Genomic DNA, 114283 nt, shown 5'->3' on the forward strand with positions numbered 1-114283 from the left:
GACTCATTACTTCACTAGCTTTGACATATCGCTCATTGTTCAGTTTTCAAGGAACAAGTTGTTTCTTTTGCTTTTGTTTACCGCATCTCTCAGCGGCGACTTTAAGAATATACCATAGGTCATTTACCCATTGCAAGTGTTTTTTTGAATTTAATTAAAAAAATCTGCATGATTCGCTACAACTCCCTTTCGGGGTGTATCGAACCATGCAGACGGGTTGAACTTATGCGCCACCTCGAACCATGATTTCTTCAATGTATAGGTGTCTTTCGGTCGTTAAATTGACGATTGCACCATTCACAGAGACCCATGGTCGGGTTGGATGATTCCGGTCAGAGAAAACGATTTCGCCAATACGGTCATCGCTTAAGCGCACGATTGTCCCGTTATGGAACTGGGTCACCTTCTCGATGAATGTCTGGACATAAGAAGGTTCCAGTTTGCCGAACGAGTCTTTCTGTATTTGTTCCAATACCAAGTATGGCGAGGCTGCCTTACGATAGGCCCGCTTCATTGTCATCGCGTTAAATATATCGCAGATGGCCACGATCTTGGCATACGGGTGAATTTTGTCGGCAGCGACGCCAAGCGGGTAGCCGCTACCGTCGACGCGCTCGTGATGCTGCAATGCGGCCAGTTTGACCCCCTCGTTAATTGCAGTTACGTTCTTTAACAATTGGTAGCCCAACACCGTGTGGCGGCGCATTTCTTCCAACTCGTTGAGCGACAAGGAGTCCGGCTTATATAAGACGGTCGGGTCGATCTTGACGTTACCGATATCATGAAGCAATCCCGCCAAGGAGACCTGCATCCAGTCCTTCTTGGGCAGACCTACCCATTGGGCCAGCATATAGCAGCTCATCGCGACCATAACGCTCTTGTGCTGAATGAACTCTTCGTTCTGAACGACATGAGGTGCAAATTGAAGCACCTTGTATTCCTCAATATAACCGAGCAGCGCTTCGAGTTGGGTACGCAGCTCCAGAACAGGAATACTTTGTCCGCTCACTGTCTGGTTGTACACTTTTTTGAGCAACTTCACCATCAGAAGGTACTGCTCGCCCAACTCGGATTTTATCTCGATGGTGGCCTTGAGCTCTTCTGGAAGGGGAGCCGCTTTTTCTTTATCCTGCGCTCTGTCCGGCACGTCAATGACAACGGTAGGCACGAGGAAGGCCTGAAGGATGTCCAATTCACGCGGCGTTACGACCTTGCCTTTGTGAAATAGCACGCTCCCCAGCGGCGTCAATACGTCTTCAACTAGCTTATCTCCGAGTTTGACCTGCGTAACCGGTACCGTTGCCATTGCCCGAATCCTCCCCGTTATCTCAGATGCCTATATGGTTATTCTTCCGCTTGCGGCGGCGTGGATTCTCCGGATTCTTCTAGAGATTCCGACTCATCTTCCTCACTGCGAGCAACACGTGTTACGGTTGCGACGGAGTCGTCTTCGCGGATATGAATGAGCTTGACGCCAACCGTATTGCGACCCATGGTGTTGATTCCGTCCATGCTCGTCCGGATCATCGTCCCCGACGAGGTCATGATCATCAGGTCCTCTTCGTTCTGTACGACTTTAAGCGCGACGACCGTACCGTTCTTCTCGGTGACGTTAAGCGTCTTGATGCCCTTACCGCCGCGGGTTTGGATGCGGTATTCGCTGATCGGCGTGCGCTTGCCGTAGCCCTTGGCTGTTACGATCAGCACTTCATTCTCAGGCACAATCACGTCCATGCCGATTACGTAATCGCCCTCATCTATTTGTATCCCTTTGACCCCGGTTGCCGCGCGTCCCATGGAGCGAACGTCCTGCTCTTGGAAGCGAATCGACATGCCCTGACTCGTACCCATGATGATCTCTTGATTGCCATCAGTCAGACGTACGCCAATGAGCGCGTCTTCTTCGCGAAGGTTAATCGCGATCAGACCGACCTTACGAATATTCGCATAATCGTCGAGCGGCGTCTTCTTGACCACGCCTTCCTTGGTCGCAAAGAAGAGGTACTTATCCGGTTCGAACGCTTCGACCGGAATGACGGCGTTGACCGTTTCACCTTGCTCGATCTGGATTAGATTTATAATAGGCGTGCCTTTGGCCGTCCGGCTAAGATCCGGAATCTCGTAGGCTTTCAAGCGGTACACCTTGCCTTTGTCCGTAAAGAACAGCAGGTAGTGATGCGTATTGGAAACGAAAAGATGCTCGACGAAGTCGTCTTCTTTGGTTCCCATGCCGAGTATCCCTTTGCCGCCGCGCTTCTGACTGCGGTAAGTGGTGACCGGCAGACGCTTCACGTAGCCGCCATGCGTAATCGAGATGATGACGTCTTCGCGCGGGATCAAGTCTTCATCCAAGATCTCATCGTCGCTCAACGTAATCTCGGTGCGGCGCTCGTCGCCGAATTTCTCCCGAACTTCGTTGAGCTCGTCGCTGATGATTTGAAGGACGAGTTGTTCGTCGGCGAGAATCGCTTTGTATTCGGCAATCTTCTTCTGCAGCTCTTCGTATTCGGCTTCGATCTTCTCGCGTTCCAAACCGGTCAGGCGTTGGAGACGCATGTCGAGGATGGCTTGCGCCTGGTCATAGCTCAGCGCGAATTTGGAAATCAATCCGTCGCGAGCCTCTTCGGTCGTTCTCGAAGCACGAATGAGCGCGATAACTTCATCCAGATGGTCAAGCGCGATACGCAAACCCTCGAGAATGTGGGCGCGCGCCTCCGCCTTCTTGAGGTCGAATTCCGTTCTGCGGCGGATGACTTCGATTTGGTGCTGCAGATAATAGTACAGGCAATCCTTCAAGTTCAACACGCGCGGCTCCTTGTTCACGATCGCGAGCATGTTGATGCCGAAGTTAGTTTGCAACTGCGTTTGCTTGTAAAGGTTGTTCAATACGACGTTCGGATTAACGTCCCGGCGAAGCTCGATGACAACGCGCATACCATTGCGGTCGGACTCATCCCGCAAGTCGGTGATGCCTTCGATTTTCTTCTCCCGCACGAGTTCCGCGATCTTCTCAACCAACCGTGCTTTGTTGACCATGTATGGCAGCTCGTACACGACGATACGGGCTTTGCCCGCATTGTCCTCAATGTTGACGCGAGCACGCATCGTAACCGATCCGCGGCCCGTCGTATAGGCTTGGCGAATACCTTCCCGGCCCATGACGAAACCTGCCGTCGGGAAGTCAGGTCCCTTGATATATTCCATCAGTTCGATCGCCGTAATATCCGGGTTCTTGATGAGCGCCTGCACGCCTTCGATGACTTCCGTCAAGTTGTGCGGCGGAATGTTGGTCGCCATGCCGACCGCAATCCCCGATACGCCGTTCACGAGCAGGTTCGGGATACGAGCCGGCAGAACGGCAGGCTCATGTTCTTCGCCGTCATAGTTCGGTACGAAATCGATCGTGTCTTTGTTGATATCGCGCAGCATCTCCATGGCGATCTTGGATAAACGAGCCTCCGTATACCGCATAGCTGCCGCAAAGTCGCCATCGATCGAACCGAAGTTGCCGTGCCCGTCGATCATCATATAGCGGAGTGAGAAATCCTGCGCCATCCGGACCATGGATTCGTAGACCGCTGAGTCGCCGTGCGGGTGATACTTACCGATGACTTCGCCGACGATCCTGGCGGATTTCTTATAAGGCTTGTCCGGCGACATGCCGAGTTCCGACATCGCATACAAAATGCGGCGGTGAACCGGTTTTAACCCGTCTCTGACGTCGGGAAGGGCACGGCTCACAATGATGCTCATCGCGTAGTCCATAAACGATTCGCGCATCTCGGTACTGATATCGCGGTCATGAATCTGCGATTGTTGTTCTTCCGCCATCGTAAACCTCCTAAAAGTTTCGCGTATGATTGTCCTCCGCAGCATCGCGGCAGTTGCATGACGATCACGCGCAAGTTGACTCCATGCGGGGTATCCGCCAACTTATATGTTCGGCAATGCTTGTTGGCCCCACAGTGATCTCGTATTAGAAAATAGGGATAACATTACAGTATGTTCACAAACAGGAACTTATTAAACCTTGCGATCGATCGCGTCGACGTATGGATATTCGCCAATCTATCCGGGTCCATAGGTACAAACCCTCTCCATTCGCCTTGGTTCGACATAAGCTATCCCCGGGGTACCAAAAAACAAACGAAAAATAGGCATTATCCCTGATATTATACCATTGTTTGCAGTCTCTGTCTTGTTTGTCTTATGCCCCTATCAACTCCTGAGAGGCGGATTGACATTGGCTATTCAACGGGTTCGAAGCAAGTGGGCCAAGACCAACGTCCTCCTGCAATCCCCATCGCTGGCGTCTCGGATACCGGATACGAAGCGCTGGGGCCCAAGGCCCCTTGCCGTCATGCTCGATCAGTACGAGATGGTCTATGTAAAACCCGACGGCGGCACATTCGGCAAAGGCGTCATGCGCGTCTGGAAATCCGGCGAATCAGAATATTCCTTCCAGTCCGGAACCGTACCGCATGCATTCCCCTCTATTGCGTCCTTATCCGAACGGCTGGACGCGATCATAGGCGGAGGCAACTATCTGATTCAACGCGGTATCCCTTTGCTTCAATATGAGGGACGAAGCTTTGACTTGCGCGTCATGGTCCAACGCAGCGGAACCAATCGCTGGGAGATGACGGGGATTATCGGCCGCTTGGCGCAGCCGAATAAAATTGTCACCAACTACCACAGCGGCGGCACACTCACCGATGTGACCGTACTGCTCCGGCCATATCTGGATGCGGAAGGTCAAGAGCGGCTATTGGCGGAGCTTCGCCACCTCGGCACGGATACGGCCAGGCAGCTATCCACCACGTATCCCGGCTTGAAAGAGATCGGGTTGGATGTCGCTATCGATGACCAACTCCGCTTCTGGATACTCGAAGTCAACACCATGCCAGACCCTTATATTTTTCGCGCCTTAAAAGATCCCGCAGTCTTTCGCAAGATTTATCGTTATGCCATGGGGTACGGGCGTTTCAAACGTTCGAAGAAACGCAGGGTGATGAAGTAGACCTTCAGGCCCCTCGGATTGGACTCATGTCGATGCCGCAAATGGAAAACAAGCCGCCGGTTGCCCGAGCGGCTTGTTCGCCAAAATTCGTCGATTGCTATACGTCGAGGTTCTTGACGAACTTCGCGAATTGCTGGATAAAATCGCGTCGCGGCTCGACTTCGTCGCCCATCAGGGTCTCGAAAATTTCATCCGCCTTAATCGCGTCTTCGATCGATACCTGCAGCATCGTGCGGCTCTCCGGATCCATGGTCGTCTCCCATAGTTGCCCGGCATTCATCTCGCCCAAACCTTTGTAACGCTGAACGTTGACTTTGGCGCCTTCGCCGAATTCCGCGATAATCTCGTCGCGTTCCCGCTCACTCTGCGCATAACGCACAACCTTATTGCGCTCGATCTTGAAGAGCGGCGGCTGCGCGATATAGATATAGCCTGCCTCAAGTATCTTGCGCATGTACCGGTAGAAGAACGTCAGCAGCAGCGTGCGGATATGCGCGCCGTCTACGTCGGCATCGGTCATGATGATGACTTTGTGGTAACGTGCCTTCGCAATATCGAAATCGTCGCTGATGCCCGTGCCGAGCGCCGTAATAATCGCGCGAATTTCGGCATTGCCGAGAATTTTGTCCAGACGGGCTTTCTCGACGTTCAAAATTTTGCCCCGCAGCGGAAGGATCGCCTGGAAATGACGGTCGCGTCCTTGTTTGGCCGAGCCGCCCGCGGAGTCGCCTTCGACAATGTACAGTTCGCTGATCGAAGCGTCCTTGGACGAACAGTCGGCCAGCTTGCCCGGGAGGGAGCTCACTTCCAACGCGCTCTTGCGGCGCGTCAGTTCGCGGGCTTTGCGCGCGGCTTCGCGCGCTCTGGCTGCCTGCAAGCCTTTGTCGATGATTTTGCGGGAAACGGCCGGGTTCTCTTCGAGAAACTCCTGGAACTTCTCCGCGAAGAACGACTCCACGATCCCGCGCACTTCGCTGTTGCCGAGCTTCGTCTTCGTCTGGCCTTCGAACTGCGGCTCCGGGATTTTGACCGAAATGATGGCCGTGAGCCCTTCCCGTACGTCGTCGCCGGAAAGATTCGAGTCGTTGTCCTTCACGAGATTCGTCTTGCGCGCGTAATCGTTAATGATCCGCGTTAGGGCGCTCTTGAAGCCGGACTCGTGCGTGCCGCCTTCATGCGTATTGATATTATTGGCGAACGAGTAGATGTTCTCCGTGTAACTGTCGTTGTACTGGAGCGCCACCTCGACGTGGATGTTATCTTTGGCGCCTTCAACGTAGATCGGCGTTTCATGCAGCGCTTCGCGCTTCCGGTTCAAGTGCTGGACGAACTCGATAATGCCGCCGTCGAACTTGAACGTATTCGATGTCCCGGTCCGCTCGTCGGTTAGATTAATCTCGATGCCTTTATTCAAAAACGCAAGTTCGCGAATACGTCCTTGCAAAATTTCATACTCATAAACCGTCGTCTCCGTGAAAATCTCCGGGTCCGGCTTGAAACGGACGGTCGTTCCCGTCTCGTCGCTATCTCCGATAATTTGGAGATCGGATTGCGGCGCTCCGCGGCGGTATTCTTGTTGGTGTACTTTGCCTTCACGTTTAACCGTCACGATGACCTGTTCCGACAGCGCGTTCACGACCGAGATGCCGACGCCGTGGAGACCGCCGGATACTTTATAGCCTTCGCCGCCGAATTTGCCGCCCGCGTGGAGGACAGTCATTACGACTTCAAGCGTGGACTTCTTCAGTTTGACGTTCTCTCCCACGGGAATTCCCCGACCATTATCGACAACGGTAATACTATTGTCTTCATGGATGGTCACGTCAATGCGCGTACAGAAGCCTGCCAACGCTTCGTCGATACTGTTGTCGACGACTTCCCATACGAGATGGTGCAGGCCTTTGCTGCTCGTGGAGCCAATGTACATGCCCGGCCGTTTGCGGACAGCCTCTAAACCTTCTAGAACCTGTATCTGACTTTCATCGTAGGTGTGTTGATTCAACGACATGCTTGAATTCACTGCTCCTCTCGACTGCTATGCCCCAAGCCCTCAGACGGGCCCGATGCAGGGCTGCTCGCTTCACATTCGCTTGAATTACGTCGTCGCAAAATGATGCGATCTCTTCTTCAGCGTGGAGGACGAGATTGGCGAATAGTAGATTTTGTGCTGCGTCACAACAATCGATTTCGCTTCTTCTTCGCCTATAACTTCAACGTCTTTCCGCTTCCGGGCCTGCGCCACGAATTGTTTGGACAGCTTCGAGGATTGCTCGATCGAAATATCGAATATCGCCACGAGTTCCGCCGCGCGTATGATCTTTTCTCCGCCCAAATGAATATACATGGCTAGCACGCTCCCTTCGAAATTCCTCTGGTAGTACCAGAAGCGCCGCTACCGCACAACCTGGCCGTCCCTCACCTGATAGATGCGGGAATCGTGCAGTTTGGCGATATTGACGCTCTCAAGCCCGGTCGTCGTAACGAACGTTTGCACTTTGTTCTGAAAGGTCTCAATGAGTTGGGTCTGCCGGTTCTGATCGAGCTCCGACAAGACGTCGTCTAGCAAAAGCAGCGGGTATTCGCCGATTTCTTCGTGTATAAGCTCGATCTCAGCTAGTTTCAGCGAGAGTGCCGTCGTCCGCTGCTGGCCTTGGGAACCGTAAACCTGCGCTTCCTTGCCGTTGATGAAGAAGGCGATATCATCCCGGTGGGGGCCGACAAGCGTTACCCCGCGGCGCAGTTCCTGATCTTTTACCTGTGTTAACTTTATCATAAATCGATCGAATAAAACAGATTCATCTTTTGCATCTTCCGTCTCGAAGGAGGGACGGTAAACAATGGTCAGCTCTTCAGTGCCGCCCGTAATGCCAGCATGGATCTGCTGTGCCCATTTTTGCAGTTTATGAATAAAGTTTTCCCTTTTTTTCATGATTTTAACACCATACTCCGCAAGCTGCATGTTCCAAATATCGAGCATCGCCTGGTTCACGGAACCGGGGGTGGCGGTTTTGAGATAATTATTGCGCTGCACGAGCACTTTGGAGTATTGGCCGAGAGAATGCAAATAACCGGGCTGCACCTGTCCGATCTCCATGTCCAGAAACCGTCTGCGAATGCCCGGCGTTCCTTTTACGATCTCCAAATCCTCCGGCGCGAACATGACCACGTTGAGCGAGCCGACAAAATCGCTTAGCTTGCGCTGCTCCAGTCCGTTAATCTTCGCCTTCTTGCCTTGCCCCGATAACGTTAGGTCGAGGGTGACGGTGCCGTATCGCTTCTCCACCTCACCTCGGATTCTCGCGTCCTGAGACTGCCAGCCGATGAGCTCCTTGTCCTTACTGGTGCGATGGGACTTGGTCAGCGCCAGCACGAAAATCGATTCCAGCAAATTCGTCTTCCCCTGGGCGTTCGGACCGACAAACAGGTTCACCTGGCTGTCGGTCCGCAGTTCCAGCTGCTCGTAGTTGCGGTAATGCTGCAATTGAATGGAATTTAAATACACGCTGCCGCCTCCTACGCGCCAATTATGCGGTGGTCCTACCGCCGAACGACTCGGAACTTGCCGCAGCCTTCCACTTCCACCTGATCGCCGTCATACAGTTTGCGTCCCCGTCTGTTGTCGGGCTCCCCGTTGATGACAACCGCCGTTTCTTGCAAAAAGAATTTGGCTTCGCCGCCGGTGCTGATGCAGTCGGCCAGCTTCAAAAATTGACCGAGCGCAATATACTCGGTTGAAATCGAGATGTCTTTCATCGTTCGTCCGCCTCTTTCCTTTGCTGCGATTCGTTAGCCTGTCGTCCGGTAAGGCAAAATGAGGTGCAAACTATGTGGGTGATCCGTCGGCTTAATGATAATCGGACTCATCGGGCCATTGAAGCCGACGAACAAGTATTCGCTGTCGATGACTTTCAGCGCGTCGAGCATATATTTGGAGTTAAATGCCACCCGCAGCGGATCGCCGGTGAACTGTTTCACTTCCAGCTGCTCGGTAACGCGTCCGAGTTCCGTCGAGCTGGACGAGATTTCGACCGTGCCGTCGTCCTGCGTCGCCAGGCGAACGATGTTCGTTTTCTCTTCACGGGACATCAAGTATGCGCGGTCGATCGCATCCGTCAGTTTTTTCGTGTGAAGAACAAGTTCTGTTTTGAAGTTCTGCGGAATAATCTTGGAAGTATCCGGGTATGTCCCATCCAAAATACGCGAGAAAAACAAAACGTGTCCAATTTTGAACAATACTTGATTATCGGCTACGACAATTTCAACAAGACTGTTGTCGTCCGGCACTAGCTTGGACAGCTCGACCAACGTCTTACCTGCAATTACGACATTGGAAAAGCGTTGTCCATCCTCAGTGGACACAGAAGCAGTGCGGCTCGCCAGTCTGTGACGATCTGTAGCAACGAATTTGAATTGCCCTTCTTGGAGGTTCCATAACACGCCGGTTAAGATAGGCGTTTGTTCGCTTGTAGAGGCTGCGAATACGGTTTGGCGGATCATCGATTTGATTAGATCACCGGGAACCGAGATGCTTTCACTTTGGTCGATCGTCGGAAGAACCGGGAACTCCTCCGGATCTAGGCCAACCATCTGGATATCAGTCGAACCCGAGCGAACGAGCGTCTGATGACCGTCTTTCACTTCGATTTCGACATTTTCGGAAGGGAGCTTCTTTACGATCTCGACAAAAAACTTGGCTGGAAGCACGACGCTGCCGGGTTTGTCGACTGTTGCCACAATTTGATCGCCGTCTTCAACGGGAATAAAGCTTTGAATGGAAATGTCGGTATCCGATGCGGTGAGCGTAACGCCTTGGTGCGTGACGTCAAACTTAATGCCGCCCAAAATCGGAATCGCGGGTCTAGAGGATGAAGCTTTGGATACTTGTTGGATGGCGTCGTTCAGTTCGTCTTTGCGTATCGTTAGTTTCATGGTTTCACTCCTCGTGATTATGGGGAACGGACGATCGTTTTCGGGAGAAATCGACGTTGTTCTATTGATGATATTTCTTTAAAAAAAAGAGTAGTCGTAGTAGTAGGTGCCGTGGATATGTGGATAAGCGGGTTGGGCCCGGATAAATCAAGCCTATCCACATGTTAATAGCTTGTGCATAGGCTTGTCCGTATAAACTATTCAGGCGTGTATAACTTTTTGTCGTTTACGTCACGCGAATTGTCGATATATCGCCGCTCCGAATGCTTCTCTAGGAGTGGTTTTTTATTTTCTCCGTCAGCGTTTGGATGATCTTGAACAGATCGGGGTCGCTCTTCAGCTGCTGCGAGATTTTCTCATGGGCATGAATGACCGTCGTATGGTCGCGGCCGCCGAACGCTTCGCCGATCTTGGGCAAGGAATAATCGGTGAGCTCGCGGGAGAGATACATCGCGATTTGCCTCGGATAGGCAACTGCCTTGGTACGCTTGCGCGCCTTGAACTCTTCCATCCGCAGACCGTAGAACTCGCCCACCTTCTGCTGAATGTCCTGCATGGTAATCATCTTCGGACGGCTGGCGGGAATAATATCCTTAAGCGCTTCGGCAGCCAAATGCGAAGTAATATCGGCATTAATGAGCGAAGAATAAGCGACGACGCGGATGAGCGCGCCCTCGAGCTCCCGGATATTCGTATCGATCTGGTTGGCGATGTAGACCATCGCCTCGTTCGGAATATCCAAGTTCTCGGCCTTCGCCTTCTTGCGCAAAATCGCGATCCGCGTCTCCAGATCCGGCGCCTGGATATCGGTGATGAGCCCCCATTCAAAACGCGAGCGCAGCCGTTCTTCGAGCGTCGGAATCTCTTTCGGCGGGCGGTCAGACGAAATGACGATCTGCTTGCGCTCTTCGTGAAGCGCGTTAAAGGTATGGAAAAATTCCTCTTGGGTGCCGTCTTTGCCGGCTAAAAACTGAATGTCGTCAATGAGCAGCACGTCGATGTTGCGGTACTTGTTGCGGAAACTCTCGCCCCGGTCGTCCCGGATCGAGTTGATGAATTCGTTGGTGAACTTCTCGGACGACAAATAAAGAACGCGCGTGCTCGGATTATGCTCCAATATGTAATGGCCGATCGCGTGCATCAAGTGCGTTTTGCCTAGTCCGACGCCGCCATACAAAAACAGCGGATTATACGCCTTGGCCGGCGCTTCCGCCACGGCAAGCGATGCCGCATGGGCAAACCGGTTGTTGGCGCCGATGACGAACGTGTCGAACGTATATTTGGGATTCAGCATGTGCTGAACCGTCTCTTCCGGCTGCGCCGGCACAGCCGTTACGACAGGCGCTTGGAAGGCCGGCTCAGGCGGCTTGTTCTCCTCGATCACGAACTTTATGTCAAATTGACGCCCCATATATTCCTGGAGCGTGGTGCGTACTAATTTGGTATAGCGGCTTTCCAGCCACTCCACGGCAAAAGTCGTGGGTGCCGTCACAACCACCAGCGATTCGCCATGCAGCGATGCCTTGGTCGCTTTGAACCACGTATCGAAGCTAGGTTTGCTCAGCTTGGTCTGTATGATCGACAGCACCTGCTGCCACATTTCGCTCGTATGGGCTTCCACAGATTGTCACTCCTTATCCAATTCGCCCTTATGCGGCGCAGACATGCGCTTGATGTCGAATAGACCCGTATAGGGAAACCTTCATCCACAGTATAAAGATTATTCGAGAGTAAGATATCAATAGGGGAACGATGTTGTTCACAGTATTATCCACAGGCTGTTGATAAATAAGAGGGGAAATGATAGCTATCCACACCGAAAACATATCTATCATAGCAAAACAACCCCGTATTTTCAACGATTCTAGAAGGTCTATCCACAAATTCTATAGGTTGTGTACAAAAGTTATCACCAACACTACATATTGTTTACAACTTGTTGGGATTCGACAAAAATCGCAAAGCGCTATTCACAGCCATCCACATGTTATTAGTTTGCGACGGATTATCCCGATTATTCTCGTTATCCACAGGCGGATGGAGCTCCATGCGTTATCCACGGTTTCGGTCGGCGCGTGGATGTTAGACGCCGGAACCTTCGGTTGACATTTGGGCGTGAGCATGGTTTAATTGAAAAAGCGTTTTTTTTAGTTAAAGATCCGTCGTTCGATCGGCGAAGTATAGAAAGTCGCTTGGCGAGGGAATATGGAAACAGGAGGTGCAATAATGAGACCGACATTTAAACCGAACGTTAGCAAACGTAAGAAAGTGCACGGATTCCGCAAACGTATGGCTTCGAAGAATGGACGTAAAGTGCTTGCTGCCCGCCGTCAAAAAGGTAGAAAAGTACTGAGCGCGTAAGAACAAGACCACGCACCGTGGTCTTTTTTTTATGCCTTGAACCGGAATTGGCCTAGGAAATGAGGCTTTGGTGCGGCGTTGGGGCTTTTTATGGTTTAAAATGAGGGAGAGGTTACCCGCATGCATAGGTACCTGGAGACAATCGATTACATTTCTCCTTCATTAATGAGGAAGTAAGTTGTTTAGGGTTGCGGAAGCGGGCAATAATTGAATTTAGAGCCGGAAGGTTGGTGAACGAATAGCCGTGCAAAGGAAATTGCGGTTGCGAAACCGGGAGGATTTCAGCCGGATCTACCGACAAGGGAAGTCGTTTGCGAACGGACAGTTCGTCCTCTATTGGTCCCGGCAGCCGAAAGCGGAACCATTCCGGATGGGCGTGTCCGCCAGCAAGAAAATCGGCAATGCCGTCGTCCGGAACCGGATGCGACGGGTGGCGAAGGAGATCGTCCGCTTGCAGGCCGACCGGATCCAGGGGCATATCGATTTTATACTCATCGTCCGCAAGCCGGCTGTCGGGATGACGAGCAAGGATCTGGAGCGGAGCATTATGCACGTGATGAAGCGGGCGGGGCTGCTGAAAACGTCGAAATAGCGGCGGTTTTGGCGGTTTTTTGCTTCATCCAAGCTTGTTTCTTTGTTCCATAAAATATGCTATAGTTTGTAATGTATGCATCGGGAGCGGGACGCTTCGTGCAGAAGCCCTTGGCGCTTGATTGCGATGGTTACTCTAGAGAGGAGTTTTTCTGTTGTCCCGTATTTCTAAACGCAGTTGGATCACCATACTCACGCTTGTTCTTCTCGCTCTCTTCTTGTCTGGGTGCGCGCCGTCAGCGTCGCATGTGGTGGATACTGCCGATCTGAAGCAAGGCAACTTCTGGGAGAAGTATGTCGTGTATTACTTTGCGCAAACGCTCGATACGTTCGCCAGCTGGTTCAATGGCGAATACGGCTTTGCGATTTTGCTGATGGTAATCATCGTCCGCACCTTGATTTTGCCGCTTACGCTCAAGCAGTACCGAAGTTCGAAGGCTATGCAGGCTATTCAGCCGGAGCTTACGAAAATCAAAGAGAAATATAAAGACAATCCGCAAAAGCAGCAGGAAGAGACGATGAAGCTGTTCCAGCAGCATCAGGTTAATCCGCTTGCAGGCTGTTTGCCGTTGTTCGTTCAAATGCCGATTTTTATCGCGCTGTATAATTCGATCTATTGGAACCCGGCGATTCGTGAGCACTCGTTCTTGGGGATCAAAATGGGTGTGGCCGTCAATGCTCAATCGTGGTATGCCTATATACTGCCGTTGCTCGCTGCCTTGACGACCTATGTCCAATCGAAAATGATGCAATCGCAGCAAAAAGGCAGCAACCCGATGATGCCGGCGATGAATTCGATCATGCTGATCTTCCCTGTGCTGATCTTCGTCATGGCGCTCTCGCTGCCTGCCGCGCTGCCGATCTACTGGATCTTCAGTAACATCTATACAATCATTCAAAACTATTTCTTGTATATCCGTTCTGCAGAGAAGGACAAGGAGAGTGCACCTGCGAAATGAGGAAAATCGTCGCATCGGGCAAAACGATAGATGATGCTGTGCGCAACGGTTTAATGGAATTGAATACGACGATGGACCAGGTAGCTGTTACCGTGCTGGAGGCACCGAGTCGAGGGTTATTCGGATTGATCGGCGTCAAACCGGCGAAAGTCGAGGTTGCGCTGATCGAGATTGAATCTGTTGACGATGGGACTCCGGCGGAACGAGCCGAGCTGGTTGGACTTCGATCGGATCCTTTGGCAGAAGCCGAACGATTCATCGTAGAGGTCGGCGCTACCATGGGGCTGTCACTCACCGTATCGAGAAGCTCTTCACGAGAAGGAACGACTCTTGCCGTCCAAGGCAGCGGAGATCTCGGACTGCTCATCGGACGTCGCGGCCAGACGCTGGACGCGATGCAGTATTTGGTCAACATCGTCGCTAACCGTTATTCCGACAGCCATCTGCGCATTGTTCTCGATGCGGAGAATTTCCGCGACCGCCGGCGCAAGACGCTGGAGGACTTGTCCGACCGTTTGGCAGGACGAGTTCTCCGCACGAAGAAGGAAGTCGTGCTGGAGCCGATGTCCTCGCAGGATCGGAAAGTGATTCACGCGCAATTGCAAAACCACGATCGGGTCAAGACGTACAGTAAAGGCGACGAGCCGAATCGGTGTGTTGTAATTACACTAAAGCAAGATGCATAAATGAGAATGAAGCAATGGCATGCAACAGTTGTCATTGCTCATTTTTTTAAGGGAGTATAAACCATCTATGATGACACAAGATACGATCGCCGCGATCGCGACCGCCGTCGGCGAGGGCGGAATTGCCGTCATTCGCGTGAGCGGTCCGGATGCCGTGGCCGAATCGGCGAAGCTGTTCAAGAGCGCTTCGAATATAATGGAGGCGCCGTCGCATACCGTACATTACGGTCATATCGTAGATCCGGCAAGCGGTGAGAACATCGAGGAAATTCTGCTGACTGTCATGCGGGGACCGCGTTCGTTCACGGCGGAGGACGTTGTGGAATTGAGCACGCACGGCGGCGTTGTCGCCGTAAAGCGGGTGCTGGAGCTGCTGCTGCGACAAGGGACGGTGCGCATCGCCGAGCCGGGGGAATTCACGAAACGCGCCTTCCTGAACGGCCGGATCGACCTGGCGCAGGCGGAAGCGGTCATTGATTTGATCCGTTCCAAATCTGACCGTGCGTTCTCGGTCGCTATGAAACAGGCGGAAGGAACGTTGTCCCGCCGGGTGAAGGCGCTTCGCCATAACTTGGTGGAGCTGCTTGCCCATATTGAGGTCAATATCGACTACCCCGAGCACGACGTAGCGGAGATGACGAACAATTACATTCGCGAGCGCAGCCAAGAGGCTTGCGACGAGATCAACCGACTGCTAAAAACAGCGAGCGAAGGCAAGATATTGAGGGAAGGCATTATGACCGCCATCGTCGGCCGTCCTAACGTCGGCAAGTCGTCGCTGCTCAACGCGCTCGTACAGGAGAATAAAGCGATCGTCACCGATATTCCGGGGACGACGCGCGACGTGATCGAAGAGTATGTTACACTTGGTGGTATTCCGCTTCGGCTGCTGGATACGGCAGGGATTCGGGAGACGAACGATATCGTCGAACGGATCGGTGTGGAACGCTCGCGAACCGCGCTGGAAGAAGCGGACCTGATTCTGTTCGTGGTGAATGCCTCGGAATCGCTTCACGAGGATGATTATAAATTGATGGAACAGCTGCAAGGGCGTCCGGTCATCGTACTGCTAAACAAAACGGATTTGCCCGTCGTTGTGGATGAAGCCGAGCTGGCCAACCGGTTCGCGCCGGAGTCGATCGTGCGGTTGTCGGTATTACGTGAGCAAGGACTCGATCTACTGGAGAAGGTCATTCGCGGCATGTTCTTCGGCGGTGAGATCGATAGCGGCGATTTGACATATGTCAGCAATGTCCGACATATTGCGCTGCTGCATCAAGCGAAGCAGTCGCTTGTGGATGCTATGGAAGCAACCGAGGCCGGGATTCCGATTGATTTGGTGCAAATTGACGTGCGAACGGCGTGGGAGCAATTGGGCGAAATGATAGGCGATTCGGTATCGGAGTCGCTCATCGACCAGATTTTCTCGCAGTTCTGTTTAGGTAAATAAGACAGCAGTGATAGACATTGAGAACTGCCAGTTCTGGTTATGGAATCCTTTTCACGAAAAAGAGGGTGAAGAGGGGCTGGCAAGGAGGTAAATTGGTAAAATGGGATATGAAGCAGGAAATTTTGACGTCATCGTTATTGGCGCGGGTCATGCCGGATGTGAGGCGGCGTTGGCGTCGGCTCGGATGGGCTGCGAGACGCTGCTGCTGACGATTAACTTGGATATGGTGGCGTTCATGCCATGTAACCCGTCGATTGGCGGTCCGGCCAAAGGGCATGTGGTGCGGGAGATTGATGCGCTCGGAGGCGAGATGGGACGCAATATCGACAAGACGTTTATCCAAATGCGGATGCTGAACACCGGTAAAGGTCCGGCCGTTCACGCCCTGCGCGCGCAAGCGGATAAATTTCTATATCAGCATACAATGAAGAAAACGATTGAGGAGACGGACCATCTGACGCTTCGTCAAGGGATGGCGGAAGAGCTGATCGTCGAGGATGGCGTCTGCGTCGGCGTGATTACGAAGACCGGGGCGACTTATCGGGCCAAAACAGTCGTACTGACGACGGGGACTTACCTGCGCGGGAAAATCATCATGGGCGAGCTTATGTACGAAAGCGGACCGAACAACCAGCAGCCATCCGTGCGACTGTCGCAAAAACTGCGTGAGCTCGGGCTGGAGCTGGTACGCTTCAAGACCGGTACGCCGCCGCGGGTGCATAAGGATACCATCGATTTCGACAAAACGGAGATTCAGCCAGGCGACGAGAATCCGAAGTTCTTCTCCTATGAAACGGAATACTCCAACAACGAGCAGCTGCCTTGCTGGCTGACGTATACGTCGGAAGAGACACATCGCATTATTAATGCTAATCTTCACCGCGCGCCGATGTTCTCGGGGGCGATCGAAGGAACGGGGCCGCGATATTGTCCGTCGATCGAGGATAAAATCGTCCGGTTCGCCGATAAGCCGAAGCATCAGATTTTCCTCGAGCCGGAAGGGAAAGACACTTCCGAATATTACGTACAAGGTCTCTCGACAAGCATGCCGGAAGACGTGCAGCTAAGCATCCTGCGCTCGATTCCGGGGCTAGAGCGGGTTGAGATGATGCGTACCGGCTACGCCATCGAATACGATGCCGTCGTGCCGACACAGCTGTGGCCGTCGCTGGAAACAAAGGTCGTGCCGAATCTGTTCACGGCTGGTCAAATTAACGGTACTTCGGGTTATGAGGAGGCCGCTGGTCAAGGGATTATGGCCGGCATCAATGCCGCGCGCAAAGCGCAAGGCAGAGAACCGGTCGTTCTGGATCGCTCGCAAGGCTACATCGGCGTATTGATCGATGATCTGGTGACCAAAGGTACGAGTGAGCCGTATCGTCTGCTGACATCGCGTGCCGAATACCGCTTGCTGCTTCGTCATGATAACGCCGATCTGCGTCTGACGCCGACCGGTTACGAGATCGGGCTGATTAGCGAAGCGCGTTACGCGAAGTTCGCGAAGAAGAAGGAGCTCGTCGAACAAGAAATCGAACGATTGAAATCGGCGAAAATCAAAGTGGAACAAAGCGTTCAAGATATGTTGGCCGAGCTCGGATCGGCGCCGCTGCAGTTTACGACCGATGCGCTGACGCTGCTTCGCCGTCCTGAAGTGACGTATGCGCATGTGGAACGTTTCGTGCCTTCACCCGTAGAACTGACGGATGAGATGAAGGAACAGGTTGAAATTCAAATCAAGTATTCCGGCTATATCGAGAAGCAGCTGCTCCAGGTCGAACGTCTATCGAAAATGGAGAAGAAGCGCATACCTGAGGATATCGACTATACGGCTGTCCATGGGCTTGCCTCTGAAGCGAAGCAGAAGCTGACGAACATTCGCCCGCTATCGATCGGTCAGGCGTCCCGGATTGGCGGGGTTACGCCGGCGGACATCTCGATCCTGCTCGTATATCTCGAACATTATAACCGCGTAACGGCGGCGCGGGGGTAAGGCTACATGAACGAAACGCCACAGTGGTTTCCTTCGCTGCTGGCCGAGAAAGGGGTCGAACTGACTACGGAGCAGTTGGGGCAGTTCGACCTCTACTTTCGCCTGCTGGTGGAATGGAACGAGAAAATGAACTTAACCGGCATTACGGAGCGGGAAGCGGTGTATGAAAAGCATTTTTATGATTCCGTATCGCTAGCTTTCTATGTGCCGATGAACACGGTTGGCAGTATAGCGGATATCGGATCGGGTGCGGGTTTCCCGAGTATTCCGTTGAAAATATGTTTCCCGCATTTGCACGTGACAATTGTCGATTCGCTCAATAAACGTATTTCCTTCCTGAATCATGTCGTGCAAGAGCTTGGTCTAAGCGACGTGCAGTGTGTCCATGGCCGGGCCGAAGATATCGCGCGGCAGCCAGAACATCGAGATTGCTATGATTTGGTTACCGCTCGGGCGGTCGCACGCATGAGCGTGCTCAACGAGTTTTGCCTGCCATTCACGAAGAAAGGCGGCGCATTCGCGGCGATGAAGGGGTCCTCGTTGGAGGAGGAGTTGAAAGGCGCGGCTCGCAGTTTAAGTGAGCTTCGGGGCAAGGTACGGACAACGCATTATTTTCAACTGCCATTCGAACAAGCCGAACGTCATATCGTCATCGTGGACAAGCTGGAGGCTACGCCAAAGAAATATCCCCGTAAAGCAGGGCTGCCGCTAAAGCAGCCGATCGAATAGCGGCGACGAGGGGTGTTAAGCTCTCTGATGTATTTCGGGGAACTGGCCACAGTGCTGGATTGTACTTTATGCCGGACAGGGAAAAGAAAGTGGAAGACGGGCGAGGCTGTAAGAGTGCTCGCTTGCCTTCCAATTTACATAGCTTTAGGCGTATAAACGTAGTGTCCAATAGAGTTCAACGGAATCTAGTGCAGCGTAGTGAAAGTAAGAGGACAGACGTGTACATGGGTTTAAACAGCATTCAGACTTTACAGTGTGTTACACATGTCATGAAGACAATGTTCCACGTGAAACATTTTACCGACGAATAAGAGGCAAGGCTTCTTGTCAAGCAGGAAATCATTTTGAAGCCGGAGAATATGTACTTGTAAACATTCCTCGGCACTTTGAATTCGGGTGGTAGTTGACGAGATGAAAGAACAATTTTCGCGTTTGTTTGGACTATCCTCAGATCCAAAAGGCGCCCAAGACGAAGTGAAGCAAATACCGATCGGCGATATTGATACGAGTCCTTATCAGCCGCGCACCATTTTCGATGACGAACGAATCGACGAGCTGTGCCAAACGATCAAGACCCATGGGGTCATTCAGCCGATCGTTGTACGGATGCGGAATAACCGCTATGAGATTATCGCAGGCGAACGTCGTTATCGGGCAGTCAAAAAGCTGGGGCTGGAAACCATTCCTGCAATCGTGCGGGAGTTCAATGATTCGCAGGCTGCATCGATCGCGTTAATCGAGAACTTGCAGCGCGAAGGGCTGACGGCTATCGAGGAAGCGGTGGCGTATCAGAAGCTAATCGATCTTCACTCGTTAACACAAGAAAGTCTTGCTCAGCGACTCGGCAAAAGCCAGTCGACAATCGCCAACAAAATTCGGCTGCTTGGTCTTAGTGAAGCAGTCAAAAATGCGCTGATTGAGCGTAAAATTACGGAACGTCATGCACGCGCGCTGCTTGCGCTAGATACCGACGAGCTTCAGCAGAAGGTACTTGAGGATGTCGTGGCCAAGGAATTGAATGTAAAGCAAACCGAAGCGCGGGTTGCGTTCTATAAAGAGGTTGCCAAGGCGAAAAAGTCCAAGCGAGTATCCTTCACGAAGGATGTCCGACTTGCCTTGAATACGATCCGTCAGTCGATCGATATGGTCACCGAATCGGGGCTGCAAATTAAGACGAACGAAAAAGATTTCGAAGATCATTATGAGATCGTGATTCAGATCCCGAAGCGCACGCGCGAAGGGTAGATTTTAGCGATAGGCATTAAACTTCTTTCATATAGTAGCTTTAAAGACGAGAAACGTGCGAGAATAATAAGGTGATCATCACTATAAAGCCAAGTTCAGCCGTCCTTCATTAGGACGGCGTCGCCATTTTCTCGCAACCATACAACGCGATCACGCGAAGGAATGTTCCGGCAACTTGAAATCTATGGGGTCGGAACGTTTTTGTATTTATGCGACGAAGATAATGGTGCAGGACGACTCACCTTCGCAAAGCACGACAGATAGTAGCCGCGAGTAACGAGGAGACAAGGGACATAGTGGTTCCTGATCTGCTTGCCATTAGCGGCGTATAGCTTTGTAGTTCGTGGTGGGCAGCGTCTGACCAATGCCGATGACTGTGCGTGAATGTGTATTTCCCAGACCGGTAGTATGGTGGAATAGAATCATGGTGTTGGTAATGGAGTCAGCTTGGGCGAATCATAGGAGTGAAGAATCCGCAGCCTGCCGTCGGTGTGGACCTTCACATGCTGTTGTCTTCGGATTTCGATGAATTTGGCTGGTTTAGGAAGACACCCTAAGACAAGGGCGGCCACAAGTAAGTGCTTATGAAGCTGCTTATTTCCAGAAGGATTTCAGTTGTTCCATCTCATCACCAACTCCCGGCTGAATATTCAGCCGCTTAGACTCGCTTAACCTAGGGTTGACCGCCGACGTGTGACCGAGCACCCGCATGCCGCGATAGTGCCGCGCGCCAGGAGGTGCAACCTGATAATCACCCCCATCAAGATATTTGGGATATTGCTTCTAATCGGGAAGGTAGCATGTTGTCGGGCAGCATGGTTCTTCAAGCAGAAGATCGTGCAGCTGATGGAGGAAGGTTAGGTGTCGTCAGATAGCGCGCGTTCAGGTAAATAGTTGCTCATAGCTGGAATTTAGATGTCGGCGACAATAAATGTAAGGCGTATCAAACAACGTTTCATTGCTCATGGCCGAGTAAGCTTTTATAATGAATCTATTGATGACACAGTGAGCGAGTTTCAACAAGCTAATCAACATTAGAGGTGAACGGTTTTGTCTAAAACGATTGCGATATCCAACCAGAAGGGCGGTGTCGGGAAGACGACAACGTCAGTGAATCTGGGTGCCTGCCTCGCTACGCTGGGCAAAAAAGTACTGCTGGTCGACATTGATCCGCAAGGGAATACGACGAGCGGAATCGGCGTCAACAAAGCAGATGTGAAGTATTGTATTTACGACGTGTTGATCGATGATGTACACCCTAACGATGCAACGATTGCGACTGCTATCGAAGGGCTAAGCATCATTCCCGCCACGATTCAGCTTGCCGGTGCGGAAATCGAGCTAGTGTCGAGCATTTCGCGCGAAATGAAGCTCAAGAACGCATTGAAAAAGGTTAAAAGCCAGTACGATTACATTCTCATCGATTGCCCGCCGTCGCTTGGCATTCTTACGGTCAATTCCTTGACCGCTTCGGACTCTTTGATCATTCCAATTCAATGCGAATATTACGCCCTTGAAGGGCTCAGTCAGTTGCTCAACACAGTACGTCTCGTCCAGAAGCACCTGAATACGTCGCTTCAAATCGAGGGCGTGCTGCTTACCATGCTGGATGCCCGCACGAATCTTGGTATTCAAGTCATTGAAGAAGTGAAGAAGTATTTCCAGCAGAAGGTCTACCAAACGATCATCCCGCGCAACGTTCGTCTGAGCGAAGCGCCGTCGCATGGACAAGCCATTATCACGTACGATCCAAGATCCAAAGGGGCCGAGGTTTATCTTGAACTCGCGAAGGAAGTGATCATGTATGAGCAAGCGGCTAGGTAGAGGACTTGATGCGCTTATTCCGTCTCTTTCAGTAAGCGAAGAAGATAAGGTTATAGAAGTTAATCTGACGGAACTTAGACCAAACCCATATCAGCCACGTAAAACATTCGACGAGGATGCAATTAAGGAATTGGCCGAATCGATCCGTCAACATGGTGTTATCCAGCCGATTATTGTCCGTTCGGTTCTGAAAGGGTTCGAGATTATCGCCGGCGAGCGTCGTTTCCGCGCGTCGCAGCTGTGCGGCAATACTACCATTCCGGCTGTTGTACGCAGCTTCTCCGACCAACAGGTAATGGAGATTGCCTTAATCGAGAATTTGCAGCGCGAAGACCTGAATGCCATCGAACTTGCGCTTGCATATCAGGCGCTGATGGACAAGTTCGATTTGACGCAAGAAGAGCTGTCGCTTAAGGTTGGGAAATCCCGTTCGCATATTGCTAATTTCCTTCGACTGTTGACGCTGCCTGAGCAGATTAAAGATAATGTTTCACGTGGAACATTATCGATGGGGCATGCACGTGCATTAGTCGGTGTGAAAGAAGAGTCTCGTCGTAAAGAGCTGGCTGAACACACGATTACGCATGAGTGGAGCGTTCGCCAACTTGAAGAAGCAATTCAAAAATTGTCCCAGCAGGAACTGCCGCTTAAAGCGAAGCAGACGCTAAAGAGACGGGATCCTTATATCGAGCAATTGGAAGAATCGCTGCGCGATCAGTTCAAGACGACAGTGAAAATTAAACACCAGAAAGACAAAGGACGCATCGAACTTCTTTATTATAATAAACAAGACCTGGAGCGGCTGTTGGAGCTGCTGCAGCAAATGGCCTAATCATCACTCGGGCAAATCGCCACAATGATAAATAGCACACAGCCTACAGCGAATACGTGATTCGCTGTAGGCTGTGTGCTATTATTGTATAGAGCGAAAACGGACGGTTAGAGCGGAGAGGAGAGAGGGTTGATGACAGAGGGGCAAGAGAGAGCTTTCATCTACTTGGATCATGCTGCGACATCGTGGCCGAAGGCGCCTGGCGTTATAGAGGCAGTGGCGAAGGCGATGGAAGAGGATGCGGCCAATCCGGGTCGCGGCAGCCACAAGATGGCTGTAAGAGCAAGCCGGATCCTGTTCGATACGAGAAAGGCGTTGGCCAAGTTATTTCGGATCGCCAATCCGAACGATATCGCATTCATGCTGAATACGACAATGGGTCTGAATCAGGCGATCAAAGGAATGGTACAGCCTGGAGATCATGTCGTGGCTACCGCCGTCGAGCATAACTCGATCCGACGACCGTTGGAATATTTGAAAGCAACCATGGGCGTGGAAGTCACGTATTTGGAGACCGACGCCAGCGGCAAACTGGAGCCGAATCAAGTGAAGAATGCGCTGCGTGCGAATACAAAGCTGGTTGCCGTCAACCATAGCTCGAACTTGCTTGGTTCTATTCTGCCTATAGCCGAGATCGGCGAGATAACCAAGTCTCATGGCAGCGCTAAGCTGCTCGTCGACGCAGCTCAGAGCGCAGGGGCGTTAGAGATTGACGTAGAGGCAATGGGGATCGATATGCTGGCATTCCCAGGTCATAAGGGACTATTGGGTCCGCAGGGCACGGGAGGCTTATATATTTCGCCTCAGATCGATCCGGTGCCGCTCATGCATGGTGGAACAGGTAGTCAATCGGAATCGCCTGAGCAGCCTCAGGTGCGGCCTGATCGCTATGAAGCCGGCACACCGAACACACCAGGCATCGCGGGACTTCGAACAGGGGTTCATTACGTGCTGAATGAGACGCCGCAAAAAATACATACTAAGGAGTGGAATTTAACCCAGCGCATGATGGAAGGCTTGCTGGGCATCGAAGGCGTGCGCATACTGGGGCCCGAACCGGGACAAAACCGCACAGGTATCGTATCGATCGTGGTGGAAGGGGTCGACCCGTCGGAGACGGCTTTTATTTTGGACCAGCACTATCACATTGCCGTAAGATCGGGGTTTCATTGCACCCCTCTAGCCCACGGTATGGCTGGCACAACGGAGACAGGGGCTATTCGTGCAAGCGTTGGCTACGGCACGACGGAGCAGGAGACAGACGCCTTTGTAGAGGCAATTCGCGAAATCAAACAGCACTATCGTTGAAGCAGGGAATGGGAGCGAAGAAACATTGATGGAAGCATGGAACTTGCAGCCGATGGACGGGGTAACGATCGGTCTTGCGATCGTCGTCTTGATATTCATCATCCGGTCGTTCGCATTAGGCGGCAAACTAAAAAAACTGCGCAAAAGTTATACGCAGTTTATGAGCGGCTCTGGCGTAGAAGACTTGGAACATATTATTATCGCATTGAAGGAAAAATTGGCGCAGCAGGAACAGCAACATGCCGAGCTGCAGCATCAGGTGGAGGAACTGCGTCGTCGTGACAAAGAGCAGAAGGGGCACGTCGGTATTCATCGCTATAATGCGTTCTCGGATGGAGGCAATGACCTTAGCTTCTCGTTGGCCATCCTCAGCGAAACGGAAGAGGGTCTTGTACTCAGCGGGCTGCATAATCGGGATAATACGTTCGTGTACGCCAAGCCGATCCGAGGCGGTAATTCCGATTATCCGTTAACCCCGGAGGAGAAGAAGGCCATTAATCTTGCGTTGAAGCGGGAATAGCGGGATGCACCGATTTGACGATCGCGGAGAAGAGGCTATGCGCGATCACTTCGGACATCCGCATGACGAGATGAAGTCTTGTGTTCTGCAGAACGAAGTATTCCATAAAGCCGCCCACATTGACGATGCCCGTTACATGGATGTCGCCGACGGGCGGCAGTTCTTTATTCACGCCGGCGCCGGGGCGGACCGGGCCTGTCCCGACTTGAATGCTGCCGACGCTTGAGACTTGTCCCAAGCAGGCATCGATTCCGATGACGTAGGGATGACGAACTTGTCTGGTGATGCGTTGAAGCGTGTCGGCCAAATTCATCGCATGAACGGGCTCTTCCAAGGTGCCGTAAATATCAAAGTAGCGGCTGCGATATTTGCTCAGGGCCGTTCCAACGAGCGGGCCAAGCGCATCGCCGGTAGAGCGGTCGGTGCCAACGCAGACAACGACAATACGCGCATGATCGGGCACATCGCTCAGCAGATAGGCCAAGCGATTAATGAGCAGACCTGTTACATTAGGCTCCGAATAAGGTACCTTGAGTGGATTGTCCTTCATACCTGAAAACTTCATTGAAATCCCTCCCGCCTGATGGTGAGCAATGGCCCGCGCGTTGGCCCTACTAATCTATGACAACCTGGATGCGAGCGATCCGAGAGTCGATAGGATCTTCGCTTATTTACTAGCTAGTATATGGATAAGACAGCCATTTTATACTTGCCGCACGCGAGAAATGATGAAGGAGGCGGGCTGGATGCTAATTGCGTTCGATTCGACCCAACAGGCACTTCGGGCGGAAATGCTGCTAGAATACGCCGACGTAGAGATAGATATTTGTCCAACGCCCAAAGAGATCACGGCAGGCTGCGCATTATCGATCCATTTTCCCAAGGACGACCTGGCTACGGTGCAAACGGTGCTAACCCAAGAAAAAGTTGAAATTCGCGGGATATTTCGTTCCTTAGCAGGTGGAGGATACGAGCTGGTCATCGTATAATAGGGGATATTGAAGGACAAAGTGTCTTTGTCGGGAAAGGAGGGGCGGAAGCGGTTGGAACGTAAACAATTTGAACTCGGCGATATCGTCCAGATGAAGAAGCCTCATCCTTGCGGCACGAACGAGATGGAGATCATCCGGATGGGCATGGATATTCGGATCAAATGCGTCGGATGCAAGCACAGCGTGCTCATTCCGCGGTTGAAATTCGAGAAGAATATGAAGAAGGTGCTGCGATCGAAAGCTTCGGAAACCGAGGAAACGCCGGCCGAAGGCAGCCTTTAATTTTTTGCAGGCACCGCTTGCAATCGTCCAAGCCCTATGCTACAATGAACTTCGTTGACTAATTGGAGAGGTACCCAAGAGGCCCAAGGGGGCTGACTCGAAATCAGCTAGGCGTGTCAAAGCGTGCGTGGGTTCGAATCCCACTCTCTCCGTCCTCTAATTATTCAAGTAACGCCTCCTGCAGATGATGCAGGAGGTTTTTGTTATTTTCAGGCGGATTCGCAGCAAATAGGCGGGACGGCGAAAGCCGGACGGGGGCCGGACCGAGTGGCACATGGCACGGATGACAACGCTACGTACGGTGAGTCGGCACTATTGTTCAAACCTTAGGGATAGACTAGACACGCGAGTGAATATGAGGGAGGAAGCTTCCACACCTCGAACGATAGTGGTGCGGCGACGTAACGGGGTTCAAGCATCGGGCCCCACGCTCGACAGCTTCAAAGCCATCGGACGAGCACAATCGAATAGGTTGTGTGGACGCGTACGCTCGAGTGGACAAGGGTGGACAAGAAGAAGGTATAACGGTGTAAGAAACGTGAACCAAATCGTTGGTTGCCCAATCGGTTTCCGTTTGCATCGAGTCATGTACTTGTGATAAAATACATCGTGTTGATCATTCATATGGAGAGGTACCCAAGAGGCCCAAGGGGGCTGACTCGAAATCAGCTAGGCGTGTCAAAGCGTGCGTGGGTTCGAATCCCACTCTCTCCGCCATACATAACAGACGACGACTCCGATGGGGTCGTTTTTTGCGTTTGTTTAAGCGGGCAGCGACTATGTAGCATGTGGCGAGGGACGGATAGGTGCGGACTCGTCGCATAGCCTCGAAGGCTGTAATTCTAGGTATTTATTCGGATTGGGCGAAGGCACGACTAAGGGTGATCAGGGTGCGGCATGCTGGGATATGGTTGTATGAAGATTGACCGACTGTGTGCGACCATCAGCGCCGTTACAATGTGCATAGGACGGAAATAAAGGCGAGCGCAGGTAGAAGAAGAGAACATAGAAAAAAGGACTCTCGCGAGTCCTTTTCCGACGGTGGTTGATCGATTGTAATTCGTCATCACAATAACGTCTTCTTCAGAAACTGGTCATCGGTTACACCGATGTGCTTGTGTTACAGACGCTAGTCTTTGGCACAACCCCTCGCTTCTTCATTATTCAGCTATTCGTGGACAAAATCACACTGCGGTCCTTGCGCATTCGCGTTCAACGGAACCACGCCTCTCTTCGCACCGTCGACTATAGATTGCGCACCGAAGCCTTGTTGTATGCACGTGAATTTCAATTAATTATGATGCAGCCGTTTCCATTTGCGGCCATCGTTCGAGGTTTCCGGGAAACGGTCGCCTTTCGCCAAATGAACCTTCTGCGGGTTAGTCACGCCCATGTGGTACGAGTTCTCGCCGATCTCAATATACGTGCCGTCGTTCGGTGCCCGGTCACCAGGCCGGAATTCTGTCCACTCACCCATCCTCATCAGCCTCCAAAGCGAATAATGGTCAAAACGGCCCGCGAGTGCGGGATCGACGTTTAGTGTATGTCCCCGAAGAGGCAAACATAAGCGGGAGAAACAGCCAAGCGCACCACTGCATCATTTGACTTGTCAACGGATAGGCGACTCTGGTATAGTGTTATGGTATGCGAGAAATTACTTACGAGAAATTACTCGCTCCTTGCTCCCTTTCGTGGGGGCCGTTAGTCCAAAAGGAGGTGAATCGAAATGCGCAAATATGAAGTGATGTACATCATTCGTCCAGATGTGGAACAAGAAGCGGTACAAGCTTTGACCGACAAGTTCCAAGCAATCATCTCGAACGGCGGAGAAGTTACGAAGCACGACGTGCTGGGTAAGCGCCGCCTTGCGTATGAGATCAACAAGATTCGTGACGGTATTTATGTCCTCGTTCATTTCAACGCCACTCCGGCTGTTGTCGCTGAACTTGACCGCGTCATGAAGATTACGGATGAAGTTATCCGTTTCTTGGTCGTCAAAGACGTTGCTTAAGATGTCTAATTTACGCAAGGAATGTTCGATTGGAGGCGAAAGTCGATGTTGAACCGTGTTATTCTAATCGGCCGATTAACAAGAGATCCCGAAATGCGCTATACACCAGCAGGCGTTGCGGTTACGCAATTCACGCTGGCCGTAGACCGTCCGTTCCAAAGCGGCGGCGAGCGGGAAGCGGATTTCATCCCCGTTGTAACATGGCGTCAGCTGGCTGAGCTGTGCGCGAACTATTTGCGTAAAGGCCGTCTTGCGGCGGTGGAAGGCCGTATCCAGGTACGGAACTACGAGAACAACGAAGGCAAGCGCGTCTATGTGACGGAAGTTATTGCCGATAACGTGCGTTTCTTGGAATCCAACCGCGAAGGTGGACAACGCGAAGAATCGGGCAGCTACGGCGGCGGCAACCAAGGCGGAGGCGGTGGCAACTATGGCGGAAGCCAAGGTGGCGGCGGTCAAAGCGGAGGCGGCGGAGGTTCTTACGGCGGAGGCGGTGGCCGGTCCGGAGGTTCCGGAGGGTCATCACGGAACGACAATCGTGATCCGTTCTCGGATGACGGACGTCCGATCGATATTTCCGAAGATGATTTGCCATTCTAACTGAAAGGACGGATACAGATGAGCTTCAAGCAAAGAGAAGGCGGCGACGAGCGTCCAGAACGCAAGTTCGGCGGTCGCAAAGGCCGTAACAAGCGTCGTAAAGTATGTTTCTTCACGGCTAACAAAATCACGCACATCGACTATAAAGATACGGACCTGCTCCGTAAATTTATCAGCGAGCGCGGTAAAATTTTGCCTCGCCGTGTAACCGGAACAAGCGCGAAATACCAACGTCTGCTGACGATCGCTATCAAGCGTTCGCGTCAGGTAGCGCTGCTCCCTTACACAACGGAATAGTAGGACACGCGTACTCCGGTACGCTGGGCGATATACCAGGAAACAGCCGACAGCGATGTCGGCTGTTTTTGTTTTTTCTATAAAAAGGAGCAGGACGTAAGTTTTGTCCGAAGGGGCAAGCGCCTGCCAAGCAGAAAGTAACCGCCGTACACCGACCCGAGGGTTACCCGAGTAGTCAGAAGGCAGCGAACGGTTTCCAGCGGCAAACGCGCTTCGGAAGCACGCAGTCAGGGAGCCCCCTGGCATTGGTAGCGAATGTTGTAGCGGAACGTACCTAGAACAACTGCGACTGCCGTTCGGCGAATTCCCCGATGACCGGAAGCTTGAACCAGCGTCCCTGCATGGCGAGCACCATCATGGCGACCCATAAGATGAAGCAAAGCGGTGCGAAGAATATGCCAAGAATCCAGCCGATAATCGGAAGCAGGCCGAGCACAATATTGATGATCATCATCGCCGCGGCCATGAGAATGGATTGCAGCGCATGAAATTTGACGAATCGGCTTTGCCGTTCGAGGACCAAGAATAGCATACCGGTGACGCAAAGGCCGAAATAACAAAGCAGTCCCACGAGCCGCGGATCGAGCCCGGTCGATGAGCGGTCAGGCATATATGGCTGCATAGACAAGGATCTCCTTCCCGAATATGTCCTAGTGTTACTTATTCGCCAATCAGGCAAACTATGCCCAGGTTGTACAGGTGGAGCAAGGGGCGCAATTTAGCATATTGCATGAAGCTTTGTCCGTAAGGACAAGGGCGTGCTACGCTCGAAAATACCCGCCGCCCACTACATCGCGTGTCAGCGCGAAAGGGGAGTCCAGAGGTGAAAGTTTTCCTGCGGAAAACTGCTTCGGAAGCATTCGCTCAGCCCGGGAGCCACCTCGGCGGAGGGCAGCGGAGGGATTGGGGAAGCGACCTAATGTTACCATACTGTAACTTTCGGGCTGGCTGCGTCGTTTAAAATAAAGGTGGTTCGTTTATATAGATAAAGGGATAGGAGTAAACCATTCATGGCTACACAACCCCAACCAGAACGCAAATCACGCAAATGGAAGTGGCTGGCCGCGGTGATGGCGTTCGTTATTCTAACGGGCACCCTCGGCTATTTCAACCGGGCGACATTGGCATCCTGGGGCTTCGACCTGTTCTTAGCCGATCAGGTGAAGAAGAAGCTCGATCAGTCTTACAAGCCGCTCGAAGGCCGCGAGGTGACGCGAGTTGCGCAGACGAAGAAGGAAGATCCGTTCGCGCTGCTGCTGCTCGGCGTCGATCAGCGCGATCAAGAGATCGGCCGCTCGGACACGATGATTTACACGGTCGTTCGTCCAAGCGACGGAGCGATGCTCATGATCTCGATCCCGCGCGATACGTACGCCACCATCGTTGGAAAGACGAAGAAGAACGGCGAACCGTGGGAAGACAAGATTACCCACGCCTACGCGTTCGGCGGCGCGACCATGTCGGTCCAAACCGTCGAAAAGCTGTTCGGCTCTCATGTGGATCACTACGCCACCATTAATTTCAATGGCTTTCGCGATGTGATCGATGCCATGGGAGGCATTGCGCTGCCTATCACCGAAGATTTGGTCAACGACGACGCAGACCATGAGAAATTCGTGGTGAAAGCCGGGCAAGACAAGTACAATGGCAAGGACGCGCTCAACTATGTCCGTTATCGGGAAGATGCGGGCGGCGATATGAGCCGGACTGGCCGTCACCAGATTTTCCTCAATGCGATCATGGAGAAAGCCTCGAAAGTCGGGCAATGGACGAAGATTCCAGAACTTATCGATATTATGGGTCATAACTTTAGCACCGATTTAACCCCAACGCAGATGATCAATTTGGCCAAAGGCATGCTGCAGACGCAGACGCGCACGATATATAGCCACACGCTAAAAGGAGACGGCCACCGGAAAACGAAAGGCGGCGCGTGGTATTATTTCGCTGACGAAGCGGATCTGGATGCAGTTGGCGCATTGATCGAGGCTTGGCTGGACCCGAAGCTGACCAAGAGCCAGCTGCCGCTGCCAGCGGAATATGAGAAAAATAAAGCGGTGAATGCCGCGACGACGACAGCGCGATCGTCTGCGGTTTCGGGGGCTGCTGCTCCGTAAGTAGCCTGAGCCAACGAAAGCCGAAAGTAACGCGCCAGGGGGTCAAAACTTGGGAGTAGGAGATCAACTGGATGAATATTGCATTTTTCTTATTACCGAAACAGGAAGTCGTATGTCTCTCGACTGAAGCGACGCTGAGGCAAACGCTGGAGCGGATGGAGCATCACCGGTACACGTCCGTACCCATTCTCGATCGCGAAGGCTGCTATGCCGGCACCGTGACGGAAGGCGATCTACTATGGTATATGAAGAATAACCCGGAGCTGACATTCGAACAGACGCATCGGGTCAAATTGTCCGACGTCCAGCTGCGTCTGGCGCATCGCGCGGTGCGCATCGATGCCAACATGGAAGACTTGGTGTCGCTGGCGAAGCTGCAGAACTTCGTTCCCGTCATCGACGACATGAACCGGTTCATCGGCATTGTGAGACGAAGCGACATTATCGACTACTGCGAGCAAATGATCGTAAGCGGCGGGACGCAGATGAAAGAAATCGCCGCCGGGTAAATCGTTTGCGAATTGCATAGCGACGTAGTACGATTAAGGAAACGGTTGGAAGCGTGGCAAACCAAAGCAACATGCAGTGGGCCGTCCTCCTGTGGGGACGGCCTTTTCACATCTAGGAGGCGTAGGAAATGAGCAGGACGGAAAATCATAACAAGCGGGGGCGCGGATCGATGCGCGGCATTATGGTCATCGCCATCGTGCTCGTGCTCGGATTCGCGGGCTACTTGGCTTACTCGATGACGCAAGAGAAGGCGCAGCCGCCGGGCAACACCGCCGAGCAAGGCGCGGCGAATGGGGGCAAAGGCAGCGAAGGCGGGTCCGACAACGGACAGGCTGGCGGAACCAATGCGCAAGGCAGCGGTGGCGAGAATGCCGGCAAGGGCGAGGAAGCGGACAAGCCGGGACAGACCCCGGCGGAGCAGCTCGAGGCGACCGTGACGGAAGCCGACCTTACGAAAGAGTACGATATCGTCATCACGGGCGGGCGCGTAATCAACCCGGAGACGAAGCTGGATCAGGAAGGACTCAACGTCGGCATTACGGGCGATACGGTCGGCGTCGTCACGGCTAAGCCGCTCAAGGGCAAACAGACGATCGACGCGACGGGACTCGTCGTCTCGCCGGGCTTCATCGATAACCTGTCGTACGATCCGAATCCGCTCGGCGTCTGGCAGAAGATCGGCGACGGCGTGACGAGCAACATCGCGATGCACGGCGGCACATCGACGCCGAAGGCGTGGTACGCGCATTACGAGCGCGATATGCCGCCGGTTAACTTCGGGGCATCGTATTTTTACACGCAAGCGCGCAATCAGTTCAAGCTAAGCCGCTACGATGCGGCCAAGCCGGAGCAAATCGCCAAGCTGCGCGAACAGGCGGAAGAGGCGCTGAATAATGGCGCGCTCGGCATCTCGTTCAGCCTCGAGTACGTGCCAGGCATCTCGGCGGAAGAGATTATTCCGCTCATGGAGCTGGCTAACGAGTACAACGTACCGGTCTACTTCCATGGCCGCTATTCGGACGCCGAAGCGCCGGGTACCGAGCTGGAAGGGACGCAGGAGCTGATCGACTACGGCGAGAAGACGGGCGCAGCGGTACATATCGACCATATCAACAGCACGGGCGGCACGTTCTCAATGGAGGAAGCGCTCAGCATGATCGAGAAGGCACGGGCGGAAGGCTTCGATATTACGGCGTGCGTCTACCCATACGATTACTGGGGTACATATTTGAACTCCGCGCGCTTCGATGAAGGCTGGCAGCAGCGCTTCCGCATTTCGTACGAGGACCTGCAAATCGCCGGCACGACGGAGCGCTTGACCAAGGAAAGCTTCGCCAAGTATCAGAAGGAAGGCAAGCTGGCGGTCGCCTACGCCATACCGGCGGAAGCGGTCGTGCAGGCGTTCCAGGCGCCGTTCGTCATGATCGGCAGCGATGCGATTCTAGAGCCAAGCAATAACAATCACCCGCGGGCATCGGGCACGTTCGCGCGTGCGCTCGGCATGTATGTGCGTGACCAGAAGGTGATGTCGCTCATGGACGGCATCGCCAAGCTGTCGCTCATGCCGGCTCAGCGTCTGGAGAAGCAAGCCCCTGCGCTGCGCAAGAAGGGCAGACTTGCGAAAGGAATGGACGCGGATATCGTCCTGTTCAACCCGGATACGGTTGCCGATAAATCAACGGTCGAGCATCCGGAGATCATGTCGGCTGGCATCGACTACGTACTCGTGGCGGGCCAGGTCGTGCTCGACCACGGCAAGATGAATAAGAAGGTCCGCCTCGGCGAACCGCTCCGCAGTCAGTTCCAGCGGGTAAGCGCGACGACGGCATCGGGCACCCTGCAGTGGGAAGGCGCCAGCTATCCGGTGCTGAGCTATAACCAAGCGAGCTACGTCGATGTAGACGCGCTTGCCGAGCATGGCTATACACTGACGTGGGACGTAGTGTCGAAATCATTCGCACTCGCCAAAGGCGCAGGCGGACAGCCGGCCGGGACAGCCGGTCAGTTGCCGAAGGACGGCGAGCTGATGCTCGAGCGCGGCTACCGCGTTGTCTCAGGCGAGTCGAGCAGCGAGCTGCTATCTATAGGCAAGCGCGCATTCGTGCCGATCTCGTTCCTGAAGTCGATCGGCCTTGCAGCCGAGAACGACGGGGATGCCTGGACGATCGAATAGCCGCAAATCGGGAAGGCACGAGAATGCCGGGAATGCGATTGTGAATACGAAATAGGCGACAAGCGCTTCCGGTAACGGGAGCGCTTGTGCTATGACATGGCCTATTGCACGCTATTCGTGAACGTTCCAGCCAAGAGCGGCGTCTTAGCCGCCGCTCGCGGTAATAGACTAGAATAAAGGATGATGCTAGGCCGATGGTTCTCGGCCCAACAGGCACCATTCTAGTTACCGGATGTTTTATGTTATAATGAGGTCTAAAGTTTAGGCGTACAACTTCATCGTGCAAGAGGTGAATAGGCTTGAGAACCGGCATGAAATCTTTATTATGGAGCGGGCTCCTGCTGGCGTTGCTGCTCGCCATCGCCGTTCCGCTGCTGAATGCGCTCGCGCTCGTCGTGATGCTGGTTCCCGCGGTTATGTTGTATGCGACCTTATCGAAGCCCATGTTCGCCATTCATATGGCGGCTGCACTCGGCATTGCCTTGGCCATCCTAGGGCCGCCCGCGCTTATCGTTGGCTTGTTCTTCGTGGCGCCATCCATCGTCATGGGGCATCTGTACCGGAAGGGCGCTCCGGCACGCAAGGTCATTACCACGACGCTGCTTACGCTTCTAGCCGAGCTGATGCTGGAACTTGTCCTGCTGGATTGGCTGTTCGACATGTCGCTGCTGACCGAGATCCGCGATCTGATCTTGCGAGTGACAGGCGACCTCGACGCGCAGGGGCTGTTGCCGGCATCGTGGAGCGCGGATATGACCGATGTCTTCATTCAGACGATGATCCATTCGATTCCGATGACGATGATTACGGTGGCGTTCCTGTATGCGGTAATTACCCACGCCATCGTCCGTCCGCTGCTTCGCGCTTCGGGACTTGCGGTCCCCGGCTTGCAGAAGGCACGGCAATGGATGCTCCCCCGCATTATGGTGTTCTATTATGTGATCGTGCTGTTCGCCGACATGGTCGTGCCGGCGCAGGGCGATTCTTTTCTGACGGTGGCACTGCTGAACCTCGTACCGCTCATGCGGCTCGCGTTTACGATTCAAGCGATCGGATTTTTCTTTTATGTGGCCCATGAACGCGGCTGGAGCAGAATCGTGCCGATTCTGCTGGCGGCGCTCGTCGTGGCTTTTCCTCCGCTCAGCTTGATTGGGGTATTCGATACTGCATTCCCCATCCGCGCAGCGTTCAAGAAACCGTAAGTACAGGGGCGAAGTGAAGATGCCGAAGTTTTTGATTAAACGCTGGCACGGGATGCACCATCTGTGGGCATTCGTGCTGATGCTGCTGCTCACGGTCACCGTGGCATGGTTCGAATGGAAGCTGGGGCTCGTCGGTCTGCTGCTCTCCGGCGCCGTGGGCGTCTACTCGTGGATGGCCGAGCGCGCGTTTCGCCGCGATTTGAAGACTTACCTAGGCACGCTCTCGTACCGGGTGAAGAAAGCCGGCAGCGAAGTGATCAGCGAGCTGCCGTTCGGCATTATCCTCTACAACGAGGAGAAGATGGTCGAATGGCACAACTCGTTCGTTACGCACATGCTGGAGCGGGAGTCCGTCGTCGGCGAATCGCTCACCGAGTTATTCCCGATGCTAGCGCAGGCCAAGGACAAGGAAGGCACCGTGGAAGCGGTCATCGGCCAGGAAGTATACGAGCTGATGTTCCGCTTCGAGGAACGGCTGCTGTATGTCCGCAACATCACGCAGCGCTGGGAGCTGGCCAGACGCTACGAGGACGAGAAGCTGGCAATCGGCATCGTCATGATGGATAACCTGGAAGAAGTCACGCAAGGGATGGACGACCAGCAGCGCAGCCAGCTGCTCTCCAAGGTGACGGCCGAGATCACGGAATGGTCGCAGAAGTTCCAGGTCTATCTGAAGCGTCTGACGAGCGACCGATATCTCGTGATTACCGATCAACGGACGCTGAAGCAGCTGGAGCTGTCCCGATTCGTGCTGCTTGACGAAGTGCGCGAGATGACGGCCGATCAGAAAATCCCGATGACGCTCAGCATCGGCTTCGCCGCCGGCGCGGAGACGATCGTCGAGCTTGGTCAATGGGCGCAGACGAGTCTCGACATCGCGCTTGGGCGCGGCGGCGACCAGGCCGCGGTGAAGGTCGGTCAGCGGCAGACGTTCTACGGCGGCAAGTCCAATGCGGTGGAGAAGCGCACCCGCGTCCGGGCGCGCGTCGTGGCCCACGCCCTACGCGACCTCATCAAGGAATGCGACAACGTCGTGATCATGGGGCATAAAATGCCGGACATGGACGCGGTTGGAGCCGCGATCGGCGTGCTGAAGGCCGCGCAGCTCTTCCATAAGGATGCCCACATCGTGCTGGAAGGGATCAATCCGGCTATCCAGAAGATGATGGAGAATTTGAAGGAAGACGAGAAGCTATTCAAGCGGTTCGTCTCGCCGGAGCAAGCGCTCGGCATGATCGAAGCGGGCACGCTCGTCGTCGTCGTCGACACGCATAAGGCATCGATGGTGAAGGAGCCGAAGCTGCTGCAGCAGGCCGGCAAAATCGTCGTCATCGATCACCACCGACGCGGCGAGGAGTTCATCAACAACGCGATTCTCGTGTACATGGAGCCGTACGCATCCTCCACGTGCGAGCTGGTTACGGAGCTGCTGCAGTACATCCATGACCGCGTCGTGCTCGACGTGCGCGAGTCGACAGCGCTGCTCGCGGGGATTACGGTGGACACGAAGAGCTTCTCGCTTCGCACCGGCTCCCGCACGTTCGAAGCGGCGTCATTCCTGCGCCGCAGCGGCGCGGATACGACGATGATCCAGAAGATGCTCAAGGAAGACCTGGCCGAATACATCAAGAAGGCGGAGATGATCAAGCATGCCGAGATTCTGTATGAGCATGTCGCGATCGCCGTCACGGAGCCAGGGCGCAAATATTCACAGCTGCTCATCGCGCAGTCCGCGGACACGCTGCTGAACATGACCGACGTATTGGCCTCGTTCGTCATCGGCGAGCGGCAGGACGGCCTGATCGGCGTCAGCGCAAGGTCGCTGGGGCATATGAACGTGCAGATCGTCATGGAACGAATGGGCGGCGGCGGTCATCTGACCAACGCGGCGGCGCAACTGGAGGGCACCGTTGTCGAGGTGGCCCACAAATTGAAGCAGGTGCTTCGCGATATCGAAGAGGAAGAGGGGTTATTCGAATGAAAGTAATCTTTTTGCAGGACGTCAAAGGGCAGGGCAAGAAAGGCGAAGTAAAAGAAGTCTCGGAAGGCTACGTGCGCAACTTCTTATTGCCGAAAGGGCTGGTCAAACCGGCATCGGACGGCAACCTGAAGACGCTGGACATTCAGAAGGCCGCTGAAGTGAAGCGCAAGGAGAAGGAGAAAGAAGACGCGCAGGCGTTCGCCGCGAAGCTCGAGGCGATCACGGTCGTCGTCAAGACGAAGTCCGGCGCGGATGGCCGACTATTCGGCTCCGTCACGAGCAAGCAGATCGCTGAAGCGCTCGAGAAGCAGGGCCACAAGATCGACAAGCGCAAAATCGAGCTCGAAGAGCCGATTCGCGCGCTCGGTTACACGAACGTGCCGCTCAAGCTGCACCCGGAAGTCAAAGCGACGCTTAAAGTGCAGACGGTTGAAGAATAATACTACAGTGGGTAAAGGAGACAAGCGAAAACAATGAGCGATGAACAGCTGATGTTTGACCGTGTACCCCCGCAGAATACAGAAGCCGAGCAGGCGGTACTGGGTGCCGTCCTGATCCAAGCCGAGTCGCTCGTCACGGCAATGGAGCGGCTGCGCAGCGAAGACTTCTACACGCCGTCTCACCAGTTGATTTATGAAGCCATGGTCGAGCTGGGGGAAGCCAATCAGCCGATAGACCTTGTCACATTAACCGCCCATCTGCAAGGCAAACAACAGCTCGAAGAGGTCGGCGGGGTCAGCTATCTGGCGAAGCTCGGCAATGCGGTTCCGACTGCAGCCAACGTGGACTACTATGCGCAGATCGTCGAAGAGAAGTCCCTGCTGCGGCGTCTGATCCGCACGGCCACGCAGATCGTCTCCAACGGTTACGCAGCCGCCGAAGATGTAGGTATCATGCTGAACGAAGCGGAGCAGCGCATTCTCGAGCTGTCCAACCGCCGCTCGAGCAGCGGCTTCGTATCGATTCGCGATGTCCTGATGGAAGCATTCGAGCGCGTAGAGATCCTGTATTCGAATAAAGGCAACTCGACGGGCATCCCCTCGGGCTTCGTGGATTTAGATAAAATGACGGCAGGCTTCCAACGCAATGACTTAATTATCGTCGCGGCCCGTCCTTCCGTAGGCAAAACCGCCTTCGCGCTGAACATCGCCCAGAACGTCGGCGTGCGTGCGAAGGAGACGGTCGCGATTTTCTCGCTCGAGATGTCGGCCGTGCAGCTCGTCAACCGGATGATCTGCGCGGAATCGAACGTCGACGCCGGCCGACTGCGGACCGGTTACCTCGAGGGAGACGACTGGGAGAAGCTGACGATGGCGATCAGCGCCTTGTCCGAAGCGCAAATCTATATCGACGACACGCCGGGCATCACGGTCGCGGATATTCGCGCCAAGTGCCGCCGACTGAAGAAAGAGCGCGGGCTCGGCATGATTCTGATCGACTACCTCCAGCTGATCCAGGGCCGGGGCAAAGCCGGCGAGAACCGGCAGCAGGAAGTATCGGAGATTTCCCGTACCCTGAAGCAGATCGCGCGCGAACTTGAAGTGCCGGTTATCGCGCTGTCGCAGCTCTCCCGCGGCGTCGAGCAGCGGCAGGACAAGCGTCCGATGATGTCCGACCTTCGGGAATCCGGCTCGATCGAGCAGGACGCCGACATCGTCGCGTTCTTGTACCGGGATGACTACTACGACAAGGAATCCGAGAAGAAGAACATCATCGAGATCATCATCGCCAAGCAGCGTAACGGCCCGGTCGGCACGGTGGAGCTCGCGTTCCTGAAGAGCTTCAACAAGTTCGTCAGTTTGGACCGGACGCACCAAGAACCTGGGCAAGCCTCATAAACCGCACTTATTCGTTTTTAATATGTCACATTTCCGAACGATTGTATGGAACCCCATGCAATCGTTCGTTTTTTATTGACTTTGATTTTTAACATTGCTACACTAAGACTGCTGCCTTTTTGCGACCGGCAGTAATTTTCGGTGTGTGCAAATACATCGAGTGGGGGTATGAGCATGTCAACGGTAGTTGTTGTCGGAACACAATGGGGAGACGAGGGCAAAGGCAAAATCACCGACTTTCTCGCAGAGGGCGCTGACGTTGTAGCCCGTTATCAAGGCGGTAACAACGCGGGCCACACGATTATGATCGGCAACAAGAAGTACAAGCTGACCATGGTGCCATCGGGTATTTTCAATCAGGATAAAACTTGCGTCATCGGCAACGGGATGGTTATCAACCCGCAAGCGCTGATCGACGAAATTAACTATATACATGAGAACGGCTTCAAGACAGACAATCTCCGTATCAGCGACCGCACGCATATTATCATGCCGTACCATCTGGTGCTTGACGGCCTGGAAGAAGAGCGTAAGGGCGACAACAAGATCGGCACGACGCGCAAGGGCATCGGCCCATGTTATATGGACAAAGCCGCGCGCAACGGCATCCGCATGGCGGACCTGCTGGATGCGGAAGAGTTCGAGACGAAGCTTCGCCGCCTCGTCGCGGAGAAGAACCAAGTGATCTCGCAAGTATACGGCAGCGACGGTCTCGACGTAGAGAGCATTCTGACCGAATACCTTGGCTATGCGGAAGTGCTTCGTCCATACGTGACGGATACGTCCGTCGTGCTGAACGACGCGATCGATGGGGGCCAAAAGGTGCTGTTCGAAGGCGCGCAAGGCGTCATGCTGGACATTGACCAAGGTACATACCCGTACGTGACGTCGTCGAACCCTTCGGCTGGCGGCGTGTGCATCGGTTCCGGCGTCGGTCCTTCGAAGATTCAAGAGGTCATCGGCGTGGCGAAGGCTTACACGACGCGCGTTGGCGACGGTCCATTCCCGACCGAGCTGCTGAACGATACGGGCGACTGGATTCGCGAACGCGGTCATGAGTATGGCACGGTAACGGGCCGGCCGCGCCGCGTAGGCTGGTTCGACACGGTCGTCGTCCGCCATGCGCGCCGCGTCAGCGGCATCACGGGCTTGTCCCTGAACTCGCTGGACGTCTTGTCCGGACTTGAGACGGTCAAGATCTGCACGCACTACAAGCTGCGCGGCGAAGTGATCGAGCACTATCCGGCAAGCCTGAAGCTGATCTCCGAGTGCGAAGCGGTCTACGAGGAGCTGCCAGGCTGGAGCGAGGATATCTCGAATGCGAAGACGCTGGCGGATCTGCCGGAGAACACGCGCCGCTACGTGGAGCGCGTATCCGAGCTGACCGGCATTCCGATCTCGATCTTCTCCGTCGGCCGCAACCGCGAGCAGACGAACCAGATCCGTCCGATTTACAAATAAGACCGTTTTCGGTTCCGCGCGGCTGCTTCTTAAGCAGCATGCACGCATCGGATCGGGCTATATGCGAAGCCCCTGTCCCTTTACGGGATAAGGGGCTTTTTGGCGTTTCAACCTACGCGAAGGAAGAACGTCAGCAGCAAGGAGTCGGCCACAATACGGAACATAATTTGCCAACGTTGGTGAATGGTTCCGATACCGCGTGCCCATACTAGGAAGTAGGAAACAGGCAGACATCCGACGCGAAGTGCGGGTGTGCAAGCGGAAAGGTGTGAAACTATGATTTTGAAAATGGTCAGCTGGTTGGGGAAAACGGTAGCGGCGGGATTAATCGTTAGTTTTTTGTCAATCTGGACGACGGGCTATGTCGTCAATAGTTATGTGGAGACGCTGCTGAAGCAGTTTAACATTCCGCTCGAGATGAAGCCAATCGCGATGGACGGCGTGTGGGGCGCCCTATGGGGAGCCGATCCGGCGGTGAAGCCGAAGGCCGATTTGCTTGCCGCGGACGCGCGTAAGGGCGATGGCGGGCGATCGGAAGATGACGGGCAGACGAATGATGGCGAGAAGGACGCATCCGCCTCCACGAGAACGGAAGCAAGCAGCGGGGGAAGCGGCTCCGCAGAAGCGACAGGCTCCGACGCGGCATCTGCGGAGGGCGGTGGCAGCGAGGGCGATCAAGCCGGCGAAACTAGCGCTAGCGGCGAACCGCTCGCGGTCGACGCATACGGCGAACTGCCGGACGGCATCGTCACCGACGTCGGTGGCGGCACCGGGACCAAGGCCAACAGCGGGGCAACCTCGGAGGACGGCGGTTCGGCATTGGGCGACGCGCAGGAGGGCGGCGTCGCGATGACGACGGAAGAGATGAGCGAGGCGAAGAGCCGGATCAGCACGGAGGACAAGAACGAGCTGTTCGACGTCATGATGAAGAAGCTGCCTCAGGAAGCGTGGCAGAGCATCTCGGCGATGATGGAGAACGGGCTGACGGAGCAGGAAATGACGGACGTGCAGCAGCTGTTCGCCCAGCATCTGAACCGGGAGGAATACGACCGGATGACCGAGATTCTGAGCAAATATTAATGTTTCGTAACCCGCCGTTTGGTTGATCGCCCTTCGAGCCGTATGATACAGTAAACAACGGAGCCAATCGATGTAGATTTATGTCGAAATCGAGCAAAAGAATGTACCCGTACACGAAAAGGAGACGATCATGTCTGTTTCTAACGAACCGGATCGGATCCGAAAGGGATGGAATTCTCTCCGGCAATCCTTTCGGCGCGCCCGATCTCATACATCCAACAGCATAGAGCACGAAGAAGGCACGAACAAAGGCAAACGCAGATTACATAGAAAACCGTTCATGTTGGCCGGAGGCGCACTCGCCTTCCTGCTAATCGCCGGATTCAGCGGCGCGGAATTTATGAAAGCCAATACAGTGGATTACTACGACGTCTATCGGGACGGAAGCTTGATCGGGTCGGTCGCGACCCAGGAGCAGGTCGAGTCGCTGGTGGCGGAGCAGAAGAAGGCCGTCGCGGCGGCGAATCCGGACGTAACCATGGTGGTGGACACCGGCACGATTACGTACAAAGCCCAGAGCGCCTATAAGGCAGCGCCTGATACGGAGGCGACGCTTACCAAGCTGTCGGATCTGTTCGAATCGCACGCGATAGGCGTGGAGCTCAAGGTCGACGGCAAGGTGATTGCGGTCGTGAAGGACCAGGAGACGGCCGATCAAATTTTGGCCAGCGTGCAGAACCGCTATGCGCCGAAGGCTGCGCAAGCCAAGACAGCGGTAACCGCGCTCGCGTATACCGGGACGTCGAAGACGGCTTCGGCCACGCCATCCACGGTCGTGAAGTCGGTGAAGATCGTGGAGAAGGTCACCACGACGGCGGCGAACGTCGATCCGGGCAAGATTGCCGATGCGGGCGACGTGTATACGATGATGGTCAAGGGCAGCGTAAAGCCGACGAAATATACGGTGCAGGCCGGCGATTGCGTGGGGTGCATCGCGGAGAAGTTCGACATTTCGCCTCAGGTCATCTATGAGAACAACAAGTGGATCAAGGACGATATGATCAAAATCGGGGATGTGCTCGATCTAACGGTGCTGCAGCCGGAGGTGACGGTACAGACGGTGGAGCACGTCACGGAGACGGAATCGATCGAGCCGATCACCGTCATTCAGAAGAATAGCAACATGCGCGCTGGCGAATCGAAGGTCGTGCGTCAGGGCAAGGCCGGCAAGAAGAAAGTCGTCTATCAGTTGACGAAGCAGAATGGCTACTTGATGAATGAGGAGCTGCTCGGCGAGCAGGTATTGGAGCCCTCCGTCCCCGCTATCGTGATGAAAGGGACGAAGGTCATACTCGGCGAAGGAACGGGCAGGTTCGCTTGGCCAGTAAGCGGCGCCAAATTGACCAGTAGTTACGGAACAAGATGGGGAAGGCTGCACAAAGGCATCGATATGATCGGGAGCAAGACGATTATGGCCGCGGACAACGGGGTCGTCGAGTTCGCCGGCGTTAAGAACGGCCTTGGCAACTGTGTTATTATTAACCATAAGAACGGATACCAAACCACCTACGGGCATATGAGCAAAGTAACGGTGAAGAAGGGCCAAGTCGTCGAGCAAGGAGACAAGCTCGGCATCATGGGCAACACCGGCCACTCGTTCGGCACGCATCTTCACTTCGAGGTGAAGAAGGACGGCAAGGTACAGAATCCGATGAAATATTTATAAGCGCATTGCGGCGCCGCCGTGGCCTTTTAAGGGTCATGGCGGCGCTTTTTGGCATAGGCATGGCGCAGGGAAGAGAAGACGGATAATATTTTCCAGATTGCGGCTTACATGAGGGAACTTTCATTGGGACAACACCGGCTCCTATGATAGAATAGATGGGTAGCCAAGCGGCATGAATGCTGGGTTTGGCAAGCAAAATGACGAAGCAATGCGACAGGCGGTGGCGTTAGTTGCACGGTAAAATTTTGGTCGTCGATGACGAACAGCCAATTGCGGATATTTTGAAGTTCAATTTGGAGAAGGAAGGCTATCAGGTCATCTGCGCATTCGATGGCGGCGAGGCGGTCAAGCTCGCGTTCGAGGAGCGGCCGGACCTGATTTTGCTTGATTTGATGCTGCCCGTGAAGGACGGCATGGACGTGTGCCGCGAGGTGCGGGCGCGTCTGCAGACGCCGATCATTATGCTGACCGCCAAAGATACGGAACTCGATAAGGTGCTGGGTCTTGAGCTGGGCGCGGACGATTACGTCACGAAGCCGTTCAGCACGCGCGAGCTGCTCGCCCGCGTGAAGGCGCATCTGCGCCGGCAGAAGAACGAGCAGAGCGCGGGCGGACAAGCGACCTCTTCCGGCGCGGCTCAATCGCAGGCGGAGGAGAAGCAAGGCCTTTCCATTTTCAACTTGTTTATCGATACGGATATGTACGTGGTCTACAAGGACAACGAACCGCTCGATCTGACGCATCGCGAATACGAGCTGGTGTATTACTTGGCTCGCAACAGCGGCAAGGTCATGACGCGCGAGCATCTGCTGCAGGCGGTATGGGGCTTCGAATACTTCGGCGACGTGCGCACGGTGGACGTGACGATCCGCCGGCTGCGGGAGAAGATCGAGGATGACCCGAGCCGTCCGGAGTACATTATGACGCGCCGGGGCCTCGGCTATATGATGCGCAATCCGAAATCCGGAGGCTTCGGTGCCGGATGAACGGCTTGCGGTTCTTTCGATCCATTCAGGTCAAGCTGATTATTATTTACGTGCTGCTCATTCTGATCGCGATGCAGCTGATCGGCGTCTATTTCATCAGCACGATGAAGACGTCGCTGACGTCGAATTTCACGACGAACATGAACAACCAGGCGGATGTGCTCGCAGGCTTCGCGGCCGAGAAGCTGAACGCCCGGACCGAGAAGCCGGGGGAGGACGCGCAGGCGGCGGAAGAGGACTTAAGCGCGCTCGTGCGCAACCTGTTCAGCATTAACGAGGCGGAGATCCAGCTGATCGACGCGAGCGGCAAGGTGCTCGCCACGTCGCTCTCCATCCACCAGGAGTACGTGGGCAAGAAGAACACGACCCTTGCGGTCAGCCGCGCCCTGCAAGGCATCCGGGACAACGAGGAAGAGATCATCGACGAGGACAATATCCGCAAGAAGATCATCGCCAAGCCTATCTTGTACGAGAGCAAAATCGTCGGCGCCGTCTACATGGTCGCTTCGATGAAGGAGCTCTATGCGACGGTCAACCGGATTAACCGGATCTTCATGTCGGGGATGCTCATCGCCCTCGGCCTGACCGGGGTGCTCGGCATTCTGCTGGCGCACACGATCACGAATCCGATCAAAGGCTTGACTAGGCAAGCGGCCGCAGTCGCCGAAGGGCGGTTCGACCGTCAAGTTCCGGTGCTCGGCGACGACGAGATCGGGCAGCTCAGCGAAGTGTTCAACAACATGACGATGCGGCTGCGCGACGCGCTCGAGACGAACGAGGAAGAGAAGGAGAAGCTCGCCTCGATTCTTGCGAACATGAGCGACGGCGTCGTCGCGACGGACGAGCAGGGCGTTGTCATGATCGCCAACCGGCGCGCGCGGGAGATGCTGCAGAGCGATTGCCAGGGGCGGCCGCTCTCGAAGCTGTTCGATATGGATGAGCGGCATCTGCAGGCGATGCTGGGTGGTAGCGGCGAGTCGTCGACGGTCATCCACCGGCAGCATCCGGACGAGGAGCTCGACGAGGTGATGCGCGTGACGTTCACGCCGATCCATCGCCGGGATAAGGGCATCTCCGGGGCGATCGCCGTTCTGCAGGACGTGACCGAACAAGAGAAGCTGGAGCAGTCCCGCCGTGAGTTCGTCGCGAATGTGTCGCACGAGCTGCGGACGCCGCTCACGACGATTAAGAGCTATACGGAAGCGCTCGACGACGGAGCGATGGACGATCGGGAGCTGGCGCAGCGGTTCGTCTCCGTCATCCGGAACGAGACCGAGCGGATGATCCGGCTCGTAACCGACCTGCTTCATCTGTCGCGCCTCGATTCCAATCAGGCGCCGCTGCGCCGTCAATCGACGAGCGTGCCGGAGATGCTGGAGGAAGTCGCGGACCGGTTCTCGTTCCAGATGCGCAAGAAGTCGATCCGCTCGACCGTTCGCGTCGAGGACGGCATCCTGCACGTGCTGCTGGACCGGGATCAGATCGACCAGGTGCTCGACAATCTTGTCTCCAATGCGATCAAATATACGCTGGACGGCGGCCGAATCGAGATCGTCGCCAGCAAGCCGGATCCCGGTTCCATCGCGATTCGGGTGAAGGATACGGGCATCGGCATCTCGCGCAAAGACTTAAGCCGTATCTTCGACCGATTCTATCGGGTGGACAAGGCGCGCTCCCGCAATATGGGCGGCACGGGTCTGGGTCTCTCTATTGCCCGGGAAATCGTCAAGGCGCACGGCGGCACGATCGCCCTCGATTCAGAGCCGAACGAAGGCACGACCGTGACCGTCACGCTGCCTGCCCTGCATGAGGGAGGAGGTGCGGCGTCATGATGGAGAAGATCAAGACGGTGCTGCTCGTCTTCCTGGTCGCGCTTAGCCTGCTGCAGAGCTACTGGCTGGCGTACAGCATGCCGGGTATTGGAGTAACGGTCAATCAGAAGCAGGATTACGTCAAAGCCGATCTGAAGGGCGACAAAGAGAAGCTGGAGAATTTGATTTTCCCGGAGGATATGGTGCTGCACTTCGGCAGCAATCAACATACGCTGCTCTATCCGGGGACGAACTTCTACGACTTGATCTTCGACCGGGTAAGAGGCCGGGAGTTCAAGGGGTTCCAGCGCGACGCGCGGTATGCGGTCGATTGGGACGCGGTGCGCGCTCAGAGCATTGGCGTCGAGCTGCGCTTTGGCACGGGCGTGCCGGTTGAGCTCTTGTCGAAGGTCATGAAGCTGTCGGAGGGAGACTCGATCTTCCAGAACGATTCGATCGCGAATATATGGATATTCAAGCGTCCGGAGCGCGAAGAAGTGAGCACATACTTCTTCAGCACGGACGGGACGACCGTCTATGAATCGGTACGCGCGGACTTAACGGTGCGCGACGTGCAGAATTACGTCGGCTTCGGTCAATATTGGGCGCCTTATCAGTATGTCGCGCCGGATCTATATTTGGCGAAAGAGCCGCTGCAGGCGGTCGAGGCCGTCATCGGCTTCAGCACATATACGCCGGAGCAGATGCAGCATAACCTGTTCCTGGATCCGAGTGTTACGCGGGCGATCAATGATCAGAACGACGTGCAGACGTATACCGACCATAAGCGTGGTCTGCAAGTGGAACAAGGCGGCCGGTGGATCCGGTATACCGACCCGGCTCCCGCGCAGGATTCTGTGGAGCGGGTGAGCGAGAACGTGTACGCCTCCATCCAGTTCATCAACGATCACGGCGGCTGGGACGGACGGCACCGGTTCATCGAACCCGGCATAGCCGGTGGCGAGCAGACGATCCGTTATCAGCAGTATTACGGCGCGTTCCCGGTGCTGTCGAAGAAACCGTTCTTGTACGGCGAGATGCTGCTGCGCATGCAGCAGGGGGTCGTCACGGAGTACGAACGGTCGATCGTGACGATGGCCGAAACCGAGGACAGCAAAGAAGTACGCTGGCTCCCGGGCGGCAGCCTGCTCAGCAAGACGCTGGCCGGCTACAGCCGGCGAGGCGAGGTGGAGGCGGTATTCCCGGCGGTCGAGGTCGAACTGGTCGAGGGTCGGACAGAGGCCGACGCGGACAAGCTCCGCGTGACGCCGGTCTGGGCGGTCCGGCTGCGCGACGGTTCGCAGGAGAAGCTGCTCTCTGCCGTTGCAGGCAGCCGCAAGCCGGCGGCCGGGGAGCCTGGCGGGGCCGACAAGGATAACTCCGCGATACTGCCCGGTGGGCTTTCGCTAGGCGGAACAGCGGGCAGCATAGACGCCAGCGGCGTTCAACTCACGGCCGGCGGCAGCCTGCTGGATATGCGGAGGTAACGGCGGATGGACTGGAGACGAGCGAAGAGTGTTTTGATATTGGCGTTCCTGCTGCTGAACGTCGCCCTCGGCTACCAGCTGTGGTCGAGCTACGGGGAAGGGTTCAGCGCGAGCGCAGACGTGAACGATTTGCCGCCGGAGACGCTCGCTGTCATTCAGGAGAAGCGGATCTCCGTGCAGGCGAATATTCCGGCAGAGACACCGGAGCTGCGCGATTTGACGTACCGTGCTCAGGTGCCGCTCGGCAGCGGAGAACGAATCCAGCTGCAGACGCCGGTGGCCAGCAAGGCCGTCTATAACGAGCAAGAGCTGCGTCAGGCGCTCGGCGGCGAAATTCCGGATTTGGCGCAATACCAGTTCGACCAAGCGGTCAGCCGCGACGGGGTAGACGGCGTGTTCGTGCTATACCGGATAATTGACGGGCGGCCGATGTTCGATGTGAAGCTGGAGCTGTTCTACAGCAACCAGCGCATCGTCGCTTATCGGCAGGACCGCATCGAGCTGCTGCCGGCCGAGCAGTCGCAGAAGCAGGAAGTGCTGCCGGCCACGAAGGCGGCGGCAAGCCTGATCGACCGCAACTATTTACCGGTGGGCGCCGTCATTAAAGAGATCAAGCTGGGCTATCACCACGGCCAGATTTTCGACTCGCAAACCCAGGTATCCGCGCCATCGTGGCGGGTGCTGCTGGAGGACGGCACGGCGTATTACGTCTATGCGATCAGCGGCGAAGTTGTAACGGGCAAAGAAGAGGGACAATAGACAACCAGGCGCCTTATGCAACCAGGGAGAGGGAAAGGACAGGTTTAACGAGCTATGGGGATGCGGTTTACCGTGCTGTCGAGCGGATCGACGGGCAACGCGACCATTGTGCAAAGCGATGAGGCCGCGGTGCTTGTGGACGTCGGAATGAGTGTAAAAAAAATGGAGGAGCTCATGCGGGAGCGGGGGATCGCGGGCCATCACCTGGACGCGATACTCGTGACGCACGAGCACTCTGACCATATTAAGGGCTTGGGGGCGTTCGCCCGCAAGTTCGATCTGCCGATCTTCGCGAATGAGGCGACGTGGGCTGCGCTGGAGCGCCACGTCGGCAAAATCGCGCCAGAGAAGCGGGTTGTCATGCAGACGGGGGAGACGCTGACGTTCGGCGATCTGCGCACGACCTCGTACGCGATCTCGCATGACGCGGCGGAGCCGGTCGGCTACGTGTTCGAGGACGAAGACGTCAAGCTTAGCTTGGCGACCGACCTCGGCTACGTGAGCGACAAGGTGCGCAAGATGATCGAGGATTCCGACGTGCTCGTGCTCGAATCGAACCACGACGTGGATATGCTCCGGATGGGGCATTACCCTTGGAGCACGAAGCGCCGGATCTTGAGCGACGTCGGCCATCTCTCCAACGAGGCGGCCGGCGAGGCGCTCTGCTACCTGATGACGGACCGGACCAAACGGGTATATTTGGCTCATCTTAGTCTGGACCATAATTTGATGGACTTGGCGAAGCTTACCGTTAATAATGTATTAGAGGGCAATGGGCATTTCTTCCGCAAGGACGAATTCCCGCTGCGGGAGACGTATCACGACCGGCCTACGCCATGGGACGAAGTGAGGCGGAAACAAGCGTATCCAGCTCTAGATCGAGTGCAGCGGCTTTAAGCGCGAGTTCCTCGCGGGTGAGCAGTCCCTTCTCGATCAGGATCTCCGTCATCGCGCCTAGGCTTAGCAGCAGGCGGTAGTGATCCTCTTTCAAATCGGCCAGTTTGGCGGCCAGGTGCACCTGTTCCATTGTAGGGGATGATTGACGCGGTTTCATCCATATCGCTCCTTTGGTTACGGGAAGGGCATGCTAGTCCGAATTTCTAGCATATCTTTCCGCATTTCGTTCATACTCTATTATTAGTGTAGGCGATTCTTCCGATATCATTCCTAGATTCGAAAAAAACAGTTCTTGATGCCAGCAGGACATCGAGAGGAGCGATAATAGATGAGCTTGTTCGACGACGATTTTTATTCGACCCGCGTCTCGCGCCGCGTACGTTCTTCGTCCAAAACGGAGGAACGCCGGTTCTTGACCAGTCCCCGCAGCAGCAGGTCTTGGTCACAGATCCGTCTTGCGGCGGCCTCCTCGCTTATAAGCGCGGCTGCGGTCGTGCTCCTGTTCGGTCTGTTCACCGGCGGCTTCGACCGGGGATCAGGTCCGCTGGCGAACGCGCGACCGGCGGTGGCAACCGTGCAGACGAACGATCCGCTCGAGAAGACGGTCGAGGCAGCGGGCAAGGTCCGTCCGGCCGTCGTCAGCATCATTAACGAGCAGTCGCTCGCGGTGCTGCAGGGCGAAGCGCCGGAAGAGTCTACCGGCGAAGATGAGTTGACGCAGGCGGCGCTGGGATCGGGCGTTATTTTCGAGAAGGTGAAAGGCAAGGCGCATATCATTACGAACGCGCACGTCGTCGCCGATGCGGCCGCATTGAAGGCGGTGCTCAGCACAGGCGAGGTTCGCGAGGCCAAGTTGATCGGCGCCGATACGATTACGGATCTGGCCGTGCTCGAGATTGATGCCGGCGGCATCGACGCGGTCGCGGAGATCGGGGACTCGCAGGAGCTGCGCGCCGGCCAAGTGGTCATGGCGATCGGCAACCCGCTGGGCTTATCGGATTCGCTGACGATGGGCATCGTGAGCAAGACCGAACGCGTCATTCCGGTGTCGCTCGCGCAGGACGGCGTGTACGACTGGGAGCAGGAAGTGATTCAGGTCGACGCGTCCATTAACCAGGGCAACAGCGGCGGCCCGCTCATCGACCTGAACGGCCGCGTAATGGGCATTAACAGCATGAAGGTATCCGACTTCGGCGTGGAAGGCGTCGGCTTCGCGATTCCGACGCATGAGGCGATGCCGATCGTGCAGAGTCTGCTCGATTATGGCAAAGTGAAGCGTCCCTATTTGGGCGTGTACACGATGGACGTCGAGCAGTATTTGGCCCAGCAGGAGGCTCAGCGCGTTGAGTCTGGCGGCCACGAGCCAGCGGACGAGGGAGCGGTCGACGAGGATTCCGATGGAGCGGATAGCAGCGCGCCGGAAGCCGATCTCGAGATGCCGAAGGGCGTCGACAAGGGCGTTGTCGTCCTGGAGGCGGTCGGTCCAGCGGCTGAAGCGGGACTCGAATTCAACGATGTCATCGTCAAGCTCGACAAGCAGACGATCGGCAGCACGTTGGACCTGCGGAAATACCTGTACGAGGCGAAGGAAATCGGGGATTCGCTCGACATTACCTACTACCGTGGAGGCGAGCGGAAGACGATTACGCTCAAGCTGACGGAGAAGACGGGCGACGAGTAAAATATCCGAATGGCGGTCTTGAGCGAATGGGCTCGGGGCCGCTATTTATTTTGCGCGGCGCGGGATTTGTGGCTAAGGGTACGTTCGTTCGGCGTTGCCGATCCGGGTGACTGTGGTGTATATTGGAGAACGACAGGCGTTGCCTACGCTGGCTAAGAATCTTCGTTTTGGTCGATGCTAAGAGGTAGGTCAGATTATGAGAACCGAGGGAATTGAACGCATGTATTGTGTATGCAAAGAACATATTGAACTGGCGATCGACAAGTTCGTGGATGACTACGAAGATGCGCCGGATATCGTGGATTTGGTGAAAACGAAGTTTAGCGATTGGGAAGCGCCCGCGACGTGCGATATGTGCGGCAGTATTGCGGAGTTTCTGGTCGTATAATGCTCCGATTACTCCTGAACGCTCCCGTTGTAGGCCTGTTCCTCGAATAGATGAATGATGAAGCGGTAGGAACAGGCCTACAAAAGTCGCTTATCAGGAGTAATCTCCGCTGCAGAGTAGAGGCGGCTTGTTTCGCTCCGCTCGAAATACGAAAGAAATTTCAAACATCGCTTCAGATCTGGATGGCAATTGCTTGCCGATAGATGGAGGGGATGTTTTTTGTTAGTTGTAAGGAGTATGTATAACGCACAAAAAAATTTGCCTTCCCGATGATAATAATTATCATTCTTGGTTAATATATAAGTGAGCAAGGTGAAACGGCTAACGTCGTCCTTGCGGCGAAGCGCATTTCATTCCGCGATCATGAAGCTGATTGGTTTGCGTTTACAATCCTCGGATTAGGAATGCAGCATTCAACGATGGAGAAATCCAAGATGAATGATAAGCGTGAAACTTATAAATTCTTGTATTTCAACGGAAAAGGACAGCCGGTCGCTCGGCTGCCCCAAGAAATTGCTTCGTCAGTTAGATCTTCGGTTCAAATGTTTTGCAATCTGTTTCCTCTGAGTTGTTGGCTTGTTTGCCACGGTGGCTCACCACGTAAATGGAGGAAGCATTGCATTGGTTGCCAGCGGCCCAATACTTACAGTTGTTCACTTCGCACAGAACATCTTTCGCCATGAGAATTCACCTCCTTGGCATTAGGATGGTCGAACGGTGTACCTCTTTATACCTCGGACAGCCTGCTTTGAATCTCTTTTTTAGGAGAGACAAGGCGGGCTTGTTCGAGTTGGAATGCTTACTCGTGCAGAAGCGGTCGACGCTCGGTCGTACGTGGGATAGAATAAGGAAGTTGATTGACGGCAGGAAACGCAGCCTTGTCCATGGATGATGGACGGGCATGAAATAGAGCAGCAAAGGAGCAGCAGAACATGCAAATTCAATTGATTACGGTCGGCAAGCTGAAGGAGAAGTATTGGAACGATGCGGTGGCGGAATACGCCAAGCGGATGGGCGCTTACGCGAAGCTCGATCTGCGGGAGGTGCCGGACGAGAGGGCGCCGGAGAACATGAGCCCGGCCGAGGCGGAGCAGGTGAAGCAGCGGGAGGGCGAACGCATTTTGGCGGCGATCAAGCCGGACGCGCACGTCGTGGCATTAGCCATCGAAGGCGAGACATGGACGAGCGAGCAGCTGGCGGCGCATTTGGACAAGCAGGCCGTCTATGGCGGGGGGTCGGTCGCTTTCGTCATCGGCGGCTCGCTGGGGCTGTCCAGCGCGGTCATGTCGCGGGCGGATAAGAAGCTGAGCTTCGGGCGTATGACGTATCCGCACCAGATGATGAAGGTCCTGGTGCTGGAGCAGGTGTATCGGGCGTTTAAGATTAATCGGGGGGAACCGTACCACAAGTGACGGCAAGTTTTGCACGGAATTCCTTGCGAGGGAACTAACGGGAGACGATAGCTGAACAAAGCGAGATCAAAGAAAGGGCCATCCCGAGAAGGGTGGCCCTAAAACTTGCCGTTGCAGACGGCGCGGTGAACCTTATCATAAGTGGGGCGAAGCGTATAATCGACCATCCGCTCCGACAGCTGTGCGCCGTGGCTAGCTGCATGTAAACGCCCTGTGAAATTGCGTCATATTGTCGACTTGCGCAATTTATAGGTCAGCTGAAGCATGATGGTTACAACCGTGTTAAAGGGTGGATATTTGAATGGTTAACAGGCTTAATACACCTTTATCAATCGTAAAGTCCAGGCTGATCGGCCCACTTCGTGCATTCGCAGCATCCGTATACTCGATTGCCTTATACGCACCGTCATTCAATCGCGCTTGGAATGCTCCATCTTTAACTTGAAGCACGATTTTCTCGGTTGCACCGTTTGCTTGAACCGTTAGTGTCCCATTCGCTAAAGACGCTCCGTCGATCGTCACCAAACCGGATACCTGACTAGGGATGACAACATTAAGCGGTTCTGTCAGCTGGCCCTCAGCTGAAATCGTAAACGTCTTAGCTATGGATAATGTCTCATCAGGCGCATGGATACGGAACTGATTAATCGTGTATTCGCCTGGCGATAGACGAAATAGGAAGGTACCATCCGTTCTGACTGGAATAACGACTGGCTTCGCCCCATCGCCGCCATTAGGTACGATCGTCAATTCTCCCTGACCAGCAAGTGAACTATTCGTACTCTTAATCGTACCTTCCTGTACTTTCGACATCAGGATGGTAATCGGCGAATCGCTTGGCACGTCAATGATGCGAGCGATCGGCTCATACTTTTGCGTACTATTATCCGTGTAGCCCAAGATATTATAGGTTCCATCAGGTAAATAAGCTCGGAATGCATTATTTCTGACTTGAACGTTGTACGTTGCACCGCTTTTCATATCCTGCACTTCCAGCATAACTATTCCATACCAAATGTCCGCAGATTGAAGTACACCTTCTAAGTTGCTTGCGTGCTCGATTACGTTAATCGTTTCCCCTGGAGTGTCACCTCCCGCGATGGTGTATATTCCGGATAGTGTCGTGAACTTTCCACTGTTCCACTCTTGATAACCCAGGACCTGGAATTGACCGCCCGGTAAGGCAATCGTGAACTTCCCATCTATAACAGGCACAATATAGGAGAGTTTGGATGTGAGATCAACGAATGTTATATCTACACCTGTAATCGGAAGGTTACTACCATCTTTCTTCAATGTTCCATTAATAGCGCCTTCTGGAATGCTGATACTTAGTGCGGCCCCGCCTTGTACAGAAAAGGTTTCGTGAATGGGTACCGATTGGTAAAAATGGTTTTTGTATTCGGTCACTACATAATTACCATCAGGCAAATGGAGGCTGAACCGACCGTTCTCGATATTAACATTGTAAGATACAGAAGGGACTGTCTCGGATTTGATCGTTAGTGCTTGAACGAGCTGCGCCATATCGCCCCCCGTAATCGTGCCTGTTACGTTCGGGTCAGGAACTGAAAATGTCAGATGATACAGATCAGCCTTCCAGCTCCTAACGAGAATATTTTTCTTTAATACATTTCCTGAATTGGATATGTATTCGAACGTATATTGGCCATCTGGTAAAGAGGCTTCGAATTTCCCATCCAAAATAGGAATGGTGAGTCTGATATCAGGAGCGTCAAAACTGTAGACATACAATAAAGCATTGGCAGAATCCACTTGATTGCTGCTAACAACAGTCCCGATCACATTAGCCGTAGGAACCGTCAAATCAATCGAAGTCGTCCCGGTGGCAGCAATGTTGAAGGATTTATTCATTGTATAAATGCCATAATCATTGCTATAAGCGAGCACGTTGTATTGTCCTGGCATCAAAGCGGCTTCCAGTGAAATCGCAAATGGTTGATTATGACCGTCATCCACCAAGATCTTTCCATCATTGACTACCCTGTCATTTTGCTTAACCGTCGCATTAAAATTCACAGCCGGCAGATGTACGGTCGTGCTTCCTGCTTCCACTGTTCCGTTCTTTACCATAAACCGCTGGCGAACAAGCTGGGTGGAGCTTCCGTTATCGTAGTCAAGGATTTCGTACGGACCATCAGGCAAGTAAAGTTCGAACTGACCTTGGCTATCCAAGTGGGTCCACTCGATTTTGTAACTACCGAGCCCCGTGCTTTTGATGCCCAAAAATCCGTCTGATACCGGTTTGTCATCTGCTTGCAGCACCTTACCACTAATATTAGGCGAATGGTATAAAACTTGCAGTTGCAGAGGCGTTTGCTTCTCTACATTTGCCGGAACGCTAAAAGGCTGCTGTTCCTCATGGTAACTCTGTCCGCTGTCGAAACGATTTACCTGATATAGACCGGGAGGCAGGAACATGTGGAATTGCCCATCCTTTACCGTGGCCAGGAAAGTCTCATTCTGCCCGTATTTCTTTACTACAACTACGCCATCGCCTGCTAGCATGTTTTCAGCACGGTCAAAAAGTATCTCACCCGTTACGTTGAACTCACTTTCGGAGTAAGCCTGCAGTGTCAATGTTTCATGATATTTCAGCTTGCCATTCGATACAATAAATTCGTTGAACAACTGTTTATCACCATTACCGGTCTTAAGCTTGATCGTCTTATATTCACCATCTGGTAAATATAGCTTAAACGACCCGTTATTCACGTTTGCCTCGAATTGTTGATCAGTCGAATATTCATTCTGGATGACAACTTGACCGGACTGAATCGCATTACCGTCCTTATCTGTAATCTTACCTTCAACATTAGGTTGATTGTCCACTGTAAGCAGCTTCTGGGATGGAGCAGACACCGAGTTCCCGGACACAACATACAGCCGATAGCTGCCTGCCGATGATGGAGCGGCCAGACGGGTAGCCACACCATTGCCCTTCAGCGCCGTCATTGACGGCCCTTCTGTGAATGTACTTGTATTCGCAGGAGCGAACCATACCGACGTCCCATATTCCGGGGCTTTCTTGAGCGTTACTTTCGTCCCGCCAAGCACGGTTACATGATTATCGAACAGTACATCCGCCGGTCCACTGGTCTGACCTCCACCATTGCCGTTTCCTCCGCCTCCGCCGGGATTTCCCCCGCCAGCGCCGCCTCCACTTCCACTAGGTGCTCCGCCGCCAGTGCTACTGCTTGGTGTTCCACCGACAGTTGAGGACGTGCCTGTCTGATTGTCTGGCGTGCTAGTCTTCTCTTCTTTACCGTCCACTGCAGCCGTCGAGCGCTTCGCCAAGGCACGTTCCAGAATAACAACCGTCTCCGCACGCGTTGTAAACGAATCCACACCGAATGATGACGCGCTCTTCCCAACCATGAGGCCGCTCTTCACGACTGCGCCAATGGCTCCTTTGCTCCATACTGGAGCGTTCAACGCATCTGTATAAGCCGCTGGAGGATCTGCTGGTTCAAGTTTGAGCAGCTTAGCTACTAGGACAGCGAATTCCTGTCGCGTAATCGGCTCGTTCGGACGAAATCTACCGTCAGTCGCTCCTTCCATATAGCCAACTTTCACGGCAATCGCTATCGCATCGGCGTACCATAAACCGGGATTCACGTCTTTGAAGCTAACCCCCGCTTTCTCTCGGAATCCAAATGAAGCATTAACTAGCGCAGCCACTTCTGCGCGAGTGATCGTTCGATTAGGCTTCAAGTCGCCATTAGCATCACCTTTCAGCCAACCGCTCTTGGACCACTTGTCCAAAATGCTAGCTGCCCAATGCGTTTTCGTATCTATGCTACCTTCAGTTCCTGGTTGAGCGGCGGCACCATACCCAATTCCGCTTGGAATTAACAGTAATCCTGCCAATAATGATATCGTTACTCGTGTAGACCTCAACAACGTTCATATTCCCCCCATAATCTTACTTAACTATTTGTATAAATAGTACAACACTACCTAAAAGTTTCCAAGGGGGTAATTCGGGCTTACTAGATGTAACTTAACACTCAGGACTTTAGGGAAGAAATCTGTCCACTACCCATTCACACAATCCGACATTTTTATTTGTTAAACGCATCACTTTCTGAAACGAATTGTGGACGACAGACTACTTCCGCTGCTATCGGACTTCTTTAAATAGGGCAGGTTTTCATGCGCAGTTCCTTACAAGGTATGAATCGAATATAAAAATCCCACAACAAGAAAAGCAAAAAGCCCCTCGCAAAAAGGGGCTTTAGCCTGTCAAAAATCATGAAATACGATTGAAGGTGTCACATTTACGGCTCAAAAAGGGATTCGTTTTGTACGAATGGTGTAGTCGTGTTCGGCTGCCCAATTCACGAGTCCAACCCAGAAATTTTCACATGCTGAAACGATCTTTGAAGGCTCTGTCAGCTCGCCAGACATAACCATTCGCGCAACATGGTCAAATCCCTCTGGGCGACCCGGTAGCTCCAATGCCTCCGGTAGAACCATTGAGCCCGTCGAAAAAAGTTTTTGGTTATGTAACCCAACTAACATAGCTCCATATTGGGCAAACTCCACTGCCAAGTATGGCAAGTAGGTGTGAGGGCCATTTAAACGGACATTTCTAATTTTCCCAACAAACTCGTACATTTCTCCTACAAGGACTTCATCGATTGCTCGCCGGAAATCTTCCTTTGTTGGCGACTCGGCAGCTTCCTTCAATTTGGGGAAGAATCCTTTAGGGTCATACAGGCTAAGTTGGGAAAAGAATGGCCCATGCGTCAACGGCCATGTTCCTTCAACAGTAGAGGCGGTTGCAAGGAGAACGTCCTGACTACAGACGTCCACTTCGGCTTTCCAAGGCCCCGCCGACCACTCATAGCTAAAATCTACCGATCCACTTGATTCCCTTAGTACGCAAAACATCTCAATGTCTGAGAAAGGGCCGTCCGTCCCTCTGGAAACAGAACCGTAGACCCCAATGGCAAGGATCTGTTCTCCGTACACGTCGTGTAATCTCGAAGCAATTTCATGGCAGGTGCGAAGTCTTTCGTCTCGAGAAGTATGTTCAGGTCCATTCATGTGCATTAGTTTGCATCTCCCTTTGATTTATTCGGGCGAATCGTCACTAGCACATGGATGGAGGACCTCGGGCTTAACGGGGCACTTTTTTTGGATGCATGAGTTTTCCTCCTACAAAACATGGTTATGGAAATTGTACCCAAATGTTTTTGCTTTAGCAAGGTGCTGGTTAAGCGTATTCAAGGAACGTGCCGTTTACATACAGCGTGATAAACCGTATTACAAGTAGGGCGAAAATGATCGCCCTTAACCTCGTGAAGCGTGGAAATGGCATCTTCGAAAAATCGAAACTACGCGATCGCTGCATGTTCAATGCATTTTACAGCCGGTAGCGAGGGTTAATGACTTCCCCCCAACAGATCCACTCTCTCCTGCAACCCCTCTACAACTTCCTTCGGGATTTCCCTCACCTTGATTTCCCCGCCTAAGAAAAGCAGCCAATTGATGATTTCCGCCAATTCATCCGGATGATGAACATTGATGAACGTCTTCAAGATAGCCGTGGTTTGAAAAGGATTCGTATAGGAAATGGTGATTTTTAATGGATGGTACTTTTTGAACTGGGCAATCGCCTTGGGACCGAGCTCGAGGACCAGGTTGATGGCTTCTTCCTGCTTGCTTAGCTGTTCTACGATCTTCTTCTTGCTTATTCGTTTTTTCTCGGGGTTGGGTTTGACATCGGTGAGATGGTCGACGGGAATAATCCGCCGCTTCTCCTCCGCCAGGTCGAAGCCTTCAATTTGCCATGAGCTTTTCTCGCGATAAAGGCGCATGAGATAAATCGGATAAGACTGGATTTCTCTTCTTTCTTCGACGGTAACCACTAAGTAGCGGTCTTCAAGAAGAATCCGGATAAGCTGCTCTAACATCGGATGGGGCAGATCGGATAGATCCAGCAGGTCAGGATTGTGGGGATTCGTACCTTCGAAGAGGAGGATTTGATTTAACAGGACAAGATCGTCCTGCTGATTCTGGGAGATGAGGCCGAGCAATTTCTCCGCCAAAGAGTGGCGGCTCTTGAGATAAGGGAGCTGCAGATTACGTGTGGCCATGAAGGCGATAAACAGCGCTTTGATCTCATTATCGGTAAAGCGGACCGTGGGCAGGACGGAGTTGCTCATGACAAAGTAACCCCCGTCCCTTCCGACTTCGGCGACGAGCGGCATGCCCATGGCTTCAATTTCCCGGATGTCTCGAATCGCCGTCGAACGGGAGATGTTAAACTCCTGCATGATTTCCGAAATGGTAAAATGGGCGCGGTTGTTGATGTACCGCATGATGATGTTAATCCGTTCCACTTTTTTCATGGGGCCCTCTAAACGGTATCATTTTTTGACATGATTTATCGTTATTATAAACCCATGAAGCGAAAAAACAAACGATTGAATCCAATCAAAAAAGGAGCTGGAAAGATGGCAGCACACACTGTTGAGGCGAAAGACAGCTTTATCGTTGTAGGTGTCGGAACGGAACTTGCGAGCGCGTACACGGACTATGCCGGCATGCCCATGGAAAAGGAAAACTTCTGGCGGACCGTAGAGCAGGATGGAAGGCTTGACGCCTTAAAGGCTGCCGCTGCGAACGACTACATCTTTGCTGTCAACGAATTGGTAAACGGTAAGCGGATGTATTACGCCGGCGTCATGACGGAAGCATCGGTACCGGAAGAACATCGCGCGATCCAATTCCCCAAGGGACAACACCTCGTCATTAAGGGCGAAGGGAAGACGGCTGATGAACTCAGCAGTAAGCTTACCGGCATTGCCTTTGGTCAAGTGCTGCCAGCGGCTGATAACTTCGCCTATGTCGGCGGCCCCAATGCAACGGTTGAGATGGGGCAGCGAGACGGGCTCGTGTATGGGGAAATGTGGATTCCGGTTGTGGAGAAGTAAACAAAATCAAAGGAGGAATTGAAATGAATACGATTACCGGTCATGAAAAAATCACGAAGGTTAAATCCCGTCCGATCGGAAGGACGGCCGCGTATTGGACCGTCACCATCATTCTCGCATTCTCTATTGCTTTGAGCGGGATCGGGCAATTGATGCGGTATGGCGGCAACGTCGATTTAGTGACCGCTATTGGGTTCCCGTTATATATCACGAACATTCTCGGGGCTTGGAAATTGCTTGGCGTCATTGCGATTGTAATGCCAGGGTACCCTCGGCTAAAAGAGTGGGCGTATAGCGGTATCTTCTTTCTCATGACAGGTGCAGCCTTATCCCATGTGTTCGCTCATGATTACGGCGATGGCGGATTTCATGTTATTCTTCCGCTGTTCTATGCCGCGCTTGGCATCGCCTCCTGGGCGCTGCGTCCGAAAAGCCGCAGACTCTAATAGAAGTGAAATTAACGCCAGCCGCTTCGGGAATCCGATAGACTTTCCCTACCAAAAGGCACTAATATTTAGGTAGGGAAGCTGCGGGAGAGAACAATGGGCGTAGAGCGCAAAACAGGTTCATATTTTGACATAATTCATGGTTATGATAGACCTATTAAGTGAATAACAAATCAATGGATTCATTCAAAAAAAGGAGCTGGGATTATGGCAACGTATACCTTTGAGGAAAAAGACAGCTTTATCGTGCTTGGTATTGGAACGGAACTGAAGAGCAATTACACGGATTATGCCGGCATAAATAAGGAGAAAGAAAACTTTTGGCGGTCTGTGGAGCAGGATGGAAGGCTTGACGCGTTGAAGGCGATTGCGGCGAACGACTATATCTTTGCCGTGAACGAAGCGGTCAATCACAAGATGATGTATTATGCGGGCGTCATGACAGATTCATCGATACCGGAAGAACACCGCGTGATCCAATTCCCTAAGGGACAATACCTCGTCGTTAAAGGCGAAGGGAAGTCGGCCGATGAGCTCAGCAGTATGCTCACGGGCATTGCCTTTGGTCAAGTCTTGCCGGCAGCCGATCATTACGCCTATGTTGGCGGGCCCAATGCAACGGTTGAGATGGGGCAGCGAGACGACCTGGTGTATGGGGAAATGTGGATTCCGGTTGTGGAGAAGTAAACGAGGATCAGAAGGAGGAATGATGATGTTCACTGTCGTTGATTTTAAACATGTGTCTGCGGCTGGTCTTGAATCTTCGCCGGTAGCAGAAGCGTTGGCTGGATTGCGTGCGAATGAAGCCCGTTACTTCATGAACAAATACAAGCACGAATTTACGACCGTACCCGCCAGCGAGAGCCAGGAGACGCTTGATTATGTGAATCGCGTGTTGAAAGAAGAACGGGGTATCGCGTTTGCGGCCAAACCGCTGGAAACAGCGCGTTTTCAAGTCGAAAATATCAACTGGGCCTTCGTCTTCTATGAGGACGGTCTAGCGGTCAACGTCCTGTATACGGTGGATGATCCGAAGAAGCGGGCCGTAGGGTTTAAGCTATCCGAGGGGATGGAGGTTCCCAAGGAGCTGGAAGAGAAGAAATTCAAATTCGCAAGACAGAAGTCCAAACTGGCAGGGACCATTCGAGGCTCGTTCTTCGTTATTAAAGGAGAATATTGAAGCGCAACATTTAATAATAACGCTTGGCGGCCAAAACCATTGGATAGGACCGGCATGGATGTATAAACAAAATGAAACGGACTAGCGTCATGTCGAACGCTAGTCCGTTTCATTTTGTTCACGCTGCGCCTTGATGAGCCGCTTTCGCTCCATATGGGCCGCTCCCCATTGATGTAAGGTTTCCAACACCGGCGCCAGGCTCTGGCCGTATTCCGTGATGGAGTATTCCACTTTCGGCGGGATTTGCGGATAAACCACCCGTGTAACGATCTCATCCGCCTCCAATTCGCGCAGATGAAGCGTAAGCATCCGTTGCGTGATATCGGGCAGCAATCGTCGCAGCTCATTGAACCGCAAAGGTTTGCCTTGAAGCAAATGATAAAGAATGACCGGTTTCCATTTGCCGACGATCGAATCCAGCGCCGCAACGAATTGACATTGGGGAGGGTTCTTTTGCATACGGTGGCCTCCGTAACAGTACCTTTTTTTATACTATACCACATAATTGTTCCTTCTTAACATAAGTAAGTAAATATACTATGATCGGATTGGAAAGTGTATTTACTCCAGCTATAGAAGGGAAGTTATCATTTATGGCAACGATACTGTATATCACCGCCCATCCCCTTGATCATCAGGAGTCCTACAGCCTCGCGGTAGGCCAAGAATTTATTGAAGCATACCGTGAAGTAAATCCAGCGGATGAGGTTGTTCACCTGGATCTGTACCAGGAGAATATTCCACCGTTCGATGCGGATGTTTTACGCGGTTGGGGTAAGCTTCGATCGGGTGTATCATTCGATCAATTGTCTGATGCGGAGAAGTCAAAAGTAACGCGTCTTGAGGAAATTGTGGATCAGTACGTAGCTGCCGATAAGTACGTGTATGTGTCCCCCATGTGGAATTTCTCGATCCCGCCGGTTATGAAAGCATATACGGATGTGACTTCCGTTCCGGGTAAGACATTTCGATACACGAAAGACGGCCCTATAGGTCTGTTGCCTGGCAAGAAAGCCTTACACATCCAAGCCAGCGGTTCTGTTTATTCGGAAGGCCCTTTTGCTGCGGTTGAAATGGGATACAGCTATCTTGCCAAGATTTTGAAGTTCTATGGAATTGAATCGATTGAGCCGCTATTTGTTGAAGGAACGTCGTCAGTAGAGCAAGCCCCAGCTATTAAAGAAAAAGCAATTGCTCGTGCCAAGGAAATCGCCAAACGCTTCTAATAGGGAGCGGAATCGGCCCAGATAAGGGCTGCTGTAATCGATCTATAATTCTCGAACCACCTGTTTAACGACGCGGGTGGTTCTTTTTGTTCCTCGCGGCCATTGGACAAACGCACTTTTTTCTCTTGTCCACGTTTATACCATTCCAAATACGACTCTATTGCATGTAATGGACTATATCAAAAACAAGGAGGTTTTGAAGATGGGAAATAGACCAGGTGGCGGTTATGACCCCATTCAGATTGCTAACTCCACTCCGTATAATGCGTTTGGAAGAATTGAGTATGCATCCATCTTTTGTAGTGACGACACTTACAGTGTTGGGGGTGGCAACACGTTCACAGCTCCTGGCCGTGGCGTCTGCCTGCTGACTAAAATCACCGCAACGGTTGTAACGCCGAGCGGCAATATTGAAGCAGAACCTTATACTTCTTCCGGTACTTCTTTCAGCCAGTTTGCCATTATACAGGTGGGAGTAAACCGGTTCCAAGTAACGCGCATTGTAACGGCGGCGTCCAAAAAACGCAAGTAAAAACCCAAGCGGGGCATAATCAAGAACAGGTGCCAACTATGAAAAGACGACTGGCCAATGATGAGAAGGCCGGTCGTCCTTTTCTTTTCAATGCTTCTTATACCACAGTATTCTGCGATGCATCGAGGAATCTTTCAAGCGGCGGAAGGGGCGCAAGTCCGGTTGATAATTGCCCTCGATGATCCAGACCCGACATTTCCTGTCGATGCCGATATCGAATCCGACTTGTCGAAGCTTGGGGTAACGCTCTCCCAGTCGCTTAGCAGCCAACAGTGCGATCCGTTCTGCTTTGACAAGCAAGCGCCGATCACCGATTCGGGCTAATTTGAGCGCCTCCAGCACGGGAATCGTCCGACTAGCCACATTCGTGACCAGATATCCCTGCGCGGCAACTTTCGCGTATGAGCCTGTCACCTTCCAAGGGGATGAAGAGCCTTTTTTTCGCTGCGTCATGATCCGAATGTCGAACGGCTTGCGCTTAATTTGGGCAAGCTGCAGACGCCTTTGGACGATATAGCCGCGGCCTTTGTGTGTTTTACGGAGCCATTGAAGTAACTTCTCGGTGTCTCTCAGGGTAGCTGCATTCTGCTCGTTCTGAATACGATAGGCATTCGCGCCGTTTCGTTCAATGAACACGATATCCCTGCCATAACGCCCGTTGCGAGGTTTCAGTACGACGCTTGGATGCTGCAGCAGCATCTTCGATAGAGCGTTCTTCTTCAGCAACCGTGTTTTGGGCAAGCGTCCGGCGAGAGCGGATGCACGGCGAAGGATGCGATATTGCAACCACTTGTCTCTTTTAATGGACATTAGAGTCACAGCCTTTTTCGATCTTCTACGGTAATTCTAAGTCGAATTCGTAGTCCGCATAAGTGGCTATTCGTCCATATTCATCGTTGCAGTAGCCATCCCGCCAAGGATGGCTCTTCAAACTTGCCGTTATAGGTCTTGCCTGTCCAGCTCCAGTAAACGCAATAATCGCTCCTCCGTGCCTGTACCGGATGCAATTCACCAGCCTGCTGCGGTAATCCGAAGCTAAAAACATAATGTTCATCATATTGCGTTCGTGGTCCGGCAGACTGCCGAAATCGGCTACGATCAGCTCTGCCGCCCGATTCCAGACGATAACATCCGTACCTTCGTCCGTGATAAAAGAAGGATAATGCAGTTGATCTACGATTCGCTGCAAGATGCCCGTATCCGGCCCCCCGCTGTTCGTCGCGGTGACGGCGCTCGTCGCGTCAACATTGGCCAGATCGAACAGATGCTTCTGCTCGTCTTCGTCAAGCTGAAGCGCTTTGCTAATACTTAGCAGCACTTCCGGCGAAGGATTCACCTCCTTGCCTTGCTCCAGCCAGGTATAGTACGTCACGCTTATATGGGCAAGATAAGAAACTTCTTCTCTTCGAAGCCCTGGCGTGCGTCTTCGTCCGGGCAGCGGCTGGACCCCCGCCTCCGAAGGCTGTAACCGTCCCCAGCGCGATTTCATGAATTCACCCAAGGCCCTGATCATGGCACGCATGTCAAAACCCAAAAGACACGGATAACCGGCCCTGTAGCACGCTGGCAGCATGCCGATTCCTATAGTCTGCCGCCCGCTTGGCCAGAGCAAGATTCGCATGGCCGAGGTTTGAACGGCACGTTTGCGGGCGAAAATGAAATGTGCACAGAACGAAATGTTCGGCAGGTCTGGGTGCTAGAATTAGACGGAATCGGAGAGATCATTTTGTTCAAGAACAGCTCGCCGCGCAAACCGAGGATGCTGCTCAGCGGCAACGGGATTACGTATATATGGCGGCGCAACCCGTATATCGTCATGTGGTGGTCGGCTGCTTTTCCTGGTTTTGGGCACATCTTGATGAATCAATACGCACGTGGTCTGCTGCTTACGTTATCGGAAGTCGTAATCAATACGCTTGGTCATGTGAACGAAGCTATGGTCTATACGTTTTGCGGACAATTCGAGCGGGCGACTTCAACCCTCGAACCTCGTTGGATGTACGGTTATTTGATCGTTTATTTGTATTCCATCTGGAACAGCTACCGTACCGCATTCACCATGAACCGACTCAGCCACTTAGCGGAGCTTGAGAACATACAGATGGCTAGGGTGCACATCTCGATCCCTGAAATTCATTATCTAGAGAGGAAAAATCCGATCATGGGCGCCTTTTGGTCGCTCCTCTTCCCCGGACTTGGTTTTTTCTATAATCAACGCGTATTTCTTGGTATCTATGCGCTCGTATGGTGGTGGATTAAAGCCACGATGGCGCAGTATTACGATTCGTTATACTTGCTGTTATCCGGGCGTATTCAGGAATCCGTCGCTGTCCTCGATCGCCAGTGGTTATTGTTCATGCCCTCGGTTCTTGGGGGCTCCATCTACTACGCCTATATTCAATCCGTGGATCAAAATCATATGTTCATGACCGAACAAAAGCAGTTTTTCGCCGAACAATATAAGGGGAAAGTGATTCACCACCTTTTTTCGAAGGAAGGGACAAGGTTATGCTGATTATTAGCACATTCGAGCATACCCTTCAACTCGAGCAAGCTTTGGCGGTATTGGAAAAACGGGGAATCCATAAGGAAAGTATATTGGTCGTGCCCATGGATCAATATGATCAAAGTCCGCATCGGCTTACAATCCGGGCAGAGGATATTAAAGTTAGAGGATTTGAGATCGGGATGGCTGCCGCAACGGCCTTTGGCGTTATTGGAGCAAGCATCGGATTCCAATTGCAATGGGGGCCGATTGTTTGGGGACTCCTGTATGCTTTAATTGGCTTACTCCTCGGATTTGGTGCGGTCTATCTGCATCGTGTATGGAAAGGGGAACGCCCGATCTCGCGTACGCCCCGAAGACCCCAACCGGAGGTTGCCGTGATTGTCTACTGCAGCGAAGCCTATTCCGACGTTGTGCGAGATGTGCTTTGGCAATATCGGGCCATCTCGGTGGGGGACGCGGCGGAACCTGCACCATCTTGACAGAAGGCAATGTTGGGGGAACCGTACCATAGATAGGCCGCAAACAAAGAAACTCGCCACAGTGTTGGCGAGTTTTCTTCGTAGTAGGGTCGTGTTCATCTATTCAATCCCATTTTTCGTTGCCGCATACATATTGGCTGCGTACTCGTCGATCTCATCGCGCGACATGCGTAAGCGAGCCACGGAAGTGCCATATCCAATCTCTTGTTTACCTTCTTCTAAGCCTTTGAAGATGCCATCTGCGAAGTCATCTAACGGTTCGCCATGGACATGCAGTCCCGATCCGCCCAAATCTGTATTTACGGCAGGGGGAGCGACTTCAATGACTTCGACGGAAGTCTCGGAAAGCTGATGTCTCAGGCTCATGGTAAAAGAATGAAGCGCCGCTTTGGTTGCGGAATAAATCGGGGCAATCGCAAACGGCGTGAAAGCGAGCCCGGAGGTTACGTTAATGATCGTCGCGTGTTCTTGCGCTGCAAAAAACGGAGCGAACAGCATAGAGAGATGAAAAGGGGCTTCGATATTCGTCGTAATTTCTTGGTTGAAATACCCCCAATTGTTCTTCACATCGGCTTTCAACAGATTGAAACGTTGTTGAATCCCTGCATTGTTCACGAGCACATTCACTTCCGGATAGTTGGCCGTTACCCAATCGAACAAGGCGATACGATCGGATTCCTTACTCAAATCGCTTGCGTGCGTGATGAGGCTCGGCAGTTTCTCCTTCGCAAGCTGAAGCGCATGTTCACGTCGTCCCGTAACAATGACGGTATTACCGGCTTGAATGAAGCGTTCGGCAAAAGCCAATCCGATTCCCGTACTTCCGCCCGTAATTAGAATGGTATTCCCTGAAAGTTTCATGACAGCCTCATTCTCCTTTATTATCGCGGTGTGTGTAACGATTAATTTTGTAGTCAATCCCTGTTAAGGACTCGGTCATCAACGAAATTTCGGCCAGCACGGCTTGCTTGTGATGCTGCATCATGGCAAGTCGTAATGCGATGGTGCTATCTCCTTCTAAGACCCAATCTATATACTGCTTAATATGATTTATGGGCATGTGCGTGTTTTTTAGACAAATAACGGTTCCAAGGAGCGAAATTTGATCTTCTGAGAATAGCCGCCTGCCGGCTGCATCACGTTCAATGAGCGGCAGCAGTCCCTTTTTCTCATAATAGCGTAACGTGGATTCCGGAATATTGAATTTGGCTGCAGCCTCGCTTATGGAACAATACTTCATGGTGACCTCCAAGGTGGATCTTTCTTTGTCGACAGGAATAGAATACGTCTTAAACCATGGTTGAAGTCAACAGCGTTTATTTTGGTGGGCTGATTCCGGTTGAGGAAACGAGCAGGAGACGGCCCGACCGTACCGATACCCGGCCGCCAGTTCTCGTGTCTATAACGAAATAGTATTGACACATATTATATGCATAGATATAATATGTACAAATACTAATTGAGGAGTGATGTAAATGTGGCAGTTTGAGCATTCGCTTACGACGAAGGCCAAGGCGGAGACGATTTGGGGGCTATACAGCGATATTACGACTTGGACAACGTGGGACAAAGGGATCGTAAGCGCTTCGCTGGAGGGGCCGTTCGTTCAGGGAACGAGAGGCTTCTTGCAGCCGGAAGGCCAAGAGCCTCTTCCTTTTGAGCTTACGGAGGTCAACCCCCTGCATGGATTCTCGGACATAACCGATATTCCGGCTGCAGGCATTCAAGTTCAATTTACGCACCTTCTGGTGGAGTCGGAGGGGAAGACGCAGATTACCCATAAGGTAAAGATCACGGGACCGAACGCGGAACAATTGGGGCCTAAATTCGGGGCCCACATGGTAGAAGGCATCCCTAATACGATGGAGGGACTGGCTGCACTGGCACTGGAGAAGGAACGTGGTCAAGGTGAATAAGCAGGTAGAACAATCCCGCCGATACTGGATTGGCGTTGTCTCCGCTTCTCATGTGTCCAGGGGAGTAGCGGGCGGTTTCGCCCAGCTTTGTCATGGGAAGGCAGCGCCCCTAAGGCGGATGCGAGCCGGGGATTGGCTGATTTATTACTCACCCCGCACAGATATGAGGGACGGGGAGCCTCTGCAGGCCTTCACGGCGATCGGGCAGGTAATGGATGACAGAGTATATGAATACCAGATGTCCGAGTCGTTCATCCCATTTCGCCGCAACATTCGTTATACTGACTGTAAGGCAACGAAGATCAGTTCGCTGCTGGAACAGCTTAGCTTCACGCGCGGCGAGAGGAATTGGGGCTATAAGTTTCGATTTGGCCACTTTGAGATCTCGGAGCAAGACTTTCGGGTCATCGCGGATGCCATGTTGAACAGCGCGGTGGGAGGGGTACATGAGCTCGGAATTCAATAACGAAGAGGAAAGTCCCGGCTTTATGCTGTGGCAGGTCACGAACCTATGGCAGAAGGCGATACGCAATGCATTGGATCCATTTGAATTGACCCATCCGCAATTCGTGCTGCTGTTCTCCTGCAAATGGCTGAATGAACGCAGCGATCACACGGGCATTACCCAGGTTCAATTAGCCCAGCATGCACAGATGGACGTTAATGTCACGTCGCAGGTGGTGAGGACGCTCGAGAAGAAGGGTTATATCGAGCGCCGGCCTCACCCGACGGATTCCCGCGCGAACATGATTTCCGTCACGAAGGCGGGGGACGAGGTAGCCTCGAAGGCCGTTCAGGCTGTAGAAAGGGAAGACCGGGCCTTTTTCTCCAGCCTTGGCCATGAGGTGGGGGACATGAACCGACTTCTACGGCAGCTTGCGAAGCGGTAGACATGGGCCTCTTTTGCACCTACAGGAGGGAATCGTCGCTCCGTGGCGCCATCCTAAAGTTATGAAGGCCATCCCCAAAGGATGGTCTTCATTGTTTTCATCCGCGCCAACGATTACGTCCGGACACCTTGGCGTACAAATCATCACAATACAATAAACAAACCGTCACAATATGCGAAGTGCTCGTTTGTGTCTGGGACGAAGATGATACACTTTGATCATGGATATACACTTGGAGGTGTCTGATATGCCGAAACTTCGCCTTCGCTCGCATTCTTTGCTCAGCTTGGGACTCCTGCTGCTGCTGCCATGGGTGTTCTTCGTCATTGTATTTTTTATCACTACGCAATCGCTGCATATTGGAGAGGAAGGGACAGGTTCCAATACGATACCCCTGATCGCTGCATTCGGAGGACTGCTGCTTGCCTTCGCGATTGTCGGCTTGCGCATGCAGCGGCTTCTTCTCAAGCCGCTTGAGGGATTGGGCCTTGCAGCTCGGCAAATCGCAGGAGGCGACTGGGATGTTCAGCTGCCCCAATCGACCATTCGAGAGATCGCCGATGTGCGAGATGGGTTTGAAGTTATGGTGCAGGGGCTGCAAGATTCGCAATGGAAGCAGGCGAAGCTGGAAGAGGAACGACGGTTCATCATCGCGGCCGTGGCGCATGACTTGCGGACGCCGTTGTTTGCTTTACGCGGATATTTGGACGGATTGGAGCAAGGCATAGCGCAGACGCCGGATCAAATCTCGAAATATGTGGCCGTGTGCAAGCAAAAATCAGCGCAATTGGACCGGCTGGTCGAGGATCTCTTCACCTTTACGAAGGTGCAGTATCAGGAGGCCAATTTAAGCGAGCACACATCCGACTTTGGCGATATTATTCAAAAGTCGATAGACAGCTTAGAGCCGCTCGCGCAATCCAAACAAATCACGATCCACGTCCACGCCGCGCCGGATGACTATCGGATTCGAGCGGATTCGCATTTACTGGAGCGCGCATTAAGCAATTTGCTGGACAATGCCGTTCGGCATACGCCGGTTTACGGACAGATTCTCGTACAATACCGCAAGGACCAAGACCGGGTGACCTTCGCCATCCACGATTCCGGACAAGGCTTCGCGGCGGAGGAGCAGGAGCAGGTGTTCGAACCGCTCTTCCGAGGGGAGAAATCGAGAAATCGCGCGACGGGAGGGGCCGGACTGGGACTAACCATATCGAGGCGAATCCTTCGACAGCACGGAGGGGAGCTTGCGGCAGGCAATCACCCGACAGGCGGCGCCATTCTCTCGGGCTGGATTCCTGCTGACCGCTAGCGCTTTAACCCTGGGTGAATTTGTGATTTAGGCCAATTGATTAGAGGGAATCATGCCTGCACAGACTTACTCGGTACGTTGACCGGCTAACATGGCATGCGCCCGCAAAAAATACCCTTCCCGATATTCGATAATGGGGAGGGTATTTTGGTTTCGATTATTGTACAAGCTGAAGACCGAATTCGCGATCAAGTCCGTTCATCCCTTCGCGGGTCACCAGAATCGCTCTGCCTTGAGGTAATCGCTCAATCCACTTTAACTCAAAGAGCCGCATCGTTATCGCAGCCCCCAGATAGCCTGCCAAATGATGACGGCGTTCGCTCCAATCCAAGCACTGTCTTGCATAATGGCGGCGCTTGCCCGTGGCGTCATCGGTCTCCGCTCCCCAAGCCTTTAATCCGTCAATGCCTTTCGCGTTAAGCTGATAATCTTTGCCCGACTCCTCGAGCCATCCCAGCGTAACAAGCCGATCGGTGAGCGCGACGCCGACCTCTCCGGCCAGATGGTCGTAACAAGTCCGACAATGCCTCATCCGCTTCAGTTCTTCGGATTCTCGCAGAGAACGAATCGGTTTCGAAGGAGAAATCGCGAGCAATGCCTCGAGGGCGTGTGCGACTTCTTGATTGGCCAGCCGGAAGTACTTGTGCCTGCCATAACGCTCATGAACAAGCAGGCCGCCTGCAACCAGCTTGGCTAAGTGGGAGCTTGCCGTCTGAGGCGAGATGTTGGAGGTGCGGGCGAGATCGCTGGCGGGCAGCGCCTTGCCGCCTAGCAAACTCATCAGCATCCCGAGTCGAGAGGGATCGCCCATTAATTGCGCTGTATCGAGCACATTCGGATTCATCTTTTGCTCTCCCTTGCACCGATTATTCGGCCGTCATCGAAGTATGTACATGGTAGCATAAAGGTATCATTCAACGAAAGAGGTAGCCTCTATGAATCGTTCGCTGTTCGTACTCCTTGTGCTGCTTGCCACTTCGCTAATGGGGTCATCTTTTGCGGTCGGCAAAGTAGGCCTGTCTTACGTATCGCCCTTATTGCTGGTCGGAATTCGATTTGTATTGGCAGGGGGAATCATGGCGCTGGCGGTCCGGTTGCAGCAGCGGCGCTTGCCCGACAGCCTTAAGGATTGGTCGAAGCTTCTTCTCATCGGCGCTTGTCAAACGACGGCGGTTATGGGATGTATTTTCTTAAGCATGCGTACAATCCCAGCCGGAGAGACGTCGATCTTAACGTTTATGAATCCGCTGTTCGTTGTCGTCTTCGGCGTTCTATTCATGAGGCTCCGATATCGGTTCTATCAATGGGTGGGGGTGGTTGTCGGATTTGCGGGTGTTTTCGTTACGCTGGGGTTCCATTTGCAATTATCGACGGGCACGGTACTTGGACTTGGATCGGCGATCGCCTGGGCCGTCGCAACATTGCTGGTCAAGCAATGGGGGGATGGATTCGATCGTTGGGTCTTAACCGCCTATCAGATGCTATTCGGGGGATTGCTGCTGCTGGGACTCGCGTTCACGATGGAAACGACTAGGCTGGTCCTGAATTGGACTGCAATGGGGGTCATCTTGTATCTGGCGCTGCTAGGATCCATTGTCCAATTTGCGACGTGGTACTACTTGCTTGGCAAAGGCGACCCTGGAAGAACAAGCGCGTTCCTGTTCTTGGCTCCGTTCTTCGGCGTGCTATCGGGATGGCTTATTCTAAGAGAACGTATCCACTGGTACGCTTACGTGGGTGGACTGTTTATTTTTCTCGGGATTTTCCTGGTCAATTGGACTAGCGGTAAGAGTAAGAGGCATTAACAGCGGCAGGCATTTGGATCGGCGTGACCATGCTGGCGGCATGCCTCACGCATTTCCGAGTGAAGCATCCAGTCGGGCAAGCGGTGCCAGCGCTCATCCTTACGGTTGTCACGGCTGTCTTAGTCACGGTGTAAGTATGAGCAATGGCAGAGAGGAAGGCACCTTAGGCACCCTTTTGGGGTGCCTTTAATAGTGGCCGTTATCGTACCGTTCTATCGTGCAATCGCATAATGCAGCTGAACGACGCCACCGCCGAGGGGCTTGCAGTCCAGCAGCTCCACGGGCTTATAGCGGTAGTCATTCGTATCGATCAACACATTTAACCCCTTACCCTCCAATACGGGCGCCACATTAAATATCAATTCGTCTACAAGTTCTTGGCCCAGAAAGGCATTGTGGATGTCCGCGCCGCCGCTAATGAGAGCGGTCCGATGACCTTTCTGCTGCAGGTAGGCCAGGGCCTCCTGAGGCGATCTTGCCACCTTAACGCCGGGGATGTCCGCCGCATGCTTGGAAACCACGACAATGTCGATCTCGCCGAATGGTCCCGGACCTCCGCCTGCGCGCATGTTCTCAAAGGTCCGCCGCCCGACAATAAAGTTTCCGGCCGCATTAGCTTGTGTCACGAAGTCTGCCAAGGCCTCTTGTCTCGGCGGGTTCTCGGGACTGGATTGCGCATAGTTGCCGTTGGCGGTTAGCGTCGCCCAAAGTATCGTTTTCATCACATAACTCCTCCTCGTGTTCGGTTGGCTAGTCTTCGAATGGATGCCGCTACCCGATCCGGGCGATCCTCCTGCACGTAGTGCGAGGCATCTTCCAGCACCTCGGTTTCGTGCAAAGGCAGGTGCTTCTGCCACTTGGCCATCTGTTCCAACGGGAATCCGGCACTGTCTTTCGTTCCCCATACAATCTGTGCAGGCAAGTCGCGCAGGTTAACCAGCTTCGTTTCGATTTCGGCTAACCATGTGCGCGCCTTGCGGATATGCCGGGGGAAGACCCAGGTCGGAATTCGCGACTTCGGGGTCGGGAACGGGTCGGTATACGCTTTTCTCAAGCGATCCGTGACTTTCTCGGCATGGTGGATGCCGTGTGGAACAATCGCGCTGGCGAAGAAGTTGCGCCGCGTCTGCAGCCAGTATCCGATCGGCCAGCCGCCCATGGCGAGCGAGAACAATTTCATCGGCAGAATCTTCGCAGGCCAGGCCCACGTATTCATCACGACGATACCGCGCAGGTTCGCCCGATGCCGTACCGCATAGTTCAGGCCAACCGGACCTCCCCAATCTTGAACGACGACGATTACATCCCTCAGATTCAATTGGTGAATCAGGTATTGAACGGTCTCCGATTGCTCTTGCGGGGTAAAGCGGTAGCCGTTAGGAGCCCTCGACATGCCGAATCCGGGGTAGTCGGGAGCGATGAGACGGAACTCTTCGCGAAGCTGTTTGATCACGTTCCGATACAAGTAGGACCATGTCGGGTTACCGTGCAGGAGAAGGACCGTTGGTCCCTGTCCTTCATCAAGGTAGTGGATATAACCGTCACGGTAAGGCATCCAGTGATCCGTGAACGGATACTCCGCCGGATCTACTTCAAATGGTCTATCCATAGCGGGTTCCTCCTCTTTCGTGACTGCCCGAGCCGCGATGTCGTTCTCTGGTTTACATCATAATTCCGGTATGATACTTTTGAAAAGTAGTTACATTTAAGTGCAATAGTTTCAAAAAATGAACTATGGAGTGGTAGCGATGATGGATCGATCATGTCCCGGAACCGTCGAACCGATTCTGGAAATTCTAGATGGCAAGTGGATGCTTCTTCTACTGTTCGAGCTATTCAACGGGAATCGGCGTTTCGGGGAATTGCGCCGCAAGCTTCATCCCATTAGTCCGAAGACGTTGACAGACCGCTTGAGGCTGTTGGAGGAGAAGGGCATTGTAACCCGTACGCTCTATCCAGGGGTTCCGCTGCATGTCGAATATGACCTTACGGAAGCCGGGCAGGGGCTGCAGCCGATTTTCGCCGCGATGTGGACGTGGACGCAAGAGCACGGCGGGCATTTGCGAAGAGAGACGAACGAGGGCGATTCCGAGTCAGAGACGGAGATGTAATGAAGGTAGATGTATTTCAGGCATAATGAGCATGGCTTGCCATGATTGGGCCGCCAATTCAGGGTAATGTAGGGCTTCGTCATGTCGAATACTACCGCAGGCGGCAGTCCGGGCAAAAGTTGAGCGCGCAGATCAAGTCCCGGCACTCGTCGCGGAAGGTCCCGCCGTTATTGCGGGGATCATGACGACGGAGTTTTATCCGATGAAGGCCGTGTTGCCCAAATAACGCATGCGAAAACAATACTAAGGCCTGTCCCGGTTCTCTAGATTTCGGGATAGGCCTTTGGTCTTTTTTGGCGGCATGTCACAGTTACAAAAGTTGCATAAAATCGACATTGATTCCTACTCTTTTGCTATACTATTTCTAGCAATTCACATTGGAGAGGCAGGGCAGCATTTATGTTCAATCGATATCGAATTCGGGCTTCTCTTGGACGGGGAATAATGGCGAAACTCTTAGTCGCCGCATTGCTCCTCAGCATCGTTCAGTGGCATCCGTTCGCCTACGCGGCGGATAATCCGCTAATCAACGGCACCGTGGACGTGACGAACGAAACGGTGACGGCCGATGGCGCGAGCGCAACGTTCGTGACGTTAACGTTCGAGGATGAAGCGGGGCATGTCATCACGCCCGTAACGCCAGATCAGGTGGTATTTAGCGCGACGCGCGGTGTGTTGGAAGGGAACGTGACCCTGTCGGCGAACGGGGAGTACGCCGCGCTGCTGAGAGCGCCGACCTCGGCGGGCGTTTCCTTCATTAGCGCCAAGGTCGACGGGGCTTATTTATCGGATTTGGCCAGAGTCAATTTCATCGCAGGGACGGTTCCATCCCCGGACAATTCCGTGATGACGTCCAGCAGTTCGACTCTTCCGCCGGATGGCACGAGCACGGCGGTGATCAAGGTGCATTTGAAAGACGTGCACGGCAATGACATAGCCGAAGCAGCGGGATCGCTGCAATTGTTCACCACCACGGGAAGTTTGAGTGCCATCTCCCATTCGGCAGTTGGTCGTTATGAAGCGGGATTCGTGACCGCGACGGATGGCGAGCTCGGAAGTATCGAGCTCGATTCCTCGACCCCGCTGGAATTTGCCGATGGGACGGGTAACACGGAGAGCAATGAGGCGGCAGTCGGCGCAGTGCCGGCCATGCTATCGCTTACTTATGTTAGCGAAGGCTACTATGAAGCTACGCTGACGGCTCCCACCGAGGAAGGAACGGCAACCATAACCGGCCAATTGAACGGGACGCCGCTTGCATCGAGCGTCGAGGTCAAGTTCGAGAAAGGCAGCGCGCCGGTAACGGTAAGCCAGGTGAAATTCAGCCCGAACGAATACGCGGTCGAGCTGGGCAAAAGCATCGGTACTACATTGAAGGCGGTCTTGTCGAATGGCGGAGAGCGTGCGATTACGCAGCAAGCGACCTATACCATTGCGGATGCTGCCGTCGCGTCCGTAGACGCCGGAGGGACTGTGACGGGATTGAAGAAGGGCAGCACGCAGCTGATGGCAACGTATGAAGGGTTCTCGGCTGCAGCGCAGATCGAGGTCACCGAACCGGCCGATCCCGGCCAAACGCCGGACCCGGGACCTGACCCCGATCCAAAGCCGAATCCGGATCCAACGCCGAACCCGGGTCCAGCGTCACCGAATCCGGTTACGCCACCGCCTGCTGCGCCAGGACTGAATTTCGATACACTCTCGACGGATGGCGACAGCGGCCGTCTAACCGTTACGGAAGAGGACGTCAAGAAAGGCACGATCGTGCTGGATCTATCCGCCAAAGGGGGACGGATTAGCCTGACGAGCGCCAATATCAAGACCATACGGGCGCTGAATGAAGGAGCGGTTTTGGTCATCCGCAGCGGGACGTCATCGATACATATTCCGGCAGCTGAATTAGACCCGGCAGCGTATAGCAAACAGTTCGGTCTGCCCGAAGAGGCCATCACGTTCAACGTCGTCATCCGCGAACCGGATGAGCCGACCGGACAAGCGATTCGGCAGGCAGCCGAAGAGATGCAGGCTAAAGTGTTGGCCTCTCCAATCGCATTTGACATTCAGGTAACCGGCACGAATGAGCAAAGCGCTTTTATGAGCACGTTCAGCCAGTACGTTACGCGTACGATGCTTGTTGAGGGGAATTCGTTGCCGCCAACGGCGACCGGCGTGTGGTGGGATCCGGCGCGAAACGAATTTAAGTTCGTTCCTACGAGTTTCGAGCAATTGAACGGGCATTGGACAGCCGTCATGAAACGCCAAGGCGCCAGCGTATACGCGGTGCTCGACCGGCCTGCTGCGTTTGCGGATATCCCCGGCCATTGGTCGAGAGCGGACGTAGAGCTGTTAGCTTCCAAGCTGCTCGTGAAAGGAAGAGATGAAGAGACGTTCGCGCCGGATGCCACGATTACAAGAGCGGAGATCGCGGCTCTGTTGGTACGGGCGCTGGGATTGAACGAAGCAAGCGAGCGGACCCCATTCCCGGACGTGGTCGCGGGCGCTTGGTATGAAGCATCGGTGAATACGGCCTATCGGGCTGGATTAATTACCGGTTATGGCGACGGTACGTTCCGTCCGACGCAGCGGATCACGAGGGAAGAATTGACGGCGATCATCGTAAGGGCGATGACCTATACGACCATTACGCCGAAAGGCGAGTTGGCCGATTATCGTCCATATCGCGATCAATCCGTCATCTCCGGCTGGGCGCTGGACAAGGTACAACTGGCCCAACGGGCGGGGATCATTCAGGCGGATGGCAGCTTCCGTCCGCATAGCGACACGACGCGAGCGGAAGCGGTCACCATGCTGGCGAAAATGCTCAAGCTCATAGCATTTCTATAAATTACAGATCCGTAGAGGGGACTGGACAACGTGAAGTTGAAATTACAGGGGAAAATCGTTCTAATCGCCGGCCTCGTGCTGGTTGGCATGAATCTGCCGGGGACATGGGCAGCGACGACGACGCTGGATGCCATCAATTTATGCGTCGATAGCAGCGGGAAGATGAAGCTGCTTAACCCTGCGGCGACCGCATGCCCCGCAGGCGAAACCATGTATAAGCTGAATGTCAAAGGCGATCAAGGCCCGCGCGGTTTGCAAGGCGAGAAGGGCGAGAAAGGAGATCCGGGTACCGCATCGGGTTCGGGCGCTCAAGGACCCAAAGGGGACAAGGGTGATACCGGCGAGACAGGCCCGGCGGGACCTCAGGGCCCGCAAGGGGAGAAAGGCGAAACCGGCGCAGCGGGACCGGCAGGGCCGCAAGGGCTGCAGGGTGAGAAAGGCGAAGCCGGCGCAGCGGGACCGGCAGGGCCGCAAGGGCTGCAGGGTGAGAAAGGCGAAACCGGCGCAGCGGGACCGGCAGGGCCGCAAGGGCTGCAGGGTGAGAAAGGCGAAGCTGGCGCAGCGGGACCGGCAGGGCCGCAGGGGCTGCAAGGGGAGAAGGGCGAAGCCGGCGCAACGGGACCGGCAGGGCCGCAAGGGCTGCAGGGCGAGAAGGGCGAAACCGGCGCAGCCGGACCGGCAGGACCGCAAGGCGCTACTGGAGCAGTAGGTCCTCAAGGCCCTCAAGGCCCTCAAGGTCCTACAGGCGCGTCAGGTCCCCAAGGTCCCCAAGGTGCTTCCGGAGACAGCGGCATATACGGTGATGGCTCGGCTGGAGCGTTGAATGTGCCGAATGGGCAAACCTTGGATTTATCGTCCATTACTCCGGGAAGCCCTTACTATGGCGGTAACCTTCAATTCACCAACATTACGATTTCGGGCGCTTTGATCGTTCCAAGCGGAACGGTTCTTCGCGCAACGGGGAATATCACGATTATGGGCAGCATCCAGGTTCAGACGGGCGCCGGGAACACGAATCCGAACAACCCGCATCCCGGCTTATCGTTATCGCAGGCGGGGGCTGGTTACGGCGGTACGGGTATTTCCTATCTCTCCGCAGCCCAAATTACGCTGCCCGAGGCGGCAGCCGGAGGGGCTGGCAGCCGTGTGGCTGCGGCAGCCGGCGGCGAAGGCGGCGGATCGATCGTGCTGATCGCGCAGAACAATCTGACCGTATCGAGTGGCGGATCGATTAGGGCCAACGGGGCCAATGGCACCAACCCGAATACGGCAGGGTTTGGCATCCCGGGCGCAGGCGGTGGCGCGGGCGGCGTCATTGTTCTGGGCGCGAGCGGCAGTATGAGCATCAGCGGGTTGGTTCAGGCGAACGGCGGCAGCGGCAGCGCCGGATTCGACGGCAATGGCGGCAACAGCGAAGGCGGCGGAGGCGGAGGCGGCGGAGGCATCGTGCATTTGATCTCATCGAGTACGGCCGCTGTCGCGGGTGTGGTGCAAGTTAACGGCGGGGCATACGGAGCAACGGCAGGGGCTTCTGCAACCCTCGTCAGCGGAGGCGGAGGCGGTGCAAGCGGTGGTAACGGCGGCAATGGCGGAATGACTAATGCTACAACGGCAGCGGGCGGCAGTGTGGGTCATTTGATTCAAACGGTCGTGCCGTCTCCGGAAAAAATGTTCTTGCGTTAGCGATAGGTAGAGGCCGTCCCGATGGGGCGGCTTCTTCGAAATACAAGAATTTATACGTTTCACGCGTATAAATCATCTTGTATTTCTCCATCGCTGAATGCTGCATTCCCAATCCTCGGATTGTGAACGCAAACCAATCAGCTTTTCCGGAATGAAACGCGCCATGCCGCTAAAAGACGGCGAAGGCCGTTTCACCTTGCGCTTACGAACCAAATCTTTCGTCGCCGCGCATCTCGCCATGATCGCTCGCTACAATAGCGCAGGCGGCAGGCGCATGTTGCTTGTCGGCAGCACATAGGCGACAATGCTCCCAAGCTCATTTGTCGAAGACAAGCGCCAATATTGGTCCATATAGACATCACGGAAGGAAAAAAGCATGCATACGAAAGAAAGTTTAACGAAGCAATTAGCGCAATTGGGCATTGCCCGGGAAGGGACGCTGCTGATTCATTCCTCGATGAAAAGCATCGGGCCGGTCGAAGGCGGCGCGGACACCGTTCTTGATGCGTTCACGGCGTATATGAAGGACGGGCTGCTGGTGTTGCCGACCCATACGTGGGCCTCCGTCAATGCGAGTAAACCGAGATTCTATGTCGACGATTCCCCTGTCTGCGTCGGCATTCTGCCCGAGCTGTTCCGGAAGCGGCCGGGCGTCGTTCGCTCCTGGCATCCCACCCATTCGGTGGCCGCTTTAGGCCGGGATGCGATCTCCTTTACGAGCGGCGACCACCAGTTCGATACGCCTTGCGCCAGAGGCTCCGCGTGGGGGAAGCTGCTGGACCGCGGAGCGACGATTCTGCTAGTCGGCGTGGATTTACGGCGCAACACCTTTATTCATGGCGTAGAAGAGTGGGCGGACATCCCGGGCAGGTTAACGGAAGAGCATGAGATGCTCTACACAGTATTGCCGGATGGAACGGAAATCCCCGTACCAACTCGCAGACATTGCGGATTGTCGTGGCATCAGCATTTTTGGAAAGTGGATGAGGTGCTTGAGACGAAAGGCGCGATGACGAAGGGGCTGCTCGGCGATGCTCTCGTACGCGTCTGCGATGCGGCGGCCGTGGCGAACGTTCTCATGGATATGCTCAAGGACAACCCGGATTTATTCTCGGACAATCTCCCTCTTGCATGAAATTCCCCTCGATGGCGAAAAAGTGAAATCCATCGCCAATTGTTACGTATATCAATTGCCGGGTAAGAAAACATTACCTACATATGCGATAGTCGTAGAGGGCGCAATTCATGCACGTAGCAGAGGGGAGAAATTCAAGTTGGATTCAATATGGTTGGAGTACGCGTGGGCATTACTGATTTTGATCGGATTGGAAGGCTTGCTATCGGCGGATAATGCGCTTGTACTAGCGGTCATCGCCAAGCATCTGCCGGAGGATCAGAAGAAGAAAGCGATTAACTACGGGATCATTATGGCGTTCGTATTCCGTTTCGGCGCGCTGTTCGCGATCTCGTTCATTGCGAACGTCTGGCAGATTCAGGCGATCGGGGCGGCTTATCTGCTATACCTCGGGATCAAGCATATTATCAAAGCGCGTTTCGGCAAGGAGAACGAGAATATCCGCGAGGACATCAAAGAAGACGCGGCAGGCAAAAAGTTCTGGCCGACCGTCGGCAAAATCGCGCTGGCGGATCTCGCCTTCGCGATCGATTCCATCCTCGCCGCAGTGGCGCTGGCGCTCGGTCTCCCGGATTCGCCGCTCGGTGATTTCGGCGGCATGGACGGCGGTAAGTTCGTGGTCGTCGTGCTTGGCGGCATCGCGGGTCTGGTCCTCATCAAATTCGCCGCGACCTGGTTCGTGAAGCTGCTCGCAGAGCGTCCGGCGCTCGAGACGACCGCTTATGCGATCGTCGCTTGGGTCGGCGTGAAGCTCACCGTCATTACGCTTGCCCATGAAGATATCGGCTTGCTGAGCCACGATTTCCCGCACAGCACGGTCTGGACGTTGATTTTCTACGTAGTCTTGGTATTGATCGCGCTGGCCGGCTGGTTCGCCCCGGCGAACAAGAAGCGGGCGCAGACGGATGTCTAGTCCAACCTTCGAATAACGTTGTAACATGCAGGTGGCCATCCTCTCGAGGATGGCCACTTTACGTATTACTCTAAATTCGCATGCTTCCCGTACATGGTGCCTGAATTCTGCGCCTGCATCTCCATGATGCGCAGGATGACGGCATCTAGGAGGATCAGCAGCATTTGCTCGAATAAGGAGCCCATCGGCTGAATGGTCAGGTCCGCACCGGAGGATTGGTCCTTGGGCGAAGCAGGCAGCAGCACGACGAGGTCGGCACGGGACCCGAGCGTAGACTGCTGACGGATGGTCAGTCCCGCCACGGTGGCCTGCAGCGCATGCGCCTTCTCGAGCATGCCGAGCAGGCTTCTCGTCTCGCCGGAGCCGGAGCCCATCACGAGCAGGTCGCCCGGCGAGATGCCGGGGGTGACGGTCTCGCCGACGACGTGCGCGCGCAGACCGAGATGCATCAGACGCATCGCGAACGCTTTCATCATGAGGCCGGAGCGACCGGCTCCCGCGACGAAGATGGCGTCCGCGTTCAGAATGGCGTCCGCGAGCCGGTCGCAGGCGCCTTCGGGCAGCAGCTCCGCCGCATGCTCCAGCTCCCGGACGATCGTCGCGACGTAGTTCGTCATGACTGTCGTCCTCTTAGCGCGCCGCGATCAGCTGCTTCATCTGGGCAGCGGCTTCGGCTTTATTGGCATGGCCGGTGATGCCGCCGCCGACGATGACCAGATCCGGGGATGCGGCGATGACTTCCGGCAGCGTAGCCAGCTTGATGCCGCCCGCGATGGCGGTTTTGGCCTGCTTCACGACGCTCTTGATGACGCGCAGCTGCTCGAAGGAGTTCTCGCCTGCGGCTTGAAGGTCATAGCCGGTATGGACGCAGATGTAATCCACGCCGAGGGCGTCGACCTCGCGTGCGCGCTGCTCCAGGTTGCGGATGTTAATCATGTCGACGAGGATTTGCTTGCCGTGCTTGCGCGCTTCCTCGACAGCGCCTTTGATGGTGGAGTCGTCGGTTGCGCCGAGCACCGTAATGATATCGGCACCGGCCTCGGATGCTTTCAAGACTTCATAGGCGCCGGCGTCCATGATTTTCAGATCGGCCAGTACTTGAAGCGATGGGAATGCGTCCTTGATGGCTTTGACGGCGTGAAGCCCTTCGTTAATGACGACCGGCGTACCGATTTCTACAATATCGATATAGGATTGGACTTCCTCGACGACCGCGATCGCCTCCGGAATGTTCACCAAATCAAGCGCAAGTTGAAGTTTCATAGGGAAAGTGCCTCCTTAAAATTTGGAATGGGCGTGGCGTTGCTATCTTGCGAGGTTCAGTATAGCTAAACGGTATACAAATTGTAAGTAGGCACATTTTTATTATATAGTGTTATAAAGTATACTGTAGAAGACGAAGGAGGTTGCACAGTGACTCGGAATATGGATCGCATCTTCAACTGCGAGAAGGAGCTTACGCTCTCCATCATCGGGGGCAAATGGAAGATGATCATTATGTGGCATCTGGGCAAAGAAGGCACGAAACGGTTCAATCAGCTGAAGGCGCTTATACCCGATATTACGCAGCGCATGCTGACGACGCAGCTGCGGGAGCTGGAGGAAGACGGCATCGTCGACCGGAAGGTATATCCTGTCGTACCGCCGAAGGTGGAGTACAGTTTGACGCCGCGCGGGGAGAGTCTGATTCCGATCTTGGACCTTATGTACGAGTGGGGTAAGACGTATATTCGGGAGTCGGGGCAGGAGATTAAGCTGCATAATGCGGCACCGGCAGAGCTCGAATAGCGATAGAGGGCGATCTTATAGGGCGAATAACCAAGGGGGAGGCAAGTGCAGCCTCTCCTATTGGCATGTAAGGCATGCCAAACAGGCTACCGCCCATGCCGCCATCCGCCCGGCGCCATCCCGTACCGCTCCCGGAACAGCCGGTGAAAATACGCATAGCTCCCAAGCCCCGATTCGGCGGCGATCTGCTCCAGCGAGAGCGGGCTGTGCTCGAGCAGATTAACCGCCCGGGCCAGCCGCAGCTGCTGCGCGTAGCCGATGATGGACACGCCATAATGCGCTTTGAATAGATGGACGGCGCGTGAGACGCTGAGGCCGGTATGACGGGCGACCTGCTGAAGGGTAATCGGCTCGGTGGCGTGCTCCTCAATGTACTGACGCATGCGCAGAGCGTGATAGGCGAGCGGCGATTGGTCCTCCGGCGCTTCTTCGATCGCGCGGTCGAGGAGCAGGAGCAGCGTTTGGACGAGCGCGGCGAGGATCAACGGGTCGCCGCCGTCGAGCCGGCGTTTCTCGTGGATAATCTGCTGCCAGGCCGTCTTCAGCTGGTTGTCGTCGGCGATGGCGGTATGCGTCGGCCGTTTCTTCCGCGCCCACCAGGCGTCCACGGCGGGACCGCTGCACAACACGTAATAATCGCTAGACTGCGAGGTGCCGGCTTCGGGCCCGATGCGCAGATCGTAGAGATCGCCCGGCCGGAACAGCAGCAGGTCGCCGGGGCGAATTTTGCGCATGGCGCCGTCGACGAGCGCTTGGCAGACGCCTTCGATCTGCAGGCGGATAATATAGGCATCGAGCCCTTGGCCGTAGTGATGGCGGAAGGGCTCTTTGTGCTTGGAATGGTCGCTGAACGGGACGGTGATGTCGGGCATGCGCGGGCTCCTTTGTCTTTCTCGAGTTGAAAGGTTCAATCAGATCGTTGAGGTTTTCGACCATATTGTTTCTACTAGGGCCTAGCTCTCCTCTATTATAATAAAAGTCATCCACGCAAGTCATTCGGAGCACGAAGGAGCAGATAGACGATGACACAACCTACGCCGCGCAAGTGGTTGACCCCGGACATCCTCCGGCAAGCCGACGAGATTCTGGCGGGTCTTACCCTGGAGGAGAAAGTCGGCCAAATGACGCAATATGATTGGGGCTTCAACCCGATCAATCCCGAGACGGGCGTCTCGCAGCGCGATCTGCTGCGGGAGGAGATTGCCCAAGGCCGGGTCGGCTCGATCTTCAACCTATCGGGGGCTGAAGAAGCGAACGAGCTCCAGCAGCTGATCCAGGATGAGACGAACCATCGCATTCCGCTGCTCATCGGCCGGGATGTCATTCACGGGTACCAGACGGTGTTCCCGATCCCGCTGGCGCAAGCGTCCGCGTGGAAGCCCGAGCTGGCCCGCCGGACGGCGGAAGCGGCGTCCCGCGAGTCGATGGCGGACGGCGTGGCCTGGGTGTTCGCGCCGATGATCGATATCAGCCGCGACCCGAGATGGGGCCGCATCGCCGAGAGCATCGGCGAAGACCCGCTGCTCACCTCCGCCTACGCCAAGGCTTGGGTGGAAGGCGCGCAGGTGGACGATGGAGCAGGCGAAGCGGCGGCGAGCTGTCCGAAGCACTTCGCGGGCTATGGCTTGGCCGAAGCGGGCCGCGACTACAACACGGTCGATCTGTCCGACCGCGTGCTGCGCGAGGTCATTCTGCCTCCGTTCCGCGAGGCGGTGGAGGCGGGCGCGCTGAGCATTATGGCGTCGTTCAACGAGATCGACGGCATTCCGGTGTGCGCCAACGCTTACTTGCTGAGAACGATCCTCCGCGACGAGTGGGGCTTCGAGGGCGTCGTAGCCAGCGACTACAATGCGCTTCAGGAGCTGATTACGCACGGCGTGGCGGGCAGCGAGGAAGAGGCGTGCGAGCGGACCATTCTGGCCGGCTGCGACATGGATATGCATTCGGGCATCTACATGCGCCACCTCCCGAAGCTCGTCCGCGAAGGACGTGTGCCCGAGCGCGTCGTCGACGATTCGGTGCGGCGCATTCTCGCGCTGAAGATCAAGCTGGGTCTGCTCGAGCAGCCGTTCGTCCGCATTTCGTCCGCCGAAGAGAAGCAAGCGGCGCGCGCGTCGTTCACGGCGCTGGCGCGCGAGGCGGCGCGGGAATCGATCGTCCTGCTCCGCAACGAGGGCGACGTGCTGCCGCTGCGCCAATCGAACGCCACGATCGCGGTGATCGGCCCGCTGGCGGACAATCGGAAGGACCCGCTCGGCTGCTGGGCGCTCGACGGCAACCCGGACGATGTAGTCAGCATGCTGGCCGGCATCGAAGCCGCTGCCGGGGCAGGTACGACGGTTCTCCACGCGGAGGGCTGCGCCATTGAGGGCGACGATCAGAGCGGCTTCGCGGCCGCCATTGAGATCGCGCGACAGGCGGACGTGGTCGTGCTCGCCTTGGGCGAAGCGCTCGAGATGAGCGGCGAGTCGCGCTCGCGCACGTCGCTCGATCTGCCGGGCATGCAGCGCAAGCTGGCAGAGGCGATATTCGCGCTCGGCAAGCCGGTCGTGGCCGTGCTGCTCAGCGGCCGACCGCTCGCGCTGCCTTGGCTTGCGGAACGCGCCGACGCCATCGTGCAGGCGTGGCAGCTCGGCGTGCAGAGCGGGCACGCGATCGCCGACGTGCTGCTGGGCGCCTACAACCCGAGCGGCCGACTGCCGGCGACGTTCCCGCATAACGTCGGGCAGGTGCCGATCTACTACTACCGGAAGAAAACAGGCCGTCCGCCGGCAGGCGTCTACTCGTCGTATTACATCGATTCGACGACCGAGCCGCTGTATCCGTTCGGCTATGGGCTCAGCTATACCCGTTTCGAATACGGCGCGATCCGTGCCGACCGAGCCGCGATGCGAGCGGACGAAGCGGTTACGTTGACGGTGACGGTCACGAATACCGGTGCGCGCGCAGGCGAGGAGACGGTGCAATGTTACGTACGCGACGAAGTGGCGAGCGTGACGCAGCCGCTCAAGAAGCTGATCGGCTTCCGCAAGGTCGCCTTGGCGCCGGGCGAGTCGGCGGATGTGACCTTCACCATCGGCTGCGACGAGCTGGCCATTCTGGATCAGCACATGAAGCTGACGGTGGAGCCGGGCGACTTTACGCTATGGGTCGGTCCGCATTCAGGCGCCGGGGAGTCGGTGTCCGTGAAGGTGACGTCGGCCGTTCATGCGGAAGCTGAACGGAAGTAATTGGCGATAGACAAGCGACAAGAACCTCCCGATAACGCATCGTGGGGTTCTTTGACATGCGGCTGAGCGTGACGCGGCTTAAGGCTTGAACCCATACCATGAAGTGACAGGAATCGGCCGGCAGGATGGCGAATGGATACACGAGAACGACCAGCAGGGAGTGCGACACATTGATCACGCAGGGGGAGTAACGCAATGGGAGACACTATCAATATGGGCGCATACATACCGTGGGGCAAACTCGTGGAGATCGCGTACGCCATGTATAAGCAAAATCCGACGGCGCCGCAGACGCCGACGGATTTTCCGGAAGATTGGGAACGCGTCGCCAACCTGACCATGACGCCGAGCCTGGAGTCGATTCGGGAGCGGGAGTTCGCCGGCTTCATCGCGCAGTCGAAGAGCAATCCGCAGCTGCAGACGGTCGTCATTCGGGGAACGGAGAGCAAGTTGGACTGGCTGATGGATGTTGAATTCCTCCTGGAGACGTTCCGCGAGGTACCGGGCAGCGGCAAGACGGAGCGGGGCTTCACCAATTTGTACCGGACGATGATGGTCGAATACGCAGATGCGAGCATCCCGACACAATCGCTCATCGCGCAGCTGGACACGGTGCCTGCGGGCACGCGGCTCGTCGTCACAGGGCACAGCCTTGGCAGCTCGCTGGCGACGCTGCACGCATTCTTGGCGGGCAGCAAGAAGATCGACGTGGAGCTGATCACGTTCGCGTCGCCGCGAGTAGGGGACAGCAACTTCGTGGAGGCATTCAGGGAACTGAACATCCCGAACACGCGCATCTTCAACCATCCGGATATCGTCCCGCGTGTGCCGATGGAGGTCGCGGGCTTCCGCCACCTTGAGCCGGGTATCGAAATCAACTCGGCGTTATATCCGATCAAGCACTCCATTCCGTGCTACCATGCGATGAGTACATATATGTACGTAATGGGCGACACCCAGGCGGATATAAGCGCGTGCCGGAGCGGACAAGCGGCACTAGCAAGCGCAAGCCAAGGCTAAGCGTATAAGCCGAACAACAAGGAGGAGCCAGACGCTGATGTCGAGCACAATCGTGGAGAAGCTGAAATTGACCAAATACAAACGAGCCGCCGTGCTGAACCATCCGGAGGGCGAGGATTTGCTCGCGGGACTGGAGCAGGCGGACAAGGAGCTGGGCGAAGGCGGGTATGACCTGATTTTCGCGTTCACGCTGGATATGGAGGCTTTGCGACAGCTCGTGAGTCGGGTGATCGAGAGCCAGGCGCTGCTGCCAAGCGGCTACCTGTACGCGGCTTATCCGAAGAAAGGCAACAAGGTGTACCCGACCTACATCCATCGGGATAGCTTGTTCGAAGGGTTAGGCGCGGACGAAGATGGCTTCATCGGGACGAGCAGCTTGAAATTCGCGCGCATGGTCGGGCTGAACGACGTGTTTACGGTTGTCGGATTCAAATTCGACAAGCGCGCGGCTGCCCCGTCTGCCAAGCCGAGCCAAAGCGTCGACGACTATATCGCCATGATCCCAAGCATCGAGCAGGACCTGCAGGATGCGCCGGAGCTGCTGGCCTTCTACCAATCGCTCACCCCAGGCTACAGGAAAGATTGGGCGCGGTTCGTATACGGCGTCGTGCAGGAGAGCACCCGGGCGAAGCGCCGCGAAGAGATGAAGCACATTCTCGGGCAAGGGTACAAAACGGCGGACCTATACCGCCGCAGCGCGGCCAGCCGTGCGCAAGGGCCGGAGTAAGCATAGAAGAGGGTCCTGCTAATACCCAGAGCCATAGACAGGATGCTGGTGCTGGTTCGCTCGCCGCAGTGCCGCGCCCTCGCCCGAACCGATGATCTTCATTGCAAGCTAGCGGTCTTCCGATTGAGGGAGGCCGCTTTTGTCGTTCCTGACTATATGGTTGTATTGTCAAACTTTCTCCATATCATGTAAAAGGAATCGCTGATCCGCCATCGAACCTGTTTAAAGGTCAGTTCCTCACAACGGTCGCCATTCACCGCGAGCTTTCGGTATGAATTACGTCCATCGCGGGGACATTGACTATGTCCAACACCAAACAGAGGAGCATCAGAATGAAATACAAACATGTAACGGTCGCCGGCAGCGGCGTATTGGGCAGCCAGATCGCCTTCCAATCGGCGTTCCATGGCTTTCTTGTCACGGTATACGACATCAGCGACGAAGCGCTTGAGAAGGCCAAGAAGCGCATTGCCGATCTGAAGCCGCATTATCGGGCCGACCTTAGCGCGAGCGAGGATGCGGTGAACGCCGCGTTCGAACGCATTTCCTATAACAGCGATCTGGCCGGGGCGGTGGCGCAGGCGGATCTCGTCATTGAGGCGGTACCGGAAGTCGTGCCGATCAAGACCGAGTTTTATACGAAGCTGGGCCAAGTCGCGCCGGAGAAAACGATTTTCGCCACGAACTCCTCGACATTGCTGCCGAGCCAGTTCGCGGAGGCGACGGGGCGTCCCGAGCGATTCTTGGCGCTGCATTTTGCCAACGAGATCTGGAAGAACAACACGGCGGAGGTCATGCGCCATCCGGGCACGGACAGCGCGGTATTCGACGACGTCATCGCCTTCGCGAGAGCGATCGGGATGGTAGCGCTGCCGCTGCAGAAGGAACAGCCGGGCTATATTCTGAACTCGCTGCTCGTCCCGCTGCTCGAGGCGGCCCAGCAGCTGCTCGTGAAGGAGATCGCCGACGTTGAGACGATCGACAAAACATGGATGGTCGGCACCGGCGCGCCGCTCGGTCCGTTCGCGATTCTGGACGTGGTCGGCATCACCACGGCGTACAACATCGGCCTCGCCAAGGCGCAGGCGACGGGCAAGCCGGAATACGAGCAAGTGGCCAACCTGCTCAAGACGGAATACATAGACAAGGGCAAGCTGGGGCGTTCGACCGGCGAGGGGTTCTACAAGTACCCGAATCCGAGCTTCGCGCATCCGGGTTTCCTGAAAGAATAGCGTTCGCAGAGCAAAAAGCAGTCCGTCTGGGTGGCATGGCGCCTCCCGGGTAGGGCTGCTTTCGTCGTCAATATATGAGAGCGGGGGCTGTGTCGCGCGTCTTTCTTAGTTCCGTATGTACAGCGAGGCCATTCCATAGAAGACATTGGCCGCACGCCGACTGCACTTTTACTAGCGGTCCACCCGTTGCACGCCATCGCCCGCATACCAGTCCAGCGCCTTGACCACTAGCTCCTTCGCGAGCGCATCCTTGCCTTCAATATAGGCGTTCATATCGGAAGGGTATTGCCGAGCCAGCTCGATCTTCAACTCCGCGTAACGCTTTGCTTCCTCCGGGTGAGCCGTCAGGTAGTCGCGGAACGCCAAGTGCCGCGTGACGTGCTCGCTGCCGGCTTGGAAGACGTGCACGTGGTGCGTGCGCTGCGCGCCGCCTTTGTTGAAGTACCGACGCAGCGGGATGCCGTTCTCGCCTTTGGGCTGATAGCCGAGCCGCCGCATGTTATCGTTGTACGCATCGACAGCCTCAATATCCCGTACCTCGACGAGCACATCGATAATCGGCTTGGCGTGCATGCCGGGAATGGACGTGCTCCCGATGTGGTGCATGGCTACGATCTCCGCCTCCAGCGCCCGCTGGAGCTTCGCCGACTCCTCCCGATACCGCTCGGGCCAACTTGCATCCGGCGGCACGACCTCGACCTTCCTCCGGAACCGTTCGTCGGCAGCCGCCTGAAGCAGCTCCTCCACGGGAATGCCGTTGATCCGAAGCCCGCCGATCTGGCAGTCCCGGATGTCCACGCCGGACAGATTGCAGCCGCTGAACTGCGCGCCCGCCAGCTCGCAATCCTCGAACGAGACAGGCTCGTACGCGCCGTCGGCCCTGTAGTTGCTGTCGCCCGCTTGCGGAAGCACCGCGCGCCGGAATTGGGTTCCGAACAGATGCACATGTTCGATCGTCGCGTGGCTCAGATTGGCGTCTTGGATGCGGAAGGTCGTCATATTGGCGTTCGTGACCATCGTTCCCGACAGATTTACGTCGTCGAGACGTATGCCGCTCATATTCGCGTTATGGAAGCGGCTGTGCGCGAGACTGACATTGTCCAGCTGCAGCGATTCCGCCTTCACCTCCTCGAAGCGAGATTCGGAAATATCCCGCATGCGCATCTCCAGTCGTTCCTTGTTCACCTGAGAACCACCCTTTCGCCCGTTATGGTGAAATTATACACTTGGGTATAACCGTAAGGTCAACCCATGTCCGCCGCCAACATTCTTGGATGATGTCCGCGGCATTGGGTACACTTATGGTAAAGCCCGATAAGTTAAAACCGAAAAATCAATAGCGGCGGATCGCCCGACTACCGCGGGTTTGACGCGTCTTGGCGCAGTCGCCGCGCTGCTTGCAAGCATGACGAACCAGCCGCGTCGCTGGGTTTTTATGCAGCTTTTGTCTTATTAGAAAGCCTTAAGAATCCCCCCATCCGGAATTGAGCGTGCTATTATACTCCTCGGACAGCCAAACACACACCAGGAGGTAATACAACATGACGACAAACAACTGGATGAAGAAAACGATCCTCGCGACGACTTGTTGCTTTGCCCTTCTGTCTGCCAATGGGCTGGTAGGCGATGCTTTCGTGGGACAAGCCCATGCGGCGACGGCTACGACGCAAGCGACGAAGGCGGACAGCATTATCGCGACGGCCAAATCGCTGCAAGGCAAAGTGCATTACGTATATGGCACGAACAACCCGAGCCAGCTTATTTTCGACTGCTCGTCCTTTACGAAATACGTCTTCGGCAAGTACGGCGTTAGCTTGAAGTGGGGCACGGCGAGCCAGAAGAAGCAAGGCACGTACGTTTCGAAGAGCAACCTGCGCAAGGGCGACCTGATTTTCTTCAACAACGGCAAAACATCGACGGTTAGCCACGTGGGCATCTATATTGGCAACGGCCAATTCATTCATAATACGATCGGCAGCAAAGTGAACGGCGTCGTGATCGCCAAGCTGAGCGACTACACGAAGCGTTATTCGACAGCGCGCCGCGTGCTGTAAGGCAGAAAACAAGAAGCTATGACTAGCCGGACTAGTCATAGCTTTTTTGCGTGCATGGAAGGGGATAGCGGAGCGGTACACGGTGCGGCAGAGGCGGTATCTATGCCGAAAATATGCTAGTATAACGATATAAAGACACGGATGCATGGGCCGAACGGCGTAAAATTCGCGTTAGCCTGCGACGTAGGGCGCGTGCCCGGCCCGAAAGGAGTTGAATCGGCCATGCCGAAAATCATACCCCCGACCTTTCTGTTTATCGGCAACGAGCCGATGCTGGACTTTACGAATACGTTTATGATGGCAGGCGGTCAGCCGCTTGATCTGCTGACCGATTTTGACGCGCTGCTGGAATGGTTGGACAAAGCCGGTCTCCTCACGGAGGAGGGGACGGCCGCATGGATGACGTGGGGAGAGGCGGCGAAGGAACGCGCGCACGGCGCGGCAATCGAGCTTCGCCGCCATCTGCTGTCCATAATCCGAAGCGTGATGGAAGGCGAGCCGGTGGACGCTGCGAATCTGTCGGCGATTAACGGCCTTATCGCCCATCAGGCGTTCGCGACCCGGCTTTACGTAGACGGCGGCATCTTCCGGGAAGACCGCCGCCGCCTGATCCGCGAGCCGCTTGATCTGCTGGCGCCCGTCGCCGAATCGGCGGCCCGGTTCCTGAGCCGCAACGAGCCGCATCTCCTCCGAAAATGCGAAAATCCGGAATGCGTGCTTCACTTCTACGACAACAGCAAGAACGGCACGAGACGCTGGTGCAGCCCCAAAACATGCGGCAACCGCATGAAGGTGACGGCTTTCCTGGAGCGTCGGCGCGCGCAAAACCAATCCAAGAGCGAGTTTTAGAAAGCAGGAGCTTTCTGAAGCTCGCTTTTTCATTGCCCCCGGAAGCAATCGGTCTTTTTTAACTATCAAAATATATATTTACACATTAAAAAATTGCGCTTATAATACCCAATAAATCCATTTGAGCATTAAAAGGAGATGGAGGCATGGCCAATCCTTATCATGACGGCGAATTGGCGGTTCAGCGAATGGCCGGCGCCGAAGTTGTCGCGCAGCAGAACGGGCGAAGCATCCGGGATTCGATCGTGCCGGGCGCGGCCGCTTTCCTGAGCCGGCAAACGATGCTGATCGCGGCCGTCGCCGGCATCGACGGGCGGGTATGGGTCTCCTGCTTGACCGGCCGGCCGGGATTCATCGCGGTACAGGACGACAAGCGTTTGACGGTGAAGTGGGACCCGGAGCAGGATCCGCTGCTTGCCGCCGGCTTGGCGGCGAATCCGGAGATCGGATTGCTGGCGATCGATTTGAGCAAGCGGTTGCGGCTGCGGCTTAACGGGATCGGCACGCTTGCGCCGGATGGTACGCTCGCCGTGGCGGCGGAGCTGGTATACGGCAACTGCCCGAAATATATTCAGCAGCGATCCGCCCCATCTTTCCCCGAAGCGGACAGTTTGCCTGTGAGAAGGACGCGCGCTTCCCAGCTGAGCGATAGTCAGCGGCAGTGGATCGCCGAGGCCGACACCTTCTTCATCGGGAGCCGGAGCGCCGCCGGGAAGACGGATGCTTCGCACCGCGGCGGCCCGCCGGGCTTCATCCGCGTCGAGGACGAGAGGACGATCGTATTCCCCGATTATTTTGGCAACGCCATGTTCAATACGCTTGGCAATATTCACAGCCACCCGCGCGCAGGGCTCCTATTCATCGACTTCGACAACGGCCATGTCCTCCAGCTGACCGGCCGCTCCCGCATCATTTGGGACGAGGAGCAGACGGCGTCGTTCCCCGGCGCCGAGCGATTGGTCCGCTTCGAGCTGGATGAAGCGCATCACATCGAACGGGGACTCGGCATCCGGCGGGAGTTCGTCTCTTATTCGCCAGTGAATCCGACGTTATAACGGGGAAGAGGTCTTCAAGGAGGTGGTGCTTGGTACGGAAGCCGGGTAATGGCAAGGTTTGGCTCGGAGTGATCAAAGCACAGCCGGTAGTTCACGATAACGAGGAGGAATGACCATGTCAGCGTACAAATACGTCCTTATTATTCAAGCGAACCAGCAGGATGTCGGGAAAGCCGTTCACGGCCTGCTGTATGGCCAAGAGCTGCACGAGGCGGGTTTCGAGGTCGACATTCTATTCGACGGCATGGGCACGCAGTGGCCGCAGGAGTTCAGCAAAGCCGATCATCCTTTCCATGCGCTCTACAAGCAGGTGATGCGGCTCGGCATCATTAAAGGCGGCTGCCAAGCTTGCTCCGGATTTTTCGGCGTGGAGGACGGCATGCAGGAGGCGGGCGTCGCGCTCGCGGGAAGCGAGAAGAACGGCGGACATCTTCCGTTCGCGCAGTATATCGCGGATGGGTTCTTGCCGATCGTGCTTTAGGACAAGTGCGGCAGCTTCGCTCAGTTGACGGGTAAACCCCCTTTTGCCGCCAATACGGGATATTCGCTTCCCTCGCCTCTCGAGAGGATGGGGGAGGCTTCTTTACGTCCTATCCCAGGCAGCGGTTTTCGTAGCTTAGTCGCATGCAACGAACAATACCTCCTACAAGATCGCCGCATTCAAAATAAGCCATATGTAATGGAATTTTATTCTCCGTGACTTTAGTCCTATTTCCATTCCGCCATTCGACAACGTATTATAGATTCAAAGACTCACAACTAACTAACCAAGTGAAAAGGGCAAATCATGAGAAATCATGAGACGCAAAGCCATGGGCCTTAACCGCACGCGTGTGCGGCAGGCAGCCGGTTACCACAAGGCATCATAGACTAAACTCCTATGAACCTTGGCAGAGGTTTATTTTTTTTGCCCATTTTCCGGATCGAAGAAAGGAAGGAATAAGATGAGCGAGCGACACGGTGCACGAAAACTCTCATTGTTGGTCTCATTTTTACTTGTCATTCAACTGATGCTACCAGCCGTAAACGTATTTGCGGCAGAGACCGCCAACAGCAGTATTTTGCCGCCGAGCAATGTCAGCTACCAGGTTACGGGGGCTGATATTAAGTTAACGTGGAACACCGTATTTGGGGCAACCGGTTATCAAATTTATGAGATTACGGAAGGCCAACTCCTTGTTCGCGGCACGACGGCGACCAACTCTTATACGATGAAGAGTGTGAGCGAGGGGTCCTATACCTACGCAATCTCCACGCTTAGCGCGGAGGGCGAATCCGGACCGAGCGCTCCTGTAACGGCGGATGTCGTCTATCCGGAGATGACCGCCCCGGCGCTTACCGCCTCCGTTCAGAATGGCAGCGACCTTGTCCTGAACTGGACAGCTTCCGCCAATGCGCAGAGCTACAATCTATTTCAAATTCAAGAGGATGGCCAAACGGCGCTAGTCAAAACCCAAACCTCGCGCACATTCTCGGTAATTAACGTTGCAGAGGGCACATACCGTTATGCCGTTAGCGCCGCGAATCCGTTGTTCGGCGAATCGCCGCTCTCGGCACCGGCAGAGGTCACGGTTGTGTATCCCGTTATGGCAGCCCCTGGCAGCCCGAGCTTCACGGTTACGAATGTGAACGACCTCACGCTGAAGTGGGCGGCGTCCAGCTACGCAAGCAGCTATCGCATTTATCAAATTAACGACGGCGGGAAAGCGTTGAAAACCACCGTTACCGGCACATCGGCTGTTTTTGCAAATCAGGCGGCCGGCCAATATGTGTACGAAGTCCATGCTTATAGCGATCGCTTTGGCGAATCGGCCGAAGGCAGCCAGATTACAGCAACCATCGGTTCTGTAACCATGACGGCGCCGACTAATTTTGCGGCAAAGCTGCAAAACGTTAATGATGTTCTTCTTACTTGGACAGCATCAGCGAATGCAACCAACTACAAGATTTATCAAATCGTGGATGGACAAGCCGTGCTGAAGAGCACGGTGACAGGCACTTCCGTTGCCTATACGAACCAACCGGCCGGGGATTACCTCTATGAAGTGCGCGCCTACAGCGATCGCTTCGGGGAATCGGCACAAGGCAGCCAAGCCTCGCTTACGATTGGAGCGGTGGCACTGGCGCCTCCAAGCGGTCTTGCTTACAAACTGTTGAACATGAATGATGTTATTTTGACGTGGACAGCCAGCGCCAACGCAGACGGCTATAAGGTTTATCAGGTGGTCGATGGCCAGAAAGTGTTGAAAAGCACGGTGTCCAGCACAAGCGCAACCTACACCTTGCAGCCGGCCGGGAACTATGAATACGTTGTACATGCTTACAGCTCGCGTTTTGGCGAATCGGCTGAGGGAAGCTCGGTGACATTCACGATCGATCCCGTCATCCTGAAGGCGCCAGGCAACGTGAAATACGCAATCGTAAACGGGAATGACGCGACTCTTAGCTGGGACGCTTCGGAGTATGCGGATAGTTACAAGGTTTATCTGGTAGCCAACGGCCAGAAAACCTTGAAAAGCACGGTAGCGACCAAATCGGTCACCTATTCGTACTTGCCGAAAGGGGATTACACCTACGAGGTGTATGCCGCCTCCTCTCGTTTTGGAACATCGGCTGAGGCGGGCACGGTGTCTTTCACGCTCACATGGCCGGTGATGCAAGCGCCTGCCAATGCGGTGCAGACGATTACGAACGCGACAAGCTTTACGTTAAGCTGGGATGCCGTCCCTTATGCGACCAGCTATAAAGTATATCAAGTCGTCAATGGCCAGAAGGTACTGAGAACCACGGCATCCAAGCTGAACGTTACTTACACAGGCATGGCCCCGGGATCGTATACGTATATGATCCACTCGGTGTCCGACCGCTTCGGCGATTCGGTGGAGGGTTCGACCGTCAATCTGACGCTGAACGGGCAGGTCATGGAAGCACCGACGAACCCGGTCTATACCGTCGCTAACGGCAATGACGTAACGTTGAAGTGGACTGCGGCGGAGTATGCGACAAGTTATAGAGTCTACCAAATCGTCGATGGCCAAAAAACGCTGAAAAGCAATGTAGGCGGAACTAGCGTTACGTACTACAATCAGCCGGAAGGCAGTCTGGCCTACGAGATCCATTCGGTTTCCTCGCTGCTTGGCGAATCCCCTGAAGGGGCAGACGTTTCGTTCCAATTGACGTATCCGGATATGACTGCGCCGGGTAATCCAGCTTATAAAATTCTGAACGGCAACGATGTTCGATTAACCTGGACGGCTGCCGCTTACGGCGATTATTACAAGGTTTACGAGTTAATCGACGGTGCAAAGGTCGCCAAGAGTTCCGTCACCACGTATAGCTCAACGTTAAGTAACGTATCGAGCGGTCCGCATGCGTATATTGTTCATGCCGTAAGCTACAGGTTCGGGGAATCCCCTGAGGGCAGCAAGCTGACGTTGAACGTAGAGTTCCCGATTATGGAGACGCCTACCGGATTTACGCAAACGGTGAGCAGCGGCAACGATGTGACGTTGAAGTGGAATTACGTCAATTATGCAACGGCTTATAAACTGTATCAGGTCGTCAATGGCGAAGAAGTGCTGGTGAAGACCCAGAGCGGCACGACAGTAACCTTATTAAATCAGCCAGAGGGCGATTATAAGTATGTGCTGCGCTCCTACAGCGATCGCTTTGGCGACTCGCCGGAAGGCGCAAAGCTTGAGTTCCCGCTTGTATGGCCGACCATGCAACCACCGGCGACCTTGACGTCTACCATCGCCAATGGCAACGACATGACCCTTAAATGGGGCGCGGCGACTTATGCAACGGCCTATCGCGTCTATCAGGTCGTGGACGGTCAGAAGGTGCTGAAGAGCACGGTAACAAGCACGAGCGCCACCCTCGAGAACTTGCCGGAAGGAAACTACGAGTTTGCGGTATATGCTTATAGCAGCCGTTTCGGCGAATCGCCCGCGGGCAAAACGCTTAACGTAAATTTAGTATGGCCGACTGTAGTTCCTCCAGTAGTTAAAGGGACGGTATTCGATGCGAATAACATCACGCTGTCCTGGCCAGCCGTAACTTGGGTTAGCGAATATCGCGTATACGATGTAACGGACGGCAAGCGCCAACTCCTTTATAAAGGAACTGCGCTCAGCTACAAGATTTACAACCTGACCGAAGCCACGCATCAATATGAAGTGACAGCGTACCATACGCGATTCGGGGAGTCCGTGGCGTCGAACCGCATTAGCGAAAACATCGTGTTCCCGGTCATGCAGCCTCCGGTCGCAACCTTGAAGCTGCTGAGCACGACAAGCGCCCGTATTACCTGGAACTTCGTGACGTATGCCAACGGCTATAATGTTTATGAGCTTATTGATGGTCAATCGGTTCTGGTGGCCGAGAAGGTAAACAACCTTTCCTATACGTTGACGGATCTGACGTATAAGAACCATGAGTATTATGTAACATCGGTTAGTAATTCGTTCGGTCAGTCAGCGCCTTCCAATATTGTATTGGCGAAACTCATCGTCGATACGGAAGCGCCGGTGACGACGGCTGCGGCTTTAACGACTTGGACGAACGGCGACCAGAACGTCAGCTTGTCTGCGACCGACAACGAAACCGGCGTCGCAGCCACGTACTATGCCGTTAATGGGGGAGTCTACACGGCGGGAAATTCGCTCACAGTAGACCAAGAGGGTATTACCGAAATCTCCTTTTACTCCGTGGATCGTGCTGGGAATAAGGAAACGGCAAAAACGATTCAAATTAAGATCGACCGCACGGCGCCAGCGACGATAGCAACCGCGCCAACGGCATGGGTGCAAGCGGCGGCGGTGAAACTGGCAGCTAGCGATGCGCAAAGCGGCGTGGCAGCAACATACTACGCAGTCAATGGCTCCGAGTACCAAGAAGGCACATCGTTCACAGTCGAGAACGAAGGCGTCAGCACAATCAGCTTCTACTCGGTAGACGCGGCAGGCAACAAAGAAGACGTGCAGACGATCAAAGTCAGCGTTGACCGTACGGCCCCTGTGACGACGGCAACCGCGCCAACGGCATGGGTGCAAGCGGCGGCGGTGGAACTGGCAGCTAGCGATGCGCAAAGCGGCGTGGCAGCAACATACTACGCAGTCAATGGCTCCGAGTATCAAGAAGGCACATCGTTCACGGTCGAGAACGAAGGCGTCAGCACAATCAGCTTCTACTCAGTAGACGCGGCAGGCAACAAAGAAGAGGCGCAGACGATCAAAGTCAGCGTTGACCGCACGGCTCCTGTGACGACGGCAACCGCGCCAACGGCATGGGTGCAAGCGGCGGCGGTGAAACTGGCAGCTAGCGATGCGCAAAGCGGCGTGGCAGCAACATACTACGCAGTCAATGGCTCCGAGTATCAAGAAGGCACATCGTTCACGGTCGAGAACGAAGGCGTCAGCACTATCAGCTTCTACTCGGTAGACGCAGCAGGCAATAAAGAGGATGTGCAGACGATCAAAGTCAGCGTTGACCGTACGGCTCCTGTGACGACGGCAACCGCGCCGACGGCATGGGTGCAAGCGGCGGCGGTGAAACTGGCAGCTAGCGATGCGCAAAGCGGCGTGGCAGCAACATACTACGCAGTCAATGGCTCCGAGTATCAAGAAGGCACATCGTTCACAGTCGAGAACGAAGGCGTCAGCACGATCAGCTTCTACTCGGTAGACGCGGCAGGCAATAAAGAGGATGTACAGACGATTAAAGTCAGCGTTGACCGTACGGCTCCTTTGACAACCGCGGCAGTTCCTGGCGGCTGGTCGAAAGACGATGTAACGGTTACGTTGACGGCGGCTGATGCGCAAAGCGGCATTGCCCGTACGTTGTATTCCATTGACGGTTCTGCCAATGCAGAGGGCAGCAAATTTACGATCGGCAGCGAAGGTATTCATCAAGTTACATTCTACTCCGTAGACGCTACCGGCAATATTGAAGCGGCTCAAACAGCCATCGTCAAAATTGACAAATCGGCACCTGTGATCACCATGAACGTGAAAGACGAGTACGTGGCTAACACAAACTTGACGCTGAACTACTCGGTCGTAGACACGCTCTCCAGCATCGTGTCGGAGAAGATGACTGTAACCCGTCCAGATGGAACAGCGACCGATGTGAGAAACGGTAGCGCGATTGCATTGGGTCAGCCAGGCGTTTATGCCGTACTCGTGACGGCAACCAACGGTGCGGGGATGACGACGACTGTGAAAAAACAAATTGTCGTTGCCATTCAAGGCACCATCACGGTAACGCCGACGGTCATCAAAGGCAATAAAGGCGTGTTTACCGTACGCGTCGATCTGCCAAACGGTTATAGCACGCAAGGCTTCGACCTGAATAGCGTTACGCTTAACGGCGTGAAGGCGCTGAACAGCAATAACGGCTACTACAATCAGGCCTCGATTGGCCAGTTCAAGTTCGAGCGTTCGGATTTCAACTGGACGACAGATCAAGTTACCTTGTCTTTCCGGGGCTACGTAGACGGTAAGCTCGTGGTTGGTCAGACGACAGTGAAGGTACAAAAATAGAATAGCAATTCTTGAGAGAGGCTCCCTAACAAGGGAGCCTCTCTTCGATTTCGGAGTCAAATAGTCAGCAAACGAGAGGAAGCCTTGGTCCTGTATTCCGGGCAGCGAGAAGAACGGCGGACATCCTCCGTTCGCGCAGTATATCGCCGATGAGCTCATGCCGTGCGTGCTATAGATTCGCTTTCCGCGTACGTTAGGGTTTGCAGAAGGACCGATCCCGCGCGGTCGACCACTGAGTAGCTGTCTGGCGGGTTCTAGGCAGGCGCAGGCCGACAAAAAGACGCTTCCGACGCTCGCGCATCTTGCGCGGCGGGGAAGCGTCTTCGGTTTTTATTTCGTCAGCGTATTGCCGTATTTAGATACAGGAAGGTCTGTCATAACCGAAGTCGTCCGCGCTCGCCGCCTACCGGGGACCGGACCGATATCCGCCTTCGCGTCAGGGTCGAGGCGGCGGGCCATGTCGGCGGCCGCCACGGCTTCCAGACGGCTGAAGGTCAGCTCAGCCCGCCAAGGCCCGCTGTCGCCCGGTTCCGTGCCGGACTCGCGCACGAGCGTGACTTTCCTGCCGGTTGCCTGCCCGAGTGCCGCCGCGATCTCCGGGACGCGCGGGCCGCGTATGCGCAGGACACGCATCCAAGCCGATTGATTCATGCACCAGATCGCGGTCGCGAAGACCGCCGTCATAACCGTGACATACATCACGGCCGCGATTACCGTAGGTTCCAACGTTTCTGCAGGTACTGCCATATCGTCTCCTCCTTTGGCCGGTTCAGAATAGTCGCTTGTCGGGCGAATGCCCTCGTACATGCTAGCCTTCATGCGCCCGGTCGGGCTTATTGCGTTTGGGGAGCAGACCGTATAGACGGCTCATGAACGCGTGAATGATTTTGGTCTCCTTGGTCAGAATCGGTCCAAGTATCGCGAGAATAAGGACGTATAGCGCGGCGAACGGTTGGATAATCGGAAGCAGACCGCCGCTTTGCGCAAGCTTTGCCATAATAATCGAGAATTCGCCGCGCGCCACGATCGTGAAGCCGATATTGACCGAGGCTCTGGCGGATAAGCCGGCGCTGCGTCCGGCCCACATGCCGGCGGCGAAGTTCCCGGCCAGCGTCAGCGCGACTGCCGCGAGCGACATCCAGACCGCGCCGCCCAGCGAGAGCGGATCGATCGTGAGGCCGAAGCTGAAGAAGAAGATCGCGCCGAAGAAATCCCGGAACGGCAGAATCAGCTTCTCGATCCGCTTCCGGTGTTCCGTCTCCGCGAGCACGAGTCCGACCAGCAGCGCGCCGATCGCCTCGGCGACATGAATCGTCTCCGAGAAGCCCGCGATGACGAACAGCGCCGCGAAGATGACGAGCAGGAATAGCTCGTTGGAGCGGATGTCGAGCACCCGGTTCAGTAGCGGCACCGCCTTGCGTCCGACAATGAGCACAAGCAGCATGAAGCCGAGCGAGATGGACGCGGACAGCAGAATGCCGGCGAGCGATGAGGATCCGCTCAGAATGAGACCGGAGATCATCGAGATGTAGAGCGCCAGGAAGACGTCCTCGAACATGATGATGCCGAGAATGAGCTCGGTCTCGGGATTGGCGGTTCGTTTCAGGTCCACGAGCACTTTGGCCGCGATCGCGCTCGAGGAGATGGTTGTAATGCCGGCGATAATCAGCACCTCGAACAGTGGGAGACCCGTAAAGAAGCCGAATAGCAGACCGAGCGTGAAGTTAATCAGAATATAGATGGTGCCGCCGACGGCGATCGACTTGCCCGACTTGATCAAGCGGCCGACCGAGAACTCCAGCCCCAGATAGAACAAGAGGAACAAGACGCCGATTCGGCCGAGAAATTCGATCAGCGGCGTGCTCGAGATGAACCGCAGATCGATATGCCAGAATTGCACGGAGTGAGGGCCGACGGCCATGCCGACCAGGATATAGAACGGGATGACCGAGAATCGCAGCTTGGCGGAGAGCAGGCCGGCGATTGCGATCAGCGCGATGGCGAGGCCGATCTCAAATACGATGTAATCCATAGGCGCCGTCCCTTCCGTTCATGATCATCTCTTTGAACAGCTTCTGCTGTCCCCGCTCTCCGGCTACAACGAGGACGGAATCCGCTATCAGCAACGTTTCCGGTCCGGGGTTCACCTGCTTGGCGGCACCCCGGCCGATGACGGCGATAATGGTGGCGCCGGTCGATTGCCGGACGTCCAGCTCGCCGATCGTTTTGCCGACGCATTTGAAGGACGGCTCGACCCGGTACCATTCGAGTATGAGATCGCCGAGCGCCATTTCGATCGTCTCCAGCGCTTTGGGCGCGTACGCCATCCCGCCGATAATACCGGCGAGCAGGCGGGACTCGTCGTCGTCGAGCGTCACCATGGAGCGGCTTGCGGATGGATCGCCGTGCTCGAAGTGGTAGCATTCCCGCCGTCCGTCATCATGGACGATGACGACGACTTTGTCGCCGGCGCGGGTAATCATTTCAAACTTTTTCCCGATGCCCGGGAGTTCAATTTCTCTTATATTCATGGCTTAAACCTCCAGTTTAGTAAGGAATACCGTGCGGAGGCCGGTTTTTGCGCAAGGTGAAATAGAACGTTGCCGGTCCGTTTTTTTGCACAAACGGGAAGGACAAGTCCGTCATAAACAGCGATTGGCTGCGGATTACATGGCTAGGCCGCTTCAAGCAGCTGCGAACGCAACGCAAATCAAATTGCGTATCGCTCCATGCAGCATTCCTGGTCTTATGAACGCAAACCAATGAGCGTATCGCTCCATGCAGCATTCCTGGTCTTGACCATGAACGCAAACCAATGAGCGTGTCGCTCCATGCAGCATTCCTGGTCTTATGAACGCAAACCAATGAGCATGTCGCTCCATGCAGCATTCCTGGTCTTGACCATGAACGCAAACCAATGAGCGTTGCAGCACAAATAGAACCGGTACGTTAGGTCGCAAAAACGCGGGTCCGCTCGGAATCGAGATAGCAGGTAACAAATGGAAGGCTATAAGCGCGTACTTACACAAACGTGGAGGTGAATTTGATGGGGGTGAGCATCAAGCGGGTCAAACTGCGCGCAATCCGGGGCTCGTACGTCACGCCGACGTCCATGCGGGCGCGGCGAATCAACTGCGTCCATGCGGCAAGCAGGAAGAAGACGATTGGGAACAGCTCTGCGATTCGCAGGCCGCTCGTGACGGGAGATTGCTTGCGCACCGCGCTCTTGCCCGGGAAGTATTCCATGCCGTTCGACGAAGAGGTTACGGCAGATTCGCTGTCAGCGATCTCCAGACATGGGAAAGGCGTCACGAAGAACATGAAGCTGGCAAGCAAAAGCAGCGAAAGAGAACGATTTAAGGAGAAAACCCGATCAATCATGCCTAAAAGCCTCCTTTCGCGTGGAATATGAGCTAATTATAGCACAAACGGCGGAATTTATCCAAATTTGGACGAGCAGATAGGCTAAACTTGCCAATCCTCGGGGGGAGAGACCAAATAGGAGGGAGCACGCATTCGCGTACCCCCTCCTATTGATGGGATTGATGCAATCGTCCGATTTACGCCAATGCAGCCTTCGACGTATCGCTGTCGCGTCCGCGCTTGCTGATTCGCACGGCCATGAGCGACGCGACGAAGCAGAAGAAGCCGGCGATGACGAACGCCTGCGAATAACTGCCGAGCCAATCGCGCAGCACGCCGGCCCCGTAGGCGGCCGTGGAGGCGCCGATCTGGTGGGCGACAACGATCCAGCCGAAGATCATCGCGGATTGCTCTTTCCCGAATGCGACGCCTGCCAGCTTAGCGGTCGGCGGCACGGTGGCGATCCAGTCGAGTCCGTAGAAGACGGAGAAGACGATCAGCATCGCGGGCGTGGCATCCAGCGCATACGGGAGGAACAGCAGGGACAGTCCGCGCAGCCCGTAGTACCAGAACAGCAGCCAGCGGCTATCGAAGCGGTCGGACAGCCAGCCGGAGATCGTCGTGCCGAACAAGTCGAAGATGCCCATCATAGCGAGCAGGCCCGCTGCCGCCACCTCCAGCATGCCGTGGTCGCCGCAAGCCGCGATCAGGTGCGTGCCGATGAGCCCGTTCGTGGAGAAGCCGCAGAAGAAGAAAGTGCCGGCAAGCAGCCAGAAGGTGGTGCTCTTCATCGCGCGGCGCAGGTTGCGGATCGGCGTCAGGAACAGATTGCCTGCGAACGGAACGGGCTGCACGATCGCATTGGAACCATAGGGCGCGGCCCCTACGTCGGAAGGGTGATTGCGCATCCAGGCGGCTACGGCCGCGAGCACGAGCACAATGGCGGCCACGGCGGCGTATAAGGCGTAACGCCATCCCCAGTCGGCGGTGATCTTCGCGAACAAAGGCAGGAACAGCAGCTGGCCAGTGGCGGCGCTGGCAGTCAGTAATCCGACGACAAGCCCTCTACGCTGCACGAACCACAGGTTGCTGACCGTCACTCCGAGCACGTTGGCCATCATGCCGGTAGCAAGGCCGGAGACGACGCCCCAGAGCAGTTCGAACTGCCACAGCGACGTCATCAGCGGCGTGACCGCAAGGCTGGCCGCCAGCACGGCAAGCGCGGACAGGATGACTTTACGGATCCCGAAGCGCATGAGCAAGGCTGCGGAGAACGGACCGACCAGGCCATAGAGGAAGATGCCGACGGAGATGACGCTCGAGATGCCGCCCCGGCTCCAGCCGAATTCCTCCTGGAAAGGGACGATCAGAATACTCGGCAGCGAGCGGATGCCGGCAGAGACGAGCAGCGTGACGAACGTCAGCAGGGCGACGATCCAGCCATAATGAAGCCGGGGATTGCGGCGTTGTTCCGTGAGGATGGGTTCAGCTTCCATGGGTACACCTCGCATATTTTTGTTGTACAACCAAAATACAAGGCGGAAAAATCCACGGACGTTAGTCGCGTTATTTCTCCAGCTGCTCACTGGCCGATTCCTGGCTTGCAGTCAGCGCCTTGGCCTCATCCGGCCCGAGGATCGTTTCGTAGGTCGCCTTCAATCGTCGCGAGGCGTCGCGAATCGGCTGCTCCAGCTCCCGTCCGCGATCGGTCGGGTAGACGTTGACGGTCTTGCCGCTTACTTGCCGCCGAACGAGCTGCTTGGCCTCCAACTTGTCGATGAAGCGGGTCAGCGTGGACGGGGTAATATACAGCTTCTCGGAGAGCTCCTTCTGCGTAATGCCCGGGGAGGCAATGACGAGCCGAATAAGGTAGCCGTACGCGGGTGTAAGCCCTGTCGTCGCGAACGCGTCGTCGGCGATGCGGGTAATGGCGCGGCTAAGCCGATTGGCGGTGAAATACAGGCATTCGTGCAGGAAAGCTTCGTCCGGGTTCCCGGAGGCTGCCGGCGTAAGCCGGGGATCTTGTTCGTCGGGCATATGGGGGACCTCCTATGGTTCGTGTCGGGATTGTTTTCTATTTTGTATGTACAACAAAAATATACAATGAGGAAGGAATTGCCAATACGCTGCCGCCAAACGTCTAGATGCGAGTTCCTCCCCCGAACGCAAAAAAGCCCCCGCAGAGGCGGGAGCTGCAGTCTTGCATTTTGGCCGGCACGCGGTGCTCGAACCCATGTTCAAACGCCGCATGCTTTCTTTTCTGATGCGGAATTGTTTGATGATGCGCACGGATTAGAGGGTTGCAACCGCGACTTGGATATACCCGAAAGTTGCGCCGCCGCCATTGGAGAAGAGTCCCGCGAGCAGCAGGCCAGGAACGACGACAGTCAAGCTTTGGGCAGCCGGAATCACGTAATTGATGGTCGGTCCGTTCGCGTGCGTCAGGATGAGCGTGACCGAGAACGTCGAGTTGTTTTGCACCGTCACCGAAGCATTAACCGGTCCCGTCAAATTCTCGAAATACGACTTGCTGACGCCTGCCGGCACGTTGAAAACCTGTTGAGGAAGGAGAATCGCCGCCATAGTCTATCAACCTCCTTTCCATATTGATAGCATATTCTATTCCGAGTCGCTCATTTGGACCGGGGTAATGTCTTTCGTAGATTCGCACATTTAAACAGAGCGGGGTGCGTTGAATGAGCGAGCAGGAGATGGCGCGTCAGGGCGGCCGGCGCCGACAATAAAACCCCCGCGCTTCCTGCGAAGCCGGGGGTTCGTCATCCTATTATTCGCTTGTGTGCTGCCTTCGCTTAGGCGTATCGCGGCTGGCTGCACGCTCTAACTCGTTGATAGACTAGACTCGTGCTGCTGGCCGGGGCTGACCGTAATCCGGTTGCGCCCGAGCTGTTTCGATTCGAGCAGCAGCTGATCGGCATAGATGTAGCCTTTCTCGATCGGGACTTCTTCCTGTTCCGTGAAGAAATAGAGGCCGAACGAGGCGGTATAGGGGATACGCGACGTCTGATCTTGGAATTCCGCTTCGACCGCGTCGCTCTCGATCTGCTGCCGCAGCTCTTCCACGAGCGCAAGGCACGATTCGAAGCTTCTGCCGCGCAGGAACATCGTGAACTCCTCGCCGCCGCTTCGCGCCAAAATATCGTCGGTACCTGCCTTTGCCTTCAGCGCCGCCGCGAAATGCTGGATGACCCGATCGCCTACGCTGTGGTTGTACGTATCGTTGATCGACTTGAACTTGTCGATGTCCGCCACGACGATGCCGATCGCCTCTTTGGTCTTCTCCAGCTCCTTCATCTTCAGCTCCATGTAAGCGCGGTTATGGAGGCCGGTCAGGAAGTCGGTGTAAGCCATATGCTCGTATTTGTTCCGCTCGTGCTTGTCCTGCGCGCTCTGCGCTTTGACCAGATACGACTGGCTGACGAGATAGTTGAGCACGAACAGGCCGATGATCGCCGTCCAGTTCCGTTGTTCGAGGAATAGGAGCAGCAAGCCGTTGGAGAACGCCGTCTTCGCCATGTCCAAAATACTGCGCTCCTTCAAGAACGCGGCCACGTCCGCACGCGTGCGAATATCGCCGAGCAAGCTGAACACCCCGAGGAGGAAGAGGTCTGACACCACCGCCGTAACGGTAACGAGCAGGAAGAGAAGCACCCAGAAGGCGACGAGATTTCCCTCGAACCAAGGAATCAGCCATTGGTAGACGTAATAAGCAGCTGTACCTTGAATGACGAAGGAGCCGACATTGTAGAATGTCTGGACGCCCTCGCCGGGTTCGTCGGTCTTGGTCTTCTTCTTATATAGATAGCCGATTAGCCGGTAGACGGCTTCGAATAGATACAAGCCGAAGGGGCCGGTGAACAGGATCAGCGATACATTATAATTAATGCCGTACTCTACGCTCGTGCTGCCCCGGCGGCTATTGATCCGCAAGTGGTAATACAGTAAGGAAAACAGCCAATAGACGCCCATGACTTGGAAGGTCAGCGGCGCGAGCGAGAACGCGGAGAATGTCGATACGGCGATGCCGGTTGCGATGAGAAACAGCGACAAGATGTAGACGCGGAGTCGGGCTTGAGTCACAGTTATCATTCTCCTTTGTAGTTAATTATGCCCATTTCCATAGTTTCGTCAACGCCTCGCCGCCATGTTCTCGCCCTGAAGCGAGATTGGTTACTTTTGTGCATCGCCGAATCAATCGACGCGCTGCCGGACGCCTGTTCAACCGTCATGGTTAACATACATCTTCGCCCGGTTTTCATGCCAAAAAAAAAGACGGCCCACGGGCCGTCCTTCGGTTAGAGATGCGAGCCGCCTGTCGCGTCAACCATTTGGCCGGTTACCCACCGGCCGTCGGCAGAGACGAGAAAGGCCACGACATCGGCGATGTCCGATGGCTCGCCGACCCGTCCTAGCGCCGACATGCCGGAGGCATGAGCCTGGCCCTCTGGCGTGCGCAGCCAAGCCGCGTTCACATCCGTGTCTACAATGCCAGGCAGCACAGCATTGACGGTTACGCCGCGAGGACCGAGCAGCTGCGCAAGATGCAGGGTGAACGTATTGATCGCGCCTTTGGTCAAGTTGTAGGCCATAATATGCGGGTAGGCGATGCGCGTTACGCCGGAGGAGATGTTCACGATCCGGCCCCCTTCGTTCAAGATGGGCAGCGCCTGCTGCACGAGAAAGAACGGCGCCTTCACGTTAACGGCGAGCAGGCGGTCAAGTTCTTGTTCGGTCGTCTCCTCGAATGAGCTCGACGTGCCAACCCCGGCGTTATTGATTACTATATCCAGCTTGTCATTTCCCGTCAGGGGAAGCAGTGAAGACTGCACGGCTTCCAGCAGCGCATTGACGCCATGCACGGTATCCAGCTGCGCCCCGATCGCGATCGCTCGTCCACCCTGCGCTTCGATTGCGCGTACGACCTCGTTCGCGGCATCGCGGTTGCTGCCGTAATGTACCCCCACGGTCGCGCCGTCGGCAGCCAGACGCATCGCTATTCCTCTGCCGATACCTCGGCTTGCCCCCGTCACCAGCGCGGTTTTGCCTCCCAATCGTTTCATTCCTGTTCGCTCCCCTTTGTTCGACTTAGGCCTACTGTACGCCTTCCAGTAAAGGGGAGAGTCAAGCGGGCGCGCTAAAAAAAATCAGCGCAGGCGAAAAACGCGATTGAACGCGAATGCCAATCGCGTGGGAGAATGGCGTAAGTACGGCGATGGTCAATCCGGTTCAGATGCGCCGATCGAGCGGAATTAAGAGCTCCGCAAGACGCATTGAGCCGTACATGTCGCGGTCCGAAGTGAGATAGATTTCACGCATCGGGAAGCGCGTCGCAAGCGGCATCCCCTGCGACGCGAGCCAATCCGACAGCCGTTCCGCGGCCAGACAGTCTTCTTGATAAGGATTGCAGACGTGCACATGCGAGGCGGCAGAGGCGAAGCCCGGGAGAAGGCCGATTTGAACCCGTTTATTGCCAGGGATCGCCTCGCTCAGCGGGATCGCGACTTCGAGTTCGCAGTAGCCATCCTCCGTTTCCTCGTGCTGCGTCACGATAAGCTGGTCGGCGGTCTGCCCATGCGCTTCGGCATACGCGGTCAATTCATTCAGCAGCAGGCACAGCTGCGACCGGGGCACGCGGTCCCGGATGGAGGCGGCCAACACCGGTTCGACCGCGCGAAAGCCGAATGCCGGACTTGACTCCGCGGCCATCCGGGCGCGGTCCAGCCGCTGCCCGATCTCGCTCGCCTGCCGGCGCGCTTCGTCGATGACGCGTGCAAGTTCGCGCTGCTTCGCGGCAAGCGCGTCTTGCACCGCGCTGGTAGGGCCGTCCGCTTCCAGGAAAGACCGGATCGTCTCGAGCGTGAATCCCTCCGATTTGAAGGCTTGGATGCGTTTGACGGTAAGCAGCTGTTCTTCCGCGTAGTAGCGATAACCGTTGTGCTCGTCGGTGGCTGCGGGCGCAAGAAGGCCGATTTCGTCGTAGAAACGCAGCGTTTTGACCGACACGCCGGATAGCTTCGAGAACGCGCTGATTTTGTACAAGGCGTATAACCTCCTTCACTGCGGTTGTTCTAACGCTATCATACGAGGGAACGGCTGCCAGACGCTACGTATTGAAGCTAAACTTCCTGAAAGATGGTACACTATACGAAGAAGGCTCGCTGGAGCCCCTAGTCGAACAAAGGACGTGACACGAACGTGATTACCATTACCATCCCGGAGCCGAACGTGACGATAACGAAGCAGGACGCCCCGGAGCTTAGCAATATTTACGGTTTTACCGATTTCCATCTCATTACGAGGGAGCACGGCGGCATCTTCATGTTCTACAACGCGAAGGACGAGCTGCTCTTCGTCGGCAAAGCCCGCAAGCTGCGTCAGCGGATCAAGAAGCATTTCGAAGATTCGGTCTCCCCGATGAAGAAGCATCGCGACGAGGTAGCGAAGATCTCCGTCTGCCATGTAAGCGACCCGGTCGAGCGTGAGCTGTACGAGGTCTACATCGCGAACCGCCAACAAGCGAAGTATAATCAGAACCGGGTCGAATATTAAGCCCGGGCCGGATCGGCAAAGGAAGGGGACGGCCGCTTGACGAGCGACCGTCCCCTTGGTCCGTAGTTCCGCCGCCGAGCCGATTTCCGCTCGCTTCCTCTTCTGCTTGGCACCTATTCATGTTATTCTTAACCACTACGCCGGATTTCACTATCGTATTCATTCAGACACGAATCCAAATAGATCAATTAATTAGGAGACCTTATGACATTCGAATCGTTACAATTGAATCCCGCCATACTCAAGGCGCTGCGCAAAGAGAACTACGAGATGCCGACGCCGATTCAGGCCCAATCGATTCCGGCCGCGCTCGCCGGCCGAGACCTGCTCGGCTGCGCCCAGACGGGCACGGGCAAGACGGCCGCGTTCTCGCTGCCCATCATTCACCGCTTGAGCGGACAAGCCCGCAAGGGCGGCAAACGGGCAATTCGAGCGCTCATCCTGACGCCGACCCGGGAGCTGGCGATCCAAATCATGGACAACATCAAAGCGTACAGCCAATTCACCGATCTGCGCGCGCTCGTCATTGTCGGCGGCGTGCCGCAGAGGCCGCAGGAACGGGACTTGGCGTACGGGTGCGACATTCTGATCGCCACGCCGGGACGGCTGATCGATCTGATCAACCAGAAGCATGTCGACTTGAAGGACGTCGAGACGTTCGTGCTCGACGAAGCCGACCGCATGCTGGACATGGGCTTCATCCACGACGTGAAGCGCGTCATCGCGAAGCTGCCGGCCAAGCGCCAGACGCTCTTCTTCTCGGCGACGATGCCCCCGGAGATCGCGCAGCTGGTGAAGACGCTGCTGACCGATCCGGTGAAGGTGGAGATTACCCCGGTGTCGTCCACGGTGGACCGCATCGAGCAGTCCCTCTATTTCGTGGACAAGGAAAACAAGCCGAATTTGCTGAACTACCTGCTGCAGGATAAGTCGATTGTCTCGGCGCTCGTGTTCACCCGCACGAAGCACGGGGCCGACCGCGTCGTCCGCGGCTTGGCCAAGCAGAACATCACGGCTGCGGCGATTCACGGCAACAAGTCGCAGAACGCGCGCCAGCTGGCGCTGAACAACTTCAAGAGCGGCGCGACGCGCGTACTCGTCGCGACGGATATCGCGGCTCGGGGCATCGACATCGACGAGCTGTCCCACGTCATCAACTTCAATCTGCCGAACATCCCGGAGACGTACGTGCACCGGATCGGCCGCACCGGACGGGCCGGCCTGAGCGGGACGGCGATCTCCTTCTGCGAGACGGAAGAGATTCCGTACCTGAAGGACATCGAGAAGGTCACCAAGAAGAAGGTGCCGGTCGTCGCGGATCATCCGTTCCCGATGACGGGCGAGACCCCGGCCGCCGCGCCGCAGCCGAACGTGGCACAGAACGCGCGCAAGGGTGGCAGGCCGCAGGCGCAAGCAGGCGGAGCGAACCACAGCGGTCAAGGGAAGCAGCAGCCTCGTCAAGGCGGCGGGCAGCAGACCGGCGCGAGCGGGAACAAGCCGCAAGGACAGCGCAAGCCGCAGGCGCAAGCAGGCGGAGCGAACCACAACGGTCAAAAGAAGCAGCAACCTCGTCAAGGCGGCGGACAGCAAGCCGTAGCAGGCGGGAACAAGCCGCAAGGACAACGCAAGCCGCAGGCGCAGGCAGGCGCACAAGGCCAGCGGCAGGGCCAACGCGGCGGTACGCCGGCAGGCGCGGGTCAGCGCTAGCCGGTCGTCCGGGACGCAGTGCAAAGAGGGACATTCCATGAAGCGGAATGTCCCTTTTTGCGTTGTCATCATAATTGCTCGGCCGTACTTGATCGCGAAGGCTGCCGTATTCTTCCGAGCCCGCGCAGCAGGACCGTGACCGTCAAGCATTCCGCCAGCGCGAGCAGGACGAAGATAGCATCCTGCAGCCCATTCATGTGCCCGAGATCCCATCCGGTTACCAGCAAGTTAAGCCGCATGAACAGGATATGGCCGACAAACGTGACGATGCTGAACAGGTTGATCCACGGATGCCAGGCTTGGACGGAGCGACTCTTGGCATGGAGCAAGCCGTAGAACAGCAGCAGCGTGTTCGGAATGACGCTGAGGGTTAGCCGGTATTCATGGCTATAGTCGGCCAGACCAAGGAGCAGCATAGACTCGGCGGCCGTTAGAACAATCGCCGCGGCAAGGAGCGGGAGCAGCCGCATCCGGTAGAACGTCTCCTCGTATTTGGCCGCCAGCATGCCGGCCAATACGAAGAAGAAGCCGAATCCGAAGTACCGGTAGATCAGAAGTTCGCCATACGCGCCGAGGGAGCCATACGGCCAGACTTGCTCCCCGGCTATAGCCAGCAGGAGCGGACGGAGACTGCCCGCCGCCAGCAGCGCGGCCGCGAAGCCCGCCGAAGCTAGCAGAATAGCAAGGCGGATGCGCCGTCGTTCCATCAGCCAGCAGGCGGCCGGCACGCTGAAGAGAAGCGGCGGAATGAACCACAGCTGCACGGACGGCCCGTTCAGGAAGACGGCAGCCAGCATAATTTTGGCCTGCAGAATGAGATTGGCTGTCGACAATCCTCCGCCCATCAGCGCGGGGAGAATGTGCTCTGCCGCGAACATCGCGCAGAAGGCGGCGTACAGGAGACCGATTCGAACGACATACCGGCTCACGTAGCGGATCGGGCTGGCCGCCTTCAGCCATCCTTTGTATGCAAGGAACCCCGCTACCATATAGAAGCAAGGCACGATCACGCTGAACGGAAGCGCGACGAAGCGCAGCTGCTGGTTCGCGGCGGCGTCGGCGTAGCGGATGAGCAGCACGTGGGAGAACAGTACGAGCAGGCAGCCCGCTAATTTGAACAGGGTGATTCCCGGATAATATCTACGCATGTCGTCTTCTCTCCCCGATGCGGGCAAGCGCCAGCTTCGTAATGTCCGGCACGGCGACTTTGCCCGTTGGGGACAGTGGAAGCTCAGGGAGGATGATCAGATACTGCGGCATTTTGAACGCCGACAGCCGGGTGCTCAGATGCAGCCGTACGTCCTGTTCCCCGAGTGCGGCATCCTGCCGGAGCACGACACATGCGCAGATCTGTTCGCCGTACAGCTCATCGTGAATGCCGAGCGCGAAGGCATCGACGATATCGGCGTGCTCGAGCAGTCGGCCTTCGATCTCAAGCGGCGATATTTTCTCCCCGCCCCGCGAGATAAGCCGGTGGAGGCGGCCGGTGATGGTGAGCATGCGTTCCTCCTCGACGTAGCCGAGATCCCCCGTTCGATACCAGCCGTCGGTTGTAAGAGAAGGACGCTCCCGATTCTCGCGCCAATACCGCATGACGCGATGACTGCGCACGGCGATCTCGCCCTCTTCGCGCGGACCGAGCGGCTCGCCCGTCACGGGATGCTGGACGCGTACGTCTACGCAGCGGTCGATCAAGCCGGCCAGGCTGTAAGGGTTGCGCTCGAAGTCGTCGTAGCCGATGGCGCCGCTCAGCAGCCGGGTACGGGTCAGCAGCTTGAAGAGCGCGCGCAGCGGCAGCGACTGCCGTCCGTCCAGGAAGCAGGTTCCGTTCGCCACCGCGCCGGCTTCGCTGGAGCCGTAAGTGACCATGAAGAACAGCAGCCGAAGATCACGGTTCACCCGCTGCAGCAGCTCGCGGCTTACCGCCGCGGAGGTGAACGAGATGCCGATTAAGCTGGACAATCGGTGGAGACCGTCTTGGGCGCAGGCGAGTACCCGCTGCACCATATAGGGCGTGCCGATGAGTACCCGGCACCGTTCTCCGTGGATGGCGTCGATCGCATGGCTGGGGTGAAAATACCGAAGCATGACAATGCGGACATTGCACATCTTCAGGTTGGTAAAGATCGTGCCGAAGCCGCCGAGATGATAGAGCGGAAGCAGGTTCATGACGGCGAAACGGCGCGCGATGGCGTCGGTCAGCCGCTCGAGCGGCCAAGGGAGTCCTCGGGGAGCCGGCGTGGACTTTGGGGCCATGCTCAGGAAGGAAGCAGTCGTCCGAAGCACGCCCTTGGGCGCGCCGACCGTCCCTGATGTGAACAGCAGAATGAGCGGATCGGCGGGCGTTACTAACCGCATGACGACGTGCAGCGTCTGCTCGTCTACGGGGGAGGCGAGCGTCAGCAGGTCCTCATAAGGACGAAGAGGGGCAGGCAGGCTCGAACCCCCGTCCGTGACGAAAATGGCGCGAGGCAGCCATGAAGCGCCGGCTTGTTCGCGAAGCAAGCCGCTTATGGCCTCGATATAATCCAAATGATGCCCCTCGCTGCCCATGATCAGCACGCGGGGCGAGGCGCTCTGCAGGAAGGCGCATAGCTCGTCCTTCTTCGAATATGTATTGAGCGGGACAATGACGGCGCCGATACAGGCAGCCGCGAACATCGAGACGATCAGCTCCTGTCGTCCGGTCATCCAGACGGCGACCGCATCGCCTTTCTGGACGCCGGCCTGCAGCAGTCCTCGGGCGGCGAGCCGGGCTTCATGCCAAAGCATTCCCCACGAAAGGTGCTGATTGATCTCAGGGAAGCTATAAGCGGTGTCCCTAGGGTAGGCGAGCGCCCGCTTGCGAAGCAAATAAGCAATCGTGTCAGGGGCAAGCATGACATTGTCCATGGTGAGGACAGCTCCTTCAAGAATAGAGTTAGAACCGAAGTTTCGTTATAAAGGCATCATATCACCGTTATTGTTCTTAATAAAGAACAAAAACGTGCGTATAAGCGAAATGCATAGCTCAGCCCCTTCCGATAACTCAAATCCCCGGCCACGGGTTAAGAAACAAAGACAGGACAAGCCATCCTGCACAAGTACGCATAACCCTGAAGAGGATCGATCTTTTCATGATAAAGGAGGAGCGAGCCATGCAGTGGAAAGGGAGAAAAGGAAGCTCGAATGTGGAAGACCGCAGAGGAATGGGAGGCATGGGAGGCGGGCGCGGCGTTATCGGCGGCGGTCTGGGTATCGGCGGGGTCATCATTGTTCTGCTGGTCACGCTGATGGGGGGCGGCAATATCGGGGACGTCTTGGGCTCGCTGACCGGCATGGGGACGGGTTCGTCCATTAGTTCGGGTACGCAAACGCCATACGTCGAGACCGAAGAGGAGCAGGAGCTTGCGCAATTCGTCTCGGTCGTGCTGGCCGATACGGAGCAAGTATGGACAGAGCTGTTCGAAGCACGCGGCTTGAATTATGAGGAGCCGACGCTTGTGCTATACACGGGCAGCGTACAATCCGCCTGCGGCGCTGCTGGCTCGTCGGTCGGACCGTTCTACTGCCCGGGCGACCATAAGCTGTATATCGACCTGAGTTTCTATGACGAGCTGCGGCAGAAATTCAAGGCGCCGGGGGACTTCGCGATGGCGTATGTCATCGCCCATGAGGTCGGACACCATGTGCAGACGTTGCTGCAGACCGGCAAAGGCAAGGGCGATCCGAGCTCCAACGCCTACTCCGTCCGGTTCGAGCTGCAAGCCGATTACTTGGCCGGCGTCTGGGCGCATCACGCCAAAGAGATGAACGTGCTGGAGCAGGGCGATCTCGAGGAGGCGATCACGGCGGCGAGCGCGGTCGGCGACGATACGATCCAGAAGCGGGCGCAGGGCTACGCGGTGCCGGAGAGCTTCACGCACGGCACGTCCGAGCAGCGGATGCGGTGGTTCCGCCAAGGGTACGAGAACGGCACGATTGAAGGCGGCGATACGTTCGGCGTGAAGCAGCCATAAGCAAGCGGAGTGCGCGATGGAAGTCTGTCCGGTCAAGCGGCGTTAGGCCGTAGTCCGGAGCAGGCTTCCTATTTGGTTTCACGCGGATACATCAATCGTGCACGCCATCGGAATGAGACGCCCTCTG

The 114283-nt window shown here is 55.2% G+C and carries 107 protein-coding genes, 2 tRNA genes and 1 riboswitch; of the genes, 69 read left to right on the forward strand and 40 right to left on the reverse strand.

All coding sequences use genetic code 11. From position 1 onward, the window contains the following. Positions 1-223 precede the first annotated feature (223 nt). Entirely contained in the window at positions 224-1306 is a 1083-nt protein-coding gene (locus ACFFSY_RS11695; protein WP_377494025.1) for an HD-GYP domain-containing protein, read from the reverse strand. A gap of 38 nt (positions 1307-1344) precedes the next feature. After that, the gene (gyrA, locus tag ACFFSY_RS11700) at positions 1345-3831 is read right to left on the reverse strand and encodes a DNA gyrase subunit A (RefSeq protein WP_377494027.1); all 2487 of its coding nucleotides are present in this window, start codon (positions 3829-3831) and stop codon (positions 1345-1347) included. A 412-nt stretch (positions 3832-4243) separates the two neighbouring features. Here gyrA and ACFFSY_RS11705 point away from each other — a divergent pair, with 412 nt between their 5' ends. Continuing rightward, the gene (locus ACFFSY_RS11705; protein WP_377494029.1) at positions 4244-5020 is read left to right on the forward strand and encodes a YheC/YheD family protein; all 777 of its coding nucleotides are present in this window, start codon (positions 4244-4246) and stop codon (positions 5018-5020) included. 97 nt (positions 5021-5117) lie between these two features. On the opposite strand, the gene gyrB is transcribed toward ACFFSY_RS11705, so the two are convergent. The 6 genes from gyrB to dnaA all read right to left on the reverse strand — a co-directional run bounded on the left by gyrB (position 5118) and on the right by dnaA (position 11570). Then, on the reverse strand, positions 5118-7028 hold the full coding sequence (gene gyrB, locus ACFFSY_RS11710) for a DNA topoisomerase (ATP-hydrolyzing) subunit B (RefSeq protein ID WP_377494031.1): 1911 nt from the start codon (positions 7026-7028) through the stop codon (positions 5118-5120). A gap of 87 nt (positions 7029-7115) precedes the next feature. Further along, on the reverse strand, positions 7116-7364 hold the full coding sequence (gene remB / locus ACFFSY_RS11715) for an extracellular matrix regulator RemB (RefSeq protein ID WP_377494033.1): 249 nt from the start codon (positions 7362-7364) through the stop codon (positions 7116-7118). Positions 7365-7412: 48 nt separating this feature from the next. Then, positions 7413-8522, reverse strand: coding sequence for a DNA replication/repair protein RecF (recF, locus tag ACFFSY_RS11720; protein WP_377494035.1), 1110 nt, complete (start codon positions 8520-8522; stop codon positions 7413-7415). A 35-nt stretch (positions 8523-8557) separates the two neighbouring features. After that, the gene (gene yaaA, locus ACFFSY_RS11725; protein ID WP_377494037.1) at positions 8558-8773 is read right to left on the reverse strand and encodes a S4 domain-containing protein YaaA; all 216 of its coding nucleotides are present in this window, start codon (positions 8771-8773) and stop codon (positions 8558-8560) included. A gap of 33 nt (positions 8774-8806) precedes the next feature. Next, positions 8807-9949, reverse strand: coding sequence for a DNA polymerase III subunit beta (gene dnaN, locus ACFFSY_RS11730; RefSeq protein WP_377494039.1), 1143 nt, complete (start codon positions 9947-9949; stop codon positions 8807-8809). A 271-nt stretch (positions 9950-10220) separates the two neighbouring features. After that, positions 10221-11570 (reverse strand): chromosomal replication initiator protein DnaA, encoded by a 1350-nt coding sequence (dnaA, locus tag ACFFSY_RS11735; RefSeq protein ID WP_377494041.1) that lies wholly within the window; start codon positions 11568-11570, stop codon positions 10221-10223. A gap of 605 nt (positions 11571-12175) precedes the next feature. Between dnaA and rpmH the strand changes: the two genes are divergently transcribed. The 12 genes from rpmH (at position 12176) to ACFFSY_RS11795 (ending at position 24444) form a co-directional block, all read left to right on the forward strand. Next, a complete protein-coding gene (gene rpmH / locus ACFFSY_RS11740; RefSeq protein WP_148929286.1) occupies positions 12176-12310 on the forward strand; it encodes a 50S ribosomal protein L34 in 135 nt (44 codons plus the stop codon). A gap of 244 nt (positions 12311-12554) precedes the next feature. Continuing rightward, the gene (rnpA, locus tag ACFFSY_RS11745) at positions 12555-12902 is read left to right on the forward strand and encodes a ribonuclease P protein component (protein WP_377494044.1); all 348 of its coding nucleotides are present in this window, start codon (positions 12555-12557) and stop codon (positions 12900-12902) included. Positions 12903-13056: 154 nt separating this feature from the next. Then, a complete protein-coding gene (locus ACFFSY_RS11750; RefSeq protein WP_377494046.1) occupies positions 13057-13860 on the forward strand; it encodes a YidC/Oxa1 family membrane protein insertase in 804 nt (267 codons plus the stop codon). Further along, positions 13857-14546, forward strand: a complete 690-nt coding sequence (gene jag / locus ACFFSY_RS11755) for an RNA-binding cell elongation regulator Jag/EloR (RefSeq protein ID WP_377494048.1) — start codon at positions 13857-13859, stop codon at positions 14544-14546. Before ACFFSY_RS11750 ends, jag begins: the two co-directional genes overlap by 4 nt. Positions 14547-14616: 70 nt before the next feature. Continuing rightward, the gene (mnmE, locus tag ACFFSY_RS11760; protein WP_377494922.1) at positions 14617-15996 is read left to right on the forward strand and encodes a tRNA uridine-5-carboxymethylaminomethyl(34) synthesis GTPase MnmE; all 1380 of its coding nucleotides are present in this window, start codon (positions 14617-14619) and stop codon (positions 15994-15996) included. A gap of 100 nt (positions 15997-16096) precedes the next feature. Further along, on the forward strand, positions 16097-17986 hold the full coding sequence (mnmG, locus tag ACFFSY_RS11765; RefSeq protein WP_377494050.1) for a tRNA uridine-5-carboxymethylaminomethyl(34) synthesis enzyme MnmG: 1890 nt from the start codon (positions 16097-16099) through the stop codon (positions 17984-17986). A 6-nt stretch (positions 17987-17992) separates the two neighbouring features. Then, on the forward strand, positions 17993-18715 hold the full coding sequence (rsmG, locus tag ACFFSY_RS11770) for a 16S rRNA (guanine(527)-N(7))-methyltransferase RsmG (protein WP_377494052.1): 723 nt from the start codon (positions 17993-17995) through the stop codon (positions 18713-18715). Positions 18716-19126: 411 nt separating this feature from the next. Continuing rightward, the gene (gene noc, locus ACFFSY_RS11775) at positions 19127-19960 is read left to right on the forward strand and encodes a nucleoid occlusion protein (protein ID WP_377494054.1); all 834 of its coding nucleotides are present in this window, start codon (positions 19127-19129) and stop codon (positions 19958-19960) included. Positions 19961-21010: 1050 nt separating this feature from the next. Then, positions 21011-21784, forward strand: a complete 774-nt coding sequence (locus ACFFSY_RS11780; RefSeq protein WP_377494056.1) for a ParA family protein — start codon at positions 21011-21013, stop codon at positions 21782-21784. Beyond that, positions 21765-22616 (forward strand): ParB/RepB/Spo0J family partition protein, encoded by an 852-nt coding sequence (locus tag ACFFSY_RS11785; protein WP_377494058.1) that lies wholly within the window; start codon positions 21765-21767, stop codon positions 22614-22616. Before ACFFSY_RS11780 ends, ACFFSY_RS11785 begins: the two co-directional genes overlap by 20 nt. 132 nt (positions 22617-22748) lie before the next feature. Then, entirely contained in the window at positions 22749-23924 is a 1176-nt protein-coding gene (locus ACFFSY_RS11790; protein ID WP_377494060.1) for an aminotransferase class V-fold PLP-dependent enzyme, read from the forward strand. Between the two features lie 28 nt (positions 23925-23952). Next, positions 23953-24444 (forward strand): DUF4446 family protein, encoded by a 492-nt coding sequence (locus tag ACFFSY_RS11795; protein WP_377494924.1) that lies wholly within the window; start codon positions 23953-23955, stop codon positions 24442-24444. On the opposite strand, the gene yyaC is transcribed toward ACFFSY_RS11795, so the two are convergent. Next, entirely contained in the window at positions 24419-25009 is a 591-nt protein-coding gene (yyaC, locus tag ACFFSY_RS11800) for a spore protease YyaC (RefSeq protein WP_377494062.1), read from the reverse strand. The genes ACFFSY_RS11795 and yyaC overlap by 26 nt on opposite strands. 181 nt (positions 25010-25190) lie before the next feature. On the opposite strand from yyaC, the gene ACFFSY_RS11805 reads away from it, so the two are divergent. From ACFFSY_RS11805 to ACFFSY_RS11820, 4 genes are all read left to right on the forward strand, one after another. Then, complete coding sequence (locus tag ACFFSY_RS11805) at positions 25191-25433, forward strand: putative Se/S carrier protein (RefSeq protein WP_377494064.1); 243 nt, start codon at positions 25191-25193, stop codon at positions 25431-25433. Between the two features lie 54 nt (positions 25434-25487). Continuing rightward, positions 25488-25718 (forward strand): DUF951 domain-containing protein, encoded by a 231-nt coding sequence (locus ACFFSY_RS11810; protein WP_377494066.1) that lies wholly within the window; start codon positions 25488-25490, stop codon positions 25716-25718. Positions 25719-25782: 64 nt separating this feature from the next. Next, positions 25783-25870, forward strand: a tRNA-Ser gene (locus tag ACFFSY_RS11815). Positions 25871-26344: 474 nt separating this feature from the next. Further along, a tRNA-Ser gene (locus ACFFSY_RS11820) sits at positions 26345-26435 on the forward strand. 574 nt (positions 26436-27009) lie between these two features. Here the strand turns inward: ACFFSY_RS11820 and ACFFSY_RS11825 are convergent. Next, positions 27010-27195 (reverse strand): YjzC family protein, encoded by a 186-nt coding sequence (locus ACFFSY_RS11825; RefSeq protein WP_377494068.1) that lies wholly within the window; start codon positions 27193-27195, stop codon positions 27010-27012. A gap of 249 nt (positions 27196-27444) precedes the next feature. Here ACFFSY_RS11825 and rpsF point away from each other — a divergent pair, with 249 nt between their 5' ends. Genes rpsF through rpsR form a run of 3 tightly spaced genes read left to right on the forward strand, consistent with a single transcriptional unit; the run spans position 27445 to position 28626 of the window. Then, positions 27445-27729 carry a 30S ribosomal protein S6 gene (gene rpsF / locus ACFFSY_RS11830; protein ID WP_148929299.1) on the forward strand — a complete coding sequence of 95 codons (285 nt, stop codon included), beginning with the start codon at positions 27445-27447 and terminating at the stop codon, positions 27727-27729. Positions 27730-27774: 45 nt separating this feature from the next. Further along, complete coding sequence (ssb, locus tag ACFFSY_RS11835; protein ID WP_377494070.1) at positions 27775-28329, forward strand: single-stranded DNA-binding protein; 555 nt, start codon at positions 27775-27777, stop codon at positions 28327-28329. Between the two features lie 18 nt (positions 28330-28347). After that, complete coding sequence (rpsR, locus tag ACFFSY_RS11840; RefSeq protein WP_148929301.1) at positions 28348-28626, forward strand: 30S ribosomal protein S18; 279 nt, start codon at positions 28348-28350, stop codon at positions 28624-28626. 274 nt (positions 28627-28900) lie between these two features. Here rpsR and ACFFSY_RS11845 read toward each other — a convergent pair whose 3' ends face one another. Beyond that, on the reverse strand, positions 28901-29248 hold the full coding sequence (locus ACFFSY_RS11845; RefSeq protein WP_377494072.1) for a DUF4870 domain-containing protein: 348 nt from the start codon (positions 29246-29248) through the stop codon (positions 28901-28903). A 388-nt stretch (positions 29249-29636) separates the two neighbouring features. Between ACFFSY_RS11845 and ACFFSY_RS11850 the strand changes: the two genes are divergently transcribed. The 15 genes from ACFFSY_RS11850 (at position 29637) to ACFFSY_RS11920 (ending at position 48594) form a co-directional block, all read left to right on the forward strand. Further along, a complete protein-coding gene (locus tag ACFFSY_RS11850) occupies positions 29637-30743 on the forward strand; it encodes an LCP family protein (protein ID WP_377494074.1) in 1107 nt (368 codons plus the stop codon). A gap of 71 nt (positions 30744-30814) precedes the next feature. Beyond that, positions 30815-31252: a CBS domain-containing protein gene (locus tag ACFFSY_RS11855; protein ID WP_377494076.1), complete on the forward strand. Its 438-nt coding sequence runs from the start codon at positions 30815-30817 to the stop codon at positions 31250-31252. A 128-nt stretch (positions 31253-31380) separates the two neighbouring features. Next, on the forward strand, positions 31381-33426 hold the full coding sequence (locus tag ACFFSY_RS11860; protein WP_377494078.1) for an amidohydrolase family protein: 2046 nt from the start codon (positions 31381-31383) through the stop codon (positions 33424-33426). Between the two features lie 311 nt (positions 33427-33737). Next, positions 33738-34628 carry a DUF2232 domain-containing protein gene (locus tag ACFFSY_RS11865; protein WP_377494080.1) on the forward strand — a complete coding sequence of 297 codons (891 nt, stop codon included), beginning with the start codon at positions 33738-33740 and terminating at the stop codon, positions 34626-34628. A gap of 19 nt (positions 34629-34647) precedes the next feature. Beyond that, a complete protein-coding gene (locus ACFFSY_RS11870; protein ID WP_377494082.1) occupies positions 34648-36609 on the forward strand; it encodes a DHH family phosphoesterase in 1962 nt (653 codons plus the stop codon). Next, on the forward strand, positions 36606-37049 hold the full coding sequence (gene rplI / locus ACFFSY_RS11875; RefSeq protein ID WP_377494084.1) for a 50S ribosomal protein L9: 444 nt from the start codon (positions 36606-36608) through the stop codon (positions 37047-37049). The genes ACFFSY_RS11870 and rplI overlap by 4 nt, the downstream gene beginning before the upstream one ends. A gap of 33 nt (positions 37050-37082) precedes the next feature. Continuing rightward, positions 37083-38447: a replicative DNA helicase gene (dnaB, locus tag ACFFSY_RS11880; protein WP_377494086.1), complete on the forward strand. Its 1365-nt coding sequence runs from the start codon at positions 37083-37085 to the stop codon at positions 38445-38447. A 174-nt stretch (positions 38448-38621) separates the two neighbouring features. After that, entirely contained in the window at positions 38622-39908 is a 1287-nt protein-coding gene (locus ACFFSY_RS11885) for an adenylosuccinate synthase (RefSeq protein WP_377494088.1), read from the forward strand. A gap of 276 nt (positions 39909-40184) precedes the next feature. After that, positions 40185-40988, forward strand: coding sequence for an ICP22 family protein (locus tag ACFFSY_RS11890; protein WP_377494090.1), 804 nt, complete (start codon positions 40185-40187; stop codon positions 40986-40988). A 130-nt stretch (positions 40989-41118) separates the two neighbouring features. Further along, positions 41119-42654 carry a peptidoglycan DD-metalloendopeptidase family protein gene (locus ACFFSY_RS11895; RefSeq protein ID WP_377494092.1) on the forward strand — a complete coding sequence of 512 codons (1536 nt, stop codon included), beginning with the start codon at positions 41119-41121 and terminating at the stop codon, positions 42652-42654. 230 nt (positions 42655-42884) lie between these two features. Continuing rightward, the gene (gene yycF, locus ACFFSY_RS11900; RefSeq protein WP_377494094.1) at positions 42885-43640 is read left to right on the forward strand and encodes a response regulator YycF; all 756 of its coding nucleotides are present in this window, start codon (positions 42885-42887) and stop codon (positions 43638-43640) included. After that, a complete protein-coding gene (gene walK / locus ACFFSY_RS11905) occupies positions 43637-45472 on the forward strand; it encodes a cell wall metabolism sensor histidine kinase WalK (protein ID WP_446686132.1) in 1836 nt (611 codons plus the stop codon). The genes yycF and walK overlap by 4 nt, the downstream gene beginning before the upstream one ends. Beyond that, complete coding sequence (locus ACFFSY_RS11910; protein ID WP_377494096.1) at positions 45469-46938, forward strand: YycH family regulatory protein; 1470 nt, start codon at positions 45469-45471, stop codon at positions 46936-46938. The genes walK and ACFFSY_RS11910 overlap by 4 nt, the downstream gene beginning before the upstream one ends. 6 nt (positions 46939-46944) lie before the next feature. Continuing rightward, entirely contained in the window at positions 46945-47697 is a 753-nt protein-coding gene (gene yycI / locus ACFFSY_RS11915) for a two-component system regulatory protein YycI (RefSeq protein WP_377494098.1), read from the forward strand. Between the two features lie 54 nt (positions 47698-47751). Next, positions 47752-48594 (forward strand): MBL fold metallo-hydrolase, encoded by an 843-nt coding sequence (locus tag ACFFSY_RS11920; protein WP_377494100.1) that lies wholly within the window; start codon positions 47752-47754, stop codon positions 48592-48594. On the opposite strand, the gene ACFFSY_RS11925 is transcribed toward ACFFSY_RS11920, so the two are convergent. Continuing rightward, positions 48527-48751: a hypothetical protein gene (locus ACFFSY_RS11925; protein WP_377494102.1), complete on the reverse strand. Its 225-nt coding sequence runs from the start codon at positions 48749-48751 to the stop codon at positions 48527-48529. The genes ACFFSY_RS11920 and ACFFSY_RS11925 overlap by 68 nt on opposite strands. Before the next feature lie 171 nt (positions 48752-48922). Between ACFFSY_RS11925 and ACFFSY_RS11930 the strand changes: the two genes are divergently transcribed. Both ACFFSY_RS11930 and ACFFSY_RS11935 read left to right on the forward strand, forming a co-directional pair. Beyond that, positions 48923-50275, forward strand: a complete 1353-nt coding sequence (locus tag ACFFSY_RS11930; RefSeq protein ID WP_377494104.1) for a S1C family serine protease — start codon at positions 48923-48925, stop codon at positions 50273-50275. 220 nt (positions 50276-50495) lie between these two features. After that, positions 50496-50663 carry a CxxH/CxxC protein gene (locus tag ACFFSY_RS11935; protein ID WP_377494928.1) on the forward strand — a complete coding sequence of 56 codons (168 nt, stop codon included), beginning with the start codon at positions 50496-50498 and terminating at the stop codon, positions 50661-50663. A 525-nt stretch (positions 50664-51188) separates the two neighbouring features. On the opposite strand, the gene ACFFSY_RS11940 is transcribed toward ACFFSY_RS11935, so the two are convergent. Continuing rightward, positions 51189-51344 carry a DUF1540 domain-containing protein gene (locus ACFFSY_RS11940; protein ID WP_377494106.1) on the reverse strand — a complete coding sequence of 52 codons (156 nt, stop codon included), beginning with the start codon at positions 51342-51344 and terminating at the stop codon, positions 51189-51191. A 251-nt stretch (positions 51345-51595) separates the two neighbouring features. Here ACFFSY_RS11940 and rlmH point away from each other — a divergent pair, with 251 nt between their 5' ends. Beyond that, positions 51596-52075 (forward strand): 23S rRNA (pseudouridine(1915)-N(3))-methyltransferase RlmH, encoded by a 480-nt coding sequence (rlmH, locus tag ACFFSY_RS11945; protein WP_377494108.1) that lies wholly within the window; start codon positions 51596-51598, stop codon positions 52073-52075. A gap of 282 nt (positions 52076-52357) precedes the next feature. Here the strand turns inward: rlmH and ACFFSY_RS11950 are convergent, their stop codons facing one another. The 3 genes from ACFFSY_RS11950 to ACFFSY_RS11960 form a co-directional block, all read right to left on the reverse strand. Continuing rightward, complete coding sequence (locus tag ACFFSY_RS11950) at positions 52358-55966, reverse strand: S-layer homology domain-containing protein (RefSeq protein ID WP_377494110.1); 3609 nt, start codon at positions 55964-55966, stop codon at positions 52358-52360. A 417-nt stretch (positions 55967-56383) separates the two neighbouring features. After that, positions 56384-57154, reverse strand: coding sequence for an ANT(4')-I family aminoglycoside nucleotidyltransferase (locus ACFFSY_RS11955; RefSeq protein WP_377494112.1), 771 nt, complete (start codon positions 57152-57154; stop codon positions 56384-56386). A gap of 332 nt (positions 57155-57486) precedes the next feature. Beyond that, positions 57487-58455 (reverse strand): helix-turn-helix transcriptional regulator, encoded by a 969-nt coding sequence (locus ACFFSY_RS11960; protein WP_377494114.1) that lies wholly within the window; start codon positions 58453-58455, stop codon positions 57487-57489. A gap of 105 nt (positions 58456-58560) precedes the next feature. Between ACFFSY_RS11960 and ACFFSY_RS11965 the strand changes: the two genes are divergently transcribed. The 4 genes from ACFFSY_RS11965 (at position 58561) to ACFFSY_RS11980 (ending at position 60666) form a co-directional block, all read left to right on the forward strand. Continuing rightward, a complete protein-coding gene (locus tag ACFFSY_RS11965) occupies positions 58561-59040 on the forward strand; it encodes a GyrI-like domain-containing protein (protein WP_377494930.1) in 480 nt (159 codons plus the stop codon). Positions 59041-59063: 23 nt separating this feature from the next. Continuing rightward, positions 59064-59486 carry a DoxX family protein gene (locus ACFFSY_RS11970; protein ID WP_377494116.1) on the forward strand — a complete coding sequence of 141 codons (423 nt, stop codon included), beginning with the start codon at positions 59064-59066 and terminating at the stop codon, positions 59484-59486. Positions 59487-59693: 207 nt separating this feature from the next. Next, positions 59694-60173 carry a GyrI-like domain-containing protein gene (locus ACFFSY_RS11975; protein WP_377494118.1) on the forward strand — a complete coding sequence of 160 codons (480 nt, stop codon included), beginning with the start codon at positions 59694-59696 and terminating at the stop codon, positions 60171-60173. Between the two features lie 25 nt (positions 60174-60198). Continuing rightward, positions 60199-60666: a DUF8821 family protein gene (locus ACFFSY_RS11980; RefSeq protein ID WP_377494120.1), complete on the forward strand. Its 468-nt coding sequence runs from the start codon at positions 60199-60201 to the stop codon at positions 60664-60666. A 99-nt stretch (positions 60667-60765) separates the two neighbouring features. On the opposite strand, the gene ACFFSY_RS11985 is transcribed toward ACFFSY_RS11980, so the two are convergent. Next, positions 60766-61125: a winged helix-turn-helix transcriptional regulator gene (locus ACFFSY_RS11985; protein WP_377494122.1), complete on the reverse strand. Its 360-nt coding sequence runs from the start codon at positions 61123-61125 to the stop codon at positions 60766-60768. Positions 61126-61259: 134 nt separating this feature from the next. On the opposite strand from ACFFSY_RS11985, the gene ACFFSY_RS11990 reads away from it, so the two are divergent. Both ACFFSY_RS11990 and ACFFSY_RS11995 read left to right on the forward strand, forming a co-directional pair. Beyond that, on the forward strand, positions 61260-61892 hold the full coding sequence (locus ACFFSY_RS11990) for an NAD(P)H-dependent oxidoreductase (RefSeq protein ID WP_377494124.1): 633 nt from the start codon (positions 61260-61262) through the stop codon (positions 61890-61892). Positions 61893-62094: 202 nt separating this feature from the next. Then, positions 62095-62424 carry a hypothetical protein gene (locus tag ACFFSY_RS11995; RefSeq protein WP_377494126.1) on the forward strand — a complete coding sequence of 110 codons (330 nt, stop codon included), beginning with the start codon at positions 62095-62097 and terminating at the stop codon, positions 62422-62424. Between the two features lie 87 nt (positions 62425-62511). On the opposite strand, the gene ACFFSY_RS12000 is transcribed toward ACFFSY_RS11995, so the two are convergent. Together ACFFSY_RS12000 and ACFFSY_RS12005 are read right to left on the reverse strand one after the other, a co-directional pair. Continuing rightward, positions 62512-63234: a YheC/YheD family protein gene (locus ACFFSY_RS12000; protein ID WP_377494128.1), complete on the reverse strand. Its 723-nt coding sequence runs from the start codon at positions 63232-63234 to the stop codon at positions 62512-62514. A 25-nt stretch (positions 63235-63259) separates the two neighbouring features. Next, on the reverse strand, positions 63260-63913 hold the full coding sequence (locus tag ACFFSY_RS12005) for an MmyB family transcriptional regulator (protein ID WP_377494130.1): 654 nt from the start codon (positions 63911-63913) through the stop codon (positions 63260-63262). Positions 63914-64150: 237 nt separating this feature from the next. On the opposite strand from ACFFSY_RS12005, the gene ACFFSY_RS12010 reads away from it, so the two are divergent. Both ACFFSY_RS12010 and ACFFSY_RS12015 read left to right on the forward strand, forming a co-directional pair. Further along, on the forward strand, positions 64151-64939 hold the full coding sequence (locus ACFFSY_RS12010) for a hypothetical protein (protein ID WP_377494132.1): 789 nt from the start codon (positions 64151-64153) through the stop codon (positions 64937-64939). Beyond that, entirely contained in the window at positions 64933-65412 is a 480-nt protein-coding gene (locus tag ACFFSY_RS12015) for a hypothetical protein (protein WP_377494134.1), read from the forward strand. The genes ACFFSY_RS12010 and ACFFSY_RS12015 overlap by 7 nt, the downstream gene beginning before the upstream one ends. 99 nt (positions 65413-65511) lie before the next feature. Here the strand turns inward: ACFFSY_RS12015 and ACFFSY_RS12020 are convergent, their stop codons facing one another. Continuing rightward, positions 65512-66273: an SDR family oxidoreductase gene (locus tag ACFFSY_RS12020; protein WP_377494136.1), complete on the reverse strand. Its 762-nt coding sequence runs from the start codon at positions 66271-66273 to the stop codon at positions 65512-65514. A 7-nt stretch (positions 66274-66280) separates the two neighbouring features. Next, entirely contained in the window at positions 66281-66652 is a 372-nt protein-coding gene (locus tag ACFFSY_RS12025) for a MerR family transcriptional regulator (protein WP_377494138.1), read from the reverse strand. A gap of 235 nt (positions 66653-66887) precedes the next feature. Between ACFFSY_RS12025 and ACFFSY_RS12030 the strand changes: the two genes are divergently transcribed. The 4 genes from ACFFSY_RS12030 to ACFFSY_RS12045 all read left to right on the forward strand — a co-directional run bounded on the left by ACFFSY_RS12030 (position 66888) and on the right by ACFFSY_RS12045 (position 69533). Further along, a complete protein-coding gene (locus ACFFSY_RS12030) occupies positions 66888-67328 on the forward strand; it encodes an SRPBCC family protein (RefSeq protein WP_377494140.1) in 441 nt (146 codons plus the stop codon). Continuing rightward, a complete protein-coding gene (locus tag ACFFSY_RS12035) occupies positions 67321-67794 on the forward strand; it encodes an EVE domain-containing protein (protein WP_377494933.1) in 474 nt (157 codons plus the stop codon). The genes ACFFSY_RS12030 and ACFFSY_RS12035 overlap by 8 nt, the downstream gene beginning before the upstream one ends. After that, a complete protein-coding gene (locus ACFFSY_RS12040; protein ID WP_377494142.1) occupies positions 67775-68218 on the forward strand; it encodes a MarR family winged helix-turn-helix transcriptional regulator in 444 nt (147 codons plus the stop codon). Before ACFFSY_RS12035 ends, ACFFSY_RS12040 begins: the two co-directional genes overlap by 20 nt. A gap of 247 nt (positions 68219-68465) precedes the next feature. Then, positions 68466-69533, forward strand: a complete 1068-nt coding sequence (locus tag ACFFSY_RS12045; protein WP_377494144.1) for a sensor histidine kinase — start codon at positions 68466-68468, stop codon at positions 69531-69533. Positions 69534-69690: 157 nt separating this feature from the next. Here ACFFSY_RS12045 and ACFFSY_RS12050 read toward each other — a convergent pair whose 3' ends face one another. Next, positions 69691-70377, reverse strand: a complete 687-nt coding sequence (locus ACFFSY_RS12050) for an ArsR/SmtB family transcription factor (protein WP_377494146.1) — start codon at positions 70375-70377, stop codon at positions 69691-69693. A 91-nt stretch (positions 70378-70468) separates the two neighbouring features. Between ACFFSY_RS12050 and ACFFSY_RS12055 the strand changes: the two genes are divergently transcribed. Further along, positions 70469-71338 (forward strand): DMT family transporter, encoded by an 870-nt coding sequence (locus ACFFSY_RS12055; RefSeq protein ID WP_377494148.1) that lies wholly within the window; start codon positions 70469-70471, stop codon positions 71336-71338. A gap of 212 nt (positions 71339-71550) precedes the next feature. Here the strand turns inward: ACFFSY_RS12055 and ACFFSY_RS12060 are convergent, their stop codons facing one another. Further along, positions 71551-72060: a dihydrofolate reductase family protein gene (locus tag ACFFSY_RS12060; protein ID WP_377494150.1), complete on the reverse strand. Its 510-nt coding sequence runs from the start codon at positions 72058-72060 to the stop codon at positions 71551-71553. Beyond that, positions 72060-72947, reverse strand: coding sequence for an alpha/beta fold hydrolase (locus tag ACFFSY_RS12065; RefSeq protein ID WP_377494152.1), 888 nt, complete (start codon positions 72945-72947; stop codon positions 72060-72062). Before ACFFSY_RS12065 ends, ACFFSY_RS12060 begins: the two co-directional genes overlap by 1 nt. A 139-nt stretch (positions 72948-73086) precedes the next feature. On the opposite strand from ACFFSY_RS12065, the gene ACFFSY_RS12070 reads away from it, so the two are divergent. The 5 genes from ACFFSY_RS12070 to ACFFSY_RS12090 all read left to right on the forward strand — a co-directional run bounded on the left by ACFFSY_RS12070 (position 73087) and on the right by ACFFSY_RS12090 (position 80024). Continuing rightward, on the forward strand, positions 73087-73449 hold the full coding sequence (locus ACFFSY_RS12070) for a winged helix-turn-helix transcriptional regulator (protein WP_377494154.1): 363 nt from the start codon (positions 73087-73089) through the stop codon (positions 73447-73449). Between the two features lie 444 nt (positions 73450-73893). Further along, a complete protein-coding gene (locus ACFFSY_RS12075) occupies positions 73894-76293 on the forward strand; it encodes an S-layer homology domain-containing protein (RefSeq protein ID WP_377494156.1) in 2400 nt (799 codons plus the stop codon). 30 nt (positions 76294-76323) lie between these two features. Then, positions 76324-77976, forward strand: a complete 1653-nt coding sequence (locus ACFFSY_RS12080) for a collagen-like domain-containing protein (RefSeq protein ID WP_377494158.1) — start codon at positions 76324-76326, stop codon at positions 77974-77976. A gap of 376 nt (positions 77977-78352) precedes the next feature. Next, positions 78353-79111: an AAC(3) family N-acetyltransferase gene (locus ACFFSY_RS12085; protein WP_377494160.1), complete on the forward strand. Its 759-nt coding sequence runs from the start codon at positions 78353-78355 to the stop codon at positions 79109-79111. Between the two features lie 139 nt (positions 79112-79250). Beyond that, positions 79251-80024 carry a MeeY/MeeF family manganese export membrane protein gene (locus ACFFSY_RS12090; RefSeq protein ID WP_377494162.1) on the forward strand — a complete coding sequence of 258 codons (774 nt, stop codon included), beginning with the start codon at positions 79251-79253 and terminating at the stop codon, positions 80022-80024. 65 nt (positions 80025-80089) lie between these two features. Here the strand turns inward: ACFFSY_RS12090 and hxlB are convergent, their stop codons facing one another. Continuing rightward, entirely contained in the window at positions 80090-80641 is a 552-nt protein-coding gene (hxlB, locus tag ACFFSY_RS12095; RefSeq protein WP_377494164.1) for a 6-phospho-3-hexuloisomerase, read from the reverse strand. Between the two features lie 13 nt (positions 80642-80654). Then, entirely contained in the window at positions 80655-81287 is a 633-nt protein-coding gene (hxlA, locus tag ACFFSY_RS12100; protein ID WP_377494165.1) for a 3-hexulose-6-phosphate synthase, read from the reverse strand. A gap of 162 nt (positions 81288-81449) precedes the next feature. Here hxlA and ACFFSY_RS12105 point away from each other — a divergent pair, with 162 nt between their 5' ends. Next, positions 81450-81812, forward strand: a complete 363-nt coding sequence (locus tag ACFFSY_RS12105; RefSeq protein ID WP_377494935.1) for a winged helix-turn-helix transcriptional regulator — start codon at positions 81450-81452, stop codon at positions 81810-81812. 86 nt (positions 81813-81898) lie between these two features. Here ACFFSY_RS12105 and ACFFSY_RS12110 read toward each other — a convergent pair whose 3' ends face one another. Then, entirely contained in the window at positions 81899-82684 is a 786-nt protein-coding gene (locus ACFFSY_RS12110) for an AraC family transcriptional regulator (RefSeq protein ID WP_377494167.1), read from the reverse strand. A 150-nt stretch (positions 82685-82834) separates the two neighbouring features. Between ACFFSY_RS12110 and ACFFSY_RS12115 the strand changes: the two genes are divergently transcribed. From ACFFSY_RS12115 to ACFFSY_RS12130, 4 genes are all read left to right on the forward strand, one after another. Beyond that, entirely contained in the window at positions 82835-85042 is a 2208-nt protein-coding gene (locus tag ACFFSY_RS12115) for a glycoside hydrolase family 3 N-terminal domain-containing protein (RefSeq protein WP_377494170.1), read from the forward strand. Positions 85043-85237: 195 nt separating this feature from the next. Further along, positions 85238-86062, forward strand: a complete 825-nt coding sequence (locus ACFFSY_RS12120) for a lipase family protein (protein ID WP_377494172.1) — start codon at positions 85238-85240, stop codon at positions 86060-86062. A gap of 37 nt (positions 86063-86099) precedes the next feature. After that, positions 86100-86789 carry a YdeI/OmpD-associated family protein gene (locus ACFFSY_RS12125; protein WP_377494174.1) on the forward strand — a complete coding sequence of 230 codons (690 nt, stop codon included), beginning with the start codon at positions 86100-86102 and terminating at the stop codon, positions 86787-86789. 332 nt (positions 86790-87121) lie between these two features. After that, positions 87122-88021, forward strand: a complete 900-nt coding sequence (locus ACFFSY_RS12130; protein ID WP_377494176.1) for a 3-hydroxyacyl-CoA dehydrogenase — start codon at positions 87122-87124, stop codon at positions 88019-88021. Positions 88022-88192: 171 nt separating this feature from the next. Here the strand turns inward: ACFFSY_RS12130 and ACFFSY_RS12135 are convergent, their stop codons facing one another. Next, the gene (locus ACFFSY_RS12135; protein WP_377494178.1) at positions 88193-89206 is read right to left on the reverse strand and encodes a GrpB family protein; all 1014 of its coding nucleotides are present in this window, start codon (positions 89204-89206) and stop codon (positions 88193-88195) included. Positions 89207-89562: 356 nt separating this feature from the next. Between ACFFSY_RS12135 and ACFFSY_RS12140 the strand changes: the two genes are divergently transcribed. The 5 genes from ACFFSY_RS12140 (at position 89563) to ACFFSY_RS12160 (ending at position 98521) form a co-directional block, all read left to right on the forward strand. Continuing rightward, complete coding sequence (locus ACFFSY_RS12140; protein WP_377494180.1) at positions 89563-90075, forward strand: C40 family peptidase; 513 nt, start codon at positions 89563-89565, stop codon at positions 90073-90075. Between the two features lie 222 nt (positions 90076-90297). Beyond that, a complete protein-coding gene (locus ACFFSY_RS12145) occupies positions 90298-90924 on the forward strand; it encodes a CGNR zinc finger domain-containing protein (RefSeq protein WP_377494182.1) in 627 nt (208 codons plus the stop codon). Positions 90925-91070: 146 nt separating this feature from the next. Then, positions 91071-91979: a pyridoxamine 5'-phosphate oxidase family protein gene (locus tag ACFFSY_RS12150; RefSeq protein WP_377494184.1), complete on the forward strand. Its 909-nt coding sequence runs from the start codon at positions 91071-91073 to the stop codon at positions 91977-91979. Positions 91980-92094: 115 nt separating this feature from the next. Continuing rightward, on the forward strand, positions 92095-92460 hold the full coding sequence (locus tag ACFFSY_RS12155; protein WP_377494186.1) for a hypothetical protein: 366 nt from the start codon (positions 92095-92097) through the stop codon (positions 92458-92460). 288 nt (positions 92461-92748) lie between these two features. Beyond that, positions 92749-92837: riboswitch (cyclic di-GMP riboswitch) on the forward strand. 86 nt (positions 92838-92923) lie between these two features. Beyond that, positions 92924-98521, forward strand: a complete 5598-nt coding sequence (locus ACFFSY_RS12160) for an OmpL47-type beta-barrel domain-containing protein (RefSeq protein WP_377494188.1) — start codon at positions 92924-92926, stop codon at positions 98519-98521. A 330-nt stretch (positions 98522-98851) separates the two neighbouring features. Here ACFFSY_RS12160 and ACFFSY_RS12165 read toward each other — a convergent pair whose 3' ends face one another. The 10 genes from ACFFSY_RS12165 to ACFFSY_RS12210 all read right to left on the reverse strand — a co-directional run bounded on the left by ACFFSY_RS12165 (position 98852) and on the right by ACFFSY_RS12210 (position 107941). Continuing rightward, positions 98852-99268: a hypothetical protein gene (locus ACFFSY_RS12165; protein WP_377494190.1), complete on the reverse strand. Its 417-nt coding sequence runs from the start codon at positions 99266-99268 to the stop codon at positions 98852-98854. A 61-nt stretch (positions 99269-99329) separates the two neighbouring features. Further along, complete coding sequence (locus ACFFSY_RS12170; protein WP_377494192.1) at positions 99330-100553, reverse strand: cation:proton antiporter; 1224 nt, start codon at positions 100551-100553, stop codon at positions 99330-99332. Further along, complete coding sequence (locus ACFFSY_RS12175; RefSeq protein ID WP_377494194.1) at positions 100534-101052, reverse strand: cation:proton antiporter regulatory subunit; 519 nt, start codon at positions 101050-101052, stop codon at positions 100534-100536. The genes ACFFSY_RS12170 and ACFFSY_RS12175 overlap by 20 nt, the downstream gene beginning before the upstream one ends. A gap of 490 nt (positions 101053-101542) precedes the next feature. Further along, entirely contained in the window at positions 101543-101902 is a 360-nt protein-coding gene (locus tag ACFFSY_RS12180; RefSeq protein WP_377494196.1) for a hypothetical protein, read from the reverse strand. A gap of 179 nt (positions 101903-102081) precedes the next feature. Beyond that, a complete protein-coding gene (locus ACFFSY_RS12185; protein WP_377494198.1) occupies positions 102082-103380 on the reverse strand; it encodes an MFS transporter in 1299 nt (432 codons plus the stop codon). A gap of 70 nt (positions 103381-103450) precedes the next feature. Beyond that, positions 103451-103921 (reverse strand): MarR family winged helix-turn-helix transcriptional regulator, encoded by a 471-nt coding sequence (locus ACFFSY_RS12190; RefSeq protein ID WP_377494200.1) that lies wholly within the window; start codon positions 103919-103921, stop codon positions 103451-103453. Between the two features lie 255 nt (positions 103922-104176). After that, positions 104177-104467, reverse strand: a complete 291-nt coding sequence (locus tag ACFFSY_RS12195) for a hypothetical protein (RefSeq protein WP_377494202.1) — start codon at positions 104465-104467, stop codon at positions 104177-104179. Positions 104468-104722: 255 nt separating this feature from the next. After that, positions 104723-105982: a GGDEF domain-containing protein gene (locus ACFFSY_RS12200; RefSeq protein ID WP_377494204.1), complete on the reverse strand. Its 1260-nt coding sequence runs from the start codon at positions 105980-105982 to the stop codon at positions 104723-104725. A 215-nt stretch (positions 105983-106197) separates the two neighbouring features. Further along, complete coding sequence (locus ACFFSY_RS12205; RefSeq protein ID WP_377494206.1) at positions 106198-106962, reverse strand: SDR family oxidoreductase; 765 nt, start codon at positions 106960-106962, stop codon at positions 106198-106200. A gap of 166 nt (positions 106963-107128) precedes the next feature. Then, entirely contained in the window at positions 107129-107941 is an 813-nt protein-coding gene (locus tag ACFFSY_RS12210) for a MerR family transcriptional regulator (RefSeq protein WP_377494208.1), read from the reverse strand. Between the two features lie 156 nt (positions 107942-108097). Between ACFFSY_RS12210 and ACFFSY_RS12215 the strand changes: the two genes are divergently transcribed. Next, complete coding sequence (locus tag ACFFSY_RS12215; protein WP_377494210.1) at positions 108098-108451, forward strand: nucleotide excision repair endonuclease; 354 nt, start codon at positions 108098-108100, stop codon at positions 108449-108451. 204 nt (positions 108452-108655) lie between these two features. Beyond that, positions 108656-110158, forward strand: a complete 1503-nt coding sequence (locus tag ACFFSY_RS12220; RefSeq protein ID WP_377494212.1) for a DEAD/DEAH box helicase — start codon at positions 108656-108658, stop codon at positions 110156-110158. A 68-nt stretch (positions 110159-110226) separates the two neighbouring features. Here the strand turns inward: ACFFSY_RS12220 and ACFFSY_RS12225 are convergent, their stop codons facing one another. Further along, entirely contained in the window at positions 110227-111306 is a 1080-nt protein-coding gene (locus ACFFSY_RS12225; protein ID WP_377494214.1) for an acyltransferase family protein, read from the reverse strand. Further along, positions 111299-113050, reverse strand: a complete 1752-nt coding sequence (locus ACFFSY_RS12230) for a class I adenylate-forming enzyme family protein (RefSeq protein ID WP_377494216.1) — start codon at positions 113048-113050, stop codon at positions 111299-111301. Before ACFFSY_RS12230 ends, ACFFSY_RS12225 begins: the two co-directional genes overlap by 8 nt. Before the next feature lie 245 nt (positions 113051-113295). Between ACFFSY_RS12230 and ypfJ the strand changes: the two genes are divergently transcribed. Further along, a complete protein-coding gene (gene ypfJ / locus ACFFSY_RS12235) occupies positions 113296-114156 on the forward strand; it encodes a KPN_02809 family neutral zinc metallopeptidase (protein WP_377494218.1) in 861 nt (286 codons plus the stop codon). Positions 114157-114283: the final 127 nt, after the last annotated feature.

Origin of the sequence: Paenibacillus aurantiacus, assembly GCF_042431225.1 — a bacterium.
GTDB lineage: Bacteria > Bacillota > Bacilli > Paenibacillales > Paenibacillaceae > Paenibacillus_Z > Paenibacillus_Z aurantiacus.

What these genes read in the sequence shown, in the direction of transcription:
- ACFFSY_RS11695 (WP_377494025.1), bottom strand. Translation starts at nt 1,306, where the DNA reads ATGGCAACGGTACCGGTTACGCAGGTCAAACTCGGAGATAAGCTAGTT.
- gyrA (WP_377494027.1), bottom strand. Translation starts at nt 3,831, where the DNA reads ATGGCGGAAGAACAACAATCGCAGATTCATGACCGCGATATCAGTACC.
- gyrB (WP_377494031.1), bottom strand. Translation starts at nt 7,028, where the DNA reads ATGTCGTTGAATCAACACACCTACGATGAAAGTCAGATACAGGTTCTA.
- remB (WP_377494033.1), bottom strand. Translation starts at nt 7,364, where the DNA reads ATGTATATTCATTTGGGCGGAGAAAAGATCATACGCGCGGCGGAACTC.
- yaaA (WP_377494037.1), bottom strand. Translation starts at nt 8,773, where the DNA reads ATGAAAGACATCTCGATTTCAACCGAGTATATTGCGCTCGGTCAATTT.
- dnaN (WP_377494039.1), bottom strand. Translation starts at nt 9,949, where the DNA reads ATGAAACTAACGATACGCAAAGACGAACTGAACGACGCCATCCAACAA.
- rpmH (WP_148929286.1), top strand. Translation starts at nt 12,176, where the DNA reads ATGAGACCGACATTTAAACCGAACGTTAGCAAACGTAAGAAAGTGCAC.
- jag (WP_377494048.1), top strand. Translation starts at nt 13,857, where the DNA reads ATGAGGAAAATCGTCGCATCGGGCAAAACGATAGATGATGCTGTGCGC.
- mnmE (WP_377494922.1), top strand. Translation starts at nt 14,617, where the DNA reads ATGACACAAGATACGATCGCCGCGATCGCGACCGCCGTCGGCGAGGGC.
- mnmG (WP_377494050.1), top strand. Translation starts at nt 16,097, where the DNA reads ATGGGATATGAAGCAGGAAATTTTGACGTCATCGTTATTGGCGCGGGT.
- rsmG (WP_377494052.1), top strand. Translation starts at nt 17,993, where the DNA reads ATGAACGAAACGCCACAGTGGTTTCCTTCGCTGCTGGCCGAGAAAGGG.
- noc (WP_377494054.1), top strand. Translation starts at nt 19,127, where the DNA reads ATGAAAGAACAATTTTCGCGTTTGTTTGGACTATCCTCAGATCCAAAA.
- ACFFSY_RS11785 (WP_377494058.1), top strand. Translation starts at nt 21,765, where the DNA reads ATGAGCAAGCGGCTAGGTAGAGGACTTGATGCGCTTATTCCGTCTCTT.
- ACFFSY_RS11790 (WP_377494060.1), top strand. Translation starts at nt 22,749, where the DNA reads ATGACAGAGGGGCAAGAGAGAGCTTTCATCTACTTGGATCATGCTGCG.
- ACFFSY_RS11795 (WP_377494924.1), top strand. Translation starts at nt 23,953, where the DNA reads ATGGAAGCATGGAACTTGCAGCCGATGGACGGGGTAACGATCGGTCTT.
- yyaC (WP_377494062.1), bottom strand. Translation starts at nt 25,009, where the DNA reads ATGAAGTTTTCAGGTATGAAGGACAATCCACTCAAGGTACCTTATTCG.
- ACFFSY_RS11805 (WP_377494064.1), top strand. Translation starts at nt 25,191, where the DNA reads ATGCTAATTGCGTTCGATTCGACCCAACAGGCACTTCGGGCGGAAATG.
- ACFFSY_RS11825 (WP_377494068.1), bottom strand. Translation starts at nt 27,195, where the DNA reads ATGGGTGAGTGGACAGAATTCCGGCCTGGTGACCGGGCACCGAACGAC.
- rpsF (WP_148929299.1), top strand. Translation starts at nt 27,445, where the DNA reads ATGCGCAAATATGAAGTGATGTACATCATTCGTCCAGATGTGGAACAA.
- ssb (WP_377494070.1), top strand. Translation starts at nt 27,775, where the DNA reads ATGTTGAACCGTGTTATTCTAATCGGCCGATTAACAAGAGATCCCGAA.
- rpsR (WP_148929301.1), top strand. Translation starts at nt 28,348, where the DNA reads ATGAGCTTCAAGCAAAGAGAAGGCGGCGACGAGCGTCCAGAACGCAAG.
- ACFFSY_RS11845 (WP_377494072.1), bottom strand. Translation starts at nt 29,248, where the DNA reads ATGCAGCCATATATGCCTGACCGCTCATCGACCGGGCTCGATCCGCGG.
- ACFFSY_RS11850 (WP_377494074.1), top strand. Translation starts at nt 29,637, where the DNA reads ATGGCTACACAACCCCAACCAGAACGCAAATCACGCAAATGGAAGTGG.
- ACFFSY_RS11855 (WP_377494076.1), top strand. Translation starts at nt 30,815, where the DNA reads ATGAATATTGCATTTTTCTTATTACCGAAACAGGAAGTCGTATGTCTC.
- ACFFSY_RS11860 (WP_377494078.1), top strand. Translation starts at nt 31,381, where the DNA reads ATGAGCAGGACGGAAAATCATAACAAGCGGGGGCGCGGATCGATGCGC.
- ACFFSY_RS11865 (WP_377494080.1), top strand. Translation starts at nt 33,738, where the DNA reads ATGAAATCTTTATTATGGAGCGGGCTCCTGCTGGCGTTGCTGCTCGCC.
- ACFFSY_RS11870 (WP_377494082.1), top strand. Translation starts at nt 34,648, where the DNA reads ATGCCGAAGTTTTTGATTAAACGCTGGCACGGGATGCACCATCTGTGG.
- rplI (WP_377494084.1), top strand. Translation starts at nt 36,606, where the DNA reads ATGAAAGTAATCTTTTTGCAGGACGTCAAAGGGCAGGGCAAGAAAGGC.
- dnaB (WP_377494086.1), top strand. Translation starts at nt 37,083, where the DNA reads ATGAGCGATGAACAGCTGATGTTTGACCGTGTACCCCCGCAGAATACA.
- ACFFSY_RS11885 (WP_377494088.1), top strand. Translation starts at nt 38,622, where the DNA reads ATGTCAACGGTAGTTGTTGTCGGAACACAATGGGGAGACGAGGGCAAA.
- ACFFSY_RS11890 (WP_377494090.1), top strand. Translation starts at nt 40,185, where the DNA reads ATGATTTTGAAAATGGTCAGCTGGTTGGGGAAAACGGTAGCGGCGGGA.
- ACFFSY_RS11895 (WP_377494092.1), top strand. Translation starts at nt 41,119, where the DNA reads ATGTCTGTTTCTAACGAACCGGATCGGATCCGAAAGGGATGGAATTCT.
- walK (WP_446686132.1), top strand. Translation starts at nt 43,637, where the DNA reads ATGAACGGCTTGCGGTTCTTTCGATCCATTCAGGTCAAGCTGATTATT.
- ACFFSY_RS11910 (WP_377494096.1), top strand. Translation starts at nt 45,469, where the DNA reads ATGATGGAGAAGATCAAGACGGTGCTGCTCGTCTTCCTGGTCGCGCTT.
- yycI (WP_377494098.1), top strand. Translation starts at nt 46,945, where the DNA reads ATGGACTGGAGACGAGCGAAGAGTGTTTTGATATTGGCGTTCCTGCTG.
- ACFFSY_RS11920 (WP_377494100.1), top strand. Translation starts at nt 47,752, where the DNA reads ATGGGGATGCGGTTTACCGTGCTGTCGAGCGGATCGACGGGCAACGCG.
- ACFFSY_RS11925 (WP_377494102.1), bottom strand. Translation starts at nt 48,751, where the DNA reads ATGAAACCGCGTCAATCATCCCCTACAATGGAACAGGTGCACCTGGCC.
- ACFFSY_RS11930 (WP_377494104.1), top strand. Translation starts at nt 48,923, where the DNA reads ATGAGCTTGTTCGACGACGATTTTTATTCGACCCGCGTCTCGCGCCGC.
- ACFFSY_RS11935 (WP_377494928.1), top strand. Translation starts at nt 50,496, where the DNA reads ATGTATTGTGTATGCAAAGAACATATTGAACTGGCGATCGACAAGTTC.
- ACFFSY_RS11940 (WP_377494106.1), bottom strand. Translation starts at nt 51,344, where the DNA reads ATGGCGAAAGATGTTCTGTGCGAAGTGAACAACTGTAAGTATTGGGCC.
- rlmH (WP_377494108.1), top strand. Translation starts at nt 51,596, where the DNA reads ATGCAAATTCAATTGATTACGGTCGGCAAGCTGAAGGAGAAGTATTGG.
- ACFFSY_RS11955 (WP_377494112.1), bottom strand. Translation starts at nt 57,154, where the DNA reads ATGCACATGAATGGACCTGAACATACTTCTCGAGACGAAAGACTTCGC.
- ACFFSY_RS11960 (WP_377494114.1), bottom strand. Translation starts at nt 58,455, where the DNA reads ATGAAAAAAGTGGAACGGATTAACATCATCATGCGGTACATCAACAAC.
- ACFFSY_RS11965 (WP_377494930.1), top strand. Translation starts at nt 58,561, where the DNA reads ATGGCAGCACACACTGTTGAGGCGAAAGACAGCTTTATCGTTGTAGGT.
- ACFFSY_RS11970 (WP_377494116.1), top strand. Translation starts at nt 59,064, where the DNA reads ATGAATACGATTACCGGTCATGAAAAAATCACGAAGGTTAAATCCCGT.
- ACFFSY_RS11975 (WP_377494118.1), top strand. Translation starts at nt 59,694, where the DNA reads ATGGCAACGTATACCTTTGAGGAAAAAGACAGCTTTATCGTGCTTGGT.
- ACFFSY_RS11980 (WP_377494120.1), top strand. Translation starts at nt 60,199, where the DNA reads ATGTTCACTGTCGTTGATTTTAAACATGTGTCTGCGGCTGGTCTTGAA.
- ACFFSY_RS11985 (WP_377494122.1), bottom strand. Translation starts at nt 61,125, where the DNA reads ATGCAAAAGAACCCTCCCCAATGTCAATTCGTTGCGGCGCTGGATTCG.
- ACFFSY_RS11990 (WP_377494124.1), top strand. Translation starts at nt 61,260, where the DNA reads ATGGCAACGATACTGTATATCACCGCCCATCCCCTTGATCATCAGGAG.
- ACFFSY_RS11995 (WP_377494126.1), top strand. Translation starts at nt 62,095, where the DNA reads ATGGGAAATAGACCAGGTGGCGGTTATGACCCCATTCAGATTGCTAAC.
- ACFFSY_RS12000 (WP_377494128.1), bottom strand. Translation starts at nt 63,234, where the DNA reads ATGTCCATTAAAAGAGACAAGTGGTTGCAATATCGCATCCTTCGCCGT.
- ACFFSY_RS12005 (WP_377494130.1), bottom strand. Translation starts at nt 63,913, where the DNA reads ATGAAATCGCGCTGGGGACGGTTACAGCCTTCGGAGGCGGGGGTCCAG.
- ACFFSY_RS12015 (WP_377494134.1), top strand. Translation starts at nt 64,933, where the DNA reads ATGCTGATTATTAGCACATTCGAGCATACCCTTCAACTCGAGCAAGCT.
- ACFFSY_RS12020 (WP_377494136.1), bottom strand. Translation starts at nt 66,273, where the DNA reads ATGAAACTTTCAGGGAATACCATTCTAATTACGGGCGGAAGTACGGGA.
- ACFFSY_RS12025 (WP_377494138.1), bottom strand. Translation starts at nt 66,652, where the DNA reads ATGAAGTATTGTTCCATAAGCGAGGCTGCAGCCAAATTCAATATTCCG.
- ACFFSY_RS12030 (WP_377494140.1), top strand. Translation starts at nt 66,888, where the DNA reads ATGTGGCAGTTTGAGCATTCGCTTACGACGAAGGCCAAGGCGGAGACG.
- ACFFSY_RS12040 (WP_377494142.1), top strand. Translation starts at nt 67,775, where the DNA reads ATGAGCTCGGAATTCAATAACGAAGAGGAAAGTCCCGGCTTTATGCTG.
- ACFFSY_RS12045 (WP_377494144.1), top strand. Translation starts at nt 68,466, where the DNA reads ATGCCGAAACTTCGCCTTCGCTCGCATTCTTTGCTCAGCTTGGGACTC.
- ACFFSY_RS12050 (WP_377494146.1), bottom strand. Translation starts at nt 70,377, where the DNA reads ATGAATCCGAATGTGCTCGATACAGCGCAATTAATGGGCGATCCCTCT.
- ACFFSY_RS12055 (WP_377494148.1), top strand. Translation starts at nt 70,469, where the DNA reads ATGAATCGTTCGCTGTTCGTACTCCTTGTGCTGCTTGCCACTTCGCTA.
- ACFFSY_RS12060 (WP_377494150.1), bottom strand. Translation starts at nt 72,060, where the DNA reads ATGAAAACGATACTTTGGGCGACGCTAACCGCCAACGGCAACTATGCG.
- ACFFSY_RS12065 (WP_377494152.1), bottom strand. Translation starts at nt 72,947, where the DNA reads ATGGATAGACCATTTGAAGTAGATCCGGCGGAGTATCCGTTCACGGAT.
- ACFFSY_RS12070 (WP_377494154.1), top strand. Translation starts at nt 73,087, where the DNA reads ATGATGGATCGATCATGTCCCGGAACCGTCGAACCGATTCTGGAAATT.
- ACFFSY_RS12075 (WP_377494156.1), top strand. Translation starts at nt 73,894, where the DNA reads ATGGCGAAACTCTTAGTCGCCGCATTGCTCCTCAGCATCGTTCAGTGG.
- ACFFSY_RS12085 (WP_377494160.1), top strand. Translation starts at nt 78,353, where the DNA reads ATGCATACGAAAGAAAGTTTAACGAAGCAATTAGCGCAATTGGGCATT.
- hxlB (WP_377494164.1), bottom strand. Translation starts at nt 80,641, where the DNA reads ATGACGAACTACGTCGCGACGATCGTCCGGGAGCTGGAGCATGCGGCG.
- hxlA (WP_377494165.1), bottom strand. Translation starts at nt 81,287, where the DNA reads ATGAAACTTCAACTTGCGCTTGATTTGGTGAACATTCCGGAGGCGATC.
- ACFFSY_RS12105 (WP_377494935.1), top strand. Translation starts at nt 81,450, where the DNA reads ATGGATCGCATCTTCAACTGCGAGAAGGAGCTTACGCTCTCCATCATC.
- ACFFSY_RS12110 (WP_377494167.1), bottom strand. Translation starts at nt 82,684, where the DNA reads ATGCCCGACATCACCGTCCCGTTCAGCGACCATTCCAAGCACAAAGAG.
- ACFFSY_RS12115 (WP_377494170.1), top strand. Translation starts at nt 82,835, where the DNA reads ATGACACAACCTACGCCGCGCAAGTGGTTGACCCCGGACATCCTCCGG.
- ACFFSY_RS12120 (WP_377494172.1), top strand. Translation starts at nt 85,238, where the DNA reads ATGGGAGACACTATCAATATGGGCGCATACATACCGTGGGGCAAACTC.
- ACFFSY_RS12125 (WP_377494174.1), top strand. Translation starts at nt 86,100, where the DNA reads ATGTCGAGCACAATCGTGGAGAAGCTGAAATTGACCAAATACAAACGA.
- ACFFSY_RS12130 (WP_377494176.1), top strand. Translation starts at nt 87,122, where the DNA reads ATGAAATACAAACATGTAACGGTCGCCGGCAGCGGCGTATTGGGCAGC.
- ACFFSY_RS12140 (WP_377494180.1), top strand. Translation starts at nt 89,563, where the DNA reads ATGACGACAAACAACTGGATGAAGAAAACGATCCTCGCGACGACTTGT.
- ACFFSY_RS12145 (WP_377494182.1), top strand. Translation starts at nt 90,298, where the DNA reads ATGCCGAAAATCATACCCCCGACCTTTCTGTTTATCGGCAACGAGCCG.
- ACFFSY_RS12150 (WP_377494184.1), top strand. Translation starts at nt 91,071, where the DNA reads ATGGCCAATCCTTATCATGACGGCGAATTGGCGGTTCAGCGAATGGCC.
- ACFFSY_RS12155 (WP_377494186.1), top strand. Translation starts at nt 92,095, where the DNA reads ATGTCAGCGTACAAATACGTCCTTATTATTCAAGCGAACCAGCAGGAT.
- ACFFSY_RS12160 (WP_377494188.1), top strand. Translation starts at nt 92,924, where the DNA reads ATGAGCGAGCGACACGGTGCACGAAAACTCTCATTGTTGGTCTCATTT.
- ACFFSY_RS12165 (WP_377494190.1), bottom strand. Translation starts at nt 99,268, where the DNA reads ATGGCAGTACCTGCAGAAACGTTGGAACCTACGGTAATCGCGGCCGTG.
- ACFFSY_RS12170 (WP_377494192.1), bottom strand. Translation starts at nt 100,553, where the DNA reads ATGGATTACATCGTATTTGAGATCGGCCTCGCCATCGCGCTGATCGCA.
- ACFFSY_RS12175 (WP_377494194.1), bottom strand. Translation starts at nt 101,052, where the DNA reads ATGAATATAAGAGAAATTGAACTCCCGGGCATCGGGAAAAAGTTTGAA.
- ACFFSY_RS12180 (WP_377494196.1), bottom strand. Translation starts at nt 101,902, where the DNA reads ATGATTGATCGGGTTTTCTCCTTAAATCGTTCTCTTTCGCTGCTTTTG.
- ACFFSY_RS12185 (WP_377494198.1), bottom strand. Translation starts at nt 103,380, where the DNA reads ATGGAAGCTGAACCCATCCTCACGGAACAACGCCGCAATCCCCGGCTT.
- ACFFSY_RS12190 (WP_377494200.1), bottom strand. Translation starts at nt 103,921, where the DNA reads ATGCCCGACGAACAAGATCCCCGGCTTACGCCGGCAGCCTCCGGGAAC.
- ACFFSY_RS12195 (WP_377494202.1), bottom strand. Translation starts at nt 104,467, where the DNA reads ATGGCGGCGATTCTCCTTCCTCAACAGGTTTTCAACGTGCCGGCAGGC.
- ACFFSY_RS12205 (WP_377494206.1), bottom strand. Translation starts at nt 106,962, where the DNA reads ATGAAACGATTGGGAGGCAAAACCGCGCTGGTGACGGGGGCAAGCCGA.
- ACFFSY_RS12220 (WP_377494212.1), top strand. Translation starts at nt 108,656, where the DNA reads ATGACATTCGAATCGTTACAATTGAATCCCGCCATACTCAAGGCGCTG.
- ACFFSY_RS12225 (WP_377494214.1), bottom strand. Translation starts at nt 111,306, where the DNA reads ATGCGTAGATATTATCCGGGAATCACCCTGTTCAAATTAGCGGGCTGC.
- ACFFSY_RS12230 (WP_377494216.1), bottom strand. Translation starts at nt 113,050, where the DNA reads ATGGACAATGTCATGCTTGCCCCTGACACGATTGCTTATTTGCTTCGC.
- ypfJ (WP_377494218.1), top strand. Translation starts at nt 113,296, where the DNA reads ATGCAGTGGAAAGGGAGAAAAGGAAGCTCGAATGTGGAAGACCGCAGA.